We start from the raw sequence: 113273 nt of genomic DNA, 5'->3' as shown, positions 1-113273 counted from the left end.
CGCCGCCCTCGATGCCGACGGCGTTGAGGCCCTCGTGGTATTCGAGGCCGTCGATGACCGGGCGGCGGGGCTGGTACGCGGCGAGCTTCGCGAGGATCGGGGCGGCGGCGTGGACGGCGTTGTGGCCCATCCAGCTGCGCGCGGAGTGGGCCCGCTCCCCCGTCGTCCGCAGGTGGACCCGGAGCGTGCCCTGGCAGCCGCCCTCGACCTCGCCGTCGGAGGGCTCCAGCAGGACGGCGAAGTCTCCGGCGAGCCAGTCGGGGTGGGCGTCGGCGATGTGGCCGAGGCCGTTGAGGTGCGCGGCGACCTCTTCGTTGTCGTAGAAGATGAAGGTCAGGTCCCGGTTGGGCTCGGGGACCGTCGCGGCGATCCGGAGCTGGACGGCGACGCCGGACTTCATGTCGGTGGTCCCGCAGCCCCAGAGGATCCCGTTCTCGTCGAGGCGGGAGGGGAGGTTGTCGGCGATCGGCACGGTGTCGATGTGCCCGGCCAGGACGACGCGCTCGGCGCGGCCCAGGTTCGTCCGGGCGACGACGTTGTTGCCGTGGCGGTCGACGGTGAGGTGGGGCAGGGCGCGCAGGGCCGATTCGATCGCGTCGGCGAGGGCCTTCTCCTCTCCGCTGACCGAAGGGAAGTCGACGAGCCGGGCGGTGAGCGCCGGTCCGTCCAGGGTGAGGTCAAGGGTGTTGTCGGCCATGGGCCCGACCCTAAGGGACTTGGGTATCGGCCCCGGCCGGGCCCTCCAGTACGGTGGGCTCGTGCCCCGGACAGCCAGCCCCGCCCGCCGCAGCCGCCTCATCCGATTCGCGGCGGCCTTCGCCGTGCTCGGGGCCCTGGGCGGTTATGTGGCCGTGCAGTACGACTCGTCAGGCTCGAAGAACCCGCCCCGCTGCGTCGTTCGGGCCTCCGACGGGGACGGCGATACATCGCGTACCCACACGTACGAGATGAGCCTGGCCCAGGCGGTGAACGCGGCGACGATCTCCGCGGTCGGCACGACCCGGGGGATGCCCGAGCGGGCGGTGACGATCGCCCTGGCCACCGCGCTCCAGGAGTCCACGCTCCGCAACATCGACTACGGGGACCGGGACTCGCTGGGGCTGTTCCAGCAGCGCCCGTCGCAGGGCTGGGGCACGCCCGCGCAGCTCATGGACCCGGTCTACTCCTCCGGTGAGTTCTACGACCATCTCGCCGAGGTTCCGGGCTACTCGCGGCTGCCGCTGACCGTGGCCGCGCAGCGGGTGCAGCGGAGCGGGTTCCCGCAGGCGTACGCGAAGCACGAGCCGGACGCCGCGCTGCTGGCCGCCGCGCTGACCGGGCGCAGGCCGGCCTCGCTGAACTGCACCCCGTCGACGGCCACGGCGGACGGTCCGGGGGACGCCGCACAGGTGCGGGCCGAGCTGGTGCGCGCCTTCGGCAAGGACGTGCTGCCGGGCGCGGTGGCCGCGGGCGCGTCCGCGGCGTCGTCCGTCTCGGTGCCGGTCCCGGCGGCCGCGGCGCGGTCGGAGAACAGGTCCGCGCAACGCGGCTGGGAGCTGGCGCACTGGGCCGTGGCGCAGTCCGAGGCCCTGCGGATCGAGCGCGTGAGCTACGGGGACCGGGTCTGGGACGCCGGTTCGGGCTGGCGGACGGAACGCGCGAAGGACAAGGAAACGGGCACGACGGCGGTCAGGATCCAGGTCGTTCAGTAGTACGCCCCGTCACCCGTACGGACCCTGGGGGCCTGGCCCCGGACGCTTTCCGCATGATCCCTCGGCACCTCGTAGACCTGCTCCGATTCCCTTGCCGCGCAAGGGAAGTGACGGTTCATCGCCGGATGCCGGTATGGATCGTTTGCCCGGGTTCTTCCGCTGCGGATAATCGGACGCATTACTCACTCTTTACCTTCGCCCACCGCAACCTCCCCCTCCCCCGAAGCGGTTGTCAGTGCGTCCGATCACCGGACAGACAGATTCGTGCACAACCCGCTGAAGGAGCATCATGTCCCTCCCCCTGACCCGTCGGATCGCTCGTGCCGCGCTGCTGATCGCCGCAGGCGCAGCCCCCGTGGTCGGTGCGGCCGGCGCCGCGAGCGCCGCAGATCTCCCGGCGACCCCGGACCTGGGCGGCCTGACCGCGCTGGACGGCGCCGGTCTCGGCGACACCGTGGACAGCGCCGTGCAGCAGGGCACCCAGGCGGCCGGCGACACCGGCGGCCGGCTCGTCGGCACGGCGCTCCCTGCCGCGGGCAAGACCGTCGGCACGTCCGCCGGGGTGGCCATCCCGGCCGCCCAGGAGACCGCCGGCCAGGCCGCGGGCAACGTGGGCCAGGCCGTGGGCGGCGTGGCCGGGGCCGCCGGCGGCGGCCTGCCCACGGACGCGCTCGGCGGCGGCCTGCCCACCGACGCGCTGACCAAGGGCGGGCTCCCGCTGGGCGGTCTGCCGATCGGCGGCTGATCCACCGCAGCACCGGCATACGCGCCGAGGGCCTCGGGAGTGCGCACTCCCGAGGCCCTCGGCGCGTTGCGTCCCGTGCGGCGACGGCTCGGGGCGTGTCCGGCGGATCAGGACAGGCGCTTGACCGCCGCCGCCACCCGCTCGTCGGTCGCGGTGAACGCCACCCGGACGAAACGCGCGCCCGCCGGGCCGTAGAAGTCACCCGGCGCCACCAGGATGCCCAGCTCCGCGAGGTACGCCACGGTCTCCCAGCACGGCTCGTCGCGGGTCGCCCACAGGTAGAGGCTCGCCTCGCTGTGCTCGATCCGGAAGCCGTGCGCCTCCAGCGCCGCGCGCAGGGCGAGGCGCCGGTCCGCGTAGCGGGCGCGCTGCTCGGACACGTGCACGTCGTCGCCGAGCGCGGCGACGGCCGCGGCCTGGACGGGGGCGGGCGTCATCATCCCGCCGTGCTTGCGGATGAGCAGCAGCTCGCCCAGGACGGCCGCGTCGCCCGCGATGAAGGCGGCCCGGTATCCGGCCAGGTTGGAGCGCTTGGAGAGCGAGTGGACGGCGACGATGCCGTCGTAGTGGCCGCCGCAGACGTCCGGGTGCAGCACCGACACCGGCTCGGCGTCCCAGCCCAGCTCCAGGTAGCACTCGTCGCTGAAGACCAGCACGCCGTGCTCGCGCGCCCAGGCGACGATCCGGGTCAGCTCGTCCTTGGACAGCACCTTGCCGGTCGGGTTGGAGGGCGAGTTGAGCCAGAGCAGCTTCAGCCCCGCCGGGTCCAGCTCCGTCGGGTCGTCGTAGACGACGGGCTCCGCTCCGCAGAGCCGGGCGCCGACCTCGTACGTCGGGTAGGCGAGCCGGGGGTAGGCCACCTTGTCGCCCGCTCCGAGCCCGAGCTGCGTCGGCAGCCAGGCCACCAACTCCTTGGATCCGACGACCGGCAGCACGTTGGCGTGGGTCACGCCGACCGCGCCGAGGCGGCGCTCCACCCAGCCGGTGAGGGCGTCCCGCAGGGCCTCGGTGCCCCACACCGTCGGATAGCCGGGGCTGTCCGCGGCGTCGACCAGCGCGCGCCGGATCAGCTCGGGGACGGGGTCGACCGGGGTGCCGACGGACAGGTCCACGATGCCGCCCCTGTGGGCCTGGGCCGTCGACTTGTAGGGCGCGAGCCTGTCCCAGGGGAAGACCGGGAGGCGGGAGGAGACTGCGGACACGGCGCTCTGCTTTCTCGGGTGTTCTCGTACGGGCGGCGGAACGGACGCGGGGTGACGGGCCCGGCGGTGCCGGAACCCGGTGACGGCCCCCGGTGGTACGGGGAAACGCCTCGGCCCCGCACGGTGACAAGCCGTACGGGACCGGGCCGCGCGCGTGGTGCCGCCGCTTACTGGTTCTGCGGCGGCAGTCCGGCGATGAACGCGTGGTCGCGCTCGATGAGACCGAGCTTGGAAGCACCGCCCGGCGAGCCGAGGTCGTCGAAGAACTCGACGTTCGCCTTGTAGTAGTCCTTCCACTCCTCCGGAGTGTCGTCCTCGTAGAAGATCGCCTCGACCGGGCAGACCGGCTCACAGGCTCCACAGTCGACACACTCGTCCGGGTGGATGTACAAGGACCGCTGACCCTCGTAGATGCAGTCGACGGGGCACTCTTCGATGCAGGCCTTGTCCTTCACGTCGACACAAGGCTGCGCGATGACGTAGGTCACGCTGTCGTTCCTCCTCGGTAGGGCGTTGGCTCTCGCGCGGGAGCGCGGCGTCGTCGATGCCCGCCTCTAGTATCTCCGTTCTCGGGCACGATCCGAACAGGAGGGGCGGACAGAGCTGTGGAATTCACCATCGGCGGACGGCTGGAAGTCCGCATCACACCCGCTGACGTGGGCAAACGTGTGTCCGTTCGACGCCGGACGGACGAGGGGGGCACGGGCGCGGAGTTCACCGACGCGGTCGGGGTGCTCACATCGTGGAACAACGGTGTGCTCTCGATCACACGAAAGAGCGGGGAATCCGTCCACATCGTGGAATCCTCCTTGGTCGCGGGCAAGGTCGTGCCTGCCGCACCGGCCCGTCGGCGGGGCCCAGCCGCCTCCTTCGGGGAGCTGGCCTCCGTCACCGCGCGCGCCTGGCAACCCGTGGAGAGCGAGGCACTGGGCGACTGGCGGCTGCGCGCCGCCGGGGGCTTCACCCGGCGTGCCAACTCCGCGCTGCCGCTCGGCGATCCGGGCCTGCCGGTCGGCGAGGCGCTCGGCCGGGTGCGGGACTGGTACGAGGAGCGGGGCCTGCCCGCGTACGTCCAGACGGCGACCGGGGCCGAGGGCACGCAGGAGCCGCTGTGCGCGGAGTTGGAGCGGTACGGCTGGCGGCGCGAGGTCTCGGCGCAGGTGCGGATCGCCGCGCTGGCGCCGGTCGGTGACCTTCAGGCGGAGGTGCGGGCGGTCCGGCTGACCCGCGAACCGGACGCGGCCTGGCTCGCCCGCTACCAGCGCTTCTCCACCCCCGGCCCCCATGTACGGCGGGTGCTGGGCAGCGGTCCTTCGGTCTGGTTCGCCACGGTGCCGGCGGTCACGGGGGCCCCCGACGCGGATCCGGACGCCGCGTCGGCCGCCCCGCCGGCCGCGATCGGGCGGTGTGTCGTGGACGGGCGGTGGGCGGGGTTCATGGCCGTCGAGGTCGCTCCGGAGCTGCGGCGGCGCGGTCTCGCCGGCACGGTGATGGCGGCGCTGGCGCGCCGGGCACTGGAGGAGGGCGCTTCGGCGGCCTGGCTCCAGGTCGAGGAGGACAATGAGGGGGCGCGGGCGCTGTACGACGGCATGGGCTTCGCGACCCACCACAGCTACCACCACTACCGCTCGGCGTGACGGGCCCCGGTGGCCCCGCGCCGGGCCCTCCGGCGGATCGACGCACATGAGCGGGGACAGGGACATGGTTCGCATATGAGCGCGCTGGATTCCGGAACGGCAGAGCGGCGGAGGCAGTTCGCCGAGGAGGCCCGGTCCCAGCGGCCGGACCTCGCCCTCCTCTGCCTGCTGCTGGGCGCGGAGGCCGGACCGGTGGGCCCGGCCGAGGTCCGCCCGGTGACTCCGGGGGAGGCCGCCCCCGACCCGTACGGCATGGACGCCGCGCAGATCGAGCTGGACCGGCTGGCGGGACTGCTGCCGCACGGCTCCCGCTCCCCCGCCGCCTGGGCCTCGGCGCTCGCCGAACTGCTCGGCGAGCGCTGCGGCTTCGCCGGCTCCTCCGTCGACTACCAGCGGCTGGACTCCTCACTCCTCCAGCAGGTGCTGCGTCGCCGCCGGGGCCTGCCGATCCTGTTGTCGGTCGTCTGGATCGAGGTCGCCAGGAGGGCGGGCGCACCGGTGTACGGGGTGGCGCTGCCCGGTCACTTCGTGGTCGGTTTCGGCGATCGGGAGCACCCGGTGCTGGCCGATCCGTTCGCCGGGGGCGCGCCGCTGACCGGCCAGGACGCGGAGCTGCTGGTCACGGGGGTCACCGGGGCGGCGCTCGAACCGTCGATGATGACGCCCGCGCGGCCGCTGGAGATCGTGCTGCGGATCCTGAACAACGTCCGGGCCTGGGCGGCGGCCCGTCCCGAGCGCACGGACGTGGCCCTGTGGGCGGTGGAGCTGTCGCTGCTCCTGCCCTCGCATCCGGCCAGGCTCCGCTTCGAGCGCGCCCAACTCCTCGTCCAGCGCGGTGAATTCCTGCGCGGTGCGGCGGAGATGGAGGAATATGCGGAGATCCTCGACGGCATCGAGCCGACGACGGCCGAGAACATCCGGCGCAAGGCCCACGCCGCGCGCGCCCTGCTGAACTGAACTCGGCCCTCCGGCGGGAATGCCGCAGAATTCCGCCCTGCCGCCGCCCCTTGCGCTGCCCGTTGCCCGTGCGGTGACGAGACGGATGGGTCCGTGAGCGATGTGCGCTCCCGTTTTGCATCCGGACGCCCCCTTCCGCGCCCAACGGGGGCGGTATTCGGCCCGTTTGTCGGCGTACGCGAATGCCCATGCGCTCAACTGGATACCCGTCACCGGATGCGTACAGCCCGTCGCATTCCGCGTCGGGCGGGCCGGGAAGAGAAAAGCTGAGGGCAGACTGATGACAACCGTGCTGCTGGTCCACACCGTGCCGTTGTGGCGCGCGTCGCTGGCGTCACTCCTCGGCACGGGGCGGGGGATAGAGGTCCGCACCGCAGAACACGGCGCGATACGCACCGCGCTGAGCGGGCCGGGTCCCGACGTGCTCCTCACCGACCTCGACTGTCCGGGCGCACTGGACGTCCTCGACGAGATGAAGACGATGACCGCGCCGCACGGCGGACCGTGTCCGCTCGCCGTGCTCACCCGCAGCGACCGGCCGAGCGGCCTGCGGCGGGCGTACGAGGCGGGAGCGCTCGGGTACATCGACAAGTACCGCCCGGTGGACGACCTGTCCGAGGTGATGCACAAACTGGCGGACGGGGGACGGCATATCGACGAGTCGCTGGCCTTCAGCCTCCTCCAGGTGGCCGACATGCCGTTATCGCCACGGGAATTGAGTGTGCTTTCGATGGCCGAAGGGGGTGACACCGTGGCCGGGATTGCCGGTCGGCTGCACCTGACGCCGGGGACGGTCCGCAACTATCTGGCCGCCGCCATACGGAAGGCCGGGGCGCGCAACCGGCTGGACGCGATCAGACGGGCGAAGGAGGCGGGGTGGATCTGATGCCGCGCCGCCGCCCCTTCTCTCCCTCGTCCTCCGGCTCCCAGAGGCCGGCCAGGTCCCGGTAGAGGGCGCAGGAGCCCAGGAGTTCACCGTGGGTGCCGCACTGGGTGCGGGGGCCGTCCATGACCAGGGTCCGCCCGGCGCGGCGGGCCGAGCTGAGCCGGTGGGCGACGACGACGAGCGCGCCCGGCAGGGCCCCGAACGCCAGCTCGGCGCGGGTCTCGGCGGCCGGGTCGAGGCGGCTGGTGGCCTCGTCGAGGATCAGCAGCGGCGGGGCGGCGAGGTAGGCCCGGCCCAGGGCGACCAACTGGCGTTCGCCCTGGGAGAGCCGGTCCGGTTCGACGGCCGCGTCGAGGGAGCCGAGGCGGGAGAGCAGCGCGTCCAGGCCGAGCGCGTCCGCCATGACCGCGATCTCCCGGTCGCGGACGTCGGGGCGCAGGTAGCGGAGGTTGTCCCGCAGCGAGCCGCTGAACACGTAGGCGTGCTGGGGCAGCAGGACGCGTACGGAGGTGGCGTCGGCCGGGCGCACCGGCCGCCCCCGCCACCGCACCGCGCCCCCGGTGGGCCGCTCGGTCCCGGCGAGGACGGCGGCCAGGGTCGACTTGCCGCTACCGCTCGGGCCGACGACCGCGAGGTGCTCCCCCGCCCCGATCGTCAGGGAGAGCCGGTCCAGGACGGGCTGGGCGCCGGGCCCGTACGCGAAGCTGACCTCGTGGAGCTCGGCGACCGGGATCCCGCGCGGCGGCGGGGCTGCCTCCCGGGCGGGCGGCGGGTCCTCGGGAGGCGGCGGTGGCGCGTCCGTGAACCGGTCCAGGACCACGACGAGCCGGCCCCCGGCGGTGCCCAGCATGGTCATCAGCGCCTGGACGGCGGGGGCGAGCGCCTGGGTGAGGTAGGTCAGGGCGCCGACCAGCGCGCCCGGGGTGAGCCCGTTCCGCAGCAGCCAGGGCGCGCCCAGGAGCAGCAGGAGCGGCGGAAACCGGCCACAGACGGCGAGGGCCAGCACCCGCACGCCCGACCAGCGGGCCAGCGAACGGGAGGCGGCGAGCTGCGCCCCGGTAAGGGTCCGGGACTCGGCCACCGCCCGCTCGGCGGCCCCGGCGGCGGCGATGTCGCGTACGGAGGCGGCGAGCAGGCCCGCGTGGGCGGCGTACGCCTCGTCGGCGGCGAGGTAGTCGCGCTGGCGGGCGGCCATCGGCGGCAGGGTGCCGAGGAACAGGGCGGAGCCGAGGACCAGCGGGGGCAGCACGATCAGGAGGAGGGCGGGCGAGAGGGCCAGCAGGCCGGTGACCGCCCCGGCCGCCGTGAACACGAACGAGCGTAGCGTCAGGACGAGTCCGGCCCAGCCGTCGCGGGCGATCTCACTCTGATGAGTGACCTGCGACAGGGACCGGGTGCTCACGTCGCCGGAGCGGGCGAGCGCGCCGGACAGCGCCCGGGACACAGCGCGCCGGACCAGTCCGTCGCGGAGCGGCTCCACCAGGTCCGCGAGCCGGCCGAAGACTCCGCGGGCGGCGGGCACGGAGGGCAGCACGGCCAGCGCGGCGACGGTCAGCCAGAGGAGTCCGGTCAGCGGGCGTCCGGCGAGGAAGCCGCCGTCGAGCGCGCGGGCGACCCCGAATCCGCCGAGGAAGGTCTGGGCGAACTCCAGCAGGGACCAGGCGGCCAGCCGCAGGACCGCGCCGGCCCGCGCCCGCAGGAAGGGGCGCGCCTCGCGGCCGACCCGACGCAGCGACGTGTCGCGCCGGGGGTGGGCCCTGCTCTGCGCGTCGCGCCGGGAGTGAGTGCTGTGGTGCGCGCCGTTCTGCGCGTCGCTCCGGGGATGGGCCTCATGCTGCTCATCGCGCCCGGGGTGTGCCTTGTCGGCCTTCACGGGGCCTCCGCTCCGGCGGCCGGTGTCACGGCGGTCGGTGTCACGGCGGTCGGTGTCACGGCGGTCGGTGTCACGGCGGTCGGTGTCACGGCGGTCGGTGTCACGGGCGTACGGTCGGCGGGAACAGAGCCCTCGGCGGGGGCGTCCGTGCGGAAGACCGCCCGGTAGTCCGGGTCCGCCCAGAGTTCGTCGTGGCGGCCCGTCGCGCGGATCCGGCCGTCCACCAGCCAGGCGACCCGGTCCGCCCGCGCGGCCGAGGACAGCCGGTGGGCGACGATGATCCGGGTGCAGTGCCCGGCCCGCGCGTCGAGCGCGCGGCGTACGTGGTGCTCGGTCACGGTGTCGAGGCTGGACAGCGCGTCGTCGAGGATCATCAGGCGACCCGGGTGGGCGAACGCGCGTGCCAGGCCGAGGCGTTGGCGTTCACCGCCGGAGAGCGGGGCGTCGGCGATCGGGGTCGCGTAGCCGTACGGGAGCAGTGCGAGGAATCCGTCGGCGCGGGCCGCGCGGGCGGCGTCGCGTACGGCTTCGGGCGACGCGGTCCAAGGCCCGTAGGCGATCGTGTCCTCGACGGTGACGCCGGGCAGGGACGGGCGGGCGAAGGCGTACGCCACCTCGCGGCGCAGCCGGGCCGGTTCCATGCCGTCCATCGGGACGCCGTCCAGCAGCACGCTGCCGGTGTCCGGGTCTAGGAGCCGCCCGGCGACCGCGGCCAGCACCGACTTGCCGGAGCCGGAGCGCCCGACGACCGCCAGGGAGGTGCCGCCGGGGACGGTCAGGTGGACGCCGGTCAGCAGCGGGCCGCCGTCCTGTTCCACGCCGACGTCCCGGAGTTCGAGGTGTCCGGGCGCGTCCGGAGCCGGGCCCAGGCCGCGGTGCGGCAGCGGTGCGAGGGTGAGCAGGGGCTCCAGGCTCCGGGCGGCGGCGCGGCTACGGGCGAGGGCGCCGAGCGCGCCGGTCAGGGCGCCGATGCCGACGGCGAGGCTCGCGTAGCGGGACGCGGCGACCAGGTCGCCGACGCCGATCGCGCCCGCGTGGAGCCGTAGTCCGGCGACCGCGAGGACCAGCAGCATGAGCAGGGGCAGCAGGAGGCCGCTGCGGCCGACGGCCCGCCCGTACACGGTCCAGGTGCGCCTGCCGTGTTCGGCGAGGGCGGTAAGGGGTTCCAGGACGCGGCGGTGCTCGTGTGCGCCGGTGCGGGCGGCGCGGATGGTGTCGGCGCCGTCGAGGGCCTCGGTGAGCCGGTGGGCGATGAGTGACTGGGCGCGCTGGTAGTCGGCCCCGGCGTCGGCGGTCCGCCGGGTGAAGGCGCGCAGCAGGGCGACGAGGAGGGGGGCGCCGAGGAGGAGGGCGGCGGCCGTCGGGACGTCGATGAGGAGGAGGCCGACGATCGCGCCGAGCGGGAGCAGGACGCCGGAGACGGCTCCGGCGGCGGTGACGGGCGCGGCCGCGGCGTCGGCGGTGCGGGCGGTGAGCCGGGCCGTGAGGTCGCCGGTGGGCAGGGCGAGGGCGCGGCGGGGCTCGGCGGCCAGGATCCGGGCGGCGGTGCGGGTGCGCAGGGACGCGGTGAGCCTGGCGGTGGTGGTCGTGCCGGTCACGGCGGCCGCGGCGTCGAAGCCGGTCTCGGCGAGGGTCAGGGCGGCGCAGAGCAGCAGCCCGGACCAGGGCACGGGGCCGCCGGCGACGAGCCGGTCGACGGTGTGGCCGAGGGCGGCGGGCAGGGCGAGGGCGGCGAGCGCCCCGCCGGTGGAGCAGAGGAGGAGCCCGAGAAGGGCCGCCGGGTGCTGCCGGGCGAGCCGCCGGGCGCCGGACTCGGTGCCCGGGCGTGGGTGCAGCCGCACGGGGTGGCCTTTCCGGGTGCACGTGGGCCGGCCGGCCCACCGGTGAATAACACCGGTGGGCCGGCCGGAGCGGGTCACGGGGTGCAGAGGACCACGCTGAGCGAGCTGTACTCACAGACCAGCAGCGAGACCTGGCTGCCCGTGGCGAGCTCGCCGAAGGAGTCCTCGGCCGGGGTGTCCATCGCCTGAAGGTCGAGAAGCGCCATGATGATGTCCTTTCGGGGACGTAGGTGGTGCTGAACGGTGTGTTGCTACGACCCCTGGCGGGGCCGGTTCATGGGGCCGCTCGCGCGGCCGGGAGGCGCCGCCGGAGCGGCGGGCAGGAAGGGAAGTCCGGTGGAGCCGCCGAGCGCGGCGCCCAGGGCGAGGAGAGCGCCGGCGGTCCCGGTGGCCAGGTCCATCGACAGGCGCATCAACTGTTCGCCGGGGAAGGCGAGTCCGCCTCCGTACGCGAGGGCGTGGCTGCCCAGCAGGTCGGTGTGGCGGGCGATCGCGCGCCGCCGGTCGGCCTCCTCGCACAGCGGGGTGGCGGCGAGGTGCATGAGGAGTCCGGCGGAGCCCCGGAGCAGCCCGGGCTGGACGTAGAAGGCGGAGAGCGCGGCGGGCAGGAGGGCGCGGCCGGCCGCTTCGAGCGCGGGGTCCGGGCGGTGGGCCAGGTAGGCGTCGATGACGGCCGCGATGCCGGCGCTGCCCGAACCGAGGTACGGCATCAGCCGCTTGCCCTCGACGACGAGGAGTTCGCCTTCGTCGCCGGTCCGGCAGCGGTCCAGGTCGCGGCGCAGGGCGGTGGCCGCCAGGTCGAGCAGGGCGGGATCCCCGGTGGTCGCGTACCGGCGCACCAGGAGCAGGGCGATGCCGCTCGCGCCGTGCAGCAGTCCGGTGCGGGGCGACGGCGGACCGTCGACGAGCGCCCGGACGGCGAGGGCGGTGCAGCGGGCGGCCGCGGCGGACAGTGCCGGGGCGTCGGTGGCGGAGGCGGTGCGGGCCAGGTCGTCGAGGGCGAGGCCGATGCCCGCGTACCCGTTGTGGAGGCCGGGCGCCAGGCCCTCCAGGGGCTGGTCGAGGATGATCCGGAGGAGGTCGGCGGCTTCGGCGGTGCGGCCGATCCGGTGCAGGGTCCAGGCGATGCCGGTGAGCCCGTCGTAGAAGCCGAGAGGGCTGCCGGACGCCGGGTCCTTGGCGTGCCGCAGGAGCCAGTCCTCGGCCTCCTCGCACGGCGGGGCGCCCGTCTCGTGGAGGGCGTAGAGCACTCCGGCGGTCCCGTACGCGAAGGACTGGCCGCCGGTGGCCGTGGCGAACTGGGCGATGTCCCCGGGGAAACATCGGTCCTCGCGCTCCGGTGTGCGGGAGGCGGTGATGGCCCGGACCATGGCGTCACGGCTGCGCGGCCAGTCGCCGGGGTCGGCGACGGGAGCGGGCGTGGGAGCGGGCGTCCCCGTTTGGCGCAGGATCTCGGCGACCGCGGGCCGCAGCGCCTCCTCGGTGACCGGGAAGACGCGGGCGATGTCCCGGGCGAGACCGGCGGCCTTGGTGCGGTCGATGCCGAACAGTGTGGTGAGCGGCAGGTACAGGGCGAGCCGCAGACAGGCCAGCGCGTAGCGGTCGATGTCGGCGCCGCGCCGGTCGGGCGGGGCGACGAAGGCCGGGTTGGCGACGATCTGACGGCGGCGCTCGGCTGCCGGGGAGGCCGCCTCGAAGTCGAGCAGGACGATGCGCGCGTTCTCCTCGTCGACCATCACGTTGCTCATGTGCAGGTCGCTGATGACGATGCCCCGGTCGTGCACCGCCTCGACGGCGCGCTCGACCTGTCCGTACAACTCCTCCGCCCAGGAGGCGTGTTCGGCGAGCAGTTCGGGTGACGGGTGCTGCCGGGCGAGCGGGAAGCGGCGGGCGAAGACGGTGTTGAGGGTGGTGCCGGGGATGTACTGGAGGACCAGGAAGTGGTGGTCGCCGACCTCGAACACGTCCCGGACGGCGGGTACGCAGTCCAGCCCGGCCAGGTGCTCCAGCGCGGTCCGCTCGCGCTCCAGCCGGGCCACGGCGTCAGCCCCGTCGGCGGCCAGACCGGCGTACGGCCGCGCCTCCTTGAGGACGACCTGCTCGCCGGTGCGGGTGTCGCGGCCGAGGTAGACCCCGCCGCCGTTGGAGAAGTGCAGCGCCTTCTCCACGGTGTACGGGAGACCCGTGAGGCCCACGGCGGCGCGGGCTTCGAGGTGCGGCATCAGGAAGCCGGGCGGGGTCACCCAGGAGGGGACGCGGAAGGACGGGCCCCGGTCGTCCGGGACGAGCCGGCCCTGCGGATCGGCGACGGCGGGCACGGGCCGCCCGTCCGGTCCTGAGCAGAAGCGGGCGGCGAACGCCCCGTACCGGGCGTGCACGGGTCCGTTCCCGCACCGGAGGTCACTCAGGATGTACGGGCCGTGCTCACCCTCCAGCAGACGCATCAGCGCGGTGCACACCTCGGGGAACGCCTCGTCGGACGGCGGGTAGACGGTGATGAACTTCCCGCTGCCCGCCCGGTCCGCGTACTTGGCGTTCCGCAGGGCCAGCAGTCCCGCGTTGGGCACGCACTTGAAGGCCAGCCGGTATTCCAGGCAGTGGGCGAAGACCCGTTCCAGCACGGAGGCCGCGTTGTCGAGGGCGGCCGAGACGTGGATCTTCCAGCCCTGGGGCGGCAGTCGCAGCCCGTCGGGGCTGTACGCGAGCCAGTCGCCGCGCCGGGTGCGTGTCCAGCCGTCGGGTACGGCGCCACGGAGCGGCGCATAGAGCGAGCGCTCCTCGTCGGCGGCTCCGCCCGGCCCGGGAGAGCGGTGGGGTGCGTCGTAGAAGCGGCGGTCCGCCTGGCAGTACGCGGCGTACTCCGGATTCACGCACGGCCCCCTCGCTCGGTTCTTTCGTGTCTTTCGTGGCAAGAGAGAAATTGTCACAACGATGAGTGCCGCCCATAGTCACCGTTGTCACGACTCGTACATGCGCGCCAACCATGCGGGGCGCACCGCGTACTGATGGGTATCCGCTGGCCGCCCAGCCCCGGGCGGGTGCGGGCGAGGGGCGTGCAGGGGCGCGCGAGGGGCGCACTCACTTCTGCCCAAGTCCGCGCCGCGCACCAGGACGCAGTCCCGCCCAAGTCCGCGCCGCACGCCGGAAGACGGTCCCGCCTCAGTCCGCGCCGTGCACCAGAACGTCCCCCGCCTCCGTACGGAAATAGAGCACGGAGCGGCCCGCGCGCCGGCGGCGGACCAGTCCGGCGTCCAGCAGGATCCGCAGATGGCGGCCCACCGAGCCCAGCCCCTGGCCGGTCAGCGCGACGAGCTGCGTCGTGCTGAGCGGGGAGGCGAGCAGCAGCAGGACGGCCGCCCGCGCCGGGCCGATCAGCGCACCGAGGGCGGCGGGCACGGGAACGCTCCCGGCCTCGGCGAGCGCGCCGGAGCACGGGTACACCAGCGCGTACCGGCGCGGGATGTCCCAGCAGACCCAGGACTGGTACGGCGTCACTGGCACGAACAGCAACTGTGCGCCGCCCAGTTCGCGGGGCGGGTTGTCGTGGGTGTTGATCTGGAGCCGACTGCCGCCCAGCCAACGGATGCCGGGGCGCATGCCGTTCAGCGCGTCGGCCCAGCCACCGCGCCCCAACTGGGCGGAACGGGCCACCACATCGGCCTCCAGGATCCGTCGCCGCCGCGGCCAGTCGGGCAGCACGGTGTGCGTCCAGACCCACTCCAGGGCATCGGCGGCGCGCACGGCCAGGTCGCCCCGGTCCAGCGCAGCGGGCAACGGACCGCGCAGCGCCTCGGCCAGTTCGGCGCGCGCCCGGCCGGGCTCAGTGGCCCGGACCGGCGTCAGTTCGTCGGCGAAGGAGGGCGGGGCCTGGCCGGGCGGGGTGGGGACGGGGGCGGGGACGAGGAAGTCGGCGTTCCACCGGGGCGCGAACGCGGAGCCGATCACCAGCGCGGAGACCGGGTGGTCTGCCTTCCACCGCCGGTACGCGGGCAGGTGGCTCTCCAGCCAGGCGCGCTCACCCGGGTGCGCGGCGGCGGCCCGCTCCAGGACCAGCAGGCTCGCGACGGCCTCCGCGAGCGGCGAGACGACGAACCGGCTGTTCGCGAGCGTGTCCGCGCCGACCTGCCACCAGCCCACGCGCCCCCGCCTCCCCGCTCCCGTCGGCCCTCCGGCTCCGTCCGCGCCGGGCTTTCGCGTCCGCGCCGGGCTTTCGCGTCCGCGCCGGGCTTTCGCGTCCGCGCGAAACAGTAACGGTCCCGGCGACGGCGTCCGGAGACTCCCCCTCATGCGCACCTACCGCGAACTGCTCCGGACCCCGGAGTTCACCCCCTTCTTCGCCGCCGTCTCCGTACAGACGGCCGCCCAGACCGCGACCGGCCTGGCACTGGGCACCCTCGTGTACGCGCGGACGGGCTCGCCCCTGCTGTCGGCGCTGGCGATGTTCGGCCCGTCGCTGGCCCAGGTGGCCGGGGCGCTCACCCTGCTGTCGGCGGCGGACCGGTTGCCGCCGCGCGCCGCGCTGACCGCCCTGGCGCTGCTCTCCGCCGGGGCCGCCTGCGTCCAGGCCGCTCCCGGGCTGCCGCTGTGGGCCGCGTTCGCCGTCCTGCTGGTGGTGGGCGCGGCCTCGTCACCGGGCGGGGGCGTACGGTACGGGCTGCTCAACGAGATCGTTCCGCGCGAGGGATTCCTGCTCGGCCGCTCCGTTCTGAACATGGCGGGCGGCACGATGCAGATCTGCGGGTTCGCGGTGGGCGGGTTGTTGATGACGGTGTTCTCGGCGCGCGGCACGCTGCTGATCGGGGCGGGCCTGTACGTCGTCGCGGCGGCCGTGACCCGCCTCGGACTGACCGCCCGGCCGCCCCGGGCCACCGGCCGCCCGTCGGTCCGGGAGACACGGCGGACGAACGCACTGCTGTGGTCGTCCACACCGCGCCGGTACGTGTTCCTGGCGCTGTGGGTGCCCAACGGGCTCGTCGTCGGGGCCGAGTCCCTGTACGTCGCGTACGCGCCCGGGCACGCCGGGCTCCTCTTCGCCGGCGGGGCGATGGGCATGCTGGCCGGGGACACGCTGGTCGGGCGGTTCGTCACGGCACGGTGGCGGGCACGGCTGGGGGCCCCGCTCCGGCTGCTGCTCGCCGTGCCCTATCTGCTCTTCGCGCTGCGCCCGGAGCTGCCCCTCGCGCTGGCGGCGGTCGTCCTGGCGAGCGTGGGCTTCGCCGCGAGCCTGCTGCTCCAGGAACGGCTGATGGCCCTCACCCCGCAGGAGCTGAGCGGCCAGGCGCTCGGGCTCAGCTCCTCGGGGATGCTCGCGATGCAGGGCGTGGGGGCGGCCGTGGCGGGCGGCATCGCCCAGCTGACCTCCCCCGCCACGGGCATGGCGGCGGTCGCGGGGCTCTCGGTGGCGGTGACACTGGTGCTGGCCCCGGGGCTGCGTGACCGGTCCGGCGACGCCGGGGGCAGACTGCCGGTAGCGGACGGACCACCGCGAGCGCCCCGTACACCCCGCACGGAAGAGACCACATGAGCGACGAGACCAGGCCCAGCCAGAAGGAAGCCATGCTCTCCGGCGAGCTCTACATCGCCGACGACCCGGAGCTCGCTGCGGAGGCGCGGCACGCGGCCGTGCTCAGCGAGCGCTTCAACGCCACCTCGGCCGCCGACCCCGAGGCCCGGCGCGCCGCCCTCGCCGAGCTTCTCGGCGAGCTGGGCGAGGGCGTGGAGGTCCGGCCGCCGCTGCGGGTCGACTACGGCTACCAGACCAGCATCGGACCCCGGACGTTCATCAACTTCGGCGCGGTCCTGCTGGACGTCGCCCGCATCACCATCGGCGCGGACGTCCAGATGGGCCCGAACGTCCAACTGCTCACCCCCACCCACCCGATCGACCCCGAGCAGCGCCGCGCCAAGTGGGAGGCCGCGGAGCCGATCACCATCGGCGACAACGTCTGGCTGGGCGGCGGGGTGATCGTCTGCCCCGGGGTGACCATCGGCGAGAACACGGTGGTCGGCGCGGGGGCGGTCGTCACGAAGGACCTGCCCGGATACGTAGTGGCGGTCGGCAACCCGGCCCGGGTGATCCGGAGGATCGACGGGACGGAGGCGTAACCGTCGGGCGCCCGACGGGGCACGTAACGCACCCGGACGGCGGGACGCACAGCGCACCCGGGCCCTACGCGTGCCGCCAGGCGTCGGTGACGCACGAGACCTCGAAGTGCCACCAGCCCTCGTCCCGGCCACGGGCCAGCAGTTCCTTGACCCCGCGCAGGTCCGCGCCGCCCGGCACGGTCAGGGCGACCAGCGGGAACTCGGCGCTGAAGACCTCACCGGTGAGCCCGTAGCCGGCGAGCCGCTCGTGCACGGCCCGGGCGTCGCGCCCGAGCGGCCCGTCCGGCAACGGCAGCACCCGTACGGTGCAGTTGCCGGAGTCGGCCACGCGGCCGACGGCCCAGTGCACCCCGTCGTCGTCCGTGCGGAACCGTACGGTCTCGCCCTCGGCGACCCCTTCCTGGAGGAAGGGCACGTTGTCCACCCGCGCGGTGTCCGGGCCGAGGCGGATGGCCCACAACCCCTCGGTGTCGTGGGGCAGCCAGCCCTCGCGCGGGACGAAACGGAACCAGACCTTGATCTGATCGGCTTCACGGGGTGGGCGTTCCGGGCCGGCGGGGGAACTCATGGCCCCATGGTCCCCCGCGTGCGTCGCGCCCGCCTGTCCACCCCGACGACCAGGCATGACGTCAGCTTCTGAAGCCGGAGGCCGCCCCCGGCGCGCCGCGGTCGCCGATTTGCCGATGCCTGAGGCCAGTTGTTGGATTCAGCGGTGCCTTCTGAGGCTCCTGATGCACACCTCTTGACGCGTACAGGCCCACGGGGGAAACATCACCGTAACGAGAGAGCGCTCTCCCAACGCCTCCCCCCAGAGCTCTCTCGTCCGTTCGTCGTGCACACGTACCACGACCCAGGAGACGTACCCCATGCATGCTCCCCCCACCGCGCCACGCACCCGCCGCCGCACCCGGGCCCTCGGCTTCGCCGCGCTCGCCGTGGCGATGCTCATGTCCGTACCCACCGCGCAGACCGCCTTCGGCGAAGAGGTCCAGGCGGTGCCGGGCGGCGGCGACCTCGGTCCCAACGTCCATGTCTTCGACCCCTCCACCCCCGACATCCAGGGCAAGGTCGACGCGATCTTCAAGAAGCAGGAGTCCGCGCAGTTCGGCACCGACCGCTACGCGCTGATGTTCAAGCCGGGCACGTACGACGACATCAACGCGCAGATCGGCTTCTACACGCAGATCGCGGGTCTCGGACTGAACCCGAACGACACCACGTTCAACGGTGACGTGACCGTGGACGCGGGTTGGTTCGACGGCAACGCCACGCAGAACTTCTGGCGTTCGGCGGAGAACCTGACCCTGAACCCGGTCAGCGGCACCAACCGCTGGGCGGTCTCCCAAGCGGCCCCGTTCCGCCGGATGCACGTCAAGGGCGGACTCAACCTCGCACCCGACGGCTACGGCTGGGCCAGCGGCGGCTACATCGCCGACAGCAAGATCGACGGCCAGGTCGGACCCTACTCCCAGCAGCAGTGGTACACCCGCGACAGCTCGGTGGGCGGCTGGACCAACGGCGTCTGGAACATGACGTTCTCGGGCGTCGAGGGCGCACCGGCCAACAGCTTCCCGGAGCCGCCGTACACCACTCTGGACACCACGCCCATCTCCCGGGAGAAGCCGTTCCTCCACCTCGACGGCGACGACTACAAGGTCTTTGTCCCGGAGAAGCGCGAGAACGCGCGCGGCGTTTCGTGGGCCGCCGGGACGCCGGCGGGCGAGTCCATCCCGCTGGACCAGTTCTACGTCGTGAAGGAGGGGGCGGACGCCGCCACCATCAACGCGGCCGTGGAGCAGGGGCTGCACCTGCTGTTCACCCCCGGCGTCTACCACATCGACGAGACGATCAACATCGACCGTGCGGACACCGTGGCCCTCGGCCTCGGGCTGGCCACGATCATCCCGGACAACGGCGTGACCGCGATCAAGGTCGGTGACGTGTCCGGCGTGAAGCTCGCGGGCCTCCTGGTCGACGCGGGGCCGGTGAACTCGGAGACGCTGATCGAGGTCGGCCCGGAGAACGCCTCGGCGGACCACTCGGCGAACCCGACCTCACTCCAGGACGTGTTCGTGCGGATCGGCGGCGCGGGCCCCGGCAAGGCGACCACCAGCATCGTCGTCAACAGCGACGACACGATCATCGACCACACCTGGGTCTGGCGCGCCGACCACGGCGAGGGCTGGGGCTGGGAGACCAACCGGGCCGACTACGGCGTCCGCGTCAACGGCGACGACGTCCTGGCCACCGGCCTGTTCGTCGAACACTTCAACAAGTACGACGTGGAGTGGTACGGCGAGCGCGGCCGCACGATCTTCTTCCAGAACGAGAAGGCCTACGACGCACCCAACCAGGCCGCGATCCAGAACGGCGACACGAAGGGCTACGCCGCCTACCGCGTCGACGACTCGGTCGAACAGCACGAGGGCTGGGGCATGGGCAGCTACTGCTACTACAACGTCGACCCGACGATCATCCAGGAACACGGCTTCAAGGCCCCGGTGAAACCCGGCGTGAAGTTCCACAGCCTGATCGTCGTCTCACTCGGCGGCAACGGCCAGTACGAGCACGTGATCAACGACGTCGGATCCCCCACGTCCGGCCCGGACACGATCCCCTCCCAGGTCGTGAACTTCCCGTAGTCACCGACGCGGGAGTCGTACGGGAGCGGGGCCCGGCTGCTGTTGAGCGCCGGGCCCCGCTCCGCTGTCGTGCGGCGGGCCGGAGCTCGTTCATCACAGAGGAGTGCCACTGCTCTCCGCATGAGCCTCCGCAGTCACGGGCTTCTGGGTGATGCGAGCGGATCCCACCGAGGCCGATCGGGCGTTATAGATGACCGATCCCCCGTCGGCATTGAGATGAATGACCGCTGAATCAGCCGTACGCGCCTTGCCCAACTCCCGCAGGAACGACCGAACAGCAGCTGGGAGAAGCACCAGTAGCGCCACCAGAAGAACAACCTGAATGAGCCCTCCCATGGCCCCACCGAGGCCTCCGGAAGTGAGCGCGGACAGCCCCGGAGGGAGGATGCCGAGTATCAGCACAAGAGACAGGAACCAGACGATGAGCTGAGAGTCGCTCGTAGTGCGCTCCGCCGACTTCTCACGGAACTGCACGTCGCCTTCCTGATTGAACGAGTGAGCCTTCCAGTCCTTCGCCTCACTGCCCGCCATGAGAATTTCGAGGGAAACCTCCTGGTCAACCTCCAGGTGCCCGATGAAGCAAGTCAGCTCCATCGAATGATCCGTATCACCGGCACCCACCTGCAGCAGAGATGCCCGGAACTCCTTCTCCGGAGCAGGGGAAAAACGACTCTCCAGGATTTCGGAATCACCGGGGAAATGAAATCGGACCCTGTGTTCCTTGATGACCCTGTTGCCAGAGTTCTTCATCTTGAACTTGATGGCACAAAGGTCACTCACACCCCGCCCGGCATAGGAGATACCGACCTGTTGCTGAAAATCTCGGTCAATGGACACGATGCTGGATTGGGTTCGGGCTTCCCAGGTGATGCGCTTGACCGGTTCGCGGCGGGCATTCAAGTACCAGAGGAGCACCGCGACACCGGCACTGATCATGGCACCGACGAGAGCCGGAGGCGCCCACCCCGGTAGCACCGTGGAAGTCTGCTCCGCAAGATGGACAGCTCGCATTTTCCCGCATCCCGGATCGTTGAGTCACGCCGAACGGAGCAACTTTAACGAGAGAGTTGGCCGTCGGAGTCGCGTTCGACCTGATCTCTTCGATCCTCGGCCGCCCACGCTTTACACACGGGGGCGGCTCACGGTCACGAGTTGCGGGCGCCCCCGTACCGGGCCCGGTCCCCGACGCGGGAGCCGTACGGGAGCGGGGCCCGGCTGCTGTTGAGCGCCGGGTCCCGCTCCGCTGCCCGCGGGACAGGCCCTACATGTGCAGCGCCACCGCTCCGCGCGGCCGGACCGTGATCGTCGCCGTGCCGTCGTCCGCGACCGTGGTCCGGTTGCCGTCGCAGGAGGCAGGGGAGGCGGCGACCACATTGCCGTACGTGCCCGCCAGCAGCGTCGTCGTGAAGGTGCGCTCCAGCTCCGCGTCGCCGTTGTTCTTCCACTCGAAGAGGGTGGCGGTGACGGTCTTCTCGCCCGGTGGGGTCGCCTGGGAGGGCCAGGGGGCGAGGGCGGTGAGGCCTCCGGCGGCGAGCAGGCCCGCCAGGGTTGCGCGTGCGGCGCGGGAACTCAATTGCGGCTCCTTCGGTCGCGGGCACGGGCGTTCGCCCGTGCCCGGCGTGGGCAGCCACGCGCCTGGCTGCCGTGGGGGGAGTCCGGAGCCTGCCGTTCGGCGATGGACACGTCAAGATGCCTGCAATAGTTTCCAGATTGTTTCTGAAAGTTCTTACGAGATGGGGAAGTTGAGGAGAAGCCTCGCCCGGAACCCGCCCGGAACCCGCCCGGAGCCCGCCCGGAACCCGCCCGCCGACGACTCCGCCCCCGGCCGGAGGCGTTCCCGGGCGGGGGCGGAGGGTGGAGCGCCGGCCGGTCCGGGCGTCAGCCCTGGCCGGTCAGGTCGATGGTGACCGTGCGCTCGGTGGGGGTCTTCCCGGCCAGGGCGGTCTTCATCGCCTGGGCCACGTCGTCCGCTCCGACCTGGTGCTCCTTGCCGTCACCCTTGACCGCCATGATGCCGTCGAAGACGCCGTCCAGGAGCTTGTCGATCGCCTGCTTGTCGTAGACGTCGACCAGCCGGCCGTCCACGGGCTTCATGGAGAGGATCTGCGGCAGCGACCGGGCCGGGCCGAACTGGATCTCCTTGGGACCGGCCTTGATGGTGATCAGGCCGGACATCGCGGGCTCGGCGAACTCCTTCATCGCCCGGTCCAGTTCGGCCTTGGTGATGGTGGGCTCGCTGGTGGTGACGGGGAGTTCGACCAGCCGGGCCTGCCCGGTCTGCACCTGGGCGCGGTAGGCGTCCCGGACCGAGATCAGGGACTGGCCGGCGTCCAGCGTCTTGCCCGGCTTGCCCGGGACCGCCACGGCCTTGTTCGGCTCGAAGCGGATGGTGCCGTCGTTGGCCGAGCCGGACGTGCCGGCCAGGTCGGTCAGCGCCACGCCGAGCTTCTCCTCGTCGACCGGGATCACCGGGTCGGCGGGGCGCTCCCCGCCGAACAGCGAACCGACCACCGAGACGGGGTTGTAGTCGCTGCCCGCCGCGCCGCGCACGGTCTCCTGGCTGTCCAGGGTGAGACCGGCCTTCTCGGGGTCGAGCTTCTCCTCCTTGCCGTCCACCGACAGCGTCAGGGGCGTCTTGGCCCGCTCCCCGAGGGCGGCTTCGAGCTTGGTGACCGCCTCCTCCTTCGTGCCGCCGCCGATGTCGACGCCGAGCACCGTGGTGCCCTTGGGGACCTCGGAGTGGTTCAGCAGGAGACCCGCCCCGTACGCGATGCCGAGCAGCACGACCGCGGCCACCCCGAGGAGGACCACCTTGGAGCGGCCCTTCTTCGCGGGTGCGGGGGCGGCGGCCTGGGACGCGGGGCGCGGAGCGGCGGGGCCGGGCGTGGGAACACCGGGTCCTCCCGGACCACCGGGGCCTCCCGGACCACCGGGTCTGCCGGCCGCCGGGCCGCCGGGGCCGCCGGGGCCACCCGGGAACGCGGCGCGGGGCTCGCTGGGCACCACGGGGATGCCGCTGGTCAGCGTGTCGCCGGAGACCTGGCCGGACCCGGGCGCCGGGGCCTGCGGCGTGAGGATCGCGGTGTCGTCGGACATCCGGGGCGTTACGCCGCCGGGGACGCCCGGGACCATCGGGCCGGGGCCGCCGAGGCCCGGGACGCCGTCGAGGTTCGGGGTCAGCGAGGAACTGCCGGTGGCCGGTCCCGTGGTGGGGCCGGACGGGCCGGGCGGACGCACCCCGGGGCCGGGGGTGGAACGGGGGCCTCCGCCGGGGGGCTCGGTGCCGTAGGCGTCGAGCGCGCTGCGGCCGGGGGCGGGCGCGCCCGGTCCGCCGCCGGCCTGCGGGGCGTCCGAGAAGTACGGCAGGTCGGGACGCGAGCGGTCCGCGTCGCCGTCGGACCCGCCGGGGCCGGAAGGAGCGCCGCCGGGGGCGCCGGGCACACCGGTGCCCTGAGCGGCCTCACCCGGCCCGGTGGGCGAGGTCCTGCGCGGGGCGAACCAGTCGCTGCCGCTCTTGTCCCGGGCCGGCTTCTCCCCGGGCGTCGGGTCGGCGGCCGGACCGCCGTCCCTGGACCGGTCCGCGGGCGCCGCGCCGTTCGGGCCGCCGGGCCGGTCCGGGGATCCGGGTGCGGGCGGCGGCGTGCCGGGGCGCGGGGTGGCGCGGGTGCGCTCCGCGTCGGAACGGCCGCCGGCGATGTCGCTCTCCGCCATCGGCGTACGCATCACGACCGGCGGGATGGGGCGCGACCCGGGGATGTTGATCCGGATGCGCGTCGTCAGCGTCGTCTCGGTCTTCGGTTCCTCGGGCCGGGGCGGAGCCACGGATTCCGGGGTCTCGTCAGAGCCGTCCTGCGACGGATGGAGCGACGGATACTGGCGGGATCCGTACGGCGGTGTACCCGAGGGGTACGCGGCTCCGCCGCGGCCCTGGGGCCCGGAGGACGAACTGTCAGTTTCACGACTCAAAGCAGGTTCTCCCGATTGGCTCCGCCGCCCGTACTTCCCCCATGCCGCAGGCCAGGGGACGGCTCGGCGCGCGCACCACCATACTGGCCGCCGCCGTCGGACACTCCGCGACCGGGTGAAACCTCCACCCGTGCATCACACCTGTGGGGGTCTTTCCGGACCCGGACTTGGCACTTCACGTACCCGACCGGCCGCTGCGGATGGCTGATTGCGGCACTTTGGACGTGGTGGCGGACATCACAGCGACGGCCGTCCCGCCGAGCATGAACAGCACCAGGCCGAGCTCGTCGCCGAAGACGTAGTCGCCCTCCGGCCTGCCGCTCAGCAGAAGGAACACCGTGATGAACCATCCGGCCGCCGGGGCGAGCGCGCCGATCTGGGTGCGGGTCAGGATCCGGCCGCCGTAGAAGAGACCGGCCGAGGCCGCCAGCGCGATGATCAACCCGCCCGGGAACCAGGCGGCTTGGACGAGTGCGCCGGCGATCGCGACCAGGACGCCGAGGACGGCGAAGCCCGCGTGGGCGGCGATCCGGACCGGGTTCGGCCGGGCCGCGAAACCGGTGGGCTCGGGCTCCCTGGGCGGCGCGTTCCGCCGCGGCGCGTGGGAGGAGCCGGCGCGGCCACGGCCCTTGCCCGGGTTCCCGCTCACGCCGTGCCTCCCGCGGTGCCCGTAGCGTCCGTGCCTTCCGCAGCGTCCGCAGCGGAAGGCAGGCCCGCGAAGAGGTCGCTCTCACGGGTCCCCTCGGGCACGCCCCGTGCGCCTCGCACCAGTTGGTAGTGCTCGGCCGTCAGCAGGGGCTGACCGAGGTCGTTGGAGAGGGCGAAGAACGGGCCGTCGACCGCGATCTGGGTGGCGTGGGCCCGCATCGCCGCGGACTTGGCCCCGGCGTACGCCGCTCCGTCGATCTCCGCGGTGACCAGCTCCCCGTCGGTGAGGCCCGGGACGTCGTCCACGGCGGCGATGCCGGGGAAGGCCCCGGGGGCGGTGGCGCGCAGTCGCTCGAAGCCGGCTTCGGCCACGGCCCGCTCCACCCGGTTCCAGTAGATCTTCGCGACGGTGTGCGGTGCGCCGGAGCCGTACGCCGGGTCGGCGGCCAGGTCGGCGGCGCGCATCGCGACACGGTGGGCCTGGATGTGGTCGGGGTGGCCGTAGCCGCCGTCCGGGTCGTAGGTGACCAGGACCTGGGGGCGGACCTCGCGGATCACCTCGACGAGGTGGGCCGCCGCCTCGTCCACCGGGGTGGACCAGAAGGAGCCGGGGCGGCCGTTCTGCTCGGCGCCCATCATCCCGGAGTCCCGGTAGCGGCCCGCCCCGCCGAGGAAGCGGTGGTCGCCGACGCCCAGCTCCTTCATCGCGGCGGCCAGCTCGCCGACGCGGTGGGGGCCGAGCGCGTCGTCCCGGTCGGCGGTGAGACGGGCGAGCGAGGGCGGGATGACCTCGCCCTCCTCGCCGAGCGTGCACGTCACCAGGGTGACGTGGGCGCCCTCGGCCGCGTACCTGGCCATGGTGGCGCCGTTGTTGATCGACTCGTCGTCGGGGTGCGCGTGCACCAGCAGCAGACGACGGGCGGGGAGGTCCTTCATGGGGACCACCCTACGAGCCCGGAGGCCCCCCGTGCGTCCGCGCCCCGTGACCCGCGCCTCCTCGGCCCCCCGGCCCGCCCCCGGCGCCGGTCAGAACTTGATGCTGCTGATCATCCCCGCCACGTTGCTCGTCAGATCGGAGATGGTCGGTGCGACCGACGAGCTCGCGATGTAGAACCCGAGCAGCATGCAGACCACCGCGTGCCCTCCCTTCAGTCCGGATTTCCGGATCAGCAGGAAGACGATGATCGCCAGCAGCACTACCGCCGAAATCGAGAGCGCCACGGCGGTTCACCTCCATCGGTACGTTCGGACGGTCGGAACGGGGGTACGCGAAGTCAGCAGGTTCCTACCCACCTAGTGCTACGGATCATAACTATCCGTGCCAACGCATTGATCGGGGCACAGCAGCACGAGGGGCGCACGAACCGCCGCACGAGGCTAAGTTCGAAGCCATGACCTCGCAGAAGCTGTCTTTTCCCCGCCAGCAAGCACGGACCCAGCGCTTCACTCTCGGCGCACCTCGCGCCTTCACCGTCTCACCGGATGAGACGCGCGTGATCTTCCTCCGCTCGATGTCCGGAACGGACCGCTCCACCCGCCTCTGGGTCCTCGACCCGGCGACCGGCGAGGAGCGGATCGCCGCCGATCCCGAAGTCCTGCTGGGCGGTGCGGCGGAGAAGCTGTCGGCGCAGGAGCGGGCCCGGCGCGAGCGGACCCGGGAGGGGTCGTCGGGCATCGTCTCCTACGCGGTCGACGCGGCTGCGGAGTTGGCCGCGTTCGCCCTGTCCGGAAAGGTGTACGTGGCCGAACTGCGGGCCGGAACCGCGCGGGCGCTGCCGGTGCCGGGCCCGGTGATCGACCCCCGCCCGTCCCCCGACGGCCGGCACATCGCGTACGCGGCCAAGGGTGCGCTGCGGGTCGTGGGCGCGGGGGGCGAGGGCGACCGGGCGCTGGCCGAGCCGGAGAACTCCCATGTCACCTACGGTCTGGCCGAGTTCATCGCGGCCGAGGAGATGCACCGCTTCCGGGGTTTCTGGTGGTCGCCGGAGTCGGACCGGCTGCTGGTCGCGCGGGCCGACGACAGCCCCGTACAGCGGTGGCACATCGCCGATCCCGCGCATCCCGAGCGTCGGCCCGCCGAGATCGCCTACCCGGCGGCGGGCACGCCCAACGCCGAGGTGCGGCTCTTCGTCATGGATCTGGAGGGAGCCCGTACCGAAGTGGTCTGGGACCGGGCCGCGTTCCCGTACCTGGCCCAGGTGCACTGGTCCTCCGCGGGTGCTCCGCTGCTGCTGGTGCAGGCCCGGGACCAGCGCAGCCAGCGGTATCTGGCGGTGGACCCGGAGACCGGGGCGACCCGGATCGTGCATGTCGACGAGGACCCGGTGTGGCTGGATCTTTTCCCCGGGGTGCCCGCGTGGGCGCCGGACGGGCGGTTGGTGCGGATCGTCGACGAGGGCGGGGCTCGGGTCCTGGCGGTCGGGGACCGGCTGCTCACCGGGTCGCAGCTGCACGTCCAGTCGGTGCTGGACATCGGGGAGTCCGACATCCTGGTCTCGGCGGTGGCCGGTGAGGACGCGGTCGAGCCGGAGATCGGGCAGATCCATGTGTACCGGGTGAACGAGCTGGGAATCGAGCGGATTTCCGAAGGGGTGGGCGTCCACTCCGCGGTCCGCTCGGGCGGCCTCGCGGTCGTGGTCTCGGCCGTCCCCGAGGAGCCCGGAGCCGCGGCGTGGGTGGTGCGGGACGGCAAGCGGCTGACCCGGATCCCGAGCTTCGCCCAGGAGCCGGTGCTCACCGCCCGCGTGACGCTCACCGAGGGGGGCGCACGGCGGATTCCGTGCGCCGTCCTGCTCCCCTCGGACTACCAGGAGTCGGATGGTCCCCTTCCGGTCCTGATGGATCCGTACGGCGGTCCGCACGGCCGGCGGGTGGTCGCCGCCCACAACGCGCACCTGACCTCGCAGTGGTTCGCGGACCAGGGCTTCGCGGTGGTCGTGGCGGACGGGCGGGGCGCGCCGGGCCGCTCGCCGGGCTGGGAGAAGGCGGTGCGGGACAACCTCGTGATGACGATGGAGGACCAGGTCGAGGCGTTGCACGGGCTCGCCGGGCGGTTCCCGCTCGACCTGTCCCGGGTGGCGATCCGCGGCTGGTCCTTCGGCGGCTATCTGGCGGGGCTCGCGGTACTGCGGCGGCCCGACGTCTTCCACGCGGCGGTGGTGGGCGCTCCGGTGACGGACCAGCGGCTCTACGACACCCACTACACCGAGCGCTATCTGGGCGACCCCGCGACGCAGCCGGAGGTGTACGCGTACAACTCGCTGCTCACCGACGACGGTCTCTCCGAGCCCGCCGCCGAGGTCCGGCCCATGATGATCGTGCACGGCCTGGCCGACGACAACGTGGTGGTCGCCCACGCCCTGCGGCTGTCCTCGGCGCTGCTGGCCGCCGGGCGTCCGCACGAGGTGCTGCCGCTGAGCGGGGTGACGCACATGACGCCGCAGGAGCAGGTCGCGGAGAACCTCCTCCTGCTCCAGGTGGACTTCCTCAAGCGGTCGCTGGGGCTGACCGGAGCCTGAGCGCCACCCGGCCGGCCCGGTCCCTCCTCCCCGTCACCCGCTCACCAGCCGGGCGGCGGGGAGGAGGGAGGCGGCCCGAAGCCGCCGCCCTGCGGAGGTCCGAAGCCGGGGGCGGTCGGCTGCTGCCCGGGGGCCGCCTGGGCGGGCGGGTAGCCGGGCGGCGGAGCGCCCCAGGGGCCCGCGCCGCCCCACGGTCCCTGGGGGGAGCTGGGGATCCGCCGGACGCCCTTGCGGGCGAGGACCGCGAGCAGGGCGATCCCGGCGATGAGCGAGGTGAGGAGGCTCAGCGTGTTCAGCTGCACCTCGAGGTCCAGGTCGGCGAAGCGCTCGTACAGCTCGAAGCGGATGACGCGACCCAAGCCCAGCGCACCGGACGAGAGAAGGAATCCGCCCGCGATCAGGCCGAGCGGTCGCGCGTAGGCCGCTCCGGCGACCGCGCCGACGGCCGCCGCCAGGAACATCAGGATGAGCACCACGCTGATCCAGCCGGGCGGCGCCTCGGTCAGCGGGACGACCACGGGGCTCCCGCCGGTGAACCACTCGGGATACAGCCTGTCCGGGTAGACGAAGGCCAGCCGGATCTCCCAGCCGGCGAAGACCACCGCCTGGAAACCGAGCAACAGGAAGGCGGTCACCCCGGCCCCCCGGCCCTGCCCGGCGGGCCGCTCCCCGCCGTCCTCCACCGGGCGGCGGCCCGCCGTCCCGACGACGACCATGGCGAGTCCGGCCGCCAGGGCCGCGTACGTGGTGAGCAGCGCCCGGTCGCGCAACTCCTCCGGCGCCGGGGAGTCGGCGATGGTCCAGACCCCGGGCAGCCGCACGGCGAACGTGACGATGCCGGCGACGACCAGGGCCGGAGCGGCGATGGCGGACCGGAGCGCCGCTACCGCGGTGGCGGCGTGAACGACCAGCAGGACGAGGGTGGTGGCGGTGGTGGTGGTCGCGGGCACGGCCCAGGCGTTCGCGGCGCCCGCCCAGATGTCCCAGAGCATCCCCGGTCCGTCCACCACCCGGAAGTCCCGGACCAGCCAGGCGACGGCCATCAGTGCCTGCACCGCGCACAGAACGGCGCCGGTGATTCTTGCTCCCCGTGTAAGTGTCACCCGGTGATACTCCATTGCCCCGAACGGATGAACAAGCCCGCACAGGGAACGGGCGGGGCGGGGCAGGACACGACGGGGCGCAGCAGGGCGGAAGCGGTGGGCGACCGGCCGGAGCGACAGGACGCCGCTCCGGCCGGACCACGGCACCCGCACGGCCGTACGCTGTTCAGCATGGAGCGTTCGTATATCGGTGCGGCGACGGCGAAGTTGCCTGTGTGTTAACGCATCTGACGCCTCTTCATGACGTCTCGCCCTCGGTGCGTCCCGACTCCGTACGCCCCGGCTCCGCCTCGGGCCCCGGCCTCTTCGCCGGCCCGGGCACCGGCTCCGCGGGCCCCGGGACCTCCAGCCGGCCCTCCGGCGGTACCACGCGCTTCTCCTCCGCGAAGTGGCACGCCGAGTCGTGCCGGGCCGGGGTGTCGACCTGCCGGAACTCCGCGGGGACCGCCAGCAGCGGGACCTCCAGTTCGCACCGCTCCCGCGCCTTCCAGCACCGGGTGCGGAAGCGGCAGCCCGAGGGGATGTTCGCGGGCGAGGGGACGTCGCCGTGCAGGATGATCCGCTCCCGGTGGTCGCGGGCCGTCGGGTCCGGCACGGGGACGGCGGAGAGCAGCGCCTGGGTGTACGGGTGGGTGGGGTGGTCGTAGATCTCCGCGTCGGAGCCGATCTCCACGATCCGGCCGAGGTACATCACACCGACCCGGTCGGAGATGTGCCGGACGATCGAGAGGTCGTGCGCGATGAAGACGAAGCTGAGGCTGAACTCCGCCTGGAGCCGGTCCAGCAGGTTGACGACCTGCGCCTGGACGGACACGTCGAGCGCGGAGACCGGTTCGTCGGCGACGATGATCTCCGGGTTGAGGGCGAGTCCGCGGGCGATGCCGATGCGCTGGCGCTGGCCGCCGGAGAACTGGTGCGGATACCGGTTGATGTACTCCGGGTTCAGACCCACGACATCCAGCAGGTCCTGCACCCGCTGCCGGCGGCTGCCCTTCGGGGCGACCTCGGGGTGGATCTCGTACGGCTCCCCGATGATGTCGCCGACCGTCATGCGCGGGTTCAGCGAGGTGTACGGGTCCTGGAACACCATCTGGATGTTGCGGCGCACGGCCTTCAGCGCCCGGCCGGACAGCTTCGCGATGTCCTCGCCCTTGTAGCGGATCGCGCCGGCGGTGGGGCGTTCCAGGTGGACGAGCATCTTGGCGACGGTCGACTTGCCGCAGCCCGACTCCCCCACGATGCCCAGCGTCTCGCCGGCGTACAGGTCGAAGTCGACGCCGTCGACGGCCCTGACCGCGCCGATCTGCCGCTTGAGAAGGACGCCCCGGGTCAGCGGGTAGTGCTTGGCGAGGCCGCGTACCTGGAGGATCGGGTCGCCCTGCGCGTACGGAGTGACGGCGTCCTCCCGCGCCTTGGACAGGAGGGTGGAGCCGGCCGCGTCACCGCCGGTCCCCGCACTCTCGTCGCGGTCAGCGTGCATCGAGCGTCTCCTTCCAGAAGTGGCAGGCGCTCCGGCGCCGCTCGTCCACCTCGTAGAGCGGCGGCACGTCGCTGCGGCACACGTCCCTCGCGATCGGACAGCGGGGGTTGAAGGCGCAGCCGGGCGGAATGCGGGTGAGGTTGGGCGGCAGGCCCTTGATCGCGTAGAGCTCCCGGCCCTTCTGGTCCAGGCGCGGGATCGACTGGAGGAGGCCCTTGGTGTAGGGGTGGGCGGGGGCCTTGTAGATGTCGTGCACGGGGGCGGTCTCGACGATGCGGCCCGCGTACATGACGGCGATCTTGTCGGCGACGTCGGCGACGACGCCGAGGTCGTGGGTGATCAGGATGAGGCCCATGTTCAGCTCGCGCTGGAGCTCGGCGAGGAGGTCCATGACCTGGGCCTGGACGGTGACGTCGAGGGCGGTGGTCGGCTCGTCGGCGATGATCAGGGACGGTTCCAGGGCCATCGCCATGGCGATCATGATGCGCTGGCGCATCCCGCCGGAGAACTGGTGCGGGTAGTTGCCGACCCGCTCCTTGGCGGCCGGGATGCGGACCCGGTCCATCAGCTCGATGGACTTGGCCTTCGCGTCCTTGCGGGACATCCCGCGGTGCACGACGAACATCTCGCCGAGCTGCTCGCCGACGGTGAGGACCGGGTTCAGCGACGACAGGGCGTCCTGGAAGATCATGGCCATCTCCTGGCCGCGGATCTTCCGCCGCTCCTCCGGCCTGAGCTTCAGCAGGTCCTGGTCCTTGAAGAGGATCTCCCCGCCGGCGATCTTCCCGGGCGGCATGTCGAGGATGCCCATGATCGCCTGGGCGGTGACGGACTTGCCGGAGCCGGACTCACCGAGGACGGCGAGCGTCTCGCCCTCGGCCACCGAGTAGTTGACCCCGTTGACGGCCTTGGCGACGCCTTCGCGGGTGTGGAACTCCACGTGCAGATCGCGCACTTCGAGCAACATGGCAACCGGCTCCTCAGCGCAGCTTGGGGTCGAGGGCGTCGCGCACCGCGTCGCCGAGCATGATGAACGCGAGCACGGTGACCGCCAGCGCTCCGGCGGGCCAGAGCAGCATGTGCGGGGCGTTGCGGACGTAGTTGGCGGCAGCGGAGATGTCGATTCCCCAGGAGACGGCCGGGTCCTTCAGGCCTACGCCGAGGAAGGAGAGGGTCGCCTCCAGCGAGATGTAGGTGCCGAGCGCGATGGTCGCCACGACGATGACCGGGGCGATGGCGTTCGGGGTGATGTGGCGCAGCATCATCCGGGAGTTGGAGGCGCCGAGCGCGCGGGCCGCCTGGACGTAGTCGTTCTGTTTGGCGGTGAGGACCGAGCCGCGGGCGATGCGGGCGATCTGGGGCCAGCCGAGCAGGACGATGAAGCCGACGACGGGCCAGACGGTGGAGCTGGTGACGACGGAGAGGAAGACCAGGCCGCCGAGGACGACGGGGATGCCGAAGAAGACGTCGGTCAGGCGGGAGAGGATCGAGTCCCACCAGCCGCCGAAGAATCCGGCGAGTCCGCCGAACACGCTGCCGAGGATCGCCACGCCGAGGGTGGCGCAGACGCCGACGGTCACCGAGGTGCGGGTGCCGTACACGACCCGGGTGTAGACGTCGCGGCCCTGCGGGTCGAAGCCGAAGGGGTGGCCGGGCTCCGAGCCCTTCTGGGCGTCGTCCAGGTTGGCCTGGAGGGGGTCGCCGCTCGCGATGAGCGAGGGCCAGATCGAGATGACCACCAGGAAGAGGATGACCAGCCCGGAGATGATGAAGACCGGGTTGCGCCGCAGGTCGCGCCAGGCGTCCGACCAGAGGCTGCGGGGCTTTCCGGTCGGCCCGCTTCCGTCGGGGCCGACCGGATTCTTCTCCAGGCTGGCGCCCTCCGCCATGGCGAGGTCCATGGGGCCGCCGGCGCCCGCCGGGGAGATCGCTCCGTCCGATGACTGCGGCTCAGGCATAGCGGATCCTCGGGTCGAGTACGGCGTACAGGAGGTCGACGATCAGGTTGGCGGCCAGGAAGACGAGGACGAGGATCGTGACGAACCCGACGACGGTCTGGGAGTTCTGGCGCAGGATGCCCTGGTAGAGCTGGTATCCGACGCCGTGGATGTTGAAGATCCGCTCGGTGACGATGGCTCCGCCCATCAGGGCCCCCACGTCGGTGCCGATGAAGGTGACGACGGGGATCAGGGAGTTGCGCAGCAGGTGCCGTACGACGACCCGGCGGCGGGGCAGACCCTTGGCGACGGCGGTGCGTACGTAGTCGGCGCGGGCGTTCTCGGCGATCGAGGTCCGGGTGAGCCGGGTGACGTAGGCGAGCGAGACCGAGGCGAGGACCAGGCCGGGGACGAGCAGTTCGTCGAAGGTGGGGTCGGCGGATACCGAGGGCTTGATGATGCCCCACTCGACGCCCAGGAGGAGCTGGAGCAGCAGGCCGGTGACGAAGGTCGGGACGGCGATGACGACCAGCGTCAGGATGAGGACGGTGGTGTCGATGGGACGGCCGCGCCGCAGGCCGGTGACGACGCCGAGGCTGATGCCGATGACGACCTCGAAGACGACCGCGACGACGGTGAGCCGGATCGTGATGGGGAAGGCGGTGGCCATCAGCTCGGTGACCTTCTGCCCGTTGAACGCGGTGCCGAAGTCGCCGGTGAACACGTTGCCCATGTAGGTGAGGTATTGCTGCCAGACCGGCTTGTCGAGGCCGAATTCGGAGCGCAGCTGGGCGGCGGTGGCCGGGTCGCACTGGCGGTCGCCGCAGAGGCCCGCGATGGGGTCGCCCATCACGTTCACCATGAGGAAGATCAGCAGCGTGGTGCCGAAGAAGACGGGGATCATCTGCAGCAGCCGCCGGATCACATAACGTCCCATGAGGGGCTCCGGGGGTTGGGTCAGGCAGTACCGGGCAAGGGGTGCGCGGACGGCCGGGGCGCGTGTCGGGCGTCCCGGCCGTCCGCGTCGCTCAGCGCGTCACTTGACGGTGATCTCTTCGTAGACCGGGACGCTGAACGGGTTCAGCTCGACGTTGTCCACCCGGTCCGAGTAGCCGGCGCTGCCGTTCTGGTACCAGAGCGGAATGACCGGCATCTCCGTGACGAGGATCTTCTCCGCGTCCTGGAAGGTGGTGACGGCCTTGGCCTTGTCGCTCTCGGCGTTGGCCTTGTCGATCAGGCCGTCGAACTCCTCGTTGCTCCACTTGCCGTCGTTGGACGGGGCGTTGGTGTAGTAGAGCGGCTGGAGGAAGTTCTGGATCAGCGGGTAGTCCATCTGCCAGCCCGCGCGCCAGGCGCCGGTCAGCTTCTGGGTGGAGACCTGGGCGCGGAAGTCGGCGAAGGTGCCGACGGGGCCGCCGACGCAGGCCTTGTTGTTGCCCATGACGTTGTTGATGCTGTTGCAGACGGCGTCGACCCACTCCTTGTGGGAGCCGGTGTCCGCGTTGTACGAGATCTTCAGCTGGCCGCCGGGGATGCCGCCGCCCTCGTCGATCAGCTTCTTGGCCGCGGCCTTGTCGTACGTGCACTCCTTGCCGCAGAGCCCCTTCTTGAAGCCGCCGTCGTCGCCGAGGACCGGGGAGGTCCAGTCGGAGGCGGGGGTGCGGGTCTTCTGGAAGATCTGGTCGGTGATCTGCGGCCGGTTGATCGCCATCGAGAGGCCCTGGCGGACCTTGCGGGCGTCGTCGGTGTCCCATTCCTTGTCGTAGAAGGGGAAGGCCAGGGTCTGGATGATGCCGGCGGGGGTGTTGATGTACCGGTCGCCGAGGTCCGCCTCGACGTTGCGGAGCTGGGAGGCGGGCACGTCGTCGACGAGGTCGAGGTTGCCCGCGGTCAGGTCGGTGTAGGCGGTGTTGTTGTCGGTGAAGACCTTGAGGTCGACGCCGCCGTTCTTCGCCTTGTCGTCGCCCGGGTAGTCGTCCCACTTGCGCAGGTTCATCGAGGAGCCCTTGGCGTACGACTCGATGGTGTACGGGCCGTTCCCGACGGGCTTGGAGAGCCAGGCGTCGTGGTCGTCGTAGAACGCCTTGGGCAGGGGGACGAAGGCGGAGTAGCCGAGGGTGTCGGGCCACAGGGAGAACTTCTGGGTGAGCTTGGCGGTGAAGGTCAGGTCGTCGACGACCTTCAGGCCGGACAGGGTCTCGGCCGAGGCGGAGCCGGACTCCGGGTGGACCTTGTCGTAGCCCTCGATGTACTGGAAGAAGTAGGCGTTCTTCTGGTTGTTCTTCAACGCGGCGCCGTAGTTCCAGGCGTCGACGAAGGACTTGGCGGTGACCTTCTCGCCGTCGGAGAACGTCCAGCCGTCCTTGAGCTTGATCGTGAAGTTCTGGGAGTCCTTCGAATCGATGGACTCGGCGATCATGTTCTTGGCCTCGCCGGTCTTCGGGTCGTAGCGGATCAGCCCGCGGAAGACCATGTCGAGGACCTTGCCGCCCTGGACCTCATTGGTGTTGGCGGGTTCCAGCGGGTTCTGCGGGTCTCCCCAGGAGGAGCTGACGATGCCGTCGGCGCCGCCGCTGCCGCCGTCACCGCCACCACCGCCGCAGGCCGTCGCTGCCAGAGCGACGGCCACCGCACATGCGGCCCACCTGACCTGTGTGGCTCCGCGCATGGAGTGCCTCCTAGAGTCATCGAGTAGCTCAATGCCTCATATCACCCCATAACCCCATGTATCGCATGTGGGCTTACCCCGTACGGGCGGGGGCGCGGGCAGACGCGACGATGCCCGGTCCCCCTCGGGGAACCGGGCATCTGCCGTTCAGGAACCGGAAACGGTCACGCCGCGTGCACGACGTCGCGCTCCTCGGCGAAGTGGCACGCCGACTCGTGCGTGGCCGGCGTGGCCCCCGCGACGAAGCGCTCGGGGATCGCCAGCAGGGGCTCCTCCGTGGCGCAGCGCTCCTCCGCCTTCCAGCAGCGGGTGCGGAAGCGGCAGCCCGAGGGCGGGTTCGCCGGTGACGGAACGTCACCGGACAGGATGATCCGGTCGCGTCCCTCACGGGCCGCCGGGTCGGGGACCGGGACCGCCGACAGCAGCGCCTGGGTGTAGGGGTGCGTCGGGTGGTCGTAGATCTGCGTGTCCGTACCGATCTCGGCCATCTTGCCGAGGTACATGACGCCGACCCGGTCGGAGATGTGCCGGACGATGGACAGGTCGTGCGCGATGAAGAGGTAGGACAGGTTGAACTCGTCCTGGAGCTTCTCCATCAGGTTGATGACCTGGGCCTGCACCGACACGTCGAGCGCGGAGACCGGCTCGTCGCAGATGATGATCTCCGGGTTGAGCGCGAGGCCCCGGGCGATGCCGATGCGCTGGCGCTGGCCGCCGGAGAACTGGTGCGGATACCGGTTGATGTACTCCGGGTTCAGACCCACGACGTCCAGGAGTTCCTGGACGCGGCGGCGCCGGTCGCCCTTCGGGGCCACCTCGGGGTGGATCTCGAAGGTCTCCCCGATGATGTCGCCGACCGTCATGCGCGGGTTCAGCGAGGTGTACGGATCCTGGAACACCATCTGGATGTTGCGGCGCACGGCCTTCAGCGCCCGGCCGGACAGCTTGGTGATGTCCTGGCCCTTGTAGAAGACCTCGCCGGCGGTGGCCCGCTCCAGCGTCATCAGGAGTTTGGCGACCGTGGACTTGCCACAGCCGGACTCCCCGACGATGCCGAGGGTCTCACCGGCGTACAGGTCGAAGGAGATCCCGTCGACGGCCTTGACCGCGCCGATCTGCTTCTTGAAGAGGATGCCCTGGGTCAGCGGGAAGTGCTTGACCAGGTTCCGTACCTGGAGGATCGGCTCGCCCTGGCTGACGGGCGCGTCGATGGCGGCTACGGCCTCCGCCTCGGTCGCGGCGTCCACGATCTCCACGTCGGAGACGTTCGGGGTGGCGTCCACGGGCTCCTTCTTGAGCTCAGCCATGGATCGTCTCCTTCCAGAAGTGGCACGCGCTGCCGCGGCCGACCAGCTCAAGGCCGTCCTGCTCGGTCACCGGGGCGAGCGGCGGGACGTCCGTGCGGCAGATGTCCTGTGCCTTGGGGCAGCGCGGGCTGAAGGCACAGCCCGCGGGGATACGCGTGAGGTTGGGCGGCAGGCCCTTGATCGCGTAGAGCTCCTGGCCCTTCTGGTCCAGGCGCGGGATCGAGTCCAGCAGGCCCCTGGTGTACGGGTGGGCCGGGCGGCTGTACAGCTCGCCGACCGGGGCCGTCTCCACGATCCGGCCCGCGTACATCACGGCGATCTTGTCCGCGACGTCGGCGACGACGCCGAGGTCGTGGGTGATCAGGATCAGACCCATGTTGTACTCGCGCTGGAGCTCGGCCAGCAGGTCCATGACCTGGGCCTGCACCGTCACGTCGAGCGCCGTGGTCGGCTCGTCCGCGATGATCAGGTCCGGCTCCAGGGCCAGCGCCATGGCGATCATGATGCGCTGGCGCATCCCGCCGGAGAACTGGTGCGGGAAGTCCGAGATACGGGCCGCCGCCGCCGGGATCTTGACCTGGTCCATCAGCTCGATGGACTTGGCCTTGGCCTCCTTCTTGGAGAGGCCCTGGTGCACACGGAACATCTCGCCGAGCTGGTAGCCGACGGAGAGGACCGGGTTCAGCGAGGACAGCGCGTCCTGGAAGATCATCGCGATCTTCTGGCCGCGGATCTTCCGGCGCTCCTCGTTGGACATCTTCAGCATGTCCTGGCCGCGGAAGAGGATCTCGCCCTGCGTGATCTTCCCGGGCGGCATGTCGAGGATGCCCATGATGGTCTGGGCGGTCACGGACTTGCCGGAGCCGGACTCGCCGAGCACCGCGAGCGTCTCGCCGGCGCTGACGGTGTAGTTCACACCGTTGACCGCCTTGGCCACACCGTCGCGGGTGTGGAACTCCACGTGCAGGTCACGGACGTCGAGCAGTGGACCGTCGCCACTCACGGACCCCCGCGGTGCGGGGACGTGGGCCGTCTTGTCGATGGTGGTCACGAACGCCTCCCTCAGCGCATCTTGGGGTCGAGGGCGTTGCGGACCGCATCGCCGAACATCAGGAAGGACAGCACCGTGATCGAGACCATCACCGAGGGGATGATCAGGACGTACGGAGCGTTGCGCAGCTGGGCCGCCGCGGCGGACACGTCGATGCCCCACGAGACCGTCGGCTCGGCGAGGCCGATGCCGAGGAACGACAGGGTGGCCTCGGCGGCGATGTAGCCGCCGAGCGCGATGGTGGCGACCACGATCACCGGAGCGATGGCGTTCGGCAGGATGTGCCGCGTCAGGATCCGGGTGGTGGAGGCGCCGAGCGCCTTGGCGGCGACCACGTAGTCGGCCTGCTTGATCGTGATGACCGAGCCACGGGCGACACGGGCGATCGACGTCCAGCCGAGGAAGGCCAGCGACAGGATCACGACCCACACCGAGCGCTGCTCGAAGCTGGTCAGGATGACCATGGCGCCGACGATGAAGGGAACGCCGAAGAAGACGTCGGTGACACGGGACAGGATCGTGTCGATCCACCCGCCGAAGTAGCCGGCGATCATGCCGATCACCAGGCCGGTGATGGTGACCGCGATGGTCACGACGACGCCGACCGTGATGGAGGCGCGGGCCCCGTGGACGACGCGCGCGTAGATGGAGCGTCCCTGGCCGTCGTACCCGAGCCAGTCGGGGGCGAAGAAGTGCCCCCAGTTCGGGTGCTGGAGGTAGTGCTCGGCCAGGTTGGCGTCCCGCGGCGAGGCGCTGGTGAACAGGCCCGGGAAGATCGCCATGACGACGAGCACCAGGATCAGCGCCATCGAGACGATGAAGAGCGGATTGCGGCGCAGGTCGTGCCAGGCGTCCGACCAGAGGCTGCGCGGCTTGCCGGGCGCGGGACCCGCGTCCGTGGCGGGCGGCGCGTCGACGGCCGTGGCGTCGGTGCTCTTGAGTGCGGTGGTGTCAGGCATACCGGATCCTCGGGTCCAGGACCGCGTAGAGCAGGTCGACGAGCAGGCTGGCGACGAGATAGACGACGACGAGCATGGTCACGACGCCGACGACCGTGGCGCCCTCGCGCTTCTTGAGGGCCTCGAAGACGAGCGATCCGACGCCCTTGATGTTGAAGATGCCCTCGGTCACGATCGCGCCGCCCATGAGGGCGCCGATGTCGGTGCCGAGGAAGGTGACGACCGGGATGAGCGAGTTGCGCATCAGGTGGACGCCGATGACGCGGCGGCGCGGCAGGCCCTTGGCGACAGCCGTACGCATGTAGTCGGCGCGCATGTTCTCGGCGACCGACGTACGGGTGAGGCGGGCCACGTAGGCGAGTGAGAGCGAGGCCAGCACGATGGCCGGCATGATCAACTCGGTGTTCGTCGGTTCCAGGCTCACGTTCGGCTTGGCGATGCCGAGCTGGAACGCGAAGAAGTACTGGACGAGGAAGCCCAGCACGAAGGACGGCATGGAGATCAGCACCAGCGTCAGGCCGAGCAGACCGCGGTCCCGGAGGGACTCGGCCTTGAGGCCCGCGACGATGCCGAGCGAGATCCCGGCGACGACCGTGAAGACGAAGGCGAAGATCGCCAGTCTGACGGTGATCGGGTAGGCCTCGGCGATCACTTCGGCGACCGGACGCTGCGTTCCGATCTGCGTGCCGAGGTCGCCCTGGAACAGATTGCCCAGATAGTTGAAATACTGCTGCCAGATCGGCTGGTCCAGGCCCAGACTCGCCTTCATCGACGCGATCTGTGCCGCGTCCACGTGCTGTTCACCGGCAAGTGCTCTGACGGGGTCGCCGGGCAGTGCGTACATCATCAGGAAGACCAGCAGGGTCGACCCGATGAAGACCGGGATCATCTGGAGCAGTCGTCGTGCGACATAGCGCCCCATGGGTGCCTCCGTGTGGGGATAACTGCGGCGCGGGGGCCGCCTCTTCGCAGAGACGGCCCCCGCGCCTCCGGCCGTGCTGAGGGGCAGCACGGGCGGATGACGGCCAGTTGGGGAATGACCCGCAGGCGTTACTTGGTGGTGACGCCGGTCAGTTCGAGGTCACCGTGGAAGTCGACCTTGACGTTGTCGACGTTCTTGCCGTGGCCGCCGTTGATGGCGTAGTACCAGAGCGGGATGGCGGGCATCTTGTCCACCAGGGCCTTCTCGACCTCCTGGTAGGCGGCGACGGACTCCTCGAGCGAGTCGGCCTTGTCACCCTTCGCCATCAGCTCGTCGATCTCCTTGTCGGCGAACCGACCGTTGTTCGACTCAGCCTTGGAGTGGTAGAGCTCCTTGAGGAAGTTCACGTTGACGGGGTAGTCGGCCACCCAGCCACCGCGGTAGAAGCCCTTGACCTCGTCGTTGTCACGCGCTTCGAGGTCGGTCGGGAAGTCCGGCTTGGCGTCGCCCACGCACTCGACCCCGGTGGCGTTGCGGATGGACTCGCAGACAGCGGTCACCCACTCCTTGTGCCCACCGTCGGCGTTGTACTGGATGGAGATCTTGTTCTCCGGGACACCGCCGCCGGCCTCGATGAGCTCCTTGGCCTTGGCCGGGTTGAACTTCAGGATGTCCGAGTCGAGCGTCTGGTTGCCCTTGACCTGCGGGGGCGTGAAGCTCGTCGCCGGGATGCGGGTGCCGTTCAGGACGGTCTTCGTGATGGTGTCACGGTCGATCGCCATGGACAGACCCTGGAGGACCTTGGGGTCGATGTCCTTGAACGTCTTCGAGTAGAACGCCGGGTTCAGCGACTGGATCGCCGCGTACGGCTGGTCGATGGCGCCGTCACCGAGGTCCGTCTTGTACTTCGGGAGGTCACGCGGGCCGACCTGGCGGATCATGTCCAGGTTGCCGGAGATGACGTCCGCGTAGGCCGCCTCGACGGTCGAGTAGTTCTTGAACTGGATGCCCTTGTTGGCAGCCTTGTTCGGACCCTGGTACCCCTCGAAGGCCTTGACCTGGATGAGCTTCTTGTGGGTCCACTTCTCGAACGTGTACGGGCCGTTGCCGATCGGCTTCTGGCCGAACGCCTTCGGGTCGTCGTAGAAGACCTTGGGCAGCGGCGCGAACGTCGCGTAACCGAGCTTGTAGTTGAAGTACGGAACCTTGTTGTTCAGCTCGATCGTGAACGTGGTGTCGTCCACGGCCTTGAGGCCCGACATCTCCTTGGACTTGGCCGCACCCTTCTCGGGGTGGACGTCCTCGTAGCCCTTGATGTCGGAGAACCAGAACGCGTTCTGCTGCTTGTTGTCGACGTTGGCGTACCAGTTCCACGCGTCGATGTACGACTGCGCGGTCACGGCCTCACCGTTGTGGAACTTCCAGCCGGCCTTGAGCTTGACGGTCCACGTCTTGGAGTCCTCGGTCTCGACGGACTCGGCGTTCGTGAGAACGATCTCGCCCTTGTCGTCGAAGTCCAGCAGCTGGGTGAACAGCGACTGGATGACGTAGGAGCCGTTGCTCTCGTTCGTGTCGGCCGGCATCAGAGGCTTCTGGGGCTCACCGACGTCGATCGAGACGTATCCGGCGGGCTGGCCCGACGTGTTCTTCTTGCCACCGTCGCTGCTGTCGCTTCCGCCACAGGCAGTCGCGGCCAGGGCGATGACGGCCGCTCCCGCGACCCACTTGGCGCTCTTGGCACCGCGCATGGGTTTCCTCCTCATGAGTCCACTTTTGACTACAAGAGGGGCACTGGAGAGATTCACCGACACCCCTGACGGTGATCGTTCAGTGCCCCGAGTGTGCTCGTGAGTCGGCACTCCCCACAGTGCGTGACCCATTGACCCGAGCTCAATGGAGCCAACTATTGGGTACGGCCGGGCTGTAAACCACACTTAAAGGGTCTCGGTTTGACAACATCAGCACCCTCTGCGTGCCCGAAATCCGGACAAAGCGATCCCAGACAGACACGCCCGAAACGGACTGTTAACACATGTTCCGGAGAGCGACCCCCGATATCCGGACACCTTGGTCAGAAAAAGAGATTGACGAAGGCCCGGCCCACCACAGTGTCCGTGGTGGGCCGGGCCTTCTGTCAATGCCCTTGCTGACGGACCGTCCGGCGGGCCTCCGGGGATCGCGGAGCGCCTCCCCATACGGAGTGTGCGACTCCGGGCCGCTCGGAGGCCCCCCAGGGCCCTGGGACCGCCTGGGCTTCCCTGGCCCCCGGCGAGTCCCTGGAGGAGGCACACAGGTCCGCCCGGAAGCCCTCGGGGGGCGTCCGGGCGGTCCTCAGGCCCATGGGGCCACGTGTCAGCCGTGTACGGGCCGGCCCGGCGTGAGCCGTTCGGCCCGGTGCCAGCGGTGTACGGGCCCGGCGTCAGCCGTTCTTGGCGCGCGAGGCGGTGCGGCCACGCTGCTTGGCGTCCAGGACGACCTTGCGGATGCGCACGGTCTCCGGGGTCACCTCGATGCACTCGTCGTCGCGGCAGAACTCCAGGGACTGCTCCAGGGAGAGCTTGCGCGCGGGCACCACGTTCTCGGTGGTGTCCGCGGAAGCCGCACGCATGTTGGTGAGCTTCTTCTCCTTGGTGATGTTCACGTCCATGTCGTCGGCGCGGGAGTTCTCGCCGATGATCATGCCCTCGTAGACCTCGGTGCCGGCCTCGGTGAAGATGACACCGCGCTCCTGGAGGTTGACCATCGCGAACGGCGTCACCGTACCCGAACGGTCCGCGACCAGCGAGCCGTTGTGACGGGTGCGCAGATCGCCGAACCACGGCTCGTGGCCCTCGAAGATCGAGTGCGCGATGCCCGTACCACGGGTCTGCGTCAGGAACTCCGTACGGAAGCCGATGAGGCCGCGGGACGGAACGATCCACTCCATGCGGACCCAGCCCGAACCGTGGTTCGTCATCGTCTCCATACGGCCCTTGCGGGTCGCCATCAGCTGCGTGATGGCGCCGAGGTGCTCCTCGGGCGAGTCGATGGTCATGCGCTCGATCGGCTCGTGCGTCTTGCCGTCGATCTGCTTGGTGACGACCTCCGGCTTGCCGACCGTCAGCTCGAAGCCTTCACGGCGCATCTGCTCGACCAGGATGGCGAGCGCGAGCTCACCGCGGCCCTGGACCTCCCAGGCGTCGGGGCGCTCGGTGTCCAGGACGCGCAGCGAGACGTTACCGACCAGCTCGCGATCGAGGCGGTCCTTGATCTGGCGGGCCGTGACCTTGTGGCCCTTGCCGCCCTTGCCGACCAGCGGCGAGGTGTTGGCGCCGATGGTCATCGAGATCGCGGGCTCGTCGACCGTGATCAGCGGCAGCGCGATCGGGTTCTCGGGGTCGGCCAGGGTCTCGCCGATCATGATGTCCGGGATGCCGGCGATGGCGCAGATGTCCCCCGGGCCCGCCATCTCGGCCGGCTTGCGGGTGAGCGCCTCGGTCATCATCAGCTCGGTGATGCGGACGTTGGACATGGTGCCGTCACGCTTGATCCAGGTGACCGTCTGGCCCTTGCGCAGCTCGCCCTGCTCGACGCGGCAGAGCGCGATACGGCCGAGGAAGTTGTCGGCGTCCAGGTTGGTGACGTGGGCCTGGAGCGGCGCGTCCGCGTCGAACTCCGGGGCCGGAACCGTGGAGAGGATCGTGCTGAAGAACGGCTCCAGGCTGTCGCTGTCCGGCGGGACGGTGCCGTCCTCGGGCTTCGTCAGCGAGGCGACGCCGTCACGGGCGCAGGCGTAGACGATCGGGAACTCGATCTGGTCCTCGTCGGCGTCCAGATCCAGGAACAGGTCGTACGTCTCGTCGATGACCTCGGCGATCCGGGAGTCCGGACGGTCGGTCTTGTTGATGCAGAGGATGACCGGCAGCCTGGCCGTGAGCGCCTTGCGGAGCACGAACCGGGTCTGCGGGAGCGGGCCCTCCGAGGCGTCGACGAGCAGCACGACCGCGTCCACCATCGACAGACCGCGCTCGACCTCGCCGCCGAAGTCGGCGTGGCCAGGGGTGTCGATGATGTTGATGGTGATGACGTCGCCGCCATCCTTCGGGTGGTACTTGACGGCCGTGTTCTTGGCCAGGATCGTGATGCCCTTCTCACGCTCCAGGTCGTTCGAGTCCATCATGCGGTCGTCGAGGTGCTCGGCGGCGTGGGCGGCGAACGCTCCGGCCTGCTTGAGCATGGCGTCGACCAGCGTGGTCTTGCCGTGGTCGACGTGGGCGACGATGGCTACGTTACGGATGTCGTGGCGCGTGGGCATGGGTGGCTTGCGCTTCTCTCGGATCGTGGGATCAGGCGTCTCAGTCGGTCTTCGAGTCCTCGTACGCCCGCCGGGCGGCACGCCACGGCTCGTCCCATCGTACGGGCCCGGGGCCCACCGGGCTTCCCGGACCGATCCGCGGACGCGGTCTTCCCGTGTGATTCAGGCGATATTCAGCCGCTGTCAAGGTGCTGCCGGGCCATTTGCGTGGCCGGATCCAGGCGGAGCTGTGGTGGAGCTGTGGGGGGGTGAGGAGCGGTGACGCGATGAACGGCCCGGGTCAGGGCAGAAACCACACTGCCCGCCGGGCGAACCGGCGGGCAAGGGTTTTGAGGTGCATCTGAGCTTGGCGGCGCGGGGGTGTGGTATTTGACGGCTACTTCTTGCGGTCTGCGGAGGAACCTGCCGCTTGCCGGTTCTTGAACCCGATGTCCTGGTACCGGGGGGCCGCGAAGCCGAACGCCCCGACGTTCGCGAGCTTCTTGTCGACCGCGACCAGCTGCGGGCGCTGGAAGAGCGGAATCGAACCGGCGGCGGCCCAGATCCGGGCGTCCGCCTGCTTCATCAGCTCCCGTGCGGCTTTCTCGTCGAGTTCGGCGGCGGCCTGGTCGAAGAGCTGGTCGATGTGGTCGGTGCCGACCCGGGTGTAGTTCTGCTCCACGAGGAGCGACCCGTCGGTGGCGGGCTCCGGCTTGGCGTAGATCGGGCGGCCGTCGGTGGCCGGGTAGGCGGTGGCGGGCCAGGAGTAGAGCGCCAGGTCGTAGACGCCGGAGGCGACGTGGTCCTTGAAGTAGCTCTCGTCGGGGACCTTGATGATCTCCGTGCCGATGCCGATCTTCTCCAGCATCACCGCGATCTTGTCGCCGACGCTGCGCAACGACTGGGAGCCCGGCCCGGAGGGGAGCACGAAGCGCAGGGTCAGCGCCTTGCCGTCCTTGCCGAGCTGCCCCTTGGCCGCGGCGGGCGCCGGTGCGGCGGTGCCGACGGGGGCGTACGCTCCGGCGGCTCCCCCGGGCTGCTTGTCCTGGGCGGCGACGGCGCCGTCCTCGCCGAGGGCGCCTGCCTGCCGGAGCAGGGCGGCGCTCTGGCCGGCGGCCGTTCGGGCGGGGGCCAGGACGTGGACGGCAAAGGCTCCACCGGTGGAGACGGCCTGCGCGGGGGCGTGGGAGCCGGGCTTGTCGTCCTGGCCGACGATGTAGAGGCCCTCGTCGCGGGAGGCCGCGCTGTCCTCGGAGGCCCGGTCGGCCTTCTCGCGCTCGGCCGCGGAGCCCTCGCCGTCCTTCTCCGCCTTCTTCTCGGCGTCCTGTTCGGCCTTCTCGCTCTTCGTGTCCCCGGCGTCGCTCCCATCCTCCTCGGCGCTCTTGTCGCCCTCGCCCTCCTCGTCTCCCTTCTTCTCCGCCTCGCTGCCCGCCTTGGTGTCCTTGGGCGGCTGCGCCGCGCCGCCCCGCGTCCAGCCGGCGTCCGCCAGCAGGGCCTGGGCCTCCTTGGTGTTCTGATCGCCGAGCGCCCCGCTGCCGTCCTTGTAGCCGGGCTGTCCCTCCAGGGCGAGGTGGCTGCCGAGCGGCTTCGCCGGAAGGCCCAGCGGCCCCAGCACCGTCCGGGCCAACTCCTCGCGGTCCAGGGCACGGGCCACCGCCCGCCGCACCCGGTCGTCGGCGAGGGGGCCGGACTCGCCGTTCAGCGCGAGCTGGGTGTAGGCGGGCTCCAGGGACTTGCGGACGGCGACGTCGCGCAGGGCCTTCTGCTCCGCGGTGTACGCGACGACGGCCGTGCGGTTCTTCTCCCGGGCGGCCTGCGCGATCTCCGCGGCCTCCTCGTCGGAGCCGTGCGCCAGGGCCCAGGAGCGCAAGGCCGCGGCGGGCGTGGTCTCGGAGCCCGGGCCGTGGGCGAGCGGCTGGCCGTTGTTGCCCCGGTCGCGGCGGGCGAGCGTGATGCGGTCGGCGGTGGCCGCGTCGATGTCGGCGACGTCCACCGTGCCGTCGGCGAGGGCCTCGGTGCGGTCCTCGGGGGCGACCGCCCGGAAGACGAGGGTGTCCAGCTTGGCCTTGTCGCCCCACCAGCGCGGGTTGCGGGCCAGGGTGACGGTGCCCTTGGACTTGCTGACGCCGCGCAGGACGAAGGGCCCGGCGGTGTTCTTCAGGGTGGTGCGCGCGCCGTCGTTGAAGGCGTCCGGCGTGCCGGTGATCTCCTTCGGGTAGAGCGGCGAGAAGAGCGAGCGCCAGTCCGCGTACGGCTTGGAGAACGTGACCCGCACCTGGAGGTCGTCCGCGCCCCGCTCGATCTTGTCGATCCGCTCGTAGCCGGAGTTGCGGGCGGTCCAGAACGCGGAGTCCTTGCCCCTGAGCGCCCGCCACTGGGCGACGAAGTCGGGGGCCCCGATCTCCCGGCCGTCGCTCCACACCGCCTGTTGGTCGAGCTTGTAGAGCACGACCTGCTTCGGCTCGCGCTCGATGATCTTCGCGGACTCCAGGTAGTCCGGGTTGAGCTTCGGCTGCCCGGACTCGTCCATCGGGAAGAGCGTCGGGAGCAGGGCTTGGGTGATCCGGGTGGTGGCGTTGTCCGCGTCCGCCTGGAAGGCGTTGAAGGTGGCGGGCAGCGCGTCGACCGCCCAGTTCACCGTCGAACCGTCGGCGACCGCCTGGCGGGCGGCGGGTGCGATGTCCTGGGGCACGCCCCGGGAGGTCTCCTCGCCGTCGGAGCTGCAGCCCGCCAGCGCCGGGATCGTGAGCACGCCTGCCGTGAGGAGCGCGAGCGATCGGCGCTTTCGAACCGTCCCGCGCGGGACGCCGACGTGGGACATGGCTGATACCTCCGGGGCCGGACCGGACCACCCCGTACCGGAATGGTCCGGATAGTACGTATGTGGTGTCATTTGCAGTTGATCACACTGATTCCTTCCGTCCACTGAAACGCCCCCTCGCGCGAGGGGGCGCAGACACGGCGGGCGGCGGGCGCAAGCTCACCCGGCCGGAGGAACGTTTCGCTCCCGAGGGCCGTCCGACACCCGACGCACGTGCGGCGCGACTCCGGGCGGCCTTGCTCCCCCCGCGGCCCACGATCTAGGGTGAATGCGCTTTCACGGGCATCGTGATCGCATCGGCGGGCGAGCGAGCCGCCGGCCCGGTACCAGCACACGCGCCAGGCGCGGCGCTACGAAAGAAGAAGCGGACGGTCGGTCGAGTGAGCGCCCCCACGGTGTACGACGTCGCCGAGCGGTCGGGCGTCTCCATTGCCACGGTCTCCCGGGTCTACCGGAACCCCGATTCCGTACGCGCCCAGACCCGCGAGAAGGTCATGGAGGCGGCCCGTGAGCTGGGGTACGTACCCTCCGGCAGCGCCCGGGGCCTGGCGAGCCGGACGACGGGCGTGCTCGGGCTGTGCTTCCCCGACTTCGCGGACCAGGACGCCGAGATCTCCGCCGCCGCGAGCGACGCGGACGACGACCAGGCCGTCATGCTCTACTCCGACCAGATCATCCGGGGCATGGAGCGGGCGGCCCGGCGGCACGGCTACGCCCTGCTGATCGCCGCCGCGCTGGACGGCGGGCCGGAGAGCCTGGTGGCGAAGATCGCGGGGCGGGTCGACGGGTTCGCCGTACTGGCGCGGACCGTGCCGACCGAGGATCTGGAGGTGATATCGCGCCGACTGCCCGTGGTGATGCTCTCCGGACCGCGCGAGATCGACCACCTGGACCACATCGTGGTGGCCAACGCCGAGGGCGAACGCGAACTGACCCGCCACCTGATCGAGGACCACGGGCTGCGCAGGCTCGCGTTCATCGGCGGCGAGGAGGATTCACCGGACGCCCAGGCCCGGTTCCGGGGCTTCCAGGAGGGTTGTCGGGACGCGGGCCTTCCGGTGCCCTCCCGGCCGGAGCTGCGCGCCGGGATGATGACGCAGGCCGAGGGCGCGCTGGCGGCGGGCACCCTGCTGGACCGGTCGGAGGGTACGGGGGTGGAGCGGCCGGAGGCGATGCTGTTCGCCAACGACCAGATGGCGGTCGGCGCGCTCCAGGCACTGGAGCGGCGCGGGGTGCGGGTGCCCGAGGACATCGCCGTGACCGGGTTCGACGGGATCCCGCTGAGCCGGATCGTCCGCCCGCCCCTGACGACCGTCCGCCAGCCGATCCGGCACCTGGGCGAGCAGGCGGTCGAGCTGCTCGTGCAACGCCTGGCGGACCCGGGCCGTGCCCCGGTCTCGCTGGAGCTGCCGGTCTCCGTGACCCGCCGCGCGAGCTGCGGCTGCGGCTGAGCCGACCGACAGCCCGCCGGCGCCCCGCCCCGGACGGGCGGCCCGGCGCGTGGGCTCCGGCGGCTCACCCCGCAGCCGACCGCCGTCGACCGACCGCGGACAGCCCATCCCCCATCAACCGACCGCCGTCAGCCGCTCCCCGAAGAACCGCGTCCGGTTCGCGGCCAGCTCCGCCGCCTCGGCCGTCATGCCCCGGTACGCGAAGTGCCCCGCCTTCAGCACCTGGAGTTCACGCTCGCCGGCCAGCGCGTTGTACACGGCGAACTGCCCCGGCGGCGGCACGGACGGGTCGAACAGCGCCGCCGCGACCAGCGTGGGCAGCGTCAGCCGGGTCGCCGCGGTCGCCGCGTCGAAGTAGCGGAGGACCTCCGTGACCTCGGGGTGCTCGCGCTGGTGTGCCCGGACCGCCTCGCCGCTGCCCGCGCAGGGCAGGGGCAGCCGCAGCGGGTGGTTGCCGAAGGTGGGGACCGTGAGCTGGGCCGCGCCGAAGCGGTCGTCCCAGGGCAGCGCGAGGGCCCCGAGCCCGCCGCCGAAGCTCTCGCCCAGATAGCCGAGGCGGGGCCCGCCGGGCTGCCCGGCCTCCGCCAGTTCCGGTACCAGCGCGGTGAGCACGGAGGCGGCGCACCACAGGTCGGCCGCGCAGTCGCCGATGACGTACGACTCGCGGGAGCCGATGCCGTGCAGGACGTGCGCGTCGGCCAGGTCCGGGATGGAGTGGACCCGGCCCCGCTCCCCCATGCCCCGTACGCACGGCAGGATCACGGCGGCCCCGGGCAGCGGCGCCGGCAGGTCGCGGCCGGGCTCCTGGCGGCCGCCGTAACCGTGCCCGACGACGAATCCGTACCGCACGGGCCCCTCGGCGGGCAGGGCGAGCCAGCCGCCGAGCCGGACGCCGCCCACGGAGGTGTAGGTCACGCCGTGGATCCGGAGGCCGTCGCGCTCCTCCTCGACCGGGCCGAGGACCGGCCGCGTGTCGACGGCGCGGGCTCGCGCGAACCGGCCCCGCCAGAAGGCGTCGAAGTCGCCGGGGGCGGACGGGGCGGGGACGCCCAGCAGGGCGTCCGGCGCGTCGTACCCGTAGGCCGGATCGAACGGGAAGTCGTGGGAGAAGGCGACGGATGAGGCCATGCCGCGAGGGTAGACGCCGACCACATCGACGCCGCGCGTGCCCCCGGGCGTCGCCCCCGACGACGAATCGGTCACATCGCCTGTTCTTCCACAAACAGTGCGTTTACGGTTCGACTACAAGGCGCCAGGATGTCGAGCGCGTTGCACGAGTGTGACCCAGCACCCTCTTGCGGATTCCCGAACGACTGGCGCAGAGTGATGTATGCGCTTACAGGCAGCGCATACATCGCGCAGCATCCGGATTGCTCAAGGAGGAGCCCTCCCATGTCCCGCATCGCCAGAACCGCTCCCGCCGGCATAGCGCTCGCGCTCGCCGTGACCCTTTCCGCCTGCGGCTCCTCCGGCGGCGGCGACGTCGCGGCGGACGAGAAGCAGACGCTCACCGTGTGGGCCATGGGGGCCGAGGGCGAGAAGCTCGCCGACGTGGCCGAGGTCTACGAGAAGGCCAACCCGAACATCACGGTGAAGGTGACCCCGATCGGCTGGGACGTCGCCCACCAGAAGCTCGTCTCGGCAGCGGCGGCGGGCACTCTGCCCGACGTGGCGCAGATGGGCGGCAGTTACCTGGGCGAGTTCTCCGAACTCGGAGTGCTGGAGCCGGTGGACACCAAGGTCTTCGACAAGAAGGACTTCTTCCCGGCGGGCTGGGAGCAGGGCGAGGTGGACGGCACCGCCTACGGCGTGCCGTGGTACGTCGACACCCGGGTCCTCTACTACCGCACGGACCTGGCCGAGAAGGCCGGCGTCACCGAGGCTCCGACCGACTGGAAGGGCCTGAAGGACCTGGCGACCGCGTACCAGGAGAAGGCCGGCACGAAGTGGGGGCTGTCCATCCAGCCCAGCGGCCTGGACACCGTGCAGAACTTCTACTCCTTCCTGTACTCGGCGGGCGGCGAGATCGTCAACGACAAGGGCGAGGCCGTCGTCGACAGCCCGGAGGCCGTCAAGGCGCTGAAGGAGTACGGCTCGTACTTCGACAAGGGCCTCTCCAACAAGTCCGTGCAGCCCGGCTACGACGTGGTGAAGGACTTCGGCAACGGCCGGGTCCCGATGTTCTTCGGCGGCCCCTGGCACGTGACGCTCCTCGACGAGGGCCAGCCGCAGATCAAGGGCAAGTGGGCCATCGCACCCGTTCCGGCGGACGCCTCCTCCACCTCCATGGCCGGCGGCTCCTCCCTCGTCGTCTCCAAGGACAGCGAGCACAAGGCCGCGGCCACCGAGTTCATCACGTACCTGACCGACACGAAGGGCCAGGCCGACTGGTACGAGCGGACGAAGGACCTGCCCGCCAACACCTCCGCGTGGGAGTCCGGGACGCTCGCCGACGACGCCGACCTGCAGACCTTCAAGAAGCAGATGGACACCGCCAAGTCCTCGCCGTCCCTGGCCAACTGGTCCGAGATCACCGACAAGGTGGACCAGGCCATCGCCAAGGTGACGCAGGGCAAGGCTTCCGCCGAGGACGCGCTGAAGACCGCGCAGTCCGAGATCGAAGGTCTCGTGAAGCAGTAGCCATGAGCACCACGACCGAGAAGGCCCGAGGGCCCCGGAAGGCCGGGGCCGCACCGTCCCCGGCCACCGGGGGCAGTCGGGGCCGCAAGCCGTCGATGGGCGTGCAGAACGCGGCGGGCTGGCTGTTCTCCACCCCGTTCATCGTCCTGTTCACCGTCTTCATGGCGTTCCCGATCCTCGCCACGCTGGTGATGAGCTTCACGGACTTCGGGCTGCGCAATGTGACGCGCCCGTGGGAAGCGAACTTCATCGGGTTCGAGAACTACGTCAACCTCTTCGGCGACGAGAAGTTCCTCAAGTCCCTCTTCAACACGGGGTACTTCGTCGTCGTCGGCGTGCCGCTGACCATCGGCATCGGGCTGGTCGTCGCCGTCCTGCTGAACAACGGCATCGACCGGGCGCGGACCTTCTTCCGGGTCGGCTTCTACGCCCCGGTGGTCACCACCATCGTCGCGGTGGCCGTGGTCTGGCGGTTCGTCCTCGATCCGAGCGACGGCCTGATCGCGGGCCTCTTCTCCGAAGTCGGCTGGACGGCTCCGGACTTCCTCGGCTCCGAGACGCTGGCGATGCCGTCGCTGATCGTCATGGCGGTCTGGCGGAACGTCGGCACGGTGATGGTGCTGTTCATCGCGGGCCTCCAGGCGATCCCCACCGAGGTGCGGGAGGCCGCGAAGCTCGACGGAGCGAGCGTCTGGCAGGAGTTCCGGGGCATCACGATCCCGCTCCTGCGCCCGACCGTCCTCTACGCCACCGTGATCACGACCATCGGCTACCTCAACGTGTTCGAGGAGCCGTTCGTGATGACCCAGGGCGGTCCGTCCGACTCGACCCTCACGGTCTCGCTGAACATGTACCGCGAAGGGTTCAACTTCTTCCACATGGGCTACGCGAGCGCCATGGCGTACGTCCTCTTCGTGGTGATCATGGGCATCACGGTGCTCCAGCTCCGACTGCTGAAGGACAACACGAAATGAGCGCCACCAGCAGCAAGGCACCGGTCGAGCCGCTGAAGTCCCGGGCCCCGAGGCAGCGGAGCGCCTCGCGCCCCGTCGTCTACACCCTGCTCTCGCTCGGCCTGCTGGTCATGTCGGCGCCCTTCCTCTGGATGGGGCTCTCCGCCTTCAAGACGCAGAGCGAGCTGTCGGCCAGCCCGCCGGTGTGGATCCCCACCGAGTGGACCCTGGAGAACTTCCGGCAGCTGCTCGACAAGCTGGACCTGCCGCTGTACTTCATGAACTCGGTGATCGTGGCGGTCCTGGTGACCGTCTCGAACCTGGTCTTCTGCTCGATGCTCGGCTACGCCCTGGCGAAGCTGAACTTCGTCGGCCGCAACAAGGTCTTCGGCCTGGTGCTCGGCGCGCTGATGGTGCCCGGCAACCTGATGCTGCTGCCGCTGTTCGTGCTGATGAGCAAGCTCCAGCTGATCGACAGCTACGCGGGTCTGGTGCTGCCGTTCGCCGCCGGGGCCTTCGGGGTCTTCCTGATGCGCCAGTTCATGCAGTCGATCCCGGACGAGCTGCTGGAAGCGGCCCGGATGGACGGCGCGAGCGAGTGGTACATCTTCTGGCGGATCGTGATGCCGCTGGTGAAGCCCGCCCTCGCGACCCTGTCGATCTTCACGTTCCTGGGTTCGTGGAACAACTTCGTCTGGCCGCTGATCGCGACCAACGACCCCGACAAATACACCCTCCCGGTGGCCCTGGCCACCTTCGCCACCGACCCCAACAAGGCCGGAGGATCCAACGGGATGCTGATGGCCGGGGCCTTCCTGATCGTGCTGCCGGTGCTGATCGTCTTCATCGCGCTGCAACGGCACTTCACGCAGGGCATCGCCACGGCGGGCATGAAGTAACGCGTCCGCCCGGGCACTTCACGTACGAGGCCGCACCCCACCCCGTTGTCACCGAGCGCGGCCACACCCCTCACCACCACCAGAAAGACATGTCGCGATGACCCACACCCCTGCTTCGGACCAGAAGACCCCCGTCCCGTTCCCCGAGGGCTTCCTCTGGGGCGCGTCCACGGCCGCCCACCAGATCGAGGGCAACAACACCGACAGCGACTGGTGGATCAAGGAGCACGCCGCCGGCACCCACATCGCGGAGCCGAGCCTGGACGCCTGTGACAGCTACCACCGCTGGACCGAGGACATGGACCTGCTGGCCTCCCTCGGCTTCACCGACTACCGCTTCTCCATCGAGTGGGCCCGCATCGAGCCGGTCGAAGGCCGCTTCTCCCGCGCCCAGCTCGCCCACTACCGGCGGATGGTGGAGGGAGCGATCGAGCGCGGCCTGCGCCCGATGGTGACCCTGCACCACTTCACCGTCCCGCAGTGGTTCGAGGCGCGCGGCGGCTGGACGGCCGAGGGCGCGGTGGAGCTGTTCGCGCGGTACGTGGCGGCCTGCGCCCCCGTCATCTCCGAGGGCGTCAGCCACGTCTGCACGATCAACGAGCCGAACATGATCGCCGTGATGGCGGGCCAGGCCAAGCGCGGCGACAACAGCTTCCCGCCCGCCGGCCTGCCCACCCCCGACGACGAGACGACCGCCGCCGTCATCGCCGCCCACCACGCGGCCGTCAAGGAGGTCCGGGCCCTGGACGCGGGCATCCAGGTCGGCTGGACCATCGCCAACCAGGTCTACCAGGCCCTCCCCGGCGCGGAGGACGTCACCGCCGCCTACCGCCACCCGCGCGAGGACGTCTTCATCGAGGCGGCGCGCGGCGACGACTGGATCGGCGTGCAGTCCTACACCCGTACGCGGATCGGCCCCGACGGACCGATCCCGGCGGCCGACGACGTCGAGCGGACGCTGACGTCGTGGGAGTACTACCCGACGGCGGTCGGCGAGGCGCTGCGCCACACGGCCGCCGTGGTGGGCGACGTCCCGCTGATCGTCACGGAGAACGGCATCGCCACCGCCGACGACAGCCGCCGCGTCGACTACTACGCGGGCGCGCTGGACGAGGTCGCCTCCGCGCTGGCCGACGGCATCGACATCCGGGGCTACCTGGCGTGGAGCGCCCTGGACAACTACGAATGGGGCACGTACAGGGCCACGTTCGGATTGATCGCCATCGACTGGGAGACCTTCGAGCGCACCCCGCGCGACTCGGCGAAGTGGCTGGGCTCACTCGGCCGCACCCGCGAACTCCCGCGCACGGCAGCCTGATTCACCCCCGGGGCTGCCCCTCTGTACGGGGAGCCATCTGACGGCTCCCTCGGGGGGCCGGGGGCCGGCGGATCCTGACGACCGCCGGCCCCGGCCCCCCGGCACCAACCCCCGGACGTCCGACGCGACTTCACGTATGCCCCGCGCGACTTCACACGCGCCCGCACACCCCGCATCCCCGCACGACCCCGCATCCCCGCGCGACTTCACACGCGCCCGCACGGCCGAACACCACGACTTGCCCTTCCCCTCCCCCTTCTGCCACCAGGAGCCGGAACGATGGACCGTCGCACGTTTCTCACCGCCGCAGGGACCGGGGCCGCGGCCCTGTCACTCGGAGCCGTAACCGCCCCGGCGGCTGTCGCCGCCCCCGCCGACCCACGCCTTTTGAAGACCTGGTTCCGCGACACGTACCGCTCGATCGAGGCGATGACGACCGACTTCGGCCTCGTCACCGACAAGATCGACCTCAGCGGCCCCGGCGCCCCCGTCCAGTCCGCCCAGACCTCGCCGACCAACATCGGCTGCGGCCTGTGGTCGACGGTCGCCGCCGCGGGCCTCGGTGTGATCCGCGAGAGCACGATGATCCGGGCCCTGACCGCAACCGTCGCCGCCGTCGAGAAACTGGAGCGCCACCACGGCTTCTGGCTCAACTGGTACGACGCGCACGACGGTTCGGTGCTCACCCAGTGGCCGGGCACCGGCGATCCGGTCCGCCCGTTCCTGTCCTCCGTCGACAACGCCTGGCTGGTGACGGGCCTGCGGATAGCCGCCGACGCCGCGCCCCCGCTGCGCCCGCGCATCCACCGCATCCTCGCCACGGCGGACTGGTCGTACTTCTACACCCCCTACGACCCGGCCGACCCGGTCGCGGGCCCCGGCCAGCTGCGCGGCGGCGTGTGGACCGACACGGACGAACCGACCCCGCACCATTACGGAGCGCTCAACACCGAGCCCCGCATGGCCAGTTACCTCGGCATCGCGGACGGCTCCCTTCCCGGCGACCACTACTGGCACCTGCTGCGGACGATGCTGCCGGAGCACGAGCAGGAGCAGAAGCCGGGCGGCGGTCACGTCACGGTCGACGGCGTACGCGTCTGGAACGGGCACTACACCCACCGCGGCCGCAAGGTGGTCCCCACCTGGGGCGGCTCGATGTTCGAGGCGCTGATGGTGCCGCTGTTCGTGCCGGAGCGGCAGTGGTCGCCGCGCGCGTGGGCCGTGACCCACCACCGCTACGTACGCGGCCAGATCGACCACGGCCTGCGGGAGGCGGAGTACGGCTACTGGGGCTTCTCCCCCTCCAACGTCCCCGAGGACGGCTACCAGGAGTACGGGGTCGACGCGCTCGGCATGGCGGTCGACGGCTACGCCTCCAACACCGACCGCACGCACACCACGGACGGCGAACCCCTGCCGCCGCCCTCGGCGTTCACCAACGGCGTCGTCACCCCGCACGCCTCCTTCCTGGCCCTGCCGTACGCGGGCCGGGAGGCGGTGGCCAACCTGCGGGCGCTGGAGCGGGACTTCGGCGCGTACGAGGACGGGCTCGGCTTCCGGGACTCGGTGAACGTGTCCACGGGCCGGGTCAGCGACTTCATGCTCGCCCTGGACCAGGGAATGATCGTCGCGGCCCTCGCCCAGGAGCTGCGCCCCGGCCTGCTCCAGCAGCCGTTCCGCACGGGCGGCTTCCGGTCCCGGGTGCGGCCGCTGCTGGCGAAGGAGCGGTTCTCGATCTGAGGCCGCGGCCGATCTGTTCTTCGTGAGGAGGACATGACGGGCGCCGGCAGCCGGCCCGACGACAGCGCGCTACCGCGCCACAGGGGCCGGCTGCCGGCGCGCGGGGTCACGAGCGACGCGCTGTTCGAGCCGTACCCGGCGGTCCGGCCACTCCTCCGCGGTGATCGAGAAGATCGCGGAGTCCCGCAGCCGGCCGTCCTCGCCCGGAGCCCAGGAGCGGGACCAGTTCCGCAGCACGCCCTCGAACCGGGCACCCGTCGCTTCGATGGCCGCCCGGGAGCGGCCGTTGCGTGCGTCCGTCTTCAGGTCGACCCGTGCCACGCCCCACGTCTCGAACGCGTGCCGGAACATGAGGTACTTGGCCTCGATGTTCGCCCCGGTGCCCTGAGCCGACGCGGCGAGCCAGGTGAATCCGACTTCGATCGCGTACAGACCGTCGCGGTCCGGCCACGCCCGCGGATCCCAGTACGCGGTAGCGCCCAGGACCCTTCCCGACGCCGGGTCCACCTGGGCGTACGGGGCCATCTTCCCGGCGTCCGCGCGGCCGAGCTGGATGTCGACGTACTCCTCGACCTCCGCGGTGGTGGGCACCCAGGTGAACCGGTACGAACTCCGGTCCTCCTCGGCCGCCTCGGCCAGGCCGGCCGCGTGCCGCTGCCCCAGTGGCTCCAGCCGCACGCGCGTGCCCTCCAGAACCGGCCCCTCCAGCGTGAAAGTCATCGATCGCCCATCCCTGTGCCGTCTCACGTCGCGCCTGCCCGGGCCGGAAGGCCCCGGGCGGCAGCGTTGCAGAGTCGTCGCATCGTGTCGCGCGATATTCGCGCCCACGGGCCGGGGAGCCCGTGGCCAACCCGCGTGCGCTTCGGGCGGCTTCCTGACTTCCGGAGGTCGCACGCCGCTTCCAGGCATTCTCCCACGCCGCGCGATGGTCAGGCCGAACCGCTTCGGCCCTGCGCGGCGCCTTCCTCCAGATCGGACCCTTCGGCCTGTCCGCCACCTCACTCAACGGCCGGATCGGGCACGGGATTCAACAGCGAACCCGGGGGCACGCTGAACTCCATGACCCGTGTCCGAAGAAGGAACAGGCGGCGATGCAGGAGATTCCGCCTTCTGCAGGAAATCGACCCGATGGGTCACCCTGGTCATTCTGTCTGGCCATAGGTGAATTCATCGTGTTCGGTACCGTCATCGCTTTCCTGTGCTTGCGGAAGCACGCGCAGGAGGAGCATCAGGCCGTGAGAGGACATTGATATCTACGCGGCCAAGGCTCGGGAAAAGGCGTCCAGCAGATCCCGAGGGGGCTTCCGCCCTCTCCCTCGGGCACACGAAGGGAATGAAGATGCCAGAGCCGCACGTCGGATGGACGATGGAGCAGCGCGCCCTCGTCAAGCGGTACGTCCAGTTCGCAGCCGCATTCGCCGTCATAGGTATCGCCCTTTCCGTTTTTCTGATCGCTTCCGGCAACAGCGGAGGGTGGGGACTGCTGGGGATCATCGGATGCATTTCCATCATTGGCTGCTTTTTCATTCAAAGAGGGAAGAATGGGCGCTCTTGACAGACAGTCAATTCGGCGCGAAATGACCAGGACGGGATCGCCGCATGACCAACGAGAAGGCAACCATAAGCAAGGTCTTCGGGCTCCTGATACTCGCCCTGACTGCGGTCATGGTGATATCAGTCGTCGTCCTGCTGGTCAATGGCGCGAAGTTCGTTCCGGTCATGGCCGCTCCCGCTGTTTTCCTGGTCGTCGGAGCGCTGATGTACAGGTCCGGAAGGAAGTCCGCACAGAGCTCGTAGCATGATCTCGCCGAGGTGTCCTGGTCAGGCGGGACCGGTGTGACGATCCGGCCGTTCAACTACGTGGGGCTCTCGTCGTGCCGTGGGAGAACCGAGCGAACCTTTCGCGGCCTTGTGGCGTCGAAGGTGCGGCAGGCCGCAGGGAGCGGCAGCTGAGGGAGGTCGATTCATGACGGGCGAGCAGACGGTCGGTCGGACGGTGCGCGGAAGGTTCGCGCGGTCCGTGAGTGTGCGGGGGGCGCTCGTGGCGGCGGCCCTGATCATGTCCACGTCCTGTGCTGGGGCGGGCACCACGCAAGATGGTGCGAGCGGTTCCTGCGCCGCGCTGCTCACGTACGAGGGTCACACCTATTTCGGCCACGCGCTCCATCCCCATGACGAAGACGACGGCGACGGCGTCAGGGCGGGCAGACGGCTGGGCACAGGAGTCGTCCCTGGATGTGACGACACTCCCAACGAAGGTGTCCGGAAGCCGACGTCGGAGCCGGTAACCGTGTACGCGATCGAGGGTGTGGACCCTGTCCACGCCGTGACCGTGGACCATCCGGCCGGCGGAACCCTCTACATCGAGGAGGCGTCGAAGAAGACCCTGCCGGAGCTACGGAAACTGATCGAGGCCCAGGAACTGGACACGGCCACCATGTGAGCCGCGTCCGCGGGCGGAGTGCTCTCCTGTCATGAGGAGCGGGTGGGCGCGGGGTGCCGTCCTGCAGGCACCCGCCGAGGACGGGTGGCTCCTCCTGCCCCGGACGCGGGATCGCCGGTGGCTACGGTTTGCGCTCGTCGGTGACCGCGGCGGGCAGGGGCGAGGCGCCGCCGTGCGCGGTGCAGACTTCCTTGCCCCCGTCCTTGATGACCACGCAGGCCCGAGCGGCAGCCGGGTAGGGGGCTTCGACCATGGGTGAGTAGGTGTCCCGGTCGTACGTGATCGCGCGTGCGGCCGAGTGGTCGTGCTGCCCCTCGACCCGCGCCGTGTCCCCGACCCTGCCCTCGGTGATCCTGGCCCACGCGGCTCCGCAGCGGGGGCTGTAGCGCAGCTCCAGGTGGACCTCGTCGACCTTCTCCGCCGCCGCGGTCCACACCCCTATGTGGCACTCCATGCCCTGGGCGTCCTTGTTCCGGCACTCGAAACCAGTGCACTTCGCGGAACTGCCTCGGGGCTTCGGCTCCCCCTGGCTCGCCGGGGCGCCGATGAGCATGCCCGCGAGCAGTCCCGTGGCCATCCCCACGCCGGTCGCGACCCCGACGATGAGGCCCCAGCGTCGACCCCAGCGCCGACGCCGCCGGGGCTCGGGGGCGGAGGCAGGGGCGGGGGTGGTTCGCGGCTCCGGCGGCCGCGCCCCGGGCGATTCCGTCTCCGGGGCCGCGGAGGCCTCCGCGCTCGGGACCGGCTCGGGCTCGGGACCGGTCCTGGGATCCTGGGCGGCTACCGGAGGTACTTCGGAGCCGGCGCCCTCCGGAGTCTTTGGCTCCGGCTGCGACTGGCCGCGCTCGGCGATCTCCAACAGGAGAAGCAGGCGGTCGGGCTTCACCGAGATCGCCTGGGCGAACTCCCGTACCGCCTGCCGGGGCGGAAGCGCCTTGCCGCTGAGGTACCGCCCCCACGACGACTTGCTGTAGCTCGTCCGGTGGGCGAGCGTGGCCAGGGTCATTCCGTGGCGCCGCCGCAGCAGCCGCAGTTGCTCGGTCAGAAGGGCGGCCTCTCCGGGCACCGTCCCGCTCCTGGGTCTCCCAGCCTGTCCCGCCACCACTCGTCCTCCCACGCTGTATCCCCTGGGTGCAGGGCCTGTTGACGTGTCCCGATTCCCATCATGTCCCAACCGTTCCCACCGCTCTACCGGCGTTCCCCTCCCAGCGCGAGCATCTGTTCCGTCACCCCGGCCGGAAGCCGTCCGGACCTGGTCGGTGCCGCCTCCGCCGGGACAGCCGCCGGCGGCCCCGGAAGAGGTCGCGGCGTTCACGCGGAAGGCCCGGGTGAACTGAGCGGAACGCACAAGCACCACAGAACAGGGATCACGTCACACCAATCGAAGGATGAAGATGCGCAGTCGAACCATCGCGTCCCTTGCCGCGACGGCGTCCGCCGCGGCCACCGTCATCGCGATGACCGCCACACCGGCCAACGCCTACGACAAGTTGACCGTCCTGAACAGGGACTCCGCGGTGACGGACCACTGTCCCTGCCGATTCAACGACGCCATCGACGGGACCTACTTCCAGAAGGATGCGGGCGGCGCGGGATCCAAGATCGTCTACGGCAACGCCAGTGGCTACGCGGTGGCGAAGGTCGAGTTCCACCCGTACGACGAGATTCTGCAGATGTACGACGTCGCGAACGACGGCGACGGCCTGTACTACAAGGTGTCCTACGCAGGTGACGGCGGAAAGTGGGGGCTGTACTCGCCTCCGGGCACGTCCAACGCCTGGGACGTCAAGAAGGTGAACCTGGACATCCCGGAGGGCAGAACGGTGACGATCACCATCTACGACGACAAGGCGATGAAGAAGAGGGTCGGCCAGATAACCGGCCGAGCCTGATCCCGAAGGTCGCCCGGCTTCCGGCGACACGGCGACGGCCTCGGCCCACGGCCCGGGCCGTCGCCCGCAGGATCCTCCTTCCGGGGCGGTCCGCGACGACGGCGCATCACCCACCGTCGCGTCGCCGTGCGAGATGCGGGTGCCCCTGAGCGAGGACTGCGTCCACCGCCGCGAGCGTCGGGTCGACGATGTCCCAGCCGTGGGCGGAGGGATGGCCGACGAACAGCCCGCACGCGCCCTCACCCCGGGGGTCGATCGCGCGGCACCAGGCCAGCTCCGCCGGAGTGGCCCGCTCGCCGCTCCAACGGGCCCAGACGGCCGTACGGTTCGCGTCGTTGTCCCACAGCGCTGTCGCGTGGCTGCCGCCATGCTCGGCGGCCAGCTCGCAGAAGAGGTATCCGGCTTCCGGGCGACTGCCACCGGGCGCGGCGAGCCGGATCAGGAACTCCGGGGGTGGCAGCAGGGTTACGGCGGTGCACTGGTTCATGGGGTGGAAAACCTCCGGTCGCCGTCAGGGCGCGTCGGTGTCGGGTACGTCGGGGGCATCGGGCGCACCGAGGGCGTCGCCCTCGGAGACGAGTCGCCGGACCTCGCTGTGGACGTGGTCGGCGATGAGGTCGCCGAGCGGGTCGGTCACGGAGAAGGAGTGCGGCCCGGGGTGGTGGTCGAAGTACGCGCACGTGGTGACCGTGCGGGTTGACAGCTCGCGGAGCACGGCGGGGCAGAGCCGCAGGGTGTCGAACCGGTGCACGCGGTGGGCGCCGGTCCCCGACCAGAGGAACCACAGGTCACGGTCGTCCGGCACGTCCGCAGTCCACAGGTGCGCCGCGTGCTCGGCCGTCTCGTCGTGGTCGGCCAGCTCGCACAGGACGAAGCCCTCCGCCTCCACGACGTCGGGCGGATGCTCGGGCCCGCCTTCCATGGCGGCGAGCGCCAGCAGCGTTTCTGCGTAGGGGACTTGGGCCACGGCGGTGCATTGCAGCACGAGGTCAGGCTCCTTCCGCTTCCGTACGGGGCGGATACGGGTGGTCCCCCGAGGCCGCCGCCACCCACCCGCACAGATCTACGGGCCACGCGCCGAGGGTGACCCCCAGCCCCACGAAGGGGTCGACCACGGTGAGCAGGGCGGGGCGCCCGGATTCCAGTGCGCTCATGGCGTGGTCCTGGCTGCCGTGGTCGCCTGCCCACGCCCGGAGCGCCTCGGGGGCGTCGGAACCGTGGAAAGTCACCGGCCGGACGTCTCGCGCACCGAGCCACGGAGCACCCCGGGCCGGATCGCGCCCGTGCCCGTCCGCCAGGCGCAGGGCCTGCCGCCGGAGCCAGCGGAGGACGAGCCGGCGGTTCGGCAGGGCGACTCCGCCGATCGGGAGAGCCCGGCCGCCGACCGTCACCGTGACGGCCGCGACGTAGTCCAGCACCCTCACACGGCGCGGGCCCGAAGGAGCCGGCTTCACAGCACTTCTCCCCGACTGCGGGCGTTGAGCCGCGCGGTACGGGCCCGAAGCTGCTCCATGAGCAACGCGGGCCGCACATAGCGCGGTTCGACCTCCCACTCACGCCCGCCACCGACCGGCCGCAGGGACCAGTACGGACCGGCGACGCCCCGGAACTCCCCCACGCGGTCACCGCGACTGGTGTCCGCCAGGAGGGTCCCGGGGGCCGGGACGTGCGGGGGTCGCTCCGAATTCGAGCTGACGTTCTCGCCGTACACCGATCGCTCCTCTCTGTAGTCGAATGACTACCGGAAGAACTCAGCGTGGCCTAGCGTGGAGACGTCTTCAACGTTTCGAAGCTGGGGGATACGTTGGTCAACCGCAAGGAAGTGAACCCTGACGGGGGCCCGGAGGCTGCCTACGGAGCACGCCTGCGTAGGGAGCGCGAAGCACGGGGCTGGAAACAGGACGATCTCGGCGCGCGCATCGGCTACACGGGGCGGCATGTTTCCGGGGTCGAATTGTGCCACAAGTCCCCAACTCGCAAATTTGCGATCGCCGTTGACGTAGCGATGAGCTTTACGGGAACCGCTGATTCGTTCGAGCGCGAGTGGCGCAAGATCAAGCACGGGGTGCTGTTGCAAGGCTTCCCGGAGTACGTGGCGTTGGAGGGCCGGGCGGCGGAGATCCGGCTGTTCGAGGTCGGCGTGATCCCGGGGCTGCTCCAGACCCGGGAGTATGCGCAGGCGCTGGCGAGCGGGGCCGTCGACCGAGGAGTCATCACCCCCGAACAGGCCGATCAGCGCGTCTCGTTACTCATGGAGCGCCAAGGTGCGCTGTTACGTACCGTTCCGCCGATGCTGATCGCGGTGCTGGACGAGAGCTGCATCCGCCGCCCGATCGGCAGCGCTGCCGTGATGGACGCTCAGTTGCAGTATCTGGCCGACTTCGCCACGCAGTCCCACACCATGCTGCAGATCGCCCCCTACAGCGTCGGTGAGCAGCGGCCCTTCAATCGGCTGGTGAACCTGCTGACCCTTCAGGACCGGGCCGTGGTCTCCTACGTCGAGTCCGAGACGCAGGGGCATCTGGACCGCGAACTCAGCTCTGTCATCCCGATGGTGAGGGCCTACCATCAGTTGCAGGCCGTGTCTCTGTCGCAGACAGATACCGTGGACATGATCCACCAGCATCGAAAGGGCACCCCGTGACGACCGAATCCACGACCCAGCAGTGGGTCAAGTCCTCCTACAGCGACAACGGCGGTTCGTGCGTCGAGTGGGCCCCGACCACCGCGTCCGCCACCGGCACCGTCCCCGTACGCGACTCGAAGAACCCGGGCGGTCCGGCCCTGGCCGTCGCCGCCGTGGCGTTCTCCTCCTTCGTGGCGGGCATCAAGGCCGGTGGCTTCGACACCACCGTCTGACCGCCGCCGCTGCCACCGCTCCGGCTACGCCCCACCGTGCCTGCACGGCGGGGCGTCCCGCTGTCCGGGGAGAGAACCGGTGCCGGCGGGAACGTCGACCGCTCTCGGCGGCCCGAAGGCGTCCTCATCCCGCGCCCGCCTGCTGTGAGCAAAGCAGTTGCGCTCGTCGGCTTCCGGTCGTCAGGGTGTGATGGTGATCGGAACGGAGATCGAACTCCCCGTCGCGGACGGGGTCCTCTCGGGTGTGGACTTCGGTGGCCACGGTGAGGGGGTGCTGCTGGTCCACGGCAGCGGACAGAACGCCGCCGCCTGGGCGGACGTGGCCTCCCGGCTGGTGAGCGAGTGTCATCCGGTCGCCATCGACCTGCGTGGCCACGGGCAGACCCGGCTCGACTCCACCGGACCCGAGCAGTACTGGCGGGACCTCGGTGGCGTCGTCACCACGCTGGGCTGGGACCACCCCGTGCTGGTGGGCCACTCCACCGGCGGGTACGCGGTGACGGCTGCCACTGCCGGGGGCCTCGTGGAACCGGCCGCCCTCTGCGTCGTGGACGGCGTGGTGCTCGATGACCGCAACGCGTCACTCGCCGAACACGCCGCCGCGCGGACCACCGAGGCGGCGGACCGTTTGCGGGCGATGTTCCGCTACGACTGGGAAGCGGACGACGACCGGATGCGAGCCTACGTCGAGCAGTGCGTGCGGGAGGCCGGAGGGGACTGGCTCAACGCCGGAGCACGGCACGAACTCGTCGAGGAGGTCACGCGGCGCTCTTTCCTGCGCCGCGGCCAGCAGTGGGTACGGCGACCGGCCATCGAGGAAATCGCGGCTGTCACCGCTGTGGAGCCCGGCGCGGAGGTCTTCCCCAGCATCGAGGTGTACGAACGCCTCACCTGTCCGATGACGATCGTGCTGGCCGAGCAGGGTTTCCACGCCTCGCGACGCGACGACGTGCGTGCCGTCGTCGATGCCGCCCCCGGCCGCCGGCTGACCGACATCAGCTCGAACCACAACATCCCCATGACCCGGCCTGCCGACCTCGCCGCGATCATTCTCGACCTGGTGCGAGAGCGAGTTGCGGCATCGGCCGAGAACGTCGGTTGATCCCCGTCCCACCCCTCGAAGGAGTTGCTGTGGCCGTAAGCGAGATGCCCATCGCGGACAAGGGCGCCGGGCCGTACGGCATCACAGCCGGACCTGACGGCGCACTGTGGCTCACCTTCGCGCACAGCGGCCGCATCGCGCGCCTCACCCTGGACGGCGAACTCCACGAGTACCCCCTGGAAGCGCCCGGGTGTCGCCCTACGGTCATCACCACCGGGCCGGATGGAGCACTGTGGTTCACCCGGTCCCAGGACCACCGGATCGGCCGCATCACCGTCGACGGTGAAACGGAGTCCTTCGCCGTGCCCACGCCCGACAGCGGGCCCTTCGGGATCACCGCCGGTCCGGACGGTGCGATGTGGTTCACGGAGATGAACACCGACCGTATCGGTCGCATCACCAGCAGGGGAGAGATCACCGAGTTCGCCCTTTCCTGTACGGGCGCCTGTCCCTCGGCGATCACCGCGGGTCCTGACGGGGCCCTGTGGTTCACCCTCAACCAGGCGAACGCGATCGGCCGCATCACTGTCCTCGGAGACATCGTCATCCACCCGCTCCCCACCCCGAAAGCAGCGCCCGTGGGCATCACCAGCGACGGCACCGCCTTGTGGTTCGTCGAGATCGCGGCGGGCCAGATCGGCCGGATCTCGGTGGCCGGCGCGGTCGAGGAGTTCCCGCTCCCCGACCGCACGGCCAAACCCCACGCCATCGTCGCGGCCTCCATCGGTGACTGCTGGTTCACCGAATGGGGAGCCAACAGCGTGGGTCACATCACCGGGAGCGGCAAGGTCACCGAGTACGGCCTGCCGTCACCGTCGTCCGAGCCGCACGGCATCGCCCTGGGTCCCGACGGCGCCCTGTGGGCGGCCCTCGAAACGGGAGGGGTCGCGCGGCTCGAACCGTAGCCCCAGGACGGAGGGCCTCCTGACGTCTACCGATCCCCCGGGTCGGCCGCTGCCCCGGCCGAGCGGTTGCCGGCGCTCCCCGACCACGGGCCCCAGCGGCTCTGATGGACTCACCTCATGACGGCCCTGCTCCCCCGCGTCCTGCGCGCACTCGACCGGTTCCACGCCACCCATCCGTGGGATCACAACGCCCACTACCACCGGTGGATCCTGCGTCGGCTCCCCGGACGTTCCGCCCGCGCCCTGGATGTCGGATCAGGCAGTGGCGACCTCGCCCGGCTGCTGGCCACCCGGGCCGATACGGTGCACGGCATCGACGCCGACCCCGCTATCGTCGATCGCGCGCGGGAGCGCACAGCTCCCGGGGTTCCGGTGATCTTCTCCGTCGGGGACGCGCTGGAGGACGTACCGTCCGGGCCCTACGACGTCATCACCTGCGTCGCGACCCTCCACCACCTTCCGTTGCGCGAAGCGCTCACGCACTTCCGCCGACAGCTGGCTCCCGGGGGAACCCTGATCGTCGTCGGCCTCTACCGCCCGCGGTCCCGGAGCGACTACCTGATCGACGCCGTCGCCATGGGGTCGAACATCGCCATGGCCTGGATCAAGAACAAGGGCCGCAGAGCGCCGCGCCCCGTCGCCATGACCGCGCCGACCCGACCGGCGACCACGGCCTTTCCGGACATCGTCCGCGACGCCCGCCGCGTGCTGCCCGGTGTGCGGCTGCGCCGTCGGCTGTTCTGGCGCTACACCTTGGTCTGGAATCAGTGCGCGCCTCCTACGGATTGACCCTCCCGGGGCTGCACACCTCCCCGCCTCCCCGCACTCGGGACGACGGGGAACCTCTCCGAGAGGCGTCTGTCGGCCGTTTGGGCAGCCGGTGGGCCATGCGCGGGCTCAGCCCTGATCGAGCGGGTTCGACATGGCCCGTTCGGACCACCCTCCCGCTACCAACTCCGCCGCCGCGTCTCGCGCCAGGCGTACTCGTCGCCGTCGCATGCCTCGTCCCTGGGCTTCTTCGGCGGTGCGCTGACCTGGCCGGGGGACTCCTTGGCGGCCCTTGTGACGCGGCCTGTTCGGGCTCACGTGCCTGGATAGGCGGACAGGTAGCACCGTGCGGTTCGGTGGATCAGTAGCGGTGGCCGGGCCAGTGCGGGTCCTCCCAGCGGTCGGGTCCGGTGACGCCGAGCAGGCGTATCCGGTGAAGTAGATCCTCGGATGCGCCATAGGCACGAAGCCGGGCAGGCGTGTGGCGGACAAGCCAGGCGGTCAGCTCGGCGCGCATCTCTTCCTCGTTCTCCCAAGCCCGCCAGGGAAGTTGGTCACCGAGCAGTTCGTACTCCCAGTGCGCTGCCGCTTCGGCCAGGTGTCGGTCGGCGATAGGGTCACTCAGCGCTTGCCAGGTGTTGAGCCACGGGCTCAGCGTGCCCGTTGCCTCGGCACTGAGGACGAGGAGGTCATGCACAGGTACGGCGGGATCCGGATCGGTGAGGGCGCAGGCCCACCAGGCCTGCAGGAATTCCTCCACTGCAGTGGCCTGCTCGGCAGGCCACTGCTGCCAGTGGCCGAGAGCGAATGAACGCCCGACCTCCTCCGTGCCGAAGAGGGGCTCGATGAGGCCGCTGACGAGGGCAGAGGCGAACTGGGGCAGGATCCGGCGCAGCACGGATGCGTGATCGCTCCAGTCGATGGCCTGCCATGTGCGCTGCAGGAGATCGGGGTCCAGCTCCGAGTCCGCCACTTTGAGCTGCGCGAGGTCTTCCGCGCTACCCCAGTGGCACTCGCAGTTGGACTCGTCGGGGTGAGCGGTCATCCCGCGGAACGTAACGGCCAGGCCGCCCAGCGCGGCGTCGAGGCGAAGTCGTGCGCGGGGCTGATCGAGGTTCATCATGGGCGTTTGCCTTTGGGGACTCCGGGAGCCTGCGCCGGCCGAAGATCGCTAATTTACCGGGTCAGGATCCCGTCTGTCATCAGCAAGGCGGCGTCTCGACTCCCGCAGTGCTCGCGATTGCCCAGAGACGGGTCACCGGATCAGCGACAGAGCCCCCGTTTCCCCCGAGGCCGTTAGCCAGACCTGAGCTCGCGTCGCGGTGAAGGTTTCCGGTCACAGCACCAGGCGCCTGGTCAGTCGTGGTCGGAGAGTTCAATGGCCAGTTCCATACAGCGCAGGCGGGCCGGGGAGAGGTCGTAGGGCATCTTGCCGATGGCGTCCAACACGCTCATGGAGTCGGCCTCCCGCCTTCCACCGCCGAGGTCGGCCTCCCCCTCGCCGTCATCGGCGGTAGCAGGGTGCGCCGCTTCCCAGGCGTCGAAGAGGGCATCGTCGTCCTTGTCCAGACCGCACTTCTCGATGACGGCGTGCAGGGCGCTTTCGAAAGCGTGCCGCTCGACCGCCACTTGAGCCACCCGTGGGTCATCGACGGCGACGCTGTCGTCGAGCGCTTCCTCGGCGTCGTCGACGCGGTCGGATTCCTGCCGCAGGGTGGGATGCGTGGCCAGGACGATGAAGCGGGTGGCCTGGACAGCCGCGCCGAGCGGGCCGAAGATCCGCTCGGTGACCAGCAGGGTGTCCAGGTCCGCCTGGCGCAGGGAGCCCTCGGGCAGGGTCTTGAGGCGGCCGGTGACGAAGTCGGAGAGCAGGCCCATCCGGCTGCCTTCGGTGCGCATGCGCTGCACGGCTGCCCGCTGCCGCCGCAGCTCCGCCTCCTGCTCGGCAAGGGTTTCCTCCAACCGCTCCAGGATGCCCGCGATGCCTTCTCCGCTGTCCGCACCGGTGGAAGCCGTACCGGCGGTGAAGGCGACACGGATGTCGTCCAGGGCGATCCCCGCGTCGGCCATCCTGCGAATCCACAGCAGGCGGATCATGTCCTCGTAGCCGTAGCGACGGCGGCCGTCGCCGCCCCGCTCGGGCTCCGGGAGCAGACCGATCTCGTGGTAGTGGCGAATCGCCCGCGGAGTGCTGCCGGCGAAGGCCGCCGCGTCACCGATCTTGATCCGGCGGGGCGGCACGAAGGACGAATGCATGTGCAAGGACCTTTTCTCCAGGGACCGGGACCGGTTCTCGAGGGACCGGGACCGGGACGTAGGCCCACCGGACCACATGCCGCTACGGAAGGTGCAACCGCACCCCGTACACAGCGGCCCCGCGCCCATGCCGGGCGGCGGGACCTTCGCCTTCCGGACCGTTGACGCGCTACGGGTGCGGAGAGCCCGGGCGCGCGCCGGGTCGACGGCCCCGCGCCCGCCCTCCCCGAGGTCCAGGTGGTACGTGACCTGCCACGCCTGGGTGCCGCGCGCCTGCCGGCTGGTCACGATCGCACCCGGCGGATGGACGCGGAAGCCCCGCTTTCCGCCCACGCCGTTCCGGGACACGATGCCGCGCTCGCCCAGGACGTCGAGGTCGGACCACCCTTGGCAGCATGTTGACATGACCTTGACACTCAGGGTCATGCGCCCGAGGCTCGGAATCCCCCATGGACAGCTCGACGACAACGAGGTGCAGCCCATGCGATCACGCCCCATCGGATTCCTCCTCTCGACCCTCGCAGGCGCGGCCCTCGCGTTCGGCGGCACCGCAGCCGCCTCCGCGACCCCGCCCCCGGCCCCCGATTCCGCGACGGCCACGAACATCGGTACGGCCGACGCCTGTTACACCTGGAGCGGCACGCTCCAGGAGGGCTCCAGCGGCGAGGCGGTTCGCCAGCTCCAGATCCGCGTCGCGGGCTATCCGGGCACCGGCAACCAGATCGCCATCGACGGGGCGTTCGGCCCGGCCACGAAGGCGGCCGTGCAGCGCTTCCAGGCCGCGTACGGCCTGGGCGCCGACGGCATCGCCGGAGCCCAGACGTTCAGCAAGATCTACCAGTTGCAGGACGACGACTGCACCCCGGTCAACTTCACCTACGCCGAGCTGAACCGCTGCAACTCCGACTGGTCCGGCGGCAAGGTCAGCGCCGGTACGGCACGCGCCAACGCCCTGGTGACCATGTGGAAGCTCCAGGCCATGCGGCACGCGATGGGGGACCGGCCCATCACCGTCAACGGCGGCTTCCGCAGCGTGTCCTGCAACAGCGCTGTCGGCGGGGCCGCCAACAGCCGCCACATGTACGGCCACGCGGCCGACCTCGGTGCGGGCCCCCAGGGCTTCTGCGCCCTCGCCCAGGCGGCGCGCAACCACGGCTTCACCGAGATCCTCGGCCCGGGCTACCCCGGCCACAACGACCACACCCACGTCGCCGGGGGCAGCGGCCGCTTCTGGTCCGCGCCCAGCTGCGGCATCTGAGGCCCAACGCCCCGTCTCCCCCGCCGCCGTCACCCCGCCCGCCCGGCGAGGGTGGCGGCGGCGGTCAGCTTCCGGAGCCCCCGGCGACGGCGATCGTGCCCTGGGCCACCGCGCAGAGGGTTTCCACCCCTTCGGCGTCCACCATCAGCAGATCGCAGCGGCAGACGACCCGCGTACGGCCGGGGCGCACCACCTGGGCCCGCGCGCGCAGCACCTCGCCCCGGGCCGGGCGCAGATAGTCGATGGTGAAGCCGGCCGTCAGAACGGACGGGCCGACCGCCGCGCCCGCCGCGAAGGTGAGGGCGTTGTCCGCCGCGTAACTCAGGACTCCGCCGTGGACGAAGCCGTTCTGCTGGCGCAGCTCGTCCCGTACGTCCAGCTCCAGAACCGCCGCTCCGTCGCCGAAGGCCGTCAGCCGCGCGCCCAACAGAACGCTGAAGGGCTGGGCGTCCAAAACCTGCTGCCCGAAAGCGAGTTGCGAGGCGTGTGCCTCCATACTCCACCTCACCTCTCGTCCTTGGTGCGGTGAGCGTCGCCCTCCGGGCACCGATCCGTCAACATCGTTCCCGCGAGGCCCCGTCGGCACCGGACCACTACTGTCTGCCGCATGGAGAACATGATCCCCCGGGGCCGTTGGCTCGACGACGACATCTTCCGCAAGCTGGTCCGCGAGGTCACTCCGCTCCGCTTCGGCTCCTGGAGCCTGTCGGATTTCGAGCACGCCACCTCGGAGCTGGGCTGGGAACTCCGTGAGCCCAACGAGGTCGTGGGCCAGGTCTGGCGCAGATTCGCTCCCCGGAAGGGGCCCTGGGGCGGCTACGGCACGGTGATCGCCGACGCCTCGGCACCCGATCAGGTGCGCAAACTGAACGTACGCGTCGTCGACATGCCCGCCGAGGACATGGCCTCCGCCGCCGGCCTCGTCCGCGCCGCCTGGTGGGTCATGGAGAAGGAGCTGGGCCCGCCCACGATGTGGGGAGGCGACCTGGGCCCGTGGATGCTGTGGCGCCTCCCCGGCGCCTGCCTCCTCGTGCACACGCACGACGAGGGCGAGGTGAGCCTCGAACTCCTGCCTCCCGACGCGGGCTCCGACGCCGCCGGAAACGGCTGGTCCCGTGGCCGCTGGCGCGCCGCCGAGCAGGCAGACCTGCCGATCGTGCCGCCCGCTTCCGGCGCCACATGGGAGGACGTGGAGAAGCGCCTGTCGGAAACCCTGCGCTCCCTCGACCACGACACCCCGTTCTTCCCCGGCAGGTTCATCCTGCACCTGGGATCCGCCGACGATCCGCAGCGCTTCGTCCAGTGCTGGAGCCAGGATCCGGGTCTCGTCATCGAAGCCACCGGCTATCTGCACCGACCGGACGCGGCCGACCCCGACCGGCTGGCGCGGAACGGCTGGGATGCCGCCCCCTCGGTCTGGCAACGCCGCTTCCCCGACGCCATGCACGAACCCGCGCACGCCTCGACGGCCGCCCGCATGCTCGTCGAGGAACTGCGGCACCTGGGTGTCGGCCCGGCCGAACTCTCCTACGACGGCACCATGACCGGCCGCGGGCGCGGCTTCCACCTCGACCTGCCGGACCTGGGGCTCCCTCGCGTCCACCAGCCCCCCGTCTGAAAGCGGCCGGGGCTCCCCGAACGCCCCCGCGCCGGGGAGCCGCTGCCGGACTCATTGACACCGGGGGGTCCCGCTGTCACCGTCTCGTCTGACGACGGCGGTCGCGGACCTCAAGCCCCACCGGTCCGCCGTACGCACTTCCCACCGCCCCACGCGCCTTCCCCCCGTTCACGCGTCTCCCGCCCCACCTCACCCTCCGCGCCGTCGTCGATTGGGAGCGCTCCCACAGAAGGGCCGCACGCATGAGAAGACTCCTGCGCACGCTCGCCGCATCGGCGTTCGCCTGCCTGCTGCTTTCCCTCGGCGCCGGGCAGCGGGCCGCCGCCTCCCCGACGTCGGCCGACCCGATCGGCATGACCAGCGGCTTCTACGCCGACCCGAACTCGACGCCCGCCGCCTGGGCCGCCGCCAACCCCGGCGACGGGCGGGCCGCCGCCATCCGCGACAACATCGCCTCGCGGCCCATGGCCCGGTGGTTCGGGTCGTGGAGCGGGGACATCGGGACGGCGGTCGGCTCCTACGTAGGCGCCGCCGACGCCGCCGACAAGCTGCCCGTCCTGATCGCGTACAACATCCCCGGCCGCGACGCCTGCGGCGGGCACTCCGGCGGCGGCGCGGGCACCCCGAGCGCGTACCGCACCTGGATCTCCGCGTTCGCCTCGGCCATCGGCTCCCGGCCCGCCCTGGTAGTCATCGAGCCCGACTCCCTGGGCGACTTCAGCTGCCTGAACCAGGCGCAGATCGACGAGCGCAACGGGATGCTCAAGGACGCGCTCGCCCGGTTCGCCGCCCACGCCCCCAACACCTGGACGTACCTGGACGCCGGAAACCCGGCCTGGATCGGCGCGGCCACCATGGCGCAGCACCTCGACGGCGCGGGAGCCCGGCAGGCGCACGGCTTCTCCCTGAACATCTCGAACTACTACGGCACCGGCGAGAACTCCGCGTACGGAAACGCCGTCAACGGATCCCTGTCGGCGTCCTACGGCTATACGAAGCCCTACGTCATCGACACCAGCCGCAACGGCAACGGCTCCAACGGCGCGTGGTGCAACCCGGGCGGACGCAGGACGGGGGCGGTCAGCCAGACGGGCGGCGGGGCCGAGATGCTGCTGTGGCTGAAGACCCCCGGAGAGTCCGACGGCAACTGCGGAGTCGGCGCCGGCTCCGCGGCCGGGCAGTTCCTGCCGGAGGTCGCGTACAAGATGATCTACGGGTACTGAGAGCCGATCCGTCCGGCGACCGAGCATGAGGAGGGAGAACTTCCGGCCATGCGCAGATGATCGTTCCGATGGTCGACGGCGCGACGGATACCGAAGATCCTTCACAGACGGGGCACAAGCACGGCAAGACCTGCACCTCCTGGCCCCTCAAGCACCGAAGCGGAGGGGCGCGAGAGGTCGGCGACGCCCATATGACCGTGCATACGTGTCCATATGAGAGCCAACCCCTTTTCGCCTCCTTATGCGGAGAGTCACCCCCGTGTACACATGATCACGGCGGCCCCGGAACAGCCTGGTGGGACGCCTCAGCCATGTGTATTTGGGGGTACATCCGTCATGCCCGGACCCACCCGCCGTCAGGCCCTCGGGGCCGCCATCGGCGTCGCCGCGGGCGGCGCGCTCGTCGGCGTCACCTCCGCTTCCGCGGACACCGTTGCGACCGGAACCAGAAGCGGAGGCGGCACAGCCGGCCGCACCGGAGAACCCGGCTCCTTCGACGAGGTCTTCAAGGGCCGCCGCATCCAGGGCACGTCCGCCGAGACCCACGCGAGCGCCCACGCCCACGCCGGACACGGCGACGGCTACCGCGTGTTGATCGACGGCCGCGAGCTTCCCGTGATGCAGCACGGGAAGAGCGGCTGGAGCAGCACGATCAACCACTACGAGAGATTCGCGACCCCGCTGGAGGCCGCTCGCACCGCGGTCATCTCGCTCAAGGGCGCCGTCGTCGTTCCGTTCGACCCCACCGCCTGACCCGGGAGCAGCAGCCATGACCGTACGGAAGAACCAGGCGAACCTCACGGCCCCCGAGAAGAAGGCCTTCGTCGACGCGGTACTGGAGGTCAAACGCCTGGGCGTGTACGACGAATTCGTGCTCGCCCACCGCACGCGGTTCTCCATAGACATGAACACCGGCGTGTACGTGGGCCACTTCGGGCCGTCGTTCCTGCCGTGGCACCGCAAGTTCCTCATCGACTTCGAGAACGAACTCCAGAAGGTCGACGCGTCGGTCTCGATCCCCTACTGGGACTGGACCGCCGACAACACGGTCGGCTCCTCGCTCTGGGCCCCGGACTTCCTCGGCGGCACCGGACGCCCCCTGGACGACCAGGTGATGGACGGGCCCTTCGCGCATTCCGGCGGGAAGTGGACGATCAACGTCTCGGTCGACAGCCGCGCCTTCCTCGCCCGCAATCTCGCCTACCGCGTCCCCTCGCTCCCGCCCCGGTCCGATGTCGACGCCGCCCTCGCCATGCCCACCTACGACTCCGCACCCTTCCGTGACGGCTCGACCGGCTTCCGCTCCGCGCTGGAGGGCTCCGCGGGGTACATGAGCATGCACAACCGTGTGCACACCTGGGTCTGGGGCCATATGGAGACGAGCGTCTCCCCGAACGATCCGGTGTTCTGGCTGCACCACGCGTTCGTCGACAAGCTCTGGGCCGACTGGCACGCACTCCACCCGACGAGCGCCGAGTACCTCCCCGCCGGCGGGACGGTCGACGTGATCGACCTGAACGACACCATGCCGCCCTGGTCGAACACGACCCCGCAGAACATGCTGGACCACACGCAGTTCTATACGTACGCCTGATCTCTCGTCACGGCCCCGCCCCGGCCCGCCCGTGATCCGGGCGAGCGGGGCGGTTCCTGCCGGAGGCCGCGCCCGAGGACGATCTGCGGGTATCGAGGCCGGGAACGGCCGACGGGGGCAGCGTGTCCGTGCTGCCCCCGTCATGCCCCGTCACCTCATTCAGCCCACTCGCTCGCCCGCTCCTTCCCCTCCTCCGTGTAGAGCAGCAGGAAGGCGAAGATGCCCGCCAGGCCGGCCAGGACGCAGACGACCTCGGCGACGTCCGTACCGAAGCCCGTCATCAACCCGGCGGAACCGACGACGATGGCCACCGTCTGCCCCAGGACCACCACGATTCCGCCGATCAGGAACAGCGCGACGAGAACGCGGGAGGCGTTCAGACAGATCCTGTACATCCTCGTACTCCTCATCCTGGAATCCATACGGCACCGAGCACCATCAGCACGCCCATCGCGTAGGAGGGCAGCAGGTAGTAGAGCGTCACCGGCACGAAGATCCGCACCGGATTGATCGAAGCGATACCCGCGGCCACGTACAGCGGAGCCGCGCCCGGAGGCGAGCAGCCCTCGGACGAGGCCCACACGATGATGGCGGCGAAGGCGATGTACGGCGGGACGTCGGCCGCCGTCAACGCCGCGAAGGCGACCGGCCCGACGGCCGCGAGGGTGGACGTCGTGTTGAGGGGACCCGCGACGACCACCACGATCAGCCCGACGACGAGCGCCGCGACGACCTGCGGTACGCCCTCCAGGCTCTCCAGGTAGGGCGCGAGCTGTTCGCCGATGCCCAGGGTGTTGAGCACGTTGGAGGCGGCGAAGGCCGAGACCATCGTGACGCCGATCAGCCCGAGTTTCGGGCTGATCTCCGACAGCAGCGTCCACCACGCCCCGGCGCCGCGCGGCAGCGCCCGACGCTCGACGACCAGTCCGGCGAGCAGCATGACCACCGGGAGCCAGACCAGCAGGGGCACGGCGTCGGAGACGTCCAGTCCTCCCAGCCGGTCGCCGATGAGATCGCTGGTCGGCGACGCCGTCAGCACGATGGGCACCGCGATGGCAGCCAGGACGATCAGCGAGGTCCAGCCGGCCGCGAAGGACTGGCGGAGCGGGTGGATGTCCTCCGCCGCCATCGCGCCCACGCCCCGTCGTTTGACGATGACGTAGGCGATGACCAGCCGCATCGCGACCATCCAGGCACCCACGACGAAGATCGTGCCGACCACGTCCTCCGCCCGCAGGACCGGCAGGACGGTCGGCGCCGCGAGCAGGATGAAGAAGGCGCCGCTGAACGGGAAGGTGGCGCCGACGCCCGCGTTGCCGGCGAGGACCAGCGCGGCGGTCTCGCCGCTCGCCCTGGAGCGCTTCATCCAGGGAATGGTGATGGACCCGATGGTGGCCACGATCGCCGCGCCGTTGTGCGCGACGGCGCCGAAGAGACCGGCCGACACCGTCGCCGCGTAGGCGGATCCGCCCTCGCGACGGCCGAACATCGAACTGAGAATGTCGATCATCCGCTGCACGAGCCCCGTTCTCGTCAGCAGTTCGCTGACGAAGACGAAGGCCAGGGCAGCGAAGGTGATCTCCGACGTCAGCCCCTCCACGAGGCTCTCCCACACGACGCGCGGCGCTTCGGTGCCGGCGAACGCGGCACTGACCAGGAAGCCGATGACCATGGCTTCGCCGATATTGCGTTTGACGGCCACGTTCCACACGATGATGGCCCCGATGAAGGCGACCAGTGCGAGTATCGCGTTCATCGACACTCCCTCGGGCAGGCGGGGCGGGGAGCGGTCGGCCGGTCTTCGGCCGCGTACCGCTCAGTCCTGTCGCGGCGCTTCCAGTCCGGCTCTCCGGTAGGCATCTCCCGCCTCCTTCCCGGTGAGGAAGGCGTGCAGCGCACCGGCCCGTTCGCCGGCCCCGACGCCCAGGGCCGCAGAGAGTTCGGTGAAGTGCTGGGCCCCGTCCGGCAGCGGTCCCACCACCTCGGCCTCGGGTACGAACAGCAGCTCGCTCATCTGCTGTACGGCCAGATCGGCGCGGCCGTCGACCACCGCCAGCGCGGTGAACCCCTTCTCCACGACGGTGGCGCGGGCGTTCACCTCATCCGCGATCCCGAGGCGCTCCAGCAGCCCGGCGAAGTGGACCCCGCTGGCCCCGGTGCGGGAGTAGGCGACCGAACGGGCCGAGCGGAGCGTGGCGATCAGTGCGTCGACCGTGTCGATGGCGGGCGGCTCGGCGCCGGGCGGCATGGCCAGGCCGATCCCGACCCGGGCGATGTCGCGCACCGAGGACGGGTCGATCACCCCAGCCCCGCACAGGGCCGGGAACGCCCCGGTCACTCCGACCATGACCTCCGGCCGGGCGCCCTCTTCGATCCTCCGCACCAACACGTTCGTCGGGTCGTACACGGTGTCGACGCCCGTTGCGGTCTTCGCGGTGAATGCCGCGAGAACGTCGTCGTCGAGGGCCTTCTTCACCGCCAGGGCGCTGAAGAGCGACACGGTGTGCGGTATGTCCACGGACATCTTCGTCCTTTCACAAGGGTGGGGCGACGGCTGCCGTCGGGAGAGTGTCCCGGCGCGTCCGTGCGGTTTCCCCGGGATGTTTCGGGGGGGGTGGGTCAGTGGGAGGCAGGGCGCAGCACGGCACGCTGGGCCGTGGTCAGCGGACGCGTGGGGACACCGCGCAGCAGCAGGAAGAGCTTCGCCGTCTCCTCTATCTCCTCGGCCATCTCCAGCGCGCGCCGGAGGTCGGGGGCGGCTGCGACCGGCCCGTGGTTGCTCAGCAGGAGTGCGGCGTGCTCGCGGGCCGACGCTTCGACGGCGTCGGTCGCCCGGTGGTCGCCGGGGGCGAAGTACGGAAGCAGCGCGAGGCTGCCGACGCGCATCGCGTAGTAGGCCGTCAGCGGCGGCAGGACGTCCCGCCGGTCGACCAGGGCCAGGCACGAGACGGCCGCCGCATGCGTGGAGTGGGTGTGCACCACCGCGCCGGCGCCCGGCCGGGCCCGGTACATGGCGGCGTGCAGGAACGCCTCCTTGGACGGTGGGGCGCCGGACACATGGGCTCCGGCGGCATCGATGACGGACAGGTCCTCTGCACGCACGGTGGCCAGGCTCGAACCGGTGGGGGTCACCAGGATGTGGTCGCCGGCGCGCACCGAGACGTTGCCCGTGCTCCCGTGCGTCAGCGAACGGGCGGCGACGGCCCGGGCGGTGGCGACGAGGTGGGCACGTTCGGCTTCGTCGTCCCGCCCGCTCATGTGCGGTCCGCCGGTTCCGCGGAGGACGCGGAGGACGCGGAGGACGCGGAGGACGCGGAGGACGCGGAGGCGTCGAGGAGAAGGCCGGCGTCACCGAAGTTGCCCGACTTGAGCAGCAACGCCAAGGAGTGCTCGCCCAGGGGGTGAATCCACGGCACCCCTCGCGCGGCTTCCGCGCCGACGTGCGCGCCGGTGACTCCGAGAGCGGCGACGACGGCGCCGGAGGTCTCTCCCCCGGCCGCGACCAGTCTGCGCACGCCCCGCTCGACCAGTCCTGTCGCGATGAGCCCCGTCGCCTCCTCCAGCAGGGCCGCGGACCGTTCCACGCCCAGCGCACGCTGTGTCTCGCGCAGCGTTTCCGGGGCTGCCGAGGAGTAGATGACGGGCGCGTCGCCGTTCGGGGGCAGGGTGTCGTACCAGGCGAGGGCAGCTTCGCCGAGCGCCACGGCATTCGGTGTCGCCACCGGGTCGAGACGGTAGCCGGGCCGGCCCGCGTCGGCGAGCACCGCGAGCTGTTCCAGGGTGCGGTAGGAGCAGCTGCCGCTCAGCACTGCGGCCGGTCCGTCCGGCGGGCCCGGGGCGTCGGCGGCCTCCCGCTCGTCGCCGGCCGTATGCCGCCCGGCGCCGGGGATGCGGCCGGTTCGCTCCTCCGCGTACGCGTGCGCCAGGCCGGCGGCCAGTCCCGCGGCGCCCGCGACGAGGGGTGAGTCGAGGGCTGCCCGCCCGAGCGTGCGCAGATCGCTCTCGTCGATGCCGTCGGCCAGCACGTAGCGCGCGCCGCGCGCTCCGGCGGCCCCCAGCGCTTCGCGCACCGCCGCGCCGCCCTCCCGGACTGTTCCGAGTCCGATCAGTGCCACCTTCTCGCGGGTCTGGGCCCGCAGCAGCCTGGGCAGATACGAATCCGTCATGGGGGTGACCGGGTGATCGCGCATGTGCGACTCCCCGAGCAGCACGTCATCCACGAAGAGACAGCCCTGGTACTGGGTCCGCAGGTGCTCGGGCGAACTCGGCGTCAGCGGCACCGTACCGGCGCCCGTCGCCTCGGCCAGCCGGTCCAGGACCGGGCCGATGTTGCCACGCGGGGTGGAGTCGAAGGTCGAGCAGAACTTGAAGTAGATCTGCCCCGCGCCCTGCCCGCGGAGCCAGTCCAGCGCGCCCAGGGACGAGGCGACCGCGTCGGCCGGGGGCGCCATCCGGCTCTTCAACGCGACGACCAGGGCGTCGTGTCCGGGCAGCCGATCCGCGTCGGGCTCAGGCTCCTCCTGCCCCGTACGGTCCGGCGCGCCGAAGAACAGCAGCGTCCGCAGTCCTGCGCGGCGCAGCGCCACGGCGACGTCCGTAGCGCCGGTGAAGTCGTCGGCGATGACCCCGAGCGGTGCCGTGTCGCGGGGCCGGTCCGTCGGGCGGCGAATGTTTCGGCTTCGGGTCACAGCGGCCTCCCGGTGAGGGCGGTGCGCAGGGCGGCGGCCGCGGCGTGCGGACCGGAGACGACGGGCACCCCCAGCGCGGTGGAGAGGAACGCGGCGGCGGGCGCCAGGGAGAACTGGGCGAGCAGGACCGTGTCCGCGTCGGTGACGTGCGGCAGGCACGCGTCCCGCAGCGCGTCGCGGAGCGTGGAGAGGTCGCCCTGGCGGGCCGCGTCGAACGCGTCGGGTGCGACCACTCCGACCGGCTCCGTCGCCGGTCCGGCCGCGGCGGCGACAACGGAGAAGCGCTTCAGCGAGTCCCGCATCGCGGCCTCGAACGAGGCGAGCACGAGCACCCGGCCCCGGCCCTCGGAGAGCGCCAGGGCCTGTTCGAAGGCAGCGGCATCGGGGGCCAGGAGCGGGACCGGCGTCTCGACCGCCTCGGCGACCGAGCCGTAGAGCGAGCAGGTCAGCAGCACTCCGTCGGCCCCACCGGCCAGGGCGTGGCCGATCAGCCGGGCCATCCGGTCCACGAGGGCCGGAGACAGCGGGCCGTCCTCCGGCGCGTCGTCGAGCAGCCGGTCGTCCAGCAGGTTCCAGGGCTCGGCCCCCGGGAACTCCGCGGCCAGTCCCGCGACCGCCGGGGCGATGGCGGTGGGTGTGGCACTGATCAGCGCGATCCTCGGTGCGCGGGCACGCCCCGCCGCTACCCCGCTCATCGGTGCGCCTCCGCCGGTGACGCCGCTGCTCCGGTGTGCCGGACGACCCAGGAAAGACCGTTCACCGTGCCGTTCGCCGGGCGGTACTCACAGCCGATCCAGCCCTGGTACGAGGCATCCAGGAGGGTACCGAAGACACGCTGCCAGGAGATCTCGCCGCTGCCGGGCTCCGTCCGTTCCGGCGGGTCGGCGATCTGCAGGTGGCGGACCCGGGGCAGGTGCTCGCGCAGGGTCGTGACGAGGTCGCCCTCCTGGACCTGTACGTGGTAGAGGTCCAGGAGCAGTCCGATCCCGTCCCCGCCGAGGGCTTCCACGACAGCTGCGGCCCGCGCCTGGGTGTCCAGCAGGAACCCGGGCACGTCACGGCAGTTCTGTGCCTCCAGGACCAGGCACACCCCCGTGCCCCGGGCTCGTTCGACGGCCCAGGTCAGGTTGGTGACGAACGTGGCGAAGGCCCGGTCGTGGCTGACGTCGGGCGGCCGGATGCCGCCCAGCACGTGCAGGAAGTCGCTGCCCAGCTCGGCCGCGTAGTCGAGGCCGCGCTCCAGGTCCCCGCGGAACTCGGCGGCCCGGCCGGGAAGACAGGCAACGCCCGCCCGCTCGGGCGAACCGGGCTCGCCCATCGGTGCGTTGATCAGTACTTGGTGGAGACCCGCGTCGTCGAGGCGTCGGCGCAGGCGGGTTGCCGGGTACGGGTAGGGGTCGGCGTACTCGACGCCGGTGAAGCCGGCCGCGGCGGCGGCGTCGAACCGTTCCTCGAAGGGGACTTCGGTGAACAGCCACTTGAGGTTGGCGTCGAAGCGCAGCCCGTTCGGCGCCCGCATCAGCGTGCTCCCGTGCCGACGGCGACACTCACGCTGTCGGGGTTGACCAGGTGGTCCGGGATGCGCCCGGCGAGCAGCTCGACCACCTGCCGGGCGGCCATCGCGCCGGACCTGGCACGGGCCTCGATGGTGGCGGCGGCGATGTGCGCGGTCACGATGACGCTGTCGAGCCCGCGCAGCCTGCTGTCGGCGGGCAGCGGTTCGTGCTCGGTCACGTCCAGCGCGGCGCCCGCCAACCGGCCCGCCCGGACCGCGTCGGCCAGTGCGTCCTCGTCCACGACTCCGCCCCGGGAGGTGTTGATCAGATACGCGTCGGGCTTCATACGGCGCAGGGCGACCGCGTCGATCAGGTGCCGGGTGGTCGCGTCCAGGGAGATGTGCAGGGTGAGGAAGTCCGCCTCGGTCAGCACGTCGTCGAGGGACCGCGCCTCGACCCCGGTCTCCTTCAGGAAGTCCTCGTCCAGCCAGGGGTCATGGGCGACCACCCGCATTCCGAGGGCGAGTGCCGCACGGGCGACGGTCCGGCCGATGGAGCCGAGGCCGACGATCCCGAGCGTGGTGCCGTGCAGCTCCCGGCCGCTCTCCTGTGTCCAGCCGCCCTCCCGCACCGCGGTGAGGTTCTGCGGAATGCGCCGGGCGCAGTTCAGCATCAGCGCCAGGACGTGTTCGGCGACGGATATGCGGTTGGTCCCCGGGGTGATGGTGACCGCGACGCCGCGCCGGGTCGCCGCCGCGACGTCGATGTTGTCGTGGCCGACGCCGCAGCGGCTGAGGATCCTCAGTCCGGGTGCCGCTTCGATGACCTCCGCGGAGAAGGGGTCGGTACCGGCGACGACACCTGCCACGTCGGCGACGCATTCCGCCAGCGAGGCACCGGTGGCCTCCCGGTCGGCGCGCCGGGCGAAGACCGTTTCCAGGCCGGCGTCCCGGAGGATGCGGTCGACCGGGCCGCCGGGTTCGAGGTAAGGCGTTGTCACGAGTACACGGGGCGCACGTTCTTCGGAGGGCTGCGTCATGGGGATCCTCTGCGTTCTGCTGTGGCGCACAACCAATGAGATCGCGACTATAGTATACGATTCTAAGCAACGCTATAGCATTTACTTGAACAGGTGATCGAGAAGGAGGGGTCGCGCTACCATCGGGCGACGAAGGAGACCTTGCATGCCTACGCGCCCGTCCGAGCGGCAACCATTGGCCGATCAGATGTACGAAGTGCTGCTCGGACAGTTCATGGACGGACTGTGGTCACCGGGCCGGCCGCTCAATATCGGCGCCCTGTCCCGCGAGCTGAACGTCAGCCAGACCCCTCTGCGTGAGGCGCTCGCCCGGCTCGAGCACACCGGCCTGGTGCGTCGCGAGGCGCTCAAGGGTTACCGGGTGGCACCACTGTTCAGCGAGACCGAGCTGATCAAACTGATGGACGCCCGGCTGGTGCTGGAGCCGACCCTCACCTACGAGGCGGGCCGCCGGACCACCCCCGAGTTCCTCCAGGACGTCGCCGGCAGCATCGAGGAGTTGCGGCGCTGCGCGACAGGGGACGGCTCGACGTCACTGCGCGCCTATCTGTCGGCGGACGAACGCTTCCACTTCCTGATCGCCCGGCAGTCGGCCAACCCCTTCCTGGAGTCGGCGTACCGTTCGCTGAGCGGCCACGTCCAGCGCTTCCGGCTCTTCACCGAGCTCGGATCGTCCGACGCGGAGTCACCCGCCCGCGATCACGCGGCCGTCCACGACGCCCTGGTCGCGGGCGATGCCGAGGGGGCCGCCGACCGGATGCGGGAACACATCGAGAACGCGAAGGCGCGTGCGCTGAAGGACCGCCAGGCCGTGGCGAACGACTGACCCGGCCCGTTACGGCCTCCACCTCACGGATCAGCGGTTCCGGGCCCCGTCCGTGATCCGGTCGAGCCCGTAGAGGTCGGCGACGCACCCTCCGGGCCAGTACCGGCGCCCACCTGCGCTGAACGGCTCCAGCATGTCACTGATCACCAGGCGCTCGTACGGCATGACCCGCCTCCCGGCCTCCGCCCCCTCGCGCAGCCGGCGGTCCTGGGCGTCCCACTTCTCGGCCCGGGCCCGCATCGCGGTCTCCAGGTCGGTGAGCGCCACGGCCGGGCCGACGCAGACCAGGACGCAGAGCGCGGCGCACACCGCCTTGGCCGGGGCGGTGCGGCGGGTGAGGCTGCGCAGGCCGAGGCCCAGCAGGGCGCCCGCGCCGACGAGCAGGATCACGTACAGCAGGAGGTAGTCGTTCCACAGCCGGTTGGCGCTCGGGTCGCTCACCCGGTCGCCGAACACCGGGTAGGCGATGACCGTGCAGAGGTAGCCGGAGACGAGGAGCGCGAGCACCCCGGCGGCGGTGAGCAGGGGCCAGTGCGCGGGCGGGCGGGGCGGCGTCCCGTCCGCCCGCCGGCACAGCAGCCCCAGCAGTGCGCCCGCCGCGACCGCGCCGGCGTACTGCCAGGTCGTGGCCACGGTGACGGCGATCTCGGCGAACGCGCGCAGCGACGCGGTGAGGGAGTCGGGGGCGAGCAGGGAGGTGGTCTCCGCGCCGAACCGCTCCCTTCGGCGCATGGAGCCGGGTGAGGTGATGAGGACGACGGCCCCGGCCGCCGTCCCGGCGATTCCCGCCGCGCACCACCGCCGGACGAACCTCCGGTCGGAGGCGGGGACGACCCGGCCGGACAGCGGGAGCGCGGTCAGGAGCACCACGACGACGACGATCGCCGTCTCCTCGGACAGCGTGGCGAGGAAGGCGCCCATGAGCGCCGCGACGGCGAGGGCGAACGCCCGCCCCCGGCGGGAGCGGGTGAGCAGGAACGGGATCAGCGCGGCGCACGCCAGGACGGGCGGCAGCGTGTGCGAGACGGAGGCGGCGGGCCAGAGATACGTCTTGTACGTGTTCGGCGTGACGAACAGGAAGAGCGCGGCGGTCAGCGCCGCGAGCAGGAGCGGCACCCCGCGCGGGGTACGCAGCCGGGCCCGACGCAGTGCCAGGACGGCCACCGCCCAGAGGGCCGCGAGCACCAGGACCGCGCTGACCAGGGGGTACCACTGGTGTCCCGCGACCTGGAACTTCGCGTACGCGCCGACCAGGAGCGCGTTGGCGACCCGCCCGTTGTCGTCGAGGTAGAACGTCCCGACGAGGCCGGTGATGCCGTCGTCCCGGACTGCGGGCAGGAAGCACCAGTCGTCCGCCCCGGGCCTCACCCACCGCCCGAACCAGGAGGCGGCGGCGAGCAGGGCGAGGGGCGGGAGCGCGAGGGCGCTCACCCAGAGGGCGGTCCGGGGCCGGTCCGAGGGGCCCTCGGCCGGGTCCGACGTCTCCTCGCCCCTCCGCAGTCCCTCCGGGGCGGCGGTCACGGGAACGTCGTCGGGCATCGCGGACGTCACCTCTCCCGGGACGAGCGGGTGGGCAGCGGTTCGGGCGCCGGAAGGCCGGACAGCGGTTCGGCCCGCGGCACGGCGTCGGCGGCCTTGGTCCGGCCCGAGGTGATCGCCCACCGGGCCAACAGGAACGAGACCGGGGTGACGAGGACGCCCGCTGCCAGCGCGGCGAGGTTCTTGTCCATCCCGAGGCCGCTCACCGCCCCGTAGAGCAGCGCTCCGGACGCCACCAGGTTGACCAGGCTGGAGAGGGGATAACGGACGAACGCGTGCCAGGTCGGCCTCGTCCGGCAGGTGACGTAGGAGTTGAGCAGGAACGAGCACACGATGCTGACCGCGAAGCCGATGACGTGGGCGGTCAGGTAGGGGATCCAGCGGTTCAGCGAGGCGTAGACACCGAGGTAGACGGCGGTGTTCACGCAGCCGATGAGGAGGAAGCTGCCGAACTGGCGGACGGTACGGGACCGGCCGGGAACGCCGGTCCCGGAGGCCGGGGCGGGGGCCGGGGCGGGGGCGGAAGCTCCGGTCGCGGGGGCTCCGGTCGCAGGGACCGAGACGGGGGCTCCGGTCGCGGGGGCCGGAGGAAGGGTGGCGGTCGCGGGGGCCGGGGCCGTGGTGGCGGCGCGTTCGCCCGGACCTGCGGTGAGTGGCGGGCGCGGCGGCGGGCCGTGCGGCAGCGCCCGCCGGGTCCCGTCGGTCTCCCGCACGACGTAGGGCGGCCGGTGTTTCGCCTCGTGGTAGATGCGGCCCACGTACTCGCCGATGACCCCGAGCGTCACCAACTGGATGCCGCTGAGGGCGACGACGGCGGTGAGGAGGGTGGCGTAACCGGGGGTGTCCGCGCCGTGCAGGACGACGCCCACGACGGTCCACAGGGCGTAGACCAGGGCCGAGACGAAGACCCAGAAGCCGGTGTAGATCGCGAGGCGGAGCGGCCGGTTGTTGAAGGAGAGCAGTCCGTCGATGCCGTAGTTCAGCAGCCGTTTGCTGCCCCATTTCGACCGGCCCGCCACCCGCTCACTGTTGCGGTAGCGGAAGGTGACCGTGTCGAAGCCGATCCAGGAGAAGATCCCCTTGGAGAAGCGGTTGCTCTCGGGAAGGGACAGGACGCTCTCCACGGCCCGCCTCGACAGCAGCCGGAAGTCCCCCGACCCGTCGATGAGCTCCACGTCCATGCAGCGGCGGACGAGCGCGTAGTAGGTGTGGCTGAGGGTGGTGCGGAGCATGCCCTCGCCCGCGCGGTCGCGGCGCGGGATGACCTGGTCGTAGCCGTGCCGGTGCAGTTCCAGCATGCGGGGGATCAGCTCGGGCGGGTGCTGGAGGTCGGCGTCCATGATCACCACAGCCGCTCCCCGCGACATGCGGAGGCCGGCGAGCATGGCCGCCTCCTTGCCGAAGTTGCGGCTGAAGGCGGTGTAGTGGACCCGTGGGTCGCGCGCGGCGAGGGCGCTCAGCAGGAGGCGGGTCCGGTCCCGGCTGCCGTCGTCCACGTAACAGATCTCGCAGCCGTCCCCGAGGGGGTCCAGGACGCCGACCAGGGCGGCGTGGAAGGCCTCGATCACCTCGGCCTCGTCGAAACACGGCACGACGACCGACAACTGAAGGCCAGTCACACGCCACCTCCGGACTTCGGCCCCATCGTGGGTGCCGGGCCTCACCGGCGCGGCACCGTCGGCCTCCGGCACCGGGCCCCGGAACGCGCCACGTCCGCCCCATCTGACGACGGGCGGCGGCCTCCGCCTCCGCGCACACGCGCGGGGGCTGCTCTTTCCCGCGCCCTTTCATGCGAACAGCCGACGCGGGTCGGCAGAACGCCGGGTCGCGAGGGCGAAAAGGCACACATAGCCTCGCAAAGGTGATATCTCCTCGATCGCCACGAGCTCGATCCCCACGAGCTCGGAGCACCGCACCCGGCAGGGCCCGGCTCCCGGACCGGGCCCTGCTCCCCGGCCGGTCCGTCGGGCCTGGCACCGGCCTGCTCGCCGGTCCTCTCGCCGGCCTCCTCGCCGTGCTGTCCGCCGTGTGCTGGCTGGTGCTCCCCGCCGCCGCGACCGCACACGCCGACGACCCCGTCGAGCTGTCCCGGGACGGGCAGATCACCGACCGGGTGGGGGCGCTGGGCGACCGGACGGGGCAGGTGGAGGACGCACTCGACCGGTTGTACGCCGACGAGCGCGTCCAGCTCTTCGTGGTGTACGTACGCGATTTCTCCGGCCGCTCCGGACAGACCTGGAGCGACGAGACCGCCAACCGCAACGGCCTCGGCCAGGACGACGTGCTGCTCTCCGTGGCCACCCACGACCGGCAGTACGCCTACTCCGTCGACGCCGGCTCCCCGCTCACCGACGAGCAGCTGCGGGACGTGGCGGGCACCGCGATCGAACCCGCGCTGCGCGAGAACGACTGGGCGGGGGCCGCGATCGGCGCGGCCGACGGCTACGGCTCCGTACTGGCCGGACGCCCGGTGACCGCCCCCGCGATCACCCCGGGGCCCGCCGACCCCGGAACGGGCGGCTCCGGCTCCACCGGCGCCCGCGACTTCATCCTTCCGGTGGCCGTCGTGGTGGGCGTGGTCGCGGTCGGGGCCTACGCGTACGCCCGGCGCAGACGGCGCACGACGACCCGCACCACCCCGGCGGCCACCGGCTGGGGCCGGGGCGCGGGGGCGGGCGGTGCGCCGGAGCCGCCGACGCCGCTGCCGGAGCTGGACGGGCAGGCCAAGGAGGTGCTGGTGGACACCGACGACGCGGTGCGCACCAGTGAGGAGGAACTCGGCTTCGCCACGGCGCAGTTCGGTGAGGAGGCGGCGAAGCCCTTCACCGAGGCGGTCGCGCGGGCGAAGGACGAGCTGACGCGGTCGTTCCGGTTGCGTCAGCAGCTCGACGACGCCTTCCCGGAGGACGACGCGACCCGCCGCCGGATGCTGGAGGAGATCCTGCGGCGGTGCGCGACCGCGAACGAGGGCCTGGACACCGTCTCCGAGGACTTCGACCGGCTGCGCGCCCTGGAACGCGAAGCGCCGCAGGCCCTGGCCGCCGTGGGCGCCACGCACCGCGACCTGGCCGGACGGGTCGCGGCGGCCGAAGCGGGCGTCACCGGGCTGCGCGAGCGGTACGGGGAGGGCGCCGCCGCGCCCGTGGCGGCCGACGTCGAGCAGGCGAAGGACCGGCTCGTCTTCGCGGCCTCGGCCGTGGAGCAGGCCCGTACGGCGGTCGAGGGCGGCGAGAACTCCCGGGCCGCGGTGTACATCCGGGGAGCCGAGGGTGCGGTGGGCCAGGCGGGCACGCTGCTGGACTCGGTGGACCGGCGGGCGGCGGAGCTGGGCGAGGCCGCGCGGAAGCTGCCCGCCGCGCTGACCGAGACGGAGACCGACCTCGCGGACGCGGGCGGGCTGCTCGAAGGAACCGCCGAGGGCACCTCGACCGCCGATCTGCGCGGCCGGATCGCCCGCGCCGAGGCCGTGCTCGGCGATGTGCGGGCCGCGACGGCAGCGGGACCGTACGACCCGATCGACGCGCTGCGCCGGGTGGAGGAGGCGGACGCGGCCCTGGACGAGGCGCTGGCGGGGGCCCGGGACCAGGAGCGGGGCGAGGCGAAGGCCCGCTCCCTCCTCGATCAGGCGATGCTCACCGCCCGGTCCGCGATCGGGGCGGCGGCCGACTACGTCACGACCCACCGGGGTGCGGTCGGCAGCCAGGCCCGTACCCGGCTCGCGGAGGCGCAGCGGCGGTGGGAGCGGGCCCGGGAGCTGTCGGCCGCGGACGCCCAGGGAGCGCTGGCCGAGGCGCGGCAGGCGGACGCGCTGGCCGGGCAGGCGCTGAGCCTGGCCGAGCAGGACGTCCGGGGCTTCGGCTCCATACAGGGTCCCGGCTCCATACAGGGCGGGGGCGTGGGCGGGGCGGTGCTCGGCGGCATCATCCTCGGCGGGCTGTTCGGGGGCGGCGGCCGGGGCGGGGGCATGGGCGGCGGCTTCGGTGGAGGGTTCGGGGGCGGCCGGTCCGGCGGCTTCGGGGGCGGGCCGGGCAGCTTCGGAGGGGGCGGAACACGGGGTCGCCGGGGCGGTGGCGGCCGCTTCTGAACGACCGGCAGGGCAGGACACCCCCGCACGAACGTATCGACTTCCAAGGAGCCATCCCATGAGCAAGCAGACCATCCTCGGCCGCGTCACCCAGCTCGCGAAGGCCAACGTCAATGCCCTCATCGATCAGGCCGAGGACCCGCAGAAGATGCTGGACCAGCTGATCCGGGACTACACGAACAACATCGCGGAGGCCGAGCAGGCGGTCGCGACCACCATCGGCAACCTCCGGCTGATGGAGCAGGACCACAAGGAGGACGTCGAGGCGGCGGCCGAGTGGGGCGGGAAGGCGCTGGCCGCCAGCCGGAAGGCCGACGAGCTGCGCGGGGCCGGGTCGGTCGCGGAGGCCGACAAGTTCGACAACCTGGCGAAGGTCGCGCTGGGCCGCCAGCTCCAGTCCGAGCAGGAGGCGAAGACGGCCGGGCCGACGATCGCCTCGCAGAGCGAGGTGGTGGAGAAGCTGAAGTCGGGGCTCGACCAGATGAAGGCCAAGCTCTCCCAGCTGAAGGCCAAGCGCGACGAGCTGGTGGCGCGTTCGAAGTCCGCGCAGGCGCAGAACCGGATGATGGACGCCGTGAAGAGCATCGACGTCCTGGACCCGACGAGCGAGCTGAGCCGCTTCGAGGACAAGGTGCGGCGCGAGGAGGCGAAGGCGCTGGGCAAGCAGGAGCTGGCGGCCTCCTCGCTGGACGCCCAGTTCGAGGAGTTGGACAGCCTGGGCGACAGCGCGGAGGTCGAGGCCCGGCTGGCGGCCCTGAAGACGGGCGCGTGACGCGGAGTGCGCCGGGAGAGGCCGCGGGCCCCTGGCGGACGGTCGGGGCCGGTGCCCTGAAGGACAGCCCGGGGTTCAGTACATGCTCAGGAGCTGCTCCACGGAGAGCTCGGCGGCCGGGGCCCCGTCCGGCAGGGCCAGTTCGAACCAGACGGTCTTGCCGCGCGGGGTGCGGCGCGACCCCCAGGCGGCGCTGAGCAGGCCGACCAGCTGGAGGCCGCGGCCGCCCTCGTCGGTGTCGCGGGCGCGGCGGCGGCGCGGCTGGACGAGGCCGGCGTCCCACACCTCGCAGACCAGGGTGCGGTCGCGCAGCAGCCGGAGCCGGATCTCGCCCTCGCCGTAGCGCAGGGCGTTGGTGACCAGTTCGCTGACGAGGAGTTCGGTGGTGTCGACCAGGTCGTCGAGGTCCCAGGCGACCAGCTGTGAGCGGGCCAGCTCACGGGCGCGCCCCACGGAGCGGGGTTCGCGCGGCAGCGTCCAGTCCCCGACCGCCTCCTCGGGGAGCCCCTGGATGCGGGCCATCAGCAGGGCGATGTCGTCCTCGCCGTGCCGGGTGTCGAGGGTGCTGAGGACGTGGTCGCAGGCGTCCTCCAGCTCCATCTGCGGACCGGTGAGGACGGCCCGCAGTGCGTCCAGGCCCTCGTCCAGCGGATGGTCGCGGGACTCCACGAGGCCGTCGGTGTAGAGGGTGAGCAGGGCGTTCTCCGACAGCTCGACCTCGACCTCCTCGAACGGCTCGCCGCCGACACCCAGCGGCATGCCCGGCGGTACGTCGATGAGCCGGGCGGGCATGCCGGGCTCGACGACGGCCGGGGGGAGGTGCCCGGCGTTGGCGAACGTGCATCGCCGGGTGACCGGGTCGTAGACCGCGTACACGCAGGTCGCGAGATACACCTCGGAGAGGTCCGCCTCGCGGGACTTCTGCGCGGCGCGGGAGGGCCACTGCGCTCCCCCGCTGCCGCCGAGGCCCTCGCTGCGCTCGCCGCCGCCCGGGGAGCCGAGGCCGCGGGCGACCTCGTCGAGGGCGGAGAGCACTTCGGCGGGCTCCAGGTCGAGGAGGGCCAGGGTCCGCACGGCGGTGCGCAGTTCGCCCATGGCGACGGCGGCGCGCAGGCCGCGGCCCATGACGTCGCCGACGACGAGGGCGGTGCGGTGGCCGGGCAGCTCGATCACGTCGAACCAGTCGCCGCCGACCTCGGTGGCGGTGTTGCCCGGCAGATAGCGGCAGGCGATGTCGAGTCCGGCGGCCTCGGGGTCGCCGGGGGGCAGGAGGCTGCGCTGGAGGATCAGGGCGCGTTCGTGCTCGCGGCGGTAGAGGCGGGCGTTGTCGATGCAGACGGCGGCGCGGGCGGCCAGTTCGGTGGCCAGCGCCCGGTCGCGCTCCCCGAACGGCTCGCTGCCCTTCGTACGGGAGAACTGGACGAGGCCGACGACCGTGTCGTGCGCGACCATCGGCACGGCGAGCGTCGACTGCACGAAGCCCATCTCGTCGCCGGGGACGTCCTCGACCCGGCCGGAGCGCAGCGCCGTGGCGCAGGGCGAGCCGAACGGGAAGCGGTGGACGGAGCCGAGCGCGGGCGGCAGGTCGTCCGGGCCCGGGGGCCCGCTGCCCGCCGCGGCGGTGGGCAGGGCGTCGGCGACCGCGCTGGCGTGGGCCACCCGGCGCAGCTCGGCCGAGCCACCGGCGGAATCACGGTGGGCGGGCGCCCAACTGCCGGGAGCGGCCTCCTCGCCGGTGAGCAGCCCCTGGTAGAGGTCGACGGTGGCGAGGTCGCAGAAGCCGGGGACCGCCACGTCGAGGAGTTCGCGGGCGGTGGTCTCCAGGTCCAGGGAATTGCCGATGCGGGCGCTGGCCTCGTTGAGGAGGGCGAGGTTGCGGCGGGCGCTGGCCGCCTCTCGGGCGGCGATGTGCCGCCGGGTGACGTCGGTGGCGAGGCCGGCGACGCCGACGGGGCGGCCGGCCCCGCTGTGCACCCGGTAGAGGTTCATGGACCAGTGCCGGCGCTGGGTGCCGCCCGGGGCGGGGCCGACGAGCTGGAGGTCGGTGACCGACTCCCCGGTCTCCAGGACCCGTTTCAGGGTGGCGGACAGCCGGTCGGCCTCGGCCCGCGGCAGATAGTCCTCCACCGTGCGGCCGCGGTGGTCGTCGGCCGCGCCGCCGAAGACCGTGGCGAAGCGCTGGTTGGCCCGGACGACGGCGAAGTCCGTGCCGAACAGCACGAAGCCGAAAGGAGATTGGCCGAATATGGCCTGCGAGGCGGCGAGGTCCGTCTCGATGCGCCGCAGGGCCCGGACGTCCACGACGATACAGAGCGCGGCCCGCTCGCCCCGGCCCGTCAGACTCGGCATCACATAGACCTCGGCGACGCCGTGCGCCCCGCCCTCGCCCGGCATCCGGAACGGGACGAGGCCCGTCCACTCCTTGCCGTCGAGGATCTCGCCGACCCGTCGATGACCGTCCGAGCGCAGCTCGGCGGGCATGAAGGCCTCCACCGGGTCACGGCCCACCGCCTCGGTCGAGGACATGCCGAACAGACCGGCGGCCCGGCTGCTCCACTGCTCGATCAGACCGTCGGGGCCGATCGAGAAGGAGGCGACCCTGATGTAGTCATAGATCGAGCCGGGCGGACTGCTCTGCCACACGACGTCGCCCGTGGTCCCGACGACCTCACCGACCTCACCCGTTGTCCCAGGTATTTCGCTCACGCGACCGTCCCCTCCAGCTCACACACCGGACCGGTCCTGCCCGCAGTATTCAGCACTACGGCCCCGACCGACACGGCGTTCACGATCACAGCAAGGTCTCAGTCCCTTTCAGCCAGGTTCTGCCCGACCTCTGGTGATCGCTGTGCGTCCCTCCACTCTCCTAACCAGGGAGAGCCAGCTCGAACCACACCGTCTTGCCACTCTTTCCGCGACGGGTCCCCCAGCGACGTGCGGAACAGGCCACGAGCTGGAGCCCCCGGCCGCCCTCGTCCTCGGGTCCCGCACTGCGTTCGGTGGGTGGATCCGGAAGCGGATCGGAGACTTCCACCAGCAGTACCGGGGCGGCGGGAGGGCGATCGGCGAACGGAAGATCCCCGTCCGCGTGCGACTGGACCAGGCGTACGCCGATGGGTCCGGAGGCGTACCGGAGGGAGTTGGTCACCAGCTCGCTGACGAGCAGGACCGCCAGGTCACCCACCGCCGCGTCGAGGCCCCAGGAACCCAGCGCACCCCGGACGGCGTGCCGGGCGCTCCGCACGGAACCGGGTTCGGCGGGGAAGGCCCACTCGGCGCAGTCGCCTTCGGTATCGATCACGCCGATCACTTCCCAGGGACGACCACGAGCACACCCCTTGTGCAAATGGGTACTAAACAGCCCATACCCACGATTTGTTGCCCACTACCGCGCAACCCGGCGTTTGACGCAGACGGGCGTACGCGCACCACGACGGGAGGTCACGGCCGGAGATCAGGGCCAGGGGTCACGGCCGGAGGTCACGGCCGGAGGTCAGCCCAGCGCGCCCGCCGCCCTGAGGTCGTCGAAGAGCAACTGGTCCACGGGCGGCACGAGGGCCCGGTCGGCGAAGGAGAACCACGCCATCTCCTCGATCTCGCTGCTCGCGGCGAGCGTGCCGCGGTAGTCGCCGTAGTAGCAGCTCATCCGCACGACGGCGGCGTCGGGCCGGTCGTCCACGGGGGCCTCGTACGTCCCGGCGTGGACGACGGTCTCCCGGATCAGGCCGACCGTCAACTCCTCCTCGATCTCCCGCAGGAGCGTCTGCAGATCGGTCTCCGCGCCCTCGCGCTTGCCGCCCGGGATGTAGAAGACGTCCTTGCCCCGGGGCCGCGCGCAGAGGATCCTGCCGCCCTCGATCCGCACCCACGCCACCGTGTCGATCAGCACCGCCACCACTCCGCCCCGCTCGCCGCACCTCCGGCGGCTTCCGCGCCCCCGGTCCGGGCCGGACCCTACCGCCCGGACCGCCGACCCACGGAACGCGGGACGGAGGAAGCGGGCGGAGTCGGCGGGAGGCAGGAGGCAGGGGGCAGGAGGCCGGGGGCAGGAGGCAGGGGCGAGGGTGCACCACGAGGGCGCACGGCGCACGCGGGCGTGAGGGTGCCCGGGAAGGACCGTGGAGCTCCGGGGAGGCGGAACGGCCTCCCGGGCCCCCACAGGGCCGTCCGCAGCGTCAGGGCCCGGTGCCCTGACCCACACGCTCCACCCGGTAGACCTGGTGGCGATGGCGGTCGTCGAGGCCGTCGGCGACCTTCTGCGCCTCGGCCTGCGTGGCGTACCTGCCCACGCGGTAGCGGTTACCGCCGTCGTCCTGCCGTATCACCTGCCAAGGGAGCACCGCGCCGCTGTCGCTCATCGTGTCGCTCCCCCGCATATCGCCCCTCTTCCCACCGGCGTGCACGTCTCTAAGGATCCCCAGGAAACCGCAGTACGCATATGCCCGAGCGTACGCCTGACCTTCACTCAGTGCAGGCGGGTTTGCACAAAGAGATACACATCCGGCCATCACGAAAGGGGCGCACCCGCAGAATGCGCCCCCTCGTGACCCAACAGCCCCGGCCGACAGGCTTCATCGGCGCCGCCCGGCCCCCTCAGCCGGCACGACGGGGCGTCACCTCACCTCATCTCACCGGGAGGTGGTACGCGACCCGGTACCGGTCCGCCGGCACCACCACGTCGGCCGTCTCCACGGCCCGGCCCGAGGCGTAGTACGTACGCCCGATGACGATGACCACATGGCCGGGCACACCGCCGAGCGCCAGGAGCTCCTCCGCCAGCCCCGGGCGCGCGCCGACCTCCTCGGCGACGTTGTCCACGACGACGTCGATCGCGGCCATCCGGTCGACCACCCCACAGCCGCCCAACGGACCTTCCTCCGGCAGCATCACCGGCGTCCGGCCCGTGACGGCGAGCGGCTCCCAGGAGGTGGAGAGCATGACCGGCTCGCCCGCCTCCCGGAAGACGTAGTGCGTACGCATCACGCGGTCACCCGGTTCGATACCCAGCCGCTCGGCGATCTCGGGGTTCGCCCCCTCCTGCTCACTGCGGGACTCCCAGGTCCCGCGCACCCCCTCCGCCGTCTGCTCCTGCCGGAACGGACTGGCCCCCTTGTCCGGCCGATTGCCGGAGCGGGCGATCATGCGGGGCACGGGACGCTCGCGCACATAGGTGCCGGAGCCGGATCGCCCCTCGACCAGCCCCTCCGCCATCAGGACCTTTCGCGCCTCCAGGGCGACGGTGTCCGAGACCCCGTACTCCTCCCGGATGCGGGCCTGCGACGGCAGGCGGGTATGGGGCGGCAGCGCGCCGTTGACGATCTTCTCCCTGAGATCGCTCGCCACGCGCAGATAGGCGGGCTGCTCACCGAAAGTCACAGGCCACTCCCAACAGGTTGACAGTCTGCGACAGCCTGACAACCGTGGGTTGTGCACCGCAAGCATAGGCCAGAGTTTCACTCAATGTGATGATCCTGTGACGGAGTACGCATACCTCGAACGTGTGCGCCAGACCAGTCCCGGACGTTCTCCGACTCCAATCTGCCCAGCGCCGGACCGGCCGACACGGCCACACCGGCACCGCCGCCGAAGTCCGGCAACTCCCGGACTCTTGACCATTTTTGGTCCAGACCAATACCTTCCTGTGCACAGCACGGCTCCCGCACTTCCCTCCGCCTTCCTTCCGTTTCCCTTCCGCACCGGATCACGCACAGGAACGAGCCTCATGCGCCGAAGAAACCTGTCCCGAATGACCACCGCCGGCGTCGCCCTGGCCCTGCTGGGGGGCATCGCGCCCGCCGCCACGGCCAGCGCCGACCACGACCGGAGCAACGGCGGCGACCGCGACAAGGGCCACCACCGCCCCGCGTACAAGAGCGTCGGCTACTTCACCCAATGGGGGATCTACGGACGCGACTTCCAGGTCAAGGACCTGGACACCAGCGGGGCCGCGGCCAAGCTGACCCACATCAACTACGCCTTCGGCAACGTCAACGCCGAGGGCAAGTGCTTCACCGGCAACATCCCCGGCCAGGCGGACGCCTGGGCCGACTACGGCCGTCCGCTCGACGCGGCGGGATCGGTGGACGGCGTCGCCGACACCGACGCCCAGCCGCTCGCGGGCAACTTCAACCAGCTGCGCGAGCTGAAGGCCAAGCACCCCGGCCTCAAGGTCATGATCTCGCTGGGCGGCTGGAGCTACTCCACCCACTTCTCCGACGCGGTCCGCACCGCGGCCTCGCGCAAGGCCCTCGTCGCCTCCTGCGTCGACCTGTACATCAAGGGCGACCTCCCGGTGGACGGGGCCCGCGGCGGCCAGGGCGCGGCGGCCGGCCTCTTCGACGGCATCGACGTCGACTGGGAGTGGCCCGGCTCGCCGGGCAACGAGGGCACCGTCTACCGCCCGGAGGACAAGAAGAACTTCACCGCCCTGATCCACGAGTTCCGCACCCAGCTCGACGCCTACGCGAAGAGCCAGGCGAAGGCCAAGGAGAAGGCCGCCAAGGGCAAGGGCCACGGGCACGGGAAGCCGAAGCCGAAGCACTACGACCTGTCGGCCTACGTGGCGGCCAACCCGAAGGCGATCGACGCGGGCTTCGACGTGAAGCGCCTCATGAAGGACTTCGACTTCGTCAACATCCAGGGCTACGACTACCACGTCTCCGGTGAGAAGAAGACGGCCCAGCAGTCGGCCCTGTACGCGAAGAACGACTTCAGCGTCGATCAGACCGTGCGCGACTGGGTGCGCCGCGGCGCGCCCAGGCACAAGATCGTGGTGGGCCTGCCGACCTACGGCCAGGGCTGGACCGGAGTGAGCGGCGGCGGCACGGGCATGGGCCAGCCGGCCACGGCCCCGGCTCCGGCCACCTGGGCGGCGGGCTACGAGGACTACAAGGTCCTCAAAAAGCTGGCCGCGTCGGGGACGTACAAGGTCCACCGTGACGTGAAGAACGGCCACGCGTGGCTGTTCGACGGCACGACGCTGTGGACGTACGACGACCCGCAGGTGCTGCGCACCAAGGCCTCGTACATCCGGGACAAGGGCCTCGGCGGGGCGATGTTCTGGTCGCTGGACGGGGACACGGACAACGGTGAGCTGATCACCGCGGTCGACCGCGGGCTCAACCGCCGCTGACACCGGCACCGAAGGGGCCGGGGCAGCCGCGTGACGCGGCTGCCCCGGCCCGACGTCCGGGACTCAGCGGTTCAGGTGTTCAGCGGTTCGGCCCGGCACGCCGGAGCGTGTCTCAGAACTGGAGCGCCCAGCTGTTGATCCGCCCGGTGTCGGCGTTCGCGTTGTCGCCGACCCGGAGCTTCCAGGTGCCGTTGGCGACCTCGGAGGAGGCGTTGACGGTGTACGTGGTGACCACGTTGTCGGCGCTGCCGCCGGTGCCGTACGCCTTCAGGTTGTAGACGGAACCGTCGGGCGCGACCAGGTCGATCCTCAGGTCGCCGATGTAGGTGTGCGAGATGTTGACCGGGACGCTCAGCGTGGCCGGGGCGTTACCGGTGACCCCGGTGACGGTGACCGGCGCCTCAACGGTGGCGTTGTCGTTGATCGCGTACCCGGTGGTGTTCTCGAACTTCTTGCCGGGCGGCGGGGTGGTGCCGCCCGGGCCCACGTACAGCAGCCGGTTCGGCGAGCCGCTGCCCGGGTTGGTGACGACCCCGGGGGTGGAGGCCGCGACCAGTGCGGCGGAGATCTGGGCGGGGGTGGAGCCCGGGTTGTCGGCGAGGTAGATCGCGGCGGCGCCGGCGACGTGCGGGCTGGCCATCGACGTGCCGGAGATGGTGTTCGTGGCGCTGTCGCTGGTGTGCCACGACGAGGTGATCGAGGAACCGGGGGCGAAGATGTCCACGATCGAACCGTAGTTGGAGAAGCTGGAGCGGGCGTCGGTGTTGGTCGTCGAGCCCACCGTGATCGCCTCGGCGACACGCGCCGGCGACTTGGTGGAGGCGTCGGTGGACTCGTTGCCCGCCGCGACGGCGTAGGTGACGCCGGAGGCGACGGAGCGGCGCACGGCGGCGTCGAGCACCGAGTCCGCACCGCCGCCGAGGCTCATGTTGGCGACGGCCGGCTTGACGGCGTTGGCCGTCACCCAGTCGATGCCCGCGACGACACCCGCGGTGGTGCCGGAGCCGGCGTTGTTCAGCACCCGCACGCCGACGATCCTGGCCTTCTTGGCCACGCCGTACGCGGTACCGGCCACGGTCCCCGCCACGTGCGTGCCGTGGCCGTTGCCGTCCTGCGACACGTTGTCGTTGTCCACGGCGTCGAAGCCGTTGAAGGCCCGGCCGCCGAAGTCGCTGTGGCTGATGCGCACCCCGGTGTCGATGATGTAGGCGGTGACGCCCTCACCGGCCTTGTCGGGGTAGGTGTAGCGCTGGTCCAGCGGCAGGTTCCGCTGGTCGATCCGGTCGAGGCCCCAGGAGGGCGGGTTGTTCTGGGTGGCGGAAGCCGTGAAGGTGCGGTTCTGCGAGACGGACGCGACGGCCGGGTCGGCGGCGAACTTCTTCGCCTCGGCGGCCGAGGCCTCGACCGCGTAACCGTTGAGGGCCGAGCGGTAGGTCCGCTCGACGCTCGCGCCGTACTTCTTCGCGAGGGCCTTGCCCTGGGCGGAGTCGGACTTCACGGCCGAGTCCTTCAGCGTCACGATGTAGCTGTCGCTGATGGTGCCCGGGGCGCCCGCGTTCAGAATCACGCCTTCGGGTGCGCGCTCGGCCGCGGTCGCCGGGAGCGAGGCGGTGGCGAGTGCGACGGCGGCTGCGGTGGCTATGACGGTCGCCGCGGCGAGTCTTCGACGGGCCTGGGGGGTGTGACGCGTCACTGACATCTGAGGGGTCCTCCTCATCGGCGGTGCTCTGGTGGGGGGTGGTGCCGGAGCCGAGCGACCAGCTCCCGGCAGGGGCATGACAAATCAGCCATCGGAACGCCCCGTTTTCTGCGTCGTCCGGTGAGCGGCACGCCCTGCTGCCAGCGAAAGATTGACCGATCCATGGCGAACTCACAAGGGCGCCTTGGGGTGTGCCATACGCGCGCCATTCACCTGCCATACGCCGGACACGACGGCGGGGATGACGGCCCGTCACTGCCCGGCGGACGGAACCCGGCCCGGGATCACCGCCCTGACCTGGTGCTGCCCGGTCTGCCGGGGTCCCCGGGACCTCGACTCCGCCCCGCGCGGGGCGTGGCCGCGAACGCGCTTTCCACGCGGGCCGATTCCTGGTGATGTCACGAGGAATTCCTTGCGCCCGCCGCCCGTAGTTCTCCGCGCGGGGAGGCACGGCGGGGCGGGAGCGGCCGGTGGAGACGGGACCTGCTCCATCCGGCGGTCGGCCGGAGGTCCGGTGCGGGGGCCGTGCGCGCCGTGACGGCCGACCGTGCCCACGCGTCCCTACCTTCGTCCTGTGAGCCTCTCGCGCATCTCCGTCCTCGCGCCCCTCGTCGCGGCCGCCCTGATCGCACCGCTGCCGCCCCCCGCCGACGCCGCCGAGCCCGCCGGCCCCGCACCGCTGCCGGGCCCGGCCGACCCGTCCGGCTCCCCCGTACCGCCCGCCTCCCCGGGCCCGGCCGTGCCCGCCTGCGGCCGGACGGGCGGTGAGGGCGGCCCCGGGACCACCTGGGCGCCGACGTCCACCCGCTTCGGGGAGGCCGCCGGCTACGACCCGTACATCGGCAACGGCTACCTCGGCCACCGGGTCCCCCCGGCCGGAGCCGGATACGCCACCACCGGGGAGAGGACCGGCTGGCCGCTCTACACCCCCCGCTACGACGGCGCGTTCGTCTCCGGGCTCTACGCGCGGGACAAGGCCGTCTCCGAGGGCCGCGAGGTGATCGCCGCGCTGCCGAGCTGGACCGGCATCGACGTGGGCGTCGGGGAGGAGACCCTCGGCACGGACACCCCGGCCGCCCGGATCTCGCACTACCGGCAGACGGTCTTCCTCGCCTGCGGCCTCGTCCGCACCTCACTGCGGTGGACGACGGAGGACGGCCGGGCCACGGACCTCGTGTACGACGTGCTGGCCGACCGGTCCGACGTCCACACCGGAGCCGTACGCCTGCGGATGACCCCGCGCTGGAGCGGCACCGCGACCGTCACCGGCCGGCTCGACGACCGGGGCGCGCGCCGGATCACCCTCCGCGAGGACGGCACGTTCCGCACGCTCGGCACCGGGATCGAGGGAGCCGTCGCCCAGACGATGCGGCGCGGCTCGGGTGTGGTCGAGACGCTGCGGCCTCAGGCCCGTACGTCCCCGGGGCCGACCCCGGTCCGCGCCGGCCGGACGTACACATTCGAGAAGTACGTCGGCGTCGACACCGCCCTGACCTCCCGCGCCCCGGCCGAGGACGCCCGCGAGGCGGCGCACCGGGCGGCACGGCGCGGCTGGGACCGGGTCTTCGCGGCGAACGAGGCCGCTTGGCGCGAGGCCTGGTCCGCCGATGTGCTGGTCCCGGGGGACCGCCGGCTCCAGGGCTGGCTGCGCTCGGCCCAGTACGGGCTGCTGGCGAGCACCCGGCGCGGCTCCTTTGACAGCATCGCCCCGGCTGGTCTGACCAGCGACAACTACGCGGGCATGGTGTTCTGGGACGCCGAGACGTGGATGTTCCCGGGTCTCCTCGTCACCCGCCCGGAACTGGCGCGCTCGGTCGTCGAATACCGCTACCGCACCCGGGACGCGGCCCGCGCGAACGCAGAGAAGTACGGCCACCGGGGCCTGTTCTACCCCTGGACCAGCGCGAGCCGGGGCCGCATGGACTCCGAGTGCCAGAGCTGGGACCCGCCGCACTGCCTGACCCAGAACCACCTCCAGGGCGACGTCTCGCTGGCCGTCTGGCAGTACTACCTCGCCACCGGCGACCGCGCCTGGCTGGCGTCGAGGGGCTGGCCCCTGCTCCGGGGCATCGCGGAGTTCTGGGAGTCGCGCGCCACGGCGAACGCGGACGGCAGCTACTCCGTCAACGACGTGGCGGGCCCCGACGAGTACAGCAACGGCGTCGACGACGGCGTCTTCACCAACGCGGTCGCCGCCACCGCGCTGCGCAACGCGACCCGTGCTGCCCGACTCCTCGGCCAGAAACCGCCCGCCGCCTGGAACAGGGTGGCGGACGGGCTGCGCATCCCGTACGACGCGGAGAAGAAGGTCTTCCTCCAGTACGCGGGCTACGACGGCTCCACGATCAAGCAGGCGGACACGGTCCTGCTGACCTACCCGCTGGAGTGGCCGATGGAGCCGGGTGCCGCGGCGGCCACCCTGGACTACTACGCGGCCCGCACCGACCCGGACGGCCCGGCGATGACGGACTCGGTGCACGCGATCGACGCGGCGGCGATCGGCGAGCCGGGCTGCTCGGCGTACACCTACCTCCAGCGCGCGGTGCGCCCTTTCATGCGGGGCCCGTACGGGCTGTTCTCCGAGGCGCGCGGCGACAAGGCGGGCGCCGAGGACCCGCTGTCCGGCTTCCCCGCCGACGACTTCCTGACCGGGAAGGGCGGCTTCCTCCAGGTGTTCACGCACGGCCTGACGGGGCTCAGGCTCCGCGAGGACGGCGTACGCCTGGACCCGACGCTGCCGCCCCAACTGCGCGAGGGCGTCACGCTGAAGGGCCTGCGGTACCGGGACGCGACGTACGAGGTCGGGATCGGCCCCCGGACGACCACGGTCCGCCTGACCTCGGGCACCCCGTTCACGGTCCACACGGAGGAGGGGCCGCACCGGCTCTCCTCGACGCTGGAGCTGCCCACCCGGCGCCCCGACCTGACCCCGACGGCCGACGCTGCGCGCTGCCGCCCGGTGACGGCGACGTCCGAGGCCCCCGGCCTGTACGCGGAGGCGGCGGTGGACGGGGCCACGGCGACGTCCTGGTCCCCCGACGGCGCGGCGGGCTCCCTGACGGTGGACCTGGGTCAAAGGCCCCTCCGGCTCACCTCCGTGACCCCGGCCTGGAGCGACACGGCCCCCGCCTCGCACACCCTGGAGACCTCCGTCGACGGCCGCTTCTGGCGTCCCTACCTGACGGGCGACACGGCCCGCAAGGTCCGTGTGACGGTCCGCTCGGAGGACCCGGAGAAGCCGACGGGACTGGCGGAACTGCGGGTGGAGGCGGAGGGCCGGTAGGGGCGGCAGGGGCGGTGGGAACGCGCGGCGGCGCGCCGGTGAGCCCCCGCGCGCCCGCGTTCGACATCAGGTGCAGCATGGAAGAGGGGTCACCATCGAACATCCGGAGGTGTACGAGTCATGGGCATGTACATGGATGTCCACCGGGGCATGAAGGGCATCACGTCCACGCAGTTGAAGGAAGCCCACGCGGCGGACGCGGCGATCGAGAAGGAAGAGGGCGTCCACTTCGAACGCGCCTGGGCGGACCCGCAGTCCGGCACGGTCTACTGCCTGTCCACGGCCCCCTCGGCGGATGCCGTCCAGCGCATCCACGAACGCGCGGGCCACACGGCGGACGAGATCCACGCGGTGCCGCTGGCGGTGTGACCGGACAGGTCCCCGAGCGGGGCGTCGCTCCCCGCCCGCTCATCCGGGCGTCGGGGGCCGGCGCCCCGCTCGCTCAGGCGTCGGGCCCCGACGCCCGACCCGGCAGCCGCGTCTCTCCCGCGGCCTCCGCCTCCGCCTTCGCGTCGCTCACGGCGACGGCGGCCTGCTTCGCGGCCTCGTCGGCGGCCGCGACGGCGTCCAGGGCCAGGGTGGAGTTCGCCTCGACCTCCGGGGCCCCGACGTGGTCCTTGTCCGAGGCGTCGGCGTCGGTGGCGTCCTGGCGCTGCGCGCCGGGCGGCGGCCCCGTGGCCGGCGACCGGTCGCCGAACGCGGTGGTGACGGTGCGGATGGCCTCGGTCAGCTCGCCCGGTATCACCCAGAAGGTGTTGTTGTCGCTCCGCGCCAGATCCGGGAGCGTCTCCAGGTACTTGTAGGCCAGGACCTTCGCGTCGGCGTTGTTGCGGTGGACGGCCTGGAAGACGAGTTCGACCGCCTTCGACTCGCCGTCCGCCCGCAGGATCATGGCCTGCTGCGTGCCCTGCGCCTCCAGGATGTCCTTCTGCTTCGTGCCTTCCGCGGTGAGGATCTTGGCCTGCCGCTCGCCCTCGGCGTGCAGGATGGCCGCGCGCTTGTCACGCTCGGCCCGCATCTGCTTCTCCATCGCCTCTTTGATGGTGTTCGGCGGATCGATGGCCTTGATCTCGACGCGGTTGACCCGGATGCCCCACTTCCCGGTCGCGTCGTCGAGGACGGCACGCAGCCGCGCGTTGATCTCCTCGCGCGAGGTGAGCGTCCCCTCCAGGTCCATGCTGCCGATGACGTTCCGCAGAGTGGTCACGGTGAGCTGGTCGATGGCGTGCAGATAGTCGGCGACCTCATAGGCAGCCGCCCGCGGGTCGGTGATCTGGTAGTAGAGCACGGTGTCGATGTTGACCACGAGGTTGTCCTCGGTGATCACCGGCTTGGGGTCGGAGGAGTACACCTGCTCACGCACGTCGAGCTTGGTGTTCACCCGGTCCGCCACCGGCAGGACGAAGTTCAGACCGGGCTGCAGGGTCCGGCGGTACCGGCCGAACCGCTCGATGTTGTAGCGGCGCGCCTGCGGAACGATGCGTACGGTGGCGGCCACGAGAAAGACGACGACGAGCGCCGCCACGAGAATCGGGATGACGACCGGATCCATATTTCCTCCTACATCCTCCCGCGCCCTCCCGCGCCGCGTGTTCAGCCGTTCACGGAAGGAGCTCGCGGGGATACACGACGGCTGTGGCGCCTTCGATCTCCATGACGTCCACCAGGGCGCCCACCGGGATCACCTGGTTCTCGTCGAGAGCGCGAGCGGTCCACTCCTCACCGGAGACCTTGATCAGGCCGTGGGTCGCGGTGACCTCCCGCACGACCTCGGCCCGCTTGCCGATCAGCGCGTCACTGCCCTCACGCGTCAGGGGCGTCCCCTTCATCTGCCGCAGCGCGACGGGGCGGACCAGGGCGAGTCCCGCCACCGCCGCCAGTCCGAGCGCGACGAGCTGCCCCAGCAGGCCGATGCCCACCCCGGCGACGACGGCGGCGACCAACGCCGCGCCGGCCAGCAGTCCGAAAACCAGCGTGAGAGTGAAGAACTCCGCGACGCCGAGCGCCGCGGCGGCGAGCAGCCAAGCGAACCACGGCATCGAATCAGCCTCCCCGAGGGGACCCGTCCAGAAGCGAACCTATCCGGATATGTACCCTTTCCGGCCCCGGACGGAACCGTTCGGGCGTGCCCGATCCGTGAGCGGGCCGGGTGGCCCCGTACGCGGATGACTGCCGGTCGTCGCGCGGCGCGGGGCCCGCTCGCTCACGCCTGCTGCCGCTCCGTCGTCCACCGTGCCGCGGCGGCCAGGGCGTCATGGCCGTACACCCAGCGCAGCCCGTCCGGCTCCGGCCCCCGGGCCAGCTCCGCGTCGCGCGCCCGCTGGAGCGGTCCGTCCGGCAGGTGGGAACTGACCGCCGTGGACCGGGCCGACTGCTGCAGGCGCTGGGTACGCGGGATTCGCTGCTCCTGATAGCGACGGAGCGCCTCCGGAAGGTCACCGCGCGACATCGCCAGCGTCGCCGCCAGCGCGAAGGCGTCCTCGATGGCCTGATTGGCGCCCTGCGCGGCGAACGGCAGCATCGGGTGCGCCGCGTCGCCGAGCAGCGTGAGGGCGTCGGAGGACCAGCGTGCCAGCGGCTCGCGATCGTGCAGCGCCCAGCAGCCGATGCCGCCGCCCGCCCCGAGCAGCCGGGTGACCGTGGGGTGCCAGTCCCGGTAGGCCTCGGCCACCTCGGCCTGGTCGCCGATGGCGGTCCAGGATTCGCCCGGGAGGGCGGTACCGCCCGTGGTGGCCGCGAAGCTGATCAGCCGGCCGCCGGAGACCGGGTAGCAGACGCAGTGCCGGCCAGGTCCCAGCCATACCCGGACGCGGGGCTCGGCGGCCAGCTCCGGCACCCGCTCCACCGGCACCAGCCCCCGGTAGATCCGTCGGCCGGAGAAGACCGGGGCGTCGGCGGCGAGATGCTCCCGTACCACCGAGCGGATGCCGTCCGCACCGACCACCAGTTCCGCACGGCGCTCCGAACCGTCGGCGAAGCGCAGCACGACGGCGCCGGACTCCTCCGTCAGCCCGGTCAGCCGGTGACCGGTCCGCACCACCGCACCGGCCAGGTCACGCAGGGCCCGGTGCAGGTCCGCCCGGTGCACGGTGACGTACGGCGCGCCGAACCGTTTCTCGCACTCCTCACCGAGCTCGGTCCGGGCCAGCGTCCGCCCGTCGTCCCAGCGCAGCAGATCGCGGGAGAGCGGGCGGACGCCGTACTGCCGCAGGGAATCGGAGAGCCCCAGACGGCGGAGCAGCCGAACCGCGTTCGGCGCCAGCTGCACCCCGGCGCCGGCCTCGACAGGCTGCTCGGCACGTTCGAAGACCCGGCAGCCGATGCCCAGCCGCGCCAGTGCGGCGGCCAGGGTGAGGCCGCCGATGCCCGCGCCGATCACCGCGATGTCCGGCGCCGGGGCGCTACTGCTCATGGCAGAACTCGTCGATCGGGTAGCCCACATGACGGTCGGCGGTCGGCAGGTGCCCCAGCACCCGGTCCCCGGGGCGGAGTTCGGTGCTGTTCAGCACGGCGTCCCCCGGTCCCAGTACCCGGACGTGCCAGTCGTCCTGGAGGATCAGATTGACCTCCTGGCCGCCGGCCGCCACCGCGTCGATGGAGATCAGCGGACGCGTCTCGATCTTGACCCGCCCCACCGCGACCGTCCGGGACCGGCCCTTGGTGTCCACCGCCATCACCTTGCTCCCGGCCCTCAGTTCGCTGAGGTAGCGGGTGCGCCCCTCGTCGGCGAGGGTGTACGAGTGGATGGCGCCCGCGTTGACCCGGAAGGGGCGGGTGGGCATGTACGGCAGGGGATGGGTCTCGCTGACGCACAGGATCATGCCCTTGGAGTGCGAGCCGACCAGGATGCCCTCGTCCTTGCCCAGATAGGAGCACGTGTCCACGCAGGCACGCTCACCCATGCCGATGTGGGCCACGGCGGTGACCTCCAGCTCCACGAGGAGCAGCTCGCCGGTGCCGCCGGCCGCGGTCGCCTTGAGCGCGGTGGCGTCGCCCACACTCCGGCCGGGCATCAGCACGCCGTCGGAGCCGAGTTGGAGGCAGCCGAAGATGACAGCGGCCTCCTCGGTGTTCTTCGCCATGGTGATGATGGCGCCGTCGGCGTCGGCGGCTGCGGCGATCACGATCTCCAGCGGGATCTTGGTCGGGTCCCGGAACTCCAGCACGCTCCAGCGTTCGGTGCGGGCCGCCTCGATGGCCGCGTCCAGGCTCTCGGCGTCGGTGATCTCCACCAGCCGCCCGAACTCCACGTCGGGGGCGGCCCCGGCGGCCTCCGCCCGGGCGGAGGCGTCCCCGGCGAGGATGACGACCCCGGCGGAGCCGTAGCTCGCGGGCCGCTTGCCCGGCGGAGGCATCAGCACCTTGGTGACGGTCGGCGGCAGCCCCTCCAGATCGGCCGGGTCGGCGGCGACTATGCCGTCGATCCGCTGGTGCAGCGCCTCCTCCACGATGGCCTGCCGGGCCTTGCCGGCCGAACGGATGTCAAGCCAGCACAGTTTCTCTGAGCTCACTGCCGTGCCCTTCCTCGATGTGACCGAGCGTGCCCCCGGAGCGGTTGTGGACGACTCCAGCCACCCGGGCGGCCATCGCCCCGGGGTCGGGGGACCGGAAGATGTTTCTGCCCATCGCGACTCCGGCCGCGCCGCCCGCCACGGCCTCACGGGCGAAGGCCAGCACCTCGTCCTCCGTGTCGCGCTGCGGGCCGCCCGCGCAGATCAGCGGGATCGGGCAGGCCGCGGTGAGGTCCCGCATCTCCGCCCGCGTGCGCAGGCAGGGGGCCTTCACCAGGTCGGCGCCCAGGTCGGCCGCGAGGGTGACGGCGTGGGCGACCAGTTCGGGGTCGGCGGGGTCGGTGATCTTCGGGCCCCGCGGATACATCATCGCCAGCAGCGGAAGGTTCCAGCGGTCGCACCGGTCGGCCACCGCTCCGAGGTCGGCCAGTTGCCGCGCCTCTTCCCGCGACCCCATGTTGATGTGCACGCTCACCGCGTCCGCGCCCAGGCGCAGCGCCGCCTCCACCCCGGTGACCAGGTGCTTGGCGTCCGGGTCCGGCGCGTGCGCGGTACTGGCGTTCAGATGCAGGATCAGGGACATCGAGGCCAGCCGGGAGTGGTCGATGTGGCGGACGCTGCCCTTGTGCACCACGATCGCGTCCACCCCGGCTCCGGCGAGCTGCCCGGTGAGCCGGTCGATGCTGCTGCCGCGCGGCACCACCGGGCCGTCGCTGAGCGAGTGGTCGAGCGGGACGATCATCAGCCGCTGGGGGTCGTGGTGGAACAGCCGGCGCAGCCGCACAGCGCGGCCGAAGTGCTGGTGTGTGGTCATGGAGTTCCCTTCGGCGGTGCACCGTCGTACGCCTGCCGGCCGTTACCGGAGCGCAGACAGGCCAGATCGGGCTTGCCGCGCTCGTTGAGCGGCATCGAGTCCCAGAACGTGATCTCGGCGGGGGCGTGCAGGGTGGAGAGCCGTTCGCCGACGTGGGTGCGCAGTTCCTCCGCGGAGGAGGTCCGGCCCGCCCTGAACACGACGGCCGCGTGGACGTACTCGGTCCGGTCCGGATCCCGTACGCCGTGGACGGCCGCATGCCGTACCGCCGGGTGGGAGAGCAGCGCCCGCTCCACCGCGGCGGGGTAGATCTTCAGGCCACCGGACTTGATGACCTGTCCGCTGCGGCCGGTCAGCCGCAGATAGCCGTAGCGGTCCCAGTGGCCGAGGTCGCCGGTGTCCAGCCAGCCGTCCCGCAGGACGCGGGCGGTCAGTTCGGGTTCGTCCGGGTAGCCGTCCATGACCGTGGAGGCGCGTACCCAGATCTCCCCGTCCTCCCCGCGCGGCACCGGGCGGCCGGTGCCGGGCTCGCGCATCTCCACCTCCACCCAGGGCAGCGGCCGCCCCACGCTGCCCAGGAGTTCGGGTTCCAGGTGGTCGAACGGGCTCAGATTGCTGATGCCCCCGGCCTCGGTGGTGCCGTACAGCTGGACGAGCACCGGGCCGAACACCCGCAGGGCCTCGGCGATCCGGTGCGGTGCGGCGGGGGTGCCGCTGTAGACGACGCGGCGCAGCGACCACAGGGCGTCCCCGACGGGGACCGGGCCGGAGCCCTGCTCGTGGCCCGGTGTGTCGGCCAGCAGTTCCGTGAGCCGGTACAGGTGCGGAACGGCCAGATAGGTGTCGGTGACGCCGTGGTCCGCGAGGGCCCGCAGCACCTCGGGGGCGTCGAAGTCCTGGTGCAGGAGGACCTGGCCGCCGGCGGCCAGCACCGAGTCCGCCATGGCGCCGATGGTGTGGCTGAGGGGCGTCACGGCGAGGAACACCCGCCGCTCGTCCGGCTCGCCGCTCGCCGCGGACCGGACGGTGCTGTCCCAGACCCCGAAGGTCTGATCGATGCTCTTCGGCGCACCGCTGCTGCCGCTGGTGAAGGCCACCAGGGCGCGGCGGTCGGGGGAATGGGCGGGGAGTTCTCCCAGCGGCTCGTCCCGGAAGGACAGTGCGTCGGGGCAGTCGGCTCCACCGACTCCGTGGCCCACCAGGCGGGGGCTGCCCTCGGTCAGCGACAACAGGGCGCGCGCGCGTTCCAGATGGGGGGCGTCGACGAGGATCACGGACGTGCCGGTGGCGTCGAGGATCCGCGCCTGGGTGGCGGCGGGCAGTGGGAAAGCGTCCGAGCGGGGGTTGGCCGAGCGCACCTGGACGACCCCCGCACCCAGGAGGTGGGCGGCGTAGCGGCCGATCAGCATCGCGGGATGGTTGGGCTCGGTGAGCACGGCCACCGTGCCACCGGGGACCAGTCCGGCCCGCCTCAGGCCCACCGCGGTCGCGCGTACCGCGTCGGCCAGCGCCGCGCCGTCCAGCCACCGGCCCCGGAAGTACAGGGTGGGCAGGGAAGGTTGACGGGCCAGCCGCCACAGCACGCGCCGCGTGTAGTGCTCATGTCCGGCCCAGGAGTCGGGCACATCAATCGGGAATGTCACGACCATCCGTTCGGGGCCGGGCGCCGGGCCCGCCCTCCGCTGGGCGGACCACCCGGTGGTTCCGCCTGCGCGGTGGGCGGTGTGCCCGCCGCGCAGGCGGCACTGCGCCGCGGGTTCAGCAGCAGCAGCAGGAGGACGAGGAGGAGGAACAGCAGGTGACGGGCAGGCTCGACGCGGCCATCTCCGGCAGCGCGACGCCGTCCGCGATCTCCATCGTGTTCAGCTCCTCGATGTCGAAGGAGTCGAACATCGCGTCCGCGTCCATGGTCTCCAGGGTCGATCTCATCTTGTGTGTACCCCCAAGCTCTTGGCCCGCCGGCCGGGAGACCGGCGGTGCGTGTGATTTCCCACCGGTGCCCGGCACGCGATGACCCGTGACCGGGCGCTGACATGTGTCAGCTTCCCGCCGGAAACAAGACGGCCTCCGCCGATGCTCACAGCTCGTCGGTGGCGCTGTCTGCGCGTCGGGAGACCCGTCGCGCAGACAGCCGGTGTCCCTACCTCAGCAGTTGGTGTCCCTACCTCAGCAGCAGGAGGAAGACGAGGAGCAGCAGGCGGGGGCGCCCAGGTAGGAGGCGCCCATCTCGGGCAGCGCGACGCCGTCCGAGATCTCCATCGTCTCCAGCTCCTCGATGTCGAAGGACTCGAACATCGCGTCCACGTCCATGGTCTCCATGATCTTGCTCATCTCCGTGTACCCCCAAGCTCTGGCCCGCCGGCCAGGAGACCGGCGGTGCGTGTGATGTCCCAGCGCTACCGGCACACGATCGCCCTCTGGGCCGGCGCTGAACGTGATCAGCGATTCCCGCCGGACAGTCGCCTGCCGAAAGCCTGTTGCGCGGGTGGTGCCTGCTGCCGCCGGGTCGGCGGCAGGATGAGAACGAGAACGAGCGGACCAGCTCACGAGACCGGCGGTGCCTACGATTTCCAACCGGTACCCGGCACGCAATGACCCGTGACCGGGCGCTGACATTTGTCAGCGTTCCCCGCCGGAAACAAGACGGCCTCCGCCGATGCTCACAGCTCGTCGGTGGCGCTGTCTGCGCGTCGGGAGACCCGTCGCGCAGACAGCCGGTGTCCCTACCTCAGCAGCAGGAGGAAGAGGACGACGAGCAGCAGGTGAAGTCGCCCTTCGAGGCGCCCATCTCGGGCAGGGCGACGCCGTCCGCGAGCTCCATGGTGCCCAGCTCCTCGATGTCGAAGGAGTCGAACATCGCGTCCACGTCCATGGTTTCCATGATCTTGCTCATCTTGGGTGTACCTCCAAGCTCTGGCCGCCGGCCGCGAGACCGGCGGTGCACGATTTACAACCGGTTCGCGGCACGCAATTACCCTTGACCTGGAGCTGATATTTGTCATCAATTCCTGCCGGGTAACCGCCTGCCGAGTATGCGTTTCTTCTCCGTGGCGCTGTCCGCCGTAGGGCGACCCGTCGCGCGGACAGCTGGTGCCGCTACGTCAGCAGCAGGAGGAGGACGACGAGGAGCAGCACATGGTGTTGCCGGTCGAGGCGCCCATCTCGGGCAGGGCGACGCCGTCGGCGACCTCCATGGTGTCCAACTCCTCGATGTCGAAGGAGTCGAACAGGGCATCCGCGTTCATCGCCTCAATGGCCATGCTCATTGACTTGATTTCCCTTCTTGATTAAGACTGCCATTCGGTAGAAGTGGCACCTTGGATAATTTCGGTCACTTCCGGCGCTGGCAATCTCTCGCGAAGCGGCGCTGACATTTGTCATCAGCCTCTGCCTGGTAGCCGCTCGAAGGGGCGCAAATGTCGCTTTGATGAATCGGTACGCTGAGCCTCGATTATCACGACTGGACCCGTGCGGACCGAACACCGGGTATTCAGGACAGGAGAAGCATGAACGGGATATCTGGGTCACACCGCCGGAGCCCCGGCTTTCCGGCGACCGATGTCCTGGTCGTCGGCTACGGGCCGGTGGGGCAGGTTCTGGCCATCCTGCTGGCCCAGTGCGGGTGGCGGGTAGTCGTCGTCGAGCGCCATCCAAAACCGTACAGTCTGCCGCGAGCGGTGGCGTTCGACGCCGAGGCCGCCCGGACGCTCGACGCCGTCGGCGTCACCGGCCGGATCGGGGACATCACCGAGCCCTCGCAGGACTACGTGGTCAGCGATGCCGCCGGACGGCAGCTCCTGCGGATCGGTCTGGGCGGCTCGGACGGGCCGGGCCGGCCGGACTCCACCTCCGTCTACCAGCCGGGGCTGGAGGCCGCGCTCGCGGCTCGCGGCGAGGAACTGCCCACGCTCCGCGTGCACCGCGGCCTGCGTGCCGTGGAGCTGACCGAATCCGGCTCCGGCGCCGAGCTGGTCGCCGAGGACGAACGCAGCGGCGAGCGGCGGACCTTCGCCGCCTCCTGGGTGGTGGGCTGCGACGGTGCGGGCAGCTTCGTGCGGCGCTCCCTGGGCGTCGGCTGGGCCGACTCCGGCTTCGCCCTGGACTGGCTGGCCTGCGATGTGGTGCCGGACCGCCCGGAGGACTTCCCGCCGTCCAACCTCCAGATCGCCGATCCCGCGCGGCCCCGGGTGGCCGTCTCCTGCGGACCGGGCCGCCGGCGCTGGGAGTTCATGCGGATGCCCGGGGAGGACCGGGCGGAGTTCGGCACCGAGGAGAACGCCTGGCGGCTGCTGTCGATGTTCTCCGCGAGGCCGGACAACGCCACACTGACCCGCCACGCCACCTATACCTTCCGGGCCCGCAACGCCGAGCGCTGGCGACGTGGGCGGGTGCTGCTGGCCGGCGACGCGGCCCATCAGATGCCGCCGTTCGCCGGCCAGGGCATGTGCTCCGGCTTCCGGGATGCCGCGAACCTCGCCTGGAAGCTCGACCTGGTGTTGGGCGGCGGGGCCGGGGAGGCTCTCCTCGACAGCTACGAGCAGGAGCGCCGCGCCCACGTTCAGCACGCGATCGACCTGTCGGTGCGGCTCGGACGCCTGATCTGCGTGACCGACCCGGCCGCGGCAGCCGACAGGGACCGGGCGATGACCGCCCGCGCCTCCGGCCCGGCCCGGCCCTCCGGCCCGCTGGGCGAACACCTGGCCAGGGGATTCCTCGCCGACGGCGGATCCCCGGCCGGTGAACTCACCGGCCGGGCCCGGCTGACCGGCCCCGAGGGCCCGGGCCCGGCCGACTCCGTGCTCGGCCCCGGCTTCGTACTGCTGTGCCGCGAGAACCTCGCGGACACTCTGTCCCCCGCCGCGCTGGAGACCCTGCGGCTGGTACACGGCCGGGTGGTGACCGTGCTGCGCGCCGACGCCGGTTCGGCTCCCGGGCCGGACACGGTGCTGGACGCCGACGGCCGCTGGCTGCCCTGGCTGGAATCGTTGCCGGCCGGGGCGGTCCTGATCCGGCCCGACCGCTATCTGTTCGGCGCTGCCTCCGACGCGGACGGGCTCGCCGCGCTGATCACGGACTTCCGGCGGCGGCTGCGTCCGGCCACCCGGGGGCCGGGCGCAGCCGCCGGGTCCGCCTGAGCGGCCCGTCGGGGCTCAGTGGTAGCGGCGTCCCTCGTCACGCTGGTAGGCGTAGAAGGCGAGGGCGGCCAGTCCTGCGGTCCAGACCACGAGCGACACGATGGCGACCGGGTTGACGTCGTAGTCGCCGACGGTCGCCCACATCAGCTCGGCCGAGCCCCGCGTCGGGACGAACGGGGCGATCGTCTCGATGAATCCGGGCGCCTCGCCCGGACCGCCCAACAGGCCTCCCGCGAAGGCCAGCGGCAGGAAGACGAGCTGGACGGTGGCTATCGCCGCCTTGGTGGAGAGCAGGTAGCCGATCGCCAGCCCCATCATGGTGAACGGCACGGAGATGATGATCACCACGCCGATCGCCAGCAGGAAGCGGACCGGCGAGATGGTGGCGGGGGTGAAGAACGCCGCCACGAGCACGACCGGGAACATCGAGAACAGCATCATCGCGAGACCGGTGATGATGCGGCTGCCGAACCGCACCGCCGGGCCGATCGGAAGGGTGCGGGTGTAGGGGTCCCAGGGCTGGGAGCGGTCTTCGGCCACACCGGTGCCGTGGCCGAAGAGATTGCTGATCATCGCCGCGAAGACCACCATCGAGGCAGTGGCGAGGGTGGCCCCGGCAGGGTCGTCCTTGGTGTTGGGCACCACGAAGAAGATCAGCGAGGCGGCCGGGAAGAAGGCCGCGCCGATGATCGCCATGGGGATGCGGCTGAGCTCGACCAGCTGGTAGCGGGCATGGACAAGGGTCAGTGATGACATGGCCTCAAGCACTTTCGTGGGAGGTGCGGTGGATCAGGACTGGGAGATCACCAGGAAGGCTTCTTCGAGCGTGGCCTGCTGGACGGCGAGGCCCGAGAACTCCACGCCCTGACGCACCAGCGCCCGGACCAGCTGGTCGGCGTCGTGGGTCATCAGCTCGACCCGCTCCTCCGTCCGCTCCTCGCTGATGACACCCGGCAGGTCCGGCAGCGGGCCGGCGACCATGGACACCCGGTGCATATGGGCCATCCCCCGGATGGCGCCCACGTTGTCGTCCGCCCGGATGCGGCCCTGGGCGATCACCACCACCCGCTTCGCCAGGGCCTCGATCTCCTCCAGATAGTGCGTGGTGAGCAGGACCGTGCCACCGCCCTCGTGGAACTCGCGGATGCGGTCCCACAACATCCGCCGGGACTCCACGTCCAGACCGGTGGTCGGCTCGTCCAGGATGACCAGGCGCGGGCGTCCGACGAACGCCAGGGCGAGCGCCAGGCGGCGCTTCTGGCCGCCGGAGAGTCCGCCGGTCTGGCGGCGGGCCTCCTTGGTCAGGTCGAACCGCTCCAGCAGCTCGTCCCGGTCCTCGGCTTCCTTGAAGTGCGCGGCGACGAAGTCCACGGCCTCGGCCACCCGCAGCGTGGGGGGTACGCCGCTCTCCTGCGGGGTGACGCCGATGGCCTGTCGGTTGGCGGGGTTGGTGGGGGCGCCTCCGAACAGCTCGATCCGTCCGGAGGTCGGCTTGCGCAGCCCCAGAAGGGAGTTGAGCAGCGTCGTCTTGCCGGCGCCGTTCGGCCCGAGCAGGCCGATGAACTCGCCCTCCCGCACGGTGAAGTCCACGTTGTCCAGAGCGACGGTGTCCCCGTAGTGCCGGGTGACGCCGATGGCGCGGGCGATGACGGCCGGTGTGGGGGGAGCCCCTGCGCGGGCGGTGGCGGTGGTGGGGCTGGTGCTCATCAGTGCTCCTCGGTTGACAGGACCGCGCCGCTCTGCGCAGGTCCGGAGTGGTCGGAAGGGGACGCCCCTTCGGGGGCCGACCGGACGGGGAAGAGCCTCGCCAGCCGGGCATAGGTCTGGTATTCCTCAACCGCCCGCAGGCCGAGGCGGTTGTGCAGCATATGGACGTGGGAGACGGTGACCTGTGCCGGGTGGAGCGGGGTCTCCCGCCGTATCCGGTCCGACAGTCCGGTGAGTGCCGCCTGCCACGGCGCCAGCGGGCCCGTGGTGTCTCCCCCTGTCGCCTTGGCCCGCAGCTCGTCGGTCGGCCGGGCGGCGCGGTACAGCTCGTCGAGCTGTCGCTCCGTGTAGCCGTAGCCGACCGCCCACGTACGCCAGGCGCGCAGTCCGTGATCGTAGAAGGCCGCCTCTTCGGCGGGGTCGTCGCCGAGCGCCCGCCCGGCGCAGACGGTGGCGCGCAGGGCCAGCAGGGCACGGGCCCCGGCGGAGGGTCCGCGCCGGAGGAAGGAGAGAACCAGCCTGCTGGAGAGTTCGAAGAGCCGCTCGCTCTGGGGCATCAGCTCCCGGCCACCGTACCGCTCGTACTCCGGGTGGTAGGCGAAGCGGTGGACACCGGGCGCCAGCATGCCGGTGACCTCCTGGTGGGAGGGCTGGTCCCCGGCCGTGGTCATGGAGGCGGCGGTCCGCGCGTAGTCCGCCGGGTCCATCGCCGTCTCGCCCTCCCGCAGCCGCCCGGCGTCCACGAGGCGCTCGGCGAGGAGTCGCTCGGCCGACGCTGCTTGCTCGTCCGTCAGATCTCCCACACGCAGGCGGATATGGGGCCCGCCGTGCCAGTAGCGCAGGAAGAACCACGGGCGGCCCGGCAGGGTGTGCAGCACCGGCCCGACCGCCTCGACCACCACCCGGTCGTGTGCGCTTCGGTCGCCGCTCGGTACATGCAGATGCCAGGTCCGCCACTCGGTGTCGGGTCCGCCAGGGCCGACGCCGCCACCCTCGGCGCGCGCGGTCTCGGATGTGTCCGTCAACTTCTGCTCCCTCGTCACAGGCGTAGATCGCACAACAGCCCCTCGAAGCGCGGGGTCCCGGTGATGGCGGCGCAGACGACCATCTCGTCGGGGTCCAGGCCGAGGAGTTGCCTCGTCGGGACTTCCTGGAAGGCGCGCGCGGGCCTCGCGTACAGACCGGTGGCCGCGGCGGCCAGCGAAATGCCCTGGGCCGCCCAGCCCGCCGCGTACTGGGCGGCGGTGAACCCGCCGGGGCCCAGCCGGTCCACGAGCCGTCGTGGGTGCGCGGAGAGGAACCACACCGCACTCGCGTGCCGGACGTCGCCCCCGGCGTACGGGGTGACGGGGTAGCCGTAGTGTTCTTCCAGTTCGGCCGCGGCACCGGGACGGGCC

The 113273-nt window shown here is 71.4% G+C and carries 104 protein-coding genes and 1 pseudogene (2 of these 105 only partly in view); 36 read left to right on the top strand and 69 right to left on the bottom strand.

What is annotated here, in order from left to right; genetic code table 11:
* Positions 1–697 carry the 5' portion of a succinyl-diaminopimelate desuccinylase gene (gene dapE / locus ACIRJT_RS04500; protein ID WP_403904311.1) on the bottom strand. It extends 383 nt beyond the left edge of the window, so the window shows 697 of its 1080 coding nt (coding positions 1–697); it begins with the start codon at positions 695–697; its stop codon lies off the left edge, out of view.
* Between the two features lie 61 nt (positions 698–758).
* On the opposite strand from dapE, the gene ACIRJT_RS04495 reads away from it, so the two are divergent.
* Together ACIRJT_RS04495 and ACIRJT_RS04490 are read left to right on the top strand one after the other, a co-directional pair.
* A complete protein-coding gene (locus ACIRJT_RS04495) occupies positions 759–1691 on the top strand; it encodes a hypothetical protein (protein WP_403904308.1) in 933 nt (310 codons plus the stop codon).
* A 289-nt stretch (positions 1692–1980) separates the two neighbouring features.
* Positions 1981–2436 carry an ATP-binding protein gene (locus ACIRJT_RS04490; RefSeq protein WP_403904306.1) on the top strand — a complete coding sequence of 152 codons (456 nt, stop codon included), beginning with the start codon at positions 1981–1983 and terminating at the stop codon, positions 2434–2436.
* A gap of 107 nt (positions 2437–2543) precedes the next feature.
* On the opposite strand, the gene dapC is transcribed toward ACIRJT_RS04490, so the two are convergent.
* A complete protein-coding gene (gene dapC / locus ACIRJT_RS04485) occupies positions 2544–3638 on the bottom strand; it encodes a succinyldiaminopimelate transaminase (RefSeq protein WP_403904304.1) in 1095 nt (364 codons plus the stop codon).
* Between the two features lie 167 nt (positions 3639–3805).
* Entirely contained in the window at positions 3806–4126 is a 321-nt protein-coding gene (gene fdxA, locus ACIRJT_RS04480) for a ferredoxin (RefSeq protein ID WP_007446848.1), read from the bottom strand.
* Positions 4127–4243: 117 nt separating this feature from the next.
* On the opposite strand from fdxA, the gene ACIRJT_RS04475 reads away from it, so the two are divergent.
* From ACIRJT_RS04475 to ACIRJT_RS04465, 3 genes are all read left to right on the top strand, one after another.
* Positions 4244–5275, top strand: coding sequence for a GNAT family N-acetyltransferase (locus tag ACIRJT_RS04475; protein ID WP_403904300.1), 1032 nt, complete (start codon positions 4244–4246; stop codon positions 5273–5275).
* Positions 5276–5350: 75 nt separating this feature from the next.
* On the top strand, positions 5351–6232 hold the full coding sequence (locus ACIRJT_RS04470; protein ID WP_403904298.1) for a transglutaminase-like domain-containing protein: 882 nt from the start codon (positions 5351–5353) through the stop codon (positions 6230–6232).
* Between the two features lie 280 nt (positions 6233–6512).
* Complete coding sequence (locus tag ACIRJT_RS04465) at positions 6513–7118, top strand: LuxR C-terminal-related transcriptional regulator (protein ID WP_403904296.1); 606 nt, start codon at positions 6513–6515, stop codon at positions 7116–7118.
* Here the strand turns inward: ACIRJT_RS04465 and ACIRJT_RS04460 are convergent.
* The 5 genes from ACIRJT_RS04460 to ACIRJT_RS04440 all read right to left on the bottom strand — a co-directional run bounded on the left by ACIRJT_RS04460 (position 7087) and on the right by ACIRJT_RS04440 (position 14969).
* Positions 7087–8991: an ATP-binding cassette domain-containing protein gene (locus tag ACIRJT_RS04460; RefSeq protein ID WP_403904293.1), complete on the bottom strand. Its 1905-nt coding sequence runs from the start codon at positions 8989–8991 to the stop codon at positions 7087–7089. The two genes, ACIRJT_RS04465 and ACIRJT_RS04460, sit on opposite strands and share 32 nt — an antisense overlap.
* Positions 8988–10832: an ATP-binding cassette domain-containing protein gene (locus tag ACIRJT_RS04455; protein WP_403904289.1), complete on the bottom strand. Its 1845-nt coding sequence runs from the start codon at positions 10830–10832 to the stop codon at positions 8988–8990. The genes ACIRJT_RS04460 and ACIRJT_RS04455 overlap by 4 nt, the downstream gene beginning before the upstream one ends.
* A 74-nt stretch (positions 10833–10906) precedes the next feature.
* Entirely contained in the window at positions 10907–11038 is a 132-nt protein-coding gene (locus ACIRJT_RS04450) for a SapB/AmfS family lanthipeptide (RefSeq protein WP_003966507.1), read from the bottom strand.
* Positions 11039–11083: 45 nt separating this feature from the next.
* Positions 11084–13702: a class III lanthionine synthetase LanKC gene (gene lanKC / locus ACIRJT_RS04445; protein ID WP_403904286.1), complete on the bottom strand. Its 2619-nt coding sequence runs from the start codon at positions 13700–13702 to the stop codon at positions 11084–11086.
* A 289-nt stretch (positions 13703–13991) separates the two neighbouring features.
* Positions 13992–14969, bottom strand: coding sequence for a winged helix-turn-helix domain-containing protein (locus ACIRJT_RS04440; protein ID WP_403904284.1), 978 nt, complete (start codon positions 14967–14969; stop codon positions 13992–13994).
* Between the two features lie 148 nt (positions 14970–15117).
* On the opposite strand from ACIRJT_RS04440, the gene ACIRJT_RS04435 reads away from it, so the two are divergent.
* Positions 15118–16356, top strand: coding sequence for an MFS transporter (locus ACIRJT_RS04435; RefSeq protein WP_403904282.1), 1239 nt, complete (start codon positions 15118–15120; stop codon positions 16354–16356).
* Positions 16353–16937: a sugar O-acetyltransferase gene (locus ACIRJT_RS04430; RefSeq protein WP_403904279.1), complete on the top strand. Its 585-nt coding sequence runs from the start codon at positions 16353–16355 to the stop codon at positions 16935–16937. Before ACIRJT_RS04435 ends, ACIRJT_RS04430 begins: the two co-directional genes overlap by 4 nt.
* Positions 16938–17001: 64 nt before the next feature.
* Here ACIRJT_RS04430 and ACIRJT_RS04425 read toward each other — a convergent pair whose 3' ends face one another.
* Positions 17002–17505, bottom strand: a complete 504-nt coding sequence (locus ACIRJT_RS04425) for a DUF4265 domain-containing protein (protein ID WP_403904277.1) — start codon at positions 17503–17505, stop codon at positions 17002–17004.
* A 298-nt stretch (positions 17506–17803) separates the two neighbouring features.
* Between ACIRJT_RS04425 and ACIRJT_RS04420 the strand changes: the two genes are divergently transcribed.
* A complete protein-coding gene (locus ACIRJT_RS04420) occupies positions 17804–19579 on the top strand; it encodes a coagulation factor 5/8 type domain-containing protein (protein WP_403904275.1) in 1776 nt (591 codons plus the stop codon).
* Positions 19580–19672: 93 nt separating this feature from the next.
* On the opposite strand, the gene ACIRJT_RS04415 is transcribed toward ACIRJT_RS04420, so the two are convergent.
* From ACIRJT_RS04415 to ACIRJT_RS04390, 6 genes are all read right to left on the bottom strand, one after another.
* The gene (locus ACIRJT_RS04415) at positions 19673–20515 is read right to left on the bottom strand and encodes a hypothetical protein (RefSeq protein ID WP_403904272.1); all 843 of its coding nucleotides are present in this window, start codon (positions 20513–20515) and stop codon (positions 19673–19675) included.
* Positions 20516–20840: 325 nt separating this feature from the next.
* Positions 20841–21152 (bottom strand): alpha amylase C-terminal domain-containing protein, encoded by a 312-nt coding sequence (locus ACIRJT_RS04410; RefSeq protein ID WP_403904270.1) that lies wholly within the window; start codon positions 21150–21152, stop codon positions 20841–20843.
* 305 nt (positions 21153–21457) lie between these two features.
* Positions 21458–23545: a hypothetical protein gene (locus ACIRJT_RS04405; protein ID WP_403904268.1), complete on the bottom strand. Its 2088-nt coding sequence runs from the start codon at positions 23543–23545 to the stop codon at positions 21458–21460.
* Positions 23546–23720: 175 nt separating this feature from the next.
* Entirely contained in the window at positions 23721–24194 is a 474-nt protein-coding gene (locus ACIRJT_RS04400) for a DUF6113 family protein (RefSeq protein WP_403904266.1), read from the bottom strand.
* On the bottom strand, positions 24191–25129 hold the full coding sequence (gene mshB / locus ACIRJT_RS04395; protein WP_403904263.1) for an N-acetyl-1-D-myo-inositol-2-amino-2-deoxy-alpha-D-glucopyranoside deacetylase: 939 nt from the start codon (positions 25127–25129) through the stop codon (positions 24191–24193). Before mshB ends, ACIRJT_RS04400 begins: the two co-directional genes overlap by 4 nt.
* A 90-nt stretch (positions 25130–25219) precedes the next feature.
* Positions 25220–25414: a hypothetical protein gene (locus tag ACIRJT_RS04390; RefSeq protein ID WP_026290246.1), complete on the bottom strand. Its 195-nt coding sequence runs from the start codon at positions 25412–25414 to the stop codon at positions 25220–25222.
* Positions 25415–25584: 170 nt separating this feature from the next.
* On the opposite strand from ACIRJT_RS04390, the gene ACIRJT_RS04385 reads away from it, so the two are divergent.
* Positions 25585–27711, top strand: a complete 2127-nt coding sequence (locus ACIRJT_RS04385) for a prolyl oligopeptidase family serine peptidase (RefSeq protein ID WP_403904260.1) — start codon at positions 25585–25587, stop codon at positions 27709–27711.
* Between the two features lie 41 nt (positions 27712–27752).
* Here ACIRJT_RS04385 and ACIRJT_RS04380 read toward each other — a convergent pair whose 3' ends face one another.
* The 13 genes from ACIRJT_RS04380 to ACIRJT_RS04320 all read right to left on the bottom strand — a co-directional run bounded on the left by ACIRJT_RS04380 (position 27753) and on the right by ACIRJT_RS04320 (position 46232).
* On the bottom strand, positions 27753–28814 hold the full coding sequence (locus ACIRJT_RS04380; RefSeq protein ID WP_403904257.1) for a hypothetical protein: 1062 nt from the start codon (positions 28812–28814) through the stop codon (positions 27753–27755).
* 238 nt (positions 28815–29052) lie between these two features.
* Positions 29053–30294: an ABC transporter ATP-binding protein gene (locus ACIRJT_RS04375; protein WP_403904255.1), complete on the bottom strand. Its 1242-nt coding sequence runs from the start codon at positions 30292–30294 to the stop codon at positions 29053–29055.
* Positions 30284–31261 carry an ABC transporter ATP-binding protein gene (locus ACIRJT_RS04370; protein WP_403904252.1) on the bottom strand — a complete coding sequence of 326 codons (978 nt, stop codon included), beginning with the start codon at positions 31259–31261 and terminating at the stop codon, positions 30284–30286. Before ACIRJT_RS04370 ends, ACIRJT_RS04375 begins: the two co-directional genes overlap by 11 nt.
* A gap of 13 nt (positions 31262–31274) precedes the next feature.
* A complete protein-coding gene (locus ACIRJT_RS04365; RefSeq protein WP_403904249.1) occupies positions 31275–32252 on the bottom strand; it encodes an ABC transporter permease in 978 nt (325 codons plus the stop codon).
* Complete coding sequence (locus ACIRJT_RS04360; RefSeq protein ID WP_403904246.1) at positions 32245–33168, bottom strand: ABC transporter permease; 924 nt, start codon at positions 33166–33168, stop codon at positions 32245–32247. Before ACIRJT_RS04360 ends, ACIRJT_RS04365 begins: the two co-directional genes overlap by 8 nt.
* Positions 33169–33267: 99 nt before the next feature.
* The gene (locus ACIRJT_RS04355; RefSeq protein WP_403904244.1) at positions 33268–34899 is read right to left on the bottom strand and encodes an ABC transporter substrate-binding protein; all 1632 of its coding nucleotides are present in this window, start codon (positions 34897–34899) and stop codon (positions 33268–33270) included.
* A 164-nt stretch (positions 34900–35063) separates the two neighbouring features.
* A complete protein-coding gene (locus ACIRJT_RS04350; RefSeq protein WP_403904241.1) occupies positions 35064–36206 on the bottom strand; it encodes an ABC transporter ATP-binding protein in 1143 nt (380 codons plus the stop codon).
* Positions 36199–37257 carry an ABC transporter ATP-binding protein gene (locus ACIRJT_RS04345; RefSeq protein WP_403904238.1) on the bottom strand — a complete coding sequence of 353 codons (1059 nt, stop codon included), beginning with the start codon at positions 37255–37257 and terminating at the stop codon, positions 36199–36201. Before ACIRJT_RS04345 ends, ACIRJT_RS04350 begins: the two co-directional genes overlap by 8 nt.
* An 11-nt stretch (positions 37258–37268) precedes the next feature.
* Positions 37269–38216 carry an ABC transporter permease gene (locus ACIRJT_RS04340; protein ID WP_403904235.1) on the bottom strand — a complete coding sequence of 316 codons (948 nt, stop codon included), beginning with the start codon at positions 38214–38216 and terminating at the stop codon, positions 37269–37271.
* On the bottom strand, positions 38209–39138 hold the full coding sequence (locus ACIRJT_RS04335; protein ID WP_403904231.1) for an ABC transporter permease: 930 nt from the start codon (positions 39136–39138) through the stop codon (positions 38209–38211). The genes ACIRJT_RS04340 and ACIRJT_RS04335 overlap by 8 nt, the downstream gene beginning before the upstream one ends.
* 128 nt (positions 39139–39266) lie before the next feature.
* On the bottom strand, positions 39267–40886 hold the full coding sequence (locus tag ACIRJT_RS04330; protein WP_403904228.1) for an ABC transporter substrate-binding protein: 1620 nt from the start codon (positions 40884–40886) through the stop codon (positions 39267–39269).
* Between the two features lie 671 nt (positions 40887–41557).
* Complete coding sequence (typA, locus tag ACIRJT_RS04325) at positions 41558–43432, bottom strand: translational GTPase TypA (RefSeq protein WP_215107212.1); 1875 nt, start codon at positions 43430–43432, stop codon at positions 41558–41560.
* A gap of 376 nt (positions 43433–43808) precedes the next feature.
* Positions 43809–46232 (bottom strand): ABC transporter substrate-binding protein, encoded by a 2424-nt coding sequence (locus tag ACIRJT_RS04320; protein WP_403904225.1) that lies wholly within the window; start codon positions 46230–46232, stop codon positions 43809–43811.
* A gap of 380 nt (positions 46233–46612) precedes the next feature.
* On the opposite strand from ACIRJT_RS04320, the gene ACIRJT_RS04315 reads away from it, so the two are divergent.
* Positions 46613–47683: a LacI family DNA-binding transcriptional regulator gene (locus tag ACIRJT_RS04315; RefSeq protein ID WP_403904222.1), complete on the top strand. Its 1071-nt coding sequence runs from the start codon at positions 46613–46615 to the stop codon at positions 47681–47683.
* 114 nt (positions 47684–47797) lie between these two features.
* Here the strand turns inward: ACIRJT_RS04315 and ACIRJT_RS04310 are convergent, their stop codons facing one another.
* A complete protein-coding gene (locus tag ACIRJT_RS04310; protein WP_403904219.1) occupies positions 47798–48811 on the bottom strand; it encodes an acetylxylan esterase in 1014 nt (337 codons plus the stop codon).
* A gap of 264 nt (positions 48812–49075) precedes the next feature.
* Here ACIRJT_RS04310 and ACIRJT_RS04305 point away from each other — a divergent pair, with 264 nt between their 5' ends.
* The 5 genes from ACIRJT_RS04305 to ACIRJT_RS04285 all read left to right on the top strand — a co-directional run bounded on the left by ACIRJT_RS04305 (position 49076) and on the right by ACIRJT_RS04285 (position 55233).
* Positions 49076–50323, top strand: coding sequence for a sugar ABC transporter substrate-binding protein (locus ACIRJT_RS04305; protein ID WP_403904216.1), 1248 nt, complete (start codon positions 49076–49078; stop codon positions 50321–50323).
* Positions 50324–50325: 2 nt separating this feature from the next.
* The gene (locus ACIRJT_RS04300; RefSeq protein ID WP_403904214.1) at positions 50326–51297 is read left to right on the top strand and encodes a carbohydrate ABC transporter permease; all 972 of its coding nucleotides are present in this window, start codon (positions 50326–50328) and stop codon (positions 51295–51297) included.
* A complete protein-coding gene (locus ACIRJT_RS04295) occupies positions 51294–52175 on the top strand; it encodes a carbohydrate ABC transporter permease (RefSeq protein ID WP_403904211.1) in 882 nt (293 codons plus the stop codon). Before ACIRJT_RS04300 ends, ACIRJT_RS04295 begins: the two co-directional genes overlap by 4 nt.
* 97 nt (positions 52176–52272) lie before the next feature.
* Positions 52273–53493: a glycoside hydrolase family 1 protein gene (locus ACIRJT_RS04290; protein ID WP_403904209.1), complete on the top strand. Its 1221-nt coding sequence runs from the start codon at positions 52273–52275 to the stop codon at positions 53491–53493.
* A 279-nt stretch (positions 53494–53772) separates the two neighbouring features.
* Entirely contained in the window at positions 53773–55233 is a 1461-nt protein-coding gene (locus tag ACIRJT_RS04285; protein ID WP_403904206.1) for a glucoamylase family protein, read from the top strand.
* Between the two features lie 69 nt (positions 55234–55302).
* Here the strand turns inward: ACIRJT_RS04285 and ACIRJT_RS04280 are convergent, their stop codons facing one another.
* Positions 55303–55953: a GNAT family N-acetyltransferase gene (locus ACIRJT_RS04280; RefSeq protein ID WP_403904204.1), complete on the bottom strand. Its 651-nt coding sequence runs from the start codon at positions 55951–55953 to the stop codon at positions 55303–55305.
* A 613-nt stretch (positions 55954–56566) separates the two neighbouring features.
* Between ACIRJT_RS04280 and ACIRJT_RS04275 the strand changes: the two genes are divergently transcribed.
* The 3 genes from ACIRJT_RS04275 to ACIRJT_RS04265 all read left to right on the top strand — a co-directional run bounded on the left by ACIRJT_RS04275 (position 56567) and on the right by ACIRJT_RS04265 (position 57676).
* On the top strand, positions 56567–56788 hold the full coding sequence (locus tag ACIRJT_RS04275; protein ID WP_403904201.1) for a hypothetical protein: 222 nt from the start codon (positions 56567–56569) through the stop codon (positions 56786–56788).
* Positions 56789–56832: 44 nt separating this feature from the next.
* Entirely contained in the window at positions 56833–57030 is a 198-nt protein-coding gene (locus ACIRJT_RS04270) for a hypothetical protein (protein ID WP_403904198.1), read from the top strand.
* A 223-nt stretch (positions 57031–57253) separates the two neighbouring features.
* A complete protein-coding gene (locus tag ACIRJT_RS04265; protein ID WP_403904196.1) occupies positions 57254–57676 on the top strand; it encodes a DUF6281 family protein in 423 nt (140 codons plus the stop codon).
* Positions 57677–57797: 121 nt separating this feature from the next.
* Here ACIRJT_RS04265 and ACIRJT_RS04260 read toward each other — a convergent pair whose 3' ends face one another.
* Positions 57798–58742 carry a helix-turn-helix domain-containing protein gene (locus ACIRJT_RS04260; RefSeq protein ID WP_403904193.1) on the bottom strand — a complete coding sequence of 315 codons (945 nt, stop codon included), beginning with the start codon at positions 58740–58742 and terminating at the stop codon, positions 57798–57800.
* A 328-nt stretch (positions 58743–59070) separates the two neighbouring features.
* Here ACIRJT_RS04260 and ACIRJT_RS04255 point away from each other — a divergent pair, with 328 nt between their 5' ends.
* Positions 59071–59568 carry a hypothetical protein gene (locus ACIRJT_RS04255; RefSeq protein ID WP_403904191.1) on the top strand — a complete coding sequence of 166 codons (498 nt, stop codon included), beginning with the start codon at positions 59071–59073 and terminating at the stop codon, positions 59566–59568.
* 106 nt (positions 59569–59674) lie between these two features.
* On the opposite strand, the gene ACIRJT_RS04250 is transcribed toward ACIRJT_RS04255, so the two are convergent.
* From ACIRJT_RS04250 to ACIRJT_RS04235, 4 genes are read right to left on the bottom strand one after another with little or no spacing between them, the layout of a single operon-like run.
* A complete protein-coding gene (locus ACIRJT_RS04250) occupies positions 59675–60055 on the bottom strand; it encodes a hypothetical protein (RefSeq protein ID WP_403904187.1) in 381 nt (126 codons plus the stop codon).
* A 24-nt stretch (positions 60056–60079) separates the two neighbouring features.
* Positions 60080–60553, bottom strand: coding sequence for a hypothetical protein (locus tag ACIRJT_RS04245; RefSeq protein WP_403904184.1), 474 nt, complete (start codon positions 60551–60553; stop codon positions 60080–60082).
* A gap of 4 nt (positions 60554–60557) precedes the next feature.
* Complete coding sequence (locus tag ACIRJT_RS04240) at positions 60558–61022, bottom strand: hypothetical protein (protein ID WP_403904181.1); 465 nt, start codon at positions 61020–61022, stop codon at positions 60558–60560.
* Complete coding sequence (locus tag ACIRJT_RS04235) at positions 61019–61279, bottom strand: hypothetical protein (protein WP_403904178.1); 261 nt, start codon at positions 61277–61279, stop codon at positions 61019–61021. Before ACIRJT_RS04235 ends, ACIRJT_RS04240 begins: the two co-directional genes overlap by 4 nt.
* Before the next feature lie 93 nt (positions 61280–61372).
* Between ACIRJT_RS04235 and ACIRJT_RS04230 the strand changes: the two genes are divergently transcribed.
* The 5 genes from ACIRJT_RS04230 (at position 61373) to ACIRJT_RS04210 (ending at position 65223) form a co-directional block, all read left to right on the top strand.
* Positions 61373–62212 (top strand): DUF5753 domain-containing protein, encoded by an 840-nt coding sequence (locus tag ACIRJT_RS04230; protein WP_403904175.1) that lies wholly within the window; start codon positions 61373–61375, stop codon positions 62210–62212.
* Positions 62209–62427, top strand: coding sequence for a DUF397 domain-containing protein (locus ACIRJT_RS04225; protein WP_403904172.1), 219 nt, complete (start codon positions 62209–62211; stop codon positions 62425–62427). The genes ACIRJT_RS04230 and ACIRJT_RS04225 overlap by 4 nt, the downstream gene beginning before the upstream one ends.
* A 193-nt stretch (positions 62428–62620) precedes the next feature.
* Entirely contained in the window at positions 62621–63529 is a 909-nt protein-coding gene (locus tag ACIRJT_RS04220) for an alpha/beta fold hydrolase (RefSeq protein ID WP_403904477.1), read from the top strand.
* Between the two features lie 29 nt (positions 63530–63558).
* Positions 63559–64434 carry a virginiamycin B lyase gene (locus ACIRJT_RS04215; RefSeq protein WP_403904170.1) on the top strand — a complete coding sequence of 292 codons (876 nt, stop codon included), beginning with the start codon at positions 63559–63561 and terminating at the stop codon, positions 64432–64434.
* A gap of 117 nt (positions 64435–64551) precedes the next feature.
* Positions 64552–65223, top strand: coding sequence for a class I SAM-dependent methyltransferase (locus tag ACIRJT_RS04210; RefSeq protein ID WP_403904167.1), 672 nt, complete (start codon positions 64552–64554; stop codon positions 65221–65223).
* Between the two features lie 340 nt (positions 65224–65563).
* Here ACIRJT_RS04210 and ACIRJT_RS04205 read toward each other — a convergent pair whose 3' ends face one another.
* The 3 genes and pseudogenes from ACIRJT_RS04205 to ACIRJT_RS04195 all read right to left on the bottom strand — a co-directional run.
* Positions 65564–66322: a hypothetical protein gene (locus tag ACIRJT_RS04205; RefSeq protein WP_403904475.1), complete on the bottom strand. Its 759-nt coding sequence runs from the start codon at positions 66320–66322 to the stop codon at positions 65564–65566.
* Between the two features lie 236 nt (positions 66323–66558).
* A complete protein-coding gene (locus ACIRJT_RS04200) occupies positions 66559–67458 on the bottom strand; it encodes a MerR family transcriptional regulator (protein WP_403904473.1) in 900 nt (299 codons plus the stop codon).
* A gap of 246 nt (positions 67459–67704) precedes the next feature.
* Positions 67705–67863 (bottom strand): annotated as a pseudogene (locus tag ACIRJT_RS04195) (MepB family protein); the annotation flags it as partial.
* Between the two features lie 76 nt (positions 67864–67939).
* Here ACIRJT_RS04195 and ACIRJT_RS04190 point away from each other — a divergent pair.
* Positions 67940–68716 carry a D-Ala-D-Ala carboxypeptidase family metallohydrolase gene (locus ACIRJT_RS04190; protein WP_403904165.1) on the top strand — a complete coding sequence of 259 codons (777 nt, stop codon included), beginning with the start codon at positions 67940–67942 and terminating at the stop codon, positions 68714–68716.
* A 64-nt stretch (positions 68717–68780) separates the two neighbouring features.
* On the opposite strand, the gene ACIRJT_RS04185 is transcribed toward ACIRJT_RS04190, so the two are convergent.
* On the bottom strand, positions 68781–69212 hold the full coding sequence (locus tag ACIRJT_RS04185) for a PaaI family thioesterase (RefSeq protein ID WP_403904162.1): 432 nt from the start codon (positions 69210–69212) through the stop codon (positions 68781–68783).
* Positions 69213–69323: 111 nt separating this feature from the next.
* On the opposite strand from ACIRJT_RS04185, the gene ACIRJT_RS04180 reads away from it, so the two are divergent.
* The 4 genes from ACIRJT_RS04180 (at position 69324) to ACIRJT_RS04165 (ending at position 73151) form a co-directional block, all read left to right on the top strand.
* Complete coding sequence (locus ACIRJT_RS04180) at positions 69324–70334, top strand: TY-Chap domain-containing protein (RefSeq protein WP_403904159.1); 1011 nt, start codon at positions 69324–69326, stop codon at positions 70332–70334.
* A 242-nt stretch (positions 70335–70576) separates the two neighbouring features.
* Entirely contained in the window at positions 70577–71557 is a 981-nt protein-coding gene (locus ACIRJT_RS04175; protein ID WP_403904156.1) for a glycoside hydrolase family 6 protein, read from the top strand.
* 336 nt (positions 71558–71893) lie between these two features.
* Positions 71894–72310, top strand: coding sequence for a tyrosinase cofactor (locus ACIRJT_RS04170; RefSeq protein WP_403904154.1), 417 nt, complete (start codon positions 71894–71896; stop codon positions 72308–72310).
* A 16-nt stretch (positions 72311–72326) separates the two neighbouring features.
* Positions 72327–73151 (top strand): tyrosinase family protein, encoded by an 825-nt coding sequence (locus ACIRJT_RS04165; protein WP_403904152.1) that lies wholly within the window; start codon positions 72327–72329, stop codon positions 73149–73151.
* A gap of 155 nt (positions 73152–73306) precedes the next feature.
* On the opposite strand, the gene ACIRJT_RS04160 is transcribed toward ACIRJT_RS04165, so the two are convergent.
* The 8 genes from ACIRJT_RS04160 to ACIRJT_RS04125 form a co-directional block, all read right to left on the bottom strand.
* The gene (locus tag ACIRJT_RS04160) at positions 73307–73546 is read right to left on the bottom strand and encodes a hypothetical protein (protein WP_360779484.1); all 240 of its coding nucleotides are present in this window, start codon (positions 73544–73546) and stop codon (positions 73307–73309) included.
* 11 nt (positions 73547–73557) lie between these two features.
* Positions 73558–74907, bottom strand: coding sequence for a TRAP transporter large permease subunit (locus tag ACIRJT_RS04155; RefSeq protein WP_403904149.1), 1350 nt, complete (start codon positions 74905–74907; stop codon positions 73558–73560).
* Positions 74908–74967: 60 nt separating this feature from the next.
* Positions 74968–75669 (bottom strand): molybdate ABC transporter substrate-binding protein, encoded by a 702-nt coding sequence (locus tag ACIRJT_RS04150; RefSeq protein WP_403904147.1) that lies wholly within the window; start codon positions 75667–75669, stop codon positions 74968–74970.
* A gap of 101 nt (positions 75670–75770) precedes the next feature.
* The gene (locus ACIRJT_RS04145; protein ID WP_371625691.1) at positions 75771–76409 is read right to left on the bottom strand and encodes an aldolase; all 639 of its coding nucleotides are present in this window, start codon (positions 76407–76409) and stop codon (positions 75771–75773) included.
* Positions 76406–77839 (bottom strand): 3-oxo-tetronate kinase, encoded by a 1434-nt coding sequence (gene otnK / locus ACIRJT_RS04140; RefSeq protein ID WP_403904144.1) that lies wholly within the window; start codon positions 77837–77839, stop codon positions 76406–76408. The genes ACIRJT_RS04145 and otnK overlap by 4 nt, the downstream gene beginning before the upstream one ends.
* On the bottom strand, positions 77836–78534 hold the full coding sequence (locus ACIRJT_RS04135; RefSeq protein WP_403904141.1) for an aspartate/glutamate racemase family protein: 699 nt from the start codon (positions 78532–78534) through the stop codon (positions 77836–77838). The genes otnK and ACIRJT_RS04135 overlap by 4 nt, the downstream gene beginning before the upstream one ends.
* On the bottom strand, positions 78531–79358 hold the full coding sequence (locus tag ACIRJT_RS04130) for a hydroxypyruvate isomerase family protein (protein ID WP_403904138.1): 828 nt from the start codon (positions 79356–79358) through the stop codon (positions 78531–78533). Before ACIRJT_RS04130 ends, ACIRJT_RS04135 begins: the two co-directional genes overlap by 4 nt.
* Positions 79358–80335 carry a phosphoglycerate dehydrogenase gene (locus ACIRJT_RS04125; RefSeq protein ID WP_403904135.1) on the bottom strand — a complete coding sequence of 326 codons (978 nt, stop codon included), beginning with the start codon at positions 80333–80335 and terminating at the stop codon, positions 79358–79360. The genes ACIRJT_RS04130 and ACIRJT_RS04125 overlap by 1 nt, the downstream gene beginning before the upstream one ends.
* Before the next feature lie 184 nt (positions 80336–80519).
* Here ACIRJT_RS04125 and ACIRJT_RS04120 point away from each other — a divergent pair, with 184 nt between their 5' ends.
* Positions 80520–81200, top strand: a complete 681-nt coding sequence (locus ACIRJT_RS04120) for a GntR family transcriptional regulator (RefSeq protein ID WP_403904132.1) — start codon at positions 80520–80522, stop codon at positions 81198–81200.
* 30 nt (positions 81201–81230) lie between these two features.
* Here ACIRJT_RS04120 and ACIRJT_RS04115 read toward each other — a convergent pair whose 3' ends face one another.
* The gene (locus ACIRJT_RS04115; protein WP_403904130.1) at positions 81231–82739 is read right to left on the bottom strand and encodes a DUF6056 family protein; all 1509 of its coding nucleotides are present in this window, start codon (positions 82737–82739) and stop codon (positions 81231–81233) included.
* 8 nt (positions 82740–82747) lie between these two features.
* Complete coding sequence (locus ACIRJT_RS04110) at positions 82748–84358, bottom strand: glycosyltransferase (RefSeq protein WP_403904128.1); 1611 nt, start codon at positions 84356–84358, stop codon at positions 82748–82750.
* A 395-nt stretch (positions 84359–84753) separates the two neighbouring features.
* Here ACIRJT_RS04110 and ACIRJT_RS04105 point away from each other — a divergent pair, with 395 nt between their 5' ends.
* Complete coding sequence (locus ACIRJT_RS04105; protein ID WP_403904125.1) at positions 84754–86823, top strand: TPM domain-containing protein; 2070 nt, start codon at positions 84754–84756, stop codon at positions 86821–86823.
* A 58-nt stretch (positions 86824–86881) separates the two neighbouring features.
* Positions 86882–87595, top strand: a complete 714-nt coding sequence (locus ACIRJT_RS04100; RefSeq protein WP_403904122.1) for a PspA/IM30 family protein — start codon at positions 86882–86884, stop codon at positions 87593–87595.
* Between the two features lie 75 nt (positions 87596–87670).
* On the opposite strand, the gene ACIRJT_RS04095 is transcribed toward ACIRJT_RS04100, so the two are convergent.
* From ACIRJT_RS04095 to ACIRJT_RS04075, 5 genes are all read right to left on the bottom strand, one after another.
* Positions 87671–90238 (bottom strand): SpoIIE family protein phosphatase, encoded by a 2568-nt coding sequence (locus ACIRJT_RS04095; RefSeq protein ID WP_403904471.1) that lies wholly within the window; start codon positions 90236–90238, stop codon positions 87671–87673.
* Positions 90239–90461: 223 nt separating this feature from the next.
* Positions 90462–90905, bottom strand: coding sequence for an ATP-binding protein (locus ACIRJT_RS04090; RefSeq protein ID WP_403234928.1), 444 nt, complete (start codon positions 90903–90905; stop codon positions 90462–90464).
* A gap of 183 nt (positions 90906–91088) precedes the next feature.
* Positions 91089–91493, bottom strand: a complete 405-nt coding sequence (locus ACIRJT_RS04085) for an NUDIX domain-containing protein (protein ID WP_403904119.1) — start codon at positions 91491–91493, stop codon at positions 91089–91091.
* Between the two features lie 277 nt (positions 91494–91770).
* On the bottom strand, positions 91771–91971 hold the full coding sequence (locus ACIRJT_RS04080) for a hypothetical protein (protein ID WP_097868256.1): 201 nt from the start codon (positions 91969–91971) through the stop codon (positions 91771–91773).
* Between the two features lie 247 nt (positions 91972–92218).
* Positions 92219–92971: a GntR family transcriptional regulator gene (locus ACIRJT_RS04075; RefSeq protein WP_403904116.1), complete on the bottom strand. Its 753-nt coding sequence runs from the start codon at positions 92969–92971 to the stop codon at positions 92219–92221.
* A 346-nt stretch (positions 92972–93317) separates the two neighbouring features.
* Here ACIRJT_RS04075 and ACIRJT_RS04070 point away from each other — a divergent pair, with 346 nt between their 5' ends.
* Positions 93318–94727, top strand: a complete 1410-nt coding sequence (locus ACIRJT_RS04070; RefSeq protein WP_403904114.1) for a glycoside hydrolase family 18 protein — start codon at positions 93318–93320, stop codon at positions 94725–94727.
* A 112-nt stretch (positions 94728–94839) separates the two neighbouring features.
* Here the strand turns inward: ACIRJT_RS04070 and ACIRJT_RS04065 are convergent, their stop codons facing one another.
* A complete protein-coding gene (locus tag ACIRJT_RS04065; RefSeq protein WP_403904111.1) occupies positions 94840–96426 on the bottom strand; it encodes a S8 family peptidase in 1587 nt (528 codons plus the stop codon).
* Positions 96427–97000: 574 nt separating this feature from the next.
* Between ACIRJT_RS04065 and ACIRJT_RS04060 the strand changes: the two genes are divergently transcribed.
* Entirely contained in the window at positions 97001–99709 is a 2709-nt protein-coding gene (locus tag ACIRJT_RS04060) for a glycosyl hydrolase family 65 protein (protein WP_403904108.1), read from the top strand.
* Between the two features lie 120 nt (positions 99710–99829).
* Positions 99830–100078: an SCO4226 family nickel-binding protein gene (locus ACIRJT_RS04055; protein WP_403904106.1), complete on the top strand. Its 249-nt coding sequence runs from the start codon at positions 99830–99832 to the stop codon at positions 100076–100078.
* A 73-nt stretch (positions 100079–100151) separates the two neighbouring features.
* Here the strand turns inward: ACIRJT_RS04055 and ACIRJT_RS04050 are convergent, their stop codons facing one another.
* The 10 genes from ACIRJT_RS04050 to ACIRJT_RS04005 all read right to left on the bottom strand — a co-directional run bounded on the left by ACIRJT_RS04050 (position 100152) and on the right by ACIRJT_RS04005 (position 108300).
* The gene (locus ACIRJT_RS04050; protein ID WP_403904103.1) at positions 100152–101261 is read right to left on the bottom strand and encodes an SPFH domain-containing protein; all 1110 of its coding nucleotides are present in this window, start codon (positions 101259–101261) and stop codon (positions 100152–100154) included.
* Between the two features lie 49 nt (positions 101262–101310).
* Positions 101311–101748, bottom strand: coding sequence for an NfeD family protein (locus ACIRJT_RS04045; RefSeq protein ID WP_403904100.1), 438 nt, complete (start codon positions 101746–101748; stop codon positions 101311–101313).
* A 164-nt stretch (positions 101749–101912) separates the two neighbouring features.
* Entirely contained in the window at positions 101913–103121 is a 1209-nt protein-coding gene (locus tag ACIRJT_RS04040) for an FAD-dependent monooxygenase (RefSeq protein ID WP_403904097.1), read from the bottom strand.
* On the bottom strand, positions 103111–104220 hold the full coding sequence (locus ACIRJT_RS04035; protein WP_403904094.1) for a 3-dehydroquinate synthase II family protein: 1110 nt from the start codon (positions 104218–104220) through the stop codon (positions 103111–103113). The genes ACIRJT_RS04040 and ACIRJT_RS04035 overlap by 11 nt, the downstream gene beginning before the upstream one ends.
* Entirely contained in the window at positions 104192–105034 is an 843-nt protein-coding gene (locus ACIRJT_RS04030; protein WP_403904091.1) for a 2-amino-3,7-dideoxy-D-threo-hept-6-ulosonate synthase, read from the bottom strand. Before ACIRJT_RS04030 ends, ACIRJT_RS04035 begins: the two co-directional genes overlap by 29 nt.
* Positions 105031–106677: a class I adenylate-forming enzyme family protein gene (locus tag ACIRJT_RS04025; protein ID WP_403904088.1), complete on the bottom strand. Its 1647-nt coding sequence runs from the start codon at positions 106675–106677 to the stop codon at positions 105031–105033. The genes ACIRJT_RS04030 and ACIRJT_RS04025 overlap by 4 nt, the downstream gene beginning before the upstream one ends.
* A 115-nt stretch (positions 106678–106792) precedes the next feature.
* Positions 106793–106963: a thiazolylpeptide-type bacteriocin gene (locus tag ACIRJT_RS04020; RefSeq protein WP_371625668.1), complete on the bottom strand. Its 171-nt coding sequence runs from the start codon at positions 106961–106963 to the stop codon at positions 106793–106795.
* A 237-nt stretch (positions 106964–107200) separates the two neighbouring features.
* The gene (locus ACIRJT_RS04015; protein WP_403904085.1) at positions 107201–107365 is read right to left on the bottom strand and encodes a thiopeptide-type bacteriocin; all 165 of its coding nucleotides are present in this window, start codon (positions 107363–107365) and stop codon (positions 107201–107203) included.
* Between the two features lie 397 nt (positions 107366–107762).
* Complete coding sequence (locus ACIRJT_RS04010) at positions 107763–107927, bottom strand: thiazolylpeptide-type bacteriocin (protein ID WP_073866433.1); 165 nt, start codon at positions 107925–107927, stop codon at positions 107763–107765.
* Between the two features lie 208 nt (positions 107928–108135).
* Positions 108136–108300, bottom strand: a complete 165-nt coding sequence (locus tag ACIRJT_RS04005; RefSeq protein ID WP_073740161.1) for a thiazolylpeptide-type bacteriocin — start codon at positions 108298–108300, stop codon at positions 108136–108138.
* Between the two features lie 240 nt (positions 108301–108540).
* Here ACIRJT_RS04005 and ACIRJT_RS04000 point away from each other — a divergent pair, with 240 nt between their 5' ends.
* Entirely contained in the window at positions 108541–110169 is a 1629-nt protein-coding gene (locus tag ACIRJT_RS04000; RefSeq protein ID WP_403904081.1) for a bifunctional 3-(3-hydroxy-phenyl)propionate/3-hydroxycinnamic acid hydroxylase, read from the top strand.
* Positions 110170–110184: 15 nt separating this feature from the next.
* Here ACIRJT_RS04000 and ACIRJT_RS03995 read toward each other — a convergent pair whose 3' ends face one another.
* The 4 genes in view from ACIRJT_RS03995 to ACIRJT_RS03980 are tightly spaced (at most 33 nt apart) and all read right to left on the bottom strand, a layout consistent with a single transcriptional unit that may run on beyond the window.
* Complete coding sequence (locus tag ACIRJT_RS03995) at positions 110185–110925, bottom strand: ABC transporter permease (RefSeq protein WP_403904079.1); 741 nt, start codon at positions 110923–110925, stop codon at positions 110185–110187.
* 33 nt (positions 110926–110958) lie between these two features.
* Positions 110959–111876 (bottom strand): ABC transporter ATP-binding protein, encoded by a 918-nt coding sequence (locus ACIRJT_RS03990; protein ID WP_403904077.1) that lies wholly within the window; start codon positions 111874–111876, stop codon positions 110959–110961.
* Positions 111876–112901, bottom strand: a complete 1026-nt coding sequence (locus ACIRJT_RS03985; RefSeq protein ID WP_403904075.1) for a thiopeptide-type bacteriocin biosynthesis protein — start codon at positions 112899–112901, stop codon at positions 111876–111878. Before ACIRJT_RS03985 ends, ACIRJT_RS03990 begins: the two co-directional genes overlap by 1 nt.
* 14 nt (positions 112902–112915) lie before the next feature.
* Positions 112916–113273, bottom strand: partial view of a hypothetical protein gene (locus ACIRJT_RS03980; RefSeq protein ID WP_403904073.1) — the final stretch only. 1136 nt of this gene lie beyond the right edge of the window; 358 of the gene's 1494 nt are visible here — the last part of the coding sequence; the start codon falls outside the window, past its right edge; the stop codon is at positions 112916–112918.

Source organism: Streptomyces sp. NPDC102283 (assembly GCF_044766265.1).
Taxonomy (GTDB): domain Bacteria; phylum Actinomycetota; class Actinomycetes; order Streptomycetales; family Streptomycetaceae; genus Streptomyces.
The sequence above is the reverse complement of the archived record's forward strand: the minus strand, read 5'-3'. Positions and strand labels throughout refer to the sequence as shown.

Bases quoted from the DNA above. Each gene is read 5' to 3' on its own strand.
- ACIRJT_RS04020 (WP_371625668.1), bottom strand. From the start codon at position 106,963: ATGAGATCGACCCTGGAGACCATGGACGCGGACGCGATGTTCGACTCC.
- ACIRJT_RS04170 (WP_403904154.1), top strand. From the start codon at position 71,894: ATGCCCGGACCCACCCGCCGTCAGGCCCTCGGGGCCGCCATCGGCGTC.
- ACIRJT_RS04330 (WP_403904228.1), bottom strand. From the start codon at position 40,886: ATGCGCGGTGCCAAGAGCGCCAAGTGGGTCGCGGGAGCGGCCGTCATC.
- ACIRJT_RS04385 (WP_403904260.1), top strand. From the start codon at position 25,585: ATGACCTCGCAGAAGCTGTCTTTTCCCCGCCAGCAAGCACGGACCCAG.
- ACIRJT_RS03990 (WP_403904077.1), bottom strand. From the start codon at position 111,876: ATGAGCACCAGCCCCACCACCGCCACCGCCCGCGCAGGGGCTCCCCCC.
- ACIRJT_RS04155 (WP_403904149.1), bottom strand. From the start codon at position 74,907: ATGAACGCGATACTCGCACTGGTCGCCTTCATCGGGGCCATCATCGTG.
- ACIRJT_RS04010 (WP_073866433.1), bottom strand. From the start codon at position 107,927: ATGAGCAAGATCATGGAAACCATGGACGTGGACGCGATGTTCGACTCC.
- ACIRJT_RS04420 (WP_403904275.1), top strand. From the start codon at position 17,804: ATGCATGCTCCCCCCACCGCGCCACGCACCCGCCGCCGCACCCGGGCC.
- ACIRJT_RS04175 (WP_403904156.1), top strand. From the start codon at position 70,577: ATGAGAAGACTCCTGCGCACGCTCGCCGCATCGGCGTTCGCCTGCCTG.
- ACIRJT_RS04425 (WP_403904277.1), bottom strand. From the start codon at position 17,505: ATGAGTTCCCCCGCCGGCCCGGAACGCCCACCCCGTGAAGCCGATCAG.
- ACIRJT_RS04135 (WP_403904141.1), bottom strand. From the start codon at position 78,534: ATGAGCGGGGTAGCGGCGGGGCGTGCCCGCGCACCGAGGATCGCGCTG.
- ACIRJT_RS04295 (WP_403904211.1), top strand. From the start codon at position 51,294: ATGAGCGCCACCAGCAGCAAGGCACCGGTCGAGCCGCTGAAGTCCCGG.
- ACIRJT_RS04015 (WP_403904085.1), bottom strand. From the start codon at position 107,365: ATGAGCAAGATCATGGAGACCATGGACGTGGACGCGATGTTCGAGTCC.
- ACIRJT_RS04435 (WP_403904282.1), top strand. From the start codon at position 15,118: ATGCGCACCTACCGCGAACTGCTCCGGACCCCGGAGTTCACCCCCTTC.
- ACIRJT_RS04070 (WP_403904114.1), top strand. From the start codon at position 93,318: ATGCGCCGAAGAAACCTGTCCCGAATGACCACCGCCGGCGTCGCCCTG.
- ACIRJT_RS04470 (WP_403904298.1), top strand. From the start codon at position 5,351: ATGAGCGCGCTGGATTCCGGAACGGCAGAGCGGCGGAGGCAGTTCGCC.
- ACIRJT_RS04300 (WP_403904214.1), top strand. From the start codon at position 50,326: ATGAGCACCACGACCGAGAAGGCCCGAGGGCCCCGGAAGGCCGGGGCC.
- ACIRJT_RS04250 (WP_403904187.1), bottom strand. From the start codon at position 60,055: ATGAACCAGTGCACCGCCGTAACCCTGCTGCCACCCCCGGAGTTCCTG.
- ACIRJT_RS04370 (WP_403904252.1), bottom strand. From the start codon at position 31,261: ATGTTGCTCGAAGTGCGCGATCTGCACGTGGAGTTCCACACCCGCGAA.
- ACIRJT_RS04320 (WP_403904225.1), bottom strand. From the start codon at position 46,232: ATGTCCCACGTCGGCGTCCCGCGCGGGACGGTTCGAAAGCGCCGATCG.
- ACIRJT_RS04335 (WP_403904231.1), bottom strand. From the start codon at position 39,138: ATGGGGCGCTATGTCGCACGACGACTGCTCCAGATGATCCCGGTCTTC.
- ACIRJT_RS04340 (WP_403904235.1), bottom strand. From the start codon at position 38,216: ATGCCTGACACCACCGCACTCAAGAGCACCGACGCCACGGCCGTCGAC.
- ACIRJT_RS04355 (WP_403904244.1), bottom strand. From the start codon at position 34,899: ATGCGCGGAGCCACACAGGTCAGGTGGGCCGCATGTGCGGTGGCCGTC.
- ACIRJT_RS04005 (WP_073740161.1), bottom strand. From the start codon at position 108,300: ATGAGCATGGCCATTGAGGCGATGAACGCGGATGCCCTGTTCGACTCC.
- ACIRJT_RS04350 (WP_403904241.1), bottom strand. From the start codon at position 36,206: ATGGCTGAGCTCAAGAAGGAGCCCGTGGACGCCACCCCGAACGTCTCC.
- ACIRJT_RS04205 (WP_403904475.1), bottom strand. From the start codon at position 66,322: ATGAACCTCGATCAGCCCCGCGCACGACTTCGCCTCGACGCCGCGCTG.
- ACIRJT_RS04045 (WP_403904100.1), bottom strand. From the start codon at position 101,748: ATGCCGTGGTTCGCTTGGCTGCTCGCCGCCGCGGCGCTCGGCGTCGCG.
- ACIRJT_RS04130 (WP_403904138.1), bottom strand. From the start codon at position 79,358: ATGCGGGCGCCGAACGGGCTGCGCTTCGACGCCAACCTCAAGTGGCTG.
- ACIRJT_RS04255 (WP_403904191.1), top strand. From the start codon at position 59,071: ATGCGCAGTCGAACCATCGCGTCCCTTGCCGCGACGGCGTCCGCCGCG.
- ACIRJT_RS04040 (WP_403904097.1), bottom strand. From the start codon at position 103,121: ATGAGCAGTAGCGCCCCGGCGCCGGACATCGCGGTGATCGGCGCGGGC.
- ACIRJT_RS04055 (WP_403904106.1), top strand. From the start codon at position 99,830: ATGGGCATGTACATGGATGTCCACCGGGGCATGAAGGGCATCACGTCC.
- ACIRJT_RS04365 (WP_403904249.1), bottom strand. From the start codon at position 32,252: ATGCCTGAGCCGCAGTCATCGGACGGAGCGATCTCCCCGGCGGGCGCC.
- ACIRJT_RS04120 (WP_403904132.1), top strand. From the start codon at position 80,520: ATGCCTACGCGCCCGTCCGAGCGGCAACCATTGGCCGATCAGATGTAC.
- ACIRJT_RS04360 (WP_403904246.1), bottom strand. From the start codon at position 33,168: ATGGGACGTTATGTGATCCGGCGGCTGCTGCAGATGATCCCCGTCTTC.
- ACIRJT_RS04285 (WP_403904206.1), top strand. From the start codon at position 53,773: ATGGACCGTCGCACGTTTCTCACCGCCGCAGGGACCGGGGCCGCGGCC.
- ACIRJT_RS04115 (WP_403904130.1), bottom strand. From the start codon at position 82,739: ATGCCCGACGACGTTCCCGTGACCGCCGCCCCGGAGGGACTGCGGAGG.
- ACIRJT_RS04180 (WP_403904159.1), top strand. From the start codon at position 69,324: ATGGAGAACATGATCCCCCGGGGCCGTTGGCTCGACGACGACATCTTC.
- ACIRJT_RS04415 (WP_403904272.1), bottom strand. From the start codon at position 20,515: ATGATCAGTGCCGGTGTCGCGGTGCTCCTCTGGTACTTGAATGCCCGC.
- ACIRJT_RS04165 (WP_403904152.1), top strand. From the start codon at position 72,327: ATGACCGTACGGAAGAACCAGGCGAACCTCACGGCCCCCGAGAAGAAG.
- ACIRJT_RS04080 (WP_097868256.1), bottom strand. From the start codon at position 91,971: ATGCGGGGGAGCGACACGATGAGCGACAGCGGCGCGGTGCTCCCTTGG.
- ACIRJT_RS04290 (WP_403904209.1), top strand. From the start codon at position 52,273: ATGACCCACACCCCTGCTTCGGACCAGAAGACCCCCGTCCCGTTCCCC.
- ACIRJT_RS04275 (WP_403904201.1), top strand. From the start codon at position 56,567: ATGAAGATGCCAGAGCCGCACGTCGGATGGACGATGGAGCAGCGCGCC.
- ACIRJT_RS04050 (WP_403904103.1), bottom strand. From the start codon at position 101,261: ATGGATCCGGTCGTCATCCCGATTCTCGTGGCGGCGCTCGTCGTCGTC.
- ACIRJT_RS04310 (WP_403904219.1), bottom strand. From the start codon at position 48,811: ATGGCCTCATCCGTCGCCTTCTCCCACGACTTCCCGTTCGATCCGGCC.
- ACIRJT_RS04430 (WP_403904279.1), top strand. From the start codon at position 16,353: ATGAGCGACGAGACCAGGCCCAGCCAGAAGGAAGCCATGCTCTCCGGC.
- ACIRJT_RS04270 (WP_403904198.1), top strand. From the start codon at position 56,833: ATGACCAACGAGAAGGCAACCATAAGCAAGGTCTTCGGGCTCCTGATA.
- ACIRJT_RS04030 (WP_403904091.1), bottom strand. From the start codon at position 105,034: ATGACCACACACCAGCACTTCGGCCGCGCTGTGCGGCTGCGCCGGCTG.
- ACIRJT_RS04065 (WP_403904111.1), bottom strand. From the start codon at position 96,426: ATGTCAGTGACGCGTCACACCCCCCAGGCCCGTCGAAGACTCGCCGCG.
- ACIRJT_RS03995 (WP_403904079.1), bottom strand. From the start codon at position 110,925: ATGTCATCACTGACCCTTGTCCATGCCCGCTACCAGCTGGTCGAGCTC.
- ACIRJT_RS04160 (WP_360779484.1), bottom strand. From the start codon at position 73,546: ATGTACAGGATCTGTCTGAACGCCTCCCGCGTTCTCGTCGCGCTGTTC.
- ACIRJT_RS04190 (WP_403904165.1), top strand. From the start codon at position 67,940: ATGCGATCACGCCCCATCGGATTCCTCCTCTCGACCCTCGCAGGCGCG.
- ACIRJT_RS04200 (WP_403904473.1), bottom strand. From the start codon at position 67,458: ATGCATTCGTCCTTCGTGCCGCCCCGCCGGATCAAGATCGGTGACGCG.
- ACIRJT_RS04450 (WP_003966507.1), bottom strand. From the start codon at position 11,038: ATGGCGCTTCTCGACCTTCAGGCGATGGACACCCCGGCCGAGGACTCC.
- ACIRJT_RS04305 (WP_403904216.1), top strand. From the start codon at position 49,076: ATGTCCCGCATCGCCAGAACCGCTCCCGCCGGCATAGCGCTCGCGCTC.
- ACIRJT_RS04000 (WP_403904081.1), top strand. From the start codon at position 108,541: ATGAACGGGATATCTGGGTCACACCGCCGGAGCCCCGGCTTTCCGGCG.
- ACIRJT_RS04100 (WP_403904122.1), top strand. From the start codon at position 86,882: ATGAGCAAGCAGACCATCCTCGGCCGCGTCACCCAGCTCGCGAAGGCC.
- mshB (WP_403904263.1), bottom strand. From the start codon at position 25,129: ATGAAGGACCTCCCCGCCCGTCGTCTGCTGCTGGTGCACGCGCACCCC.
- ACIRJT_RS04465 (WP_403904296.1), top strand. From the start codon at position 6,513: ATGACAACCGTGCTGCTGGTCCACACCGTGCCGTTGTGGCGCGCGTCG.
- ACIRJT_RS04375 (WP_403904255.1), bottom strand. From the start codon at position 30,294: ATGCACGCTGACCGCGACGAGAGTGCGGGGACCGGCGGTGACGCGGCC.
- ACIRJT_RS04490 (WP_403904306.1), top strand. From the start codon at position 1,981: ATGTCCCTCCCCCTGACCCGTCGGATCGCTCGTGCCGCGCTGCTGATC.
- ACIRJT_RS04210 (WP_403904167.1), top strand. From the start codon at position 64,552: ATGACGGCCCTGCTCCCCCGCGTCCTGCGCGCACTCGACCGGTTCCAC.
- ACIRJT_RS04280 (WP_403904204.1), bottom strand. From the start codon at position 55,953: ATGACTTTCACGCTGGAGGGGCCGGTTCTGGAGGGCACGCGCGTGCGG.
- typA (WP_215107212.1), bottom strand. From the start codon at position 43,432: ATGCCCACGCGCCACGACATCCGTAACGTAGCCATCGTCGCCCACGTC.
- ACIRJT_RS04145 (WP_371625691.1), bottom strand. From the start codon at position 76,409: ATGAGCGGGCGGGACGACGAAGCCGAACGTGCCCACCTCGTCGCCACC.
- ACIRJT_RS04185 (WP_403904162.1), bottom strand. From the start codon at position 69,212: ATGGAGGCACACGCCTCGCAACTCGCTTTCGGGCAGCAGGTTTTGGAC.